Origin of the sequence: Ralstonia sp. UBA689 (assembly GCF_002298975.1) — a bacterium.
Lineage (GTDB): Bacteria > Pseudomonadota > Gammaproteobacteria > Burkholderiales > Burkholderiaceae > Ralstonia.
This window is the reverse complement of the sequence record NZ_DBMV01000028.1, coordinates 1-81,423: the sequence shown is the minus strand read 5'-3', so window position 1 is coordinate 81,423 and position 81,423 is coordinate 1. Positions and strand designations below refer to the sequence as shown.

Genomic DNA, 81,423 nt, shown 5'->3' with positions numbered 1-81,423 from the left:
CCCGGTTACACAAATTCAAGGAAGGGGTCGCCATCTCGGGCGCGCCTTTCTTTGCTTACTTTCTTTGGCAAGACAAAGAAAGTGAGTCGCCCCCGGCAGGGGGTGAAAGGGAGATGAACCACCAAGGTTCAAACAAGCAAACCACCAACACATTCAAACCAAGGAGATCCCTCACCATGGCAAACAATCTCAACCTCGGTTTCATCGGCCTCGGCATCATGGGCGCCCCCATGGCAGGCCACCTGCGCGCCGCTGGCCACACGCTATTCGTGCATGACGTCAACCCGGCACCCGCCGCGCTGGTGGAAGCCGGCGTGACGGTCTGCACGAGCGCCGAGGAAGTCGCCAAGCGCGCCGACATCATCTTCATCATGGTGCCGGACACCCCGCACGTTGAGGCTGTGCTGTTCAGCGAGAAGGGCGTCGCCAAGGCGCTGAAGGATGCAGGCAAGGACGTCGCTGCCGGCAAGATCGTCGTCGACATGAGCTCGATCTCGCCGATCGCCACGAAGGACTTCGCTGCCCGCGTCAACAAGACCGGCGCGCAATACCTGGACGCTCCGGTGTCGGGCGGTGAAGTGGGCGCGAAGGCCGCATCGCTGACGATCATGGTGGGCGGTGAGCAGGCTGCGTTCGACCGCGTCGAGCCGTTGTTCCGCCTGATGGGCAAGAACATCACGCTGGTCGGTGGCAACGGCGACGGCCAGACCACCAAGGTGGCCAACCAGATCATCGTGGCGCTGAACATCCAGGCGGTGTCGGAAGCGCTGCTGTTTGCATCGAAGGCGGGTGCTGATCCGGCAAAGGTGCGTCAGGCGCTGATGGGTGGATTTGCTGCATCGCGCATCCTGGAAGTGCACGGTGACCGCATGGTCAAGCGGACGTTCGATCCGGGCTTCCGCATTGAGCTGCACCAGAAGGATCTGAACCTCGCGCTGCAAGGTGCGAAGACGCTGGGCGTGGCTCTGCCCAACACGGCTACGGCGCAGGAGCTGTTCAATACCTGTGCGGCCAATGGGCTGGGTAAGCAGGATCACTCGGCGCTGTGCCGGGCGATTGAGATTATGTCGAACCACGACATTGCTTAACTGCTTGACGCTGCGCTGTGGCGGGGGATGAACTGGGGTTCTTGTTTTTTGTTTTTTGTGCATCCCTTGTTTCATCCCCTGCCGGGGCTGAAATAAGGGATGCACCACTCAGGTCCAAACACAAACCCACCGGAGCAATCCAAAGTGCGCCGCTTCCGCAACACCAAAATCCTCGCCACCCTCGGCCCCGCCAGCAGCGACAAAGACACCATCCGCGCCCTCTTCGACGCTGGCGCCGACGTCTTCCGCCTGAACTTCAGCCACGGCTCGCACGAAGACCACCGCAAGCGCTACGACGCCGTGCGCGCGGTGGAAGCCGAAACCGGCCGCCCCATCGGCATCCTGGCCGACATGCAGGGCCCCAAGCTGCGCATCGGCACGTTTGCCGAGGGCCGCGTCACGCTCAAGAACGGTGATCGCTTCGTGCTCGACCGCGACCCGACGGCGGGCGATGTCACGCGCGTGCATCTGCCCCACCCCGAGCTGTTTGCAGCCGCCGCGCCGGGCCAATCGCTGCTGCTCGATGACGGCAAGATCCGCCTGGCCGTGGAGACTGCGGACCCGGCCGCCATCGTCACCCGCGTGGTCGACGGCGGCCCGCTGTCCGACCGCAAGGGCGTGAACGTGCCAGATGCCGTGATCCCCATTCCCGCGCTGACCGAGAAAGACCTGCGCGATCTGGACTTCGCGTTGTCGCTGGGCGTCGATTGGATTGCACTCTCGTTCGTGCAGCGCGCCGAAGACGTGATCGCCGCCCGCGAGATCATCGGCGACCGCGCTGGCCTGCTCGCCAAGATCGAGAAGCCCGCTGCGCTGCTGCACCTGGAAGACATCGTGCAAGCGTCCGACGCGCTGATGGTGGCGCGTGGCGACCTGGGCGTGGAGTTGCCGCCCGAGCGCGTGCCCGGCGTGCAGAAGCGCATCCTGCGTGTCGCGCGCCAGCACGGCAAGCCGGTGGTCGTGGCCACGCAGATGCTCGAATCGATGATTGAAGCGCCGGTGCCCACGCGTGCCGAAGCATCCGATGTGGCCACCGCCGTGTACGACGGCACCGATGCAGTGATGCTCTCGGCTGAATCGGCCAGCGGCAAGCACCCGGTGGCGGCGGTCAGCATCATGAACCGCATCATTGCCGAGACCGAGCGCGACCCGCTTTACCGCAACCTGATCGACGCGCAGCACCAGGCCCCGCTGCCGACGCACCAGGATGCGATCTGCGCGGCGCTGCGTGACGTGACGCACATCCTGGGCGCGGTGGCGACCGTCACTTACACGTCCAGCGGCAAGACCAGCCTGCGCGCCGCACGCGAACGGCCGCTGGCGCCCATCGTCAGCATCACGCCGCGCCTGGATACGGCGCGCCGGCTGGCAATCACCTGGGGCGTGCACAGCACCGTCAGTGCCGACGTGACCAGCGTGGATGACATGGTGGATGCGGCCTGCCGGGCTGCTGCGCGCGAAGGCTTTGCGGTGACGGGCGATCAGATCGCCATCACGGCAGGCATACCGTTCGGGCAGGCGGGTTCGACCAATCTGCTGCGCCTGGCAGAAATCTGGCCGCAGACCGTGGCGCCCACCGCGCAAACCGACGCGGCGGAGCAACCCGAGCCGGTGTCAGCCTGAGCGCCTGAGCGACTCAGACGACCTTGGAGTAGCGCGGCACGAAGCGGATGGGCTTGCCCTCGGCTTCGATCGCGCGCTCGGTGCCAGCGGCGCGCAGATGCGCGTCGAACACCATGGCGATGCGCCGCACCAGCAAGCGCCCTTGCGGCGTGATAACGATGCGCTCGTCACCCACCTTCACTAGGCCGGCCGCTTCCAGCAGCGCCAGCGCTTTCAACTCGTCGGCAAAGGTGCGCTTGAAATCCAGCCCGTGCCGCGCGCCGAACGCACGCATGTCCAGTTCGAACCCGCACATCAGCTCACTGATCAGCGCGCGGCGCACGTGGTCATCCGGCGTGAGCGACAGGCCGCGCAGCACCGGCAGTTCGCCTGCCTCGATACGCGCGTAGTACCCGTCGAGGTCCTTCTCGTTCTGCGCATAGACATCGCCTACGCGGCTGATGGCGGACACGCCAAAGGCCAGCATGTCGCAATCCGCGTGCGTGGAGTAGCCCTGGAAATTGCGCTGCAGCCGCCCCTCGCGCTGTGCGATGGCGAGTGCGTCATCGGGGCGGGCGAAGTGATCCATGCCGATGTAGACGTAGCCGGCAGAAACCAGCCGCTCGACCGTCATTGCCAGCAGGTCGAGTTTTTCATCGGCGGTGGGCAGCGTGAGCGGATCAATGCGGCGCTGCGGCTTGAACAGATGCGGCAGGTGCGCGTAACTGTAGACGGAGAGCCGGTCCGGCGCCATCTCCAGCACGCGATCCAGCGTCGCGTTGAACGTGCCGGTGCGCTGATACGGCAGGCCGTAGATCAGGTCGAAGCTGATCGACTCGAAGCCCAGACGCCGCGCGCTGTCGACCACGCGACGCGTATCTTCCACGCTCTGGATGCGGTGGACGGCGCGCTGCACGTCGGGGTCAAAGTCTTGAATGCCGAGGCTCGCGCGGTTGAAACCAAGATCGGCCAGCACTTCGAGCGTGGGATCGTCCGCGTGGCGCGGATCGAGCTCGACAGAGATTTCCGCGTCGCTCGCCAAGTCGAAATGCTCCCTGGTGGCGTCCATCACGGCGCGCATCTCGTCGTGCATCAGGAAGGTGGGAGTGCCGCCGCCCCAATGCAGTTGCGTCACGCGGCGCAGCGGGCCCACGTGCTTGGCCACCATGGCCATTTCACGCGCCAGGGCGCGGATATACGGCGCACTGCGCGAGTGGTCCTTGGTGATGACCTTGTTGCAGCCGCAGTAGTAGCAAAGGTTCGCGCAGAATGGCAGGTGCATGTACAGCGACAGCGGCGCATGCATCGCGGGCGCGATGGCAGCACGGCGATGCAGCGCGTCGAGGTAGTCGGCCTTGCCGAAGGCATTGTGGAAGTGGTCCGCCGTCGGGTACGAGGTATAGCGCGGGCCGTGCGTGTCAAAGCGCTGCGCCAGCTCGCGCACTTGCGGCGCCGACCAGCGGAAGGCGCCATCTTTGGCGGCCGACGCGTCGTCGACCGGCTTAGCAAACGGAAACATGGGGGCGTGAATGTATTGGGGTGACGGTTCATCGTAAGACGGCACCATCGGCATCGCGTTGACGTGTATCAACGTCGATCCAAGGGAGGCCAAACGCGCCACCCCCTCCACCGGGAGGGGGGCTAACTTCACCGATCTGTCATGGTTTGCCTTCTAACATCGGCGATCGGCATCGGCCTGCTTGCGCGCGGGCCGTCACAAGAACACAAGAACGCGCCGTCCATTCGTCTTTGGGGGAAGCACCATGTGGAAGACCTGGGCGCGCCGCTGCGCGTACGCGCTGGCCTGCGTCGGCGCCGTTGTGACGACAACCGCGCACGCGCAGGGCAACGCGACGTTCGTCGTCGGACAGTTGGTGGAGCGCGGCGGCACTCAGGCTGATTACGCGCGCGACTTCATGGCCGGCGCCAAGGTTGCCTTCGATGCGGCCAACCAGAGCGGTGGCATCAAAGGCCGGCGTATCAGCCTCGTCCGGCGCGAAGTTGAACCAGCCGAGGCCGTGCCGCAGGCGATCGACCTGATCGAGCGCGATCATGCGGAAGTGCTCTTCGGGGTCAGCGAACGCCTGCTGCCGGCGTTGGCTGGCTCGGCGGAAATCCTGCGGCGCAACGTACCGCTGCTGGCGCCGCTCTCGGGCGCGACATCCGCGTCCGACAACGTCTGGTTCATCCGCCCCGACTACGACCACGAGATCGTTGCTGCGCACAACCGGCTGCGCCAGTTCGGCATGCGGCGCATCGCGCTGGTGACGGCCGCCGGCTTCGATCCACAGCTCGGCACGCACCTGCGCAGCGCACTCGCCGGCACGGCATCGGCCAAGGGCGAAGCCGCTGAAACGCTCGACCTCTACACCTTCAGTGGCGACCCGAGTGAACTCGGCGCGCGTATCGCCCCAACCAAGCCGACCGCCGTCATCGTCGCCGGCGATACGCTCGCCTATGCCAGCATCGGCCGCGCTCTGGCGCAGCATGGGTGGTACGGCTTCCTGGTCGGGCTGTCGTCAGTCAACCCGCAGGTGGCGCGCGAAATCCTTGGCGCCGGCTACAGCGGCGGCATGCTGCTCGCCCAGATCGTGCCCAACCCTGCGAGTGGCAACACAAAGATCACGCGCGAGCATATTGCGCGCATGAAGCAGTTCCTGGACGAGCCGCCTTCCGCAGCGACATTGCAGGGCTATATCGCGGCCAGCTTCCTGATTCATGCGATGCGTGCGGCGGGAGGTAAAGCCACCGGGCCGGAATTGCGGCGAGCCCTGCAGACGCGCATCGATCTCGGCGGGTTTACGCTCGATTTCACGCGGGGGAATCGTGGCAGCGAGTTTGTGGATTTGAACTACATCCAGGGGAGTGGGAGCTAGGCGGGTGGTCTGAATTTCTTATCGTTCATCCCCGGTTTCGCCCCTCACAGATCGAGTGCGAGGGCAAGGCAAACCAAACCTTGTGTTCGCGCTGCCCGTGCCGCTATGTTTGCTTTGGTTTGGCGCTATTGCTCGCGGCCCGACTGCATCTCGGTTGACGCGTGCCACAGCCGGTAACGCACCTCGAACGCCTGCGGCACGTAGACCACCAGCGGCAGTCGGCTGTTGTATCGCAGCAGATAGCCCTCCCCTCGCACTGGCACGAATGCCTCATGCTCAGGCTGCCCAGGGCACGCCATCATGGTGGCGGCGGGGCCCTTGGCGTCTGCCAGTTGGTAATACGAGTAGCCCCAGCCTTGCACGGTCTCCTGGGTCAGGCTGCCCATAAACCAGTGGCGGTTGCAGTCCACGCGCATCGTCTTGCCGACGATGAGTTCGACTTGAATGTCGTCCTCCTGCGTGGCGGCCGGCAGGGAAATGACGACCCGTTTCTGGCCGTCCTGGGCCTTGGGAAACATCTTGATGTCGTCGGCGCTGACCGCCCCGCCGGGGGTGGCCGCGAGTGCTTGCGTGGCGGCAATCGTGGAGCCTGCGACGCAGAACAGGGCTGCACAAACGGCGGACAGCAGGGACGTCGGGATGGGCTTCATGTGCGCTCCTGGGCGGTTTTCAGTAAGCGTCACTTTAGCCAGAATTGCGGAGTCCGGCCAATCAAGGCATCCAAGTCACGCTGTCGGCTTCTTCGCCGCCAGCAAGCCCTTGAGCGCGCCCAGCCGGTCTTTCGGCGACATGGCCGGCATCGTGTCTTCAGGCGTTGGCCCGGCATCATCGCCAAGCTTCATCTCAGCGATATACCGCGACGGCTCGCATACCACCGTCTCGCGCGCCCGCTTGCGCTTCTTGCACCATGTGATATGCAGGCTGCGCTGCGCGCGGGTGATGCCCACATACATCAGGCGGCGCTCTTCCTCGATCTTCTCGTCGGTCAGCTCGTCGTCTTCACGGCAGTGCGGCAGGATCCCCTCTTCCACGCCCACCAGGAACACGTGCGGATACTCCAAGCCCTTGCTCGCGTGCAGCGTGGACAGGCGCACCGCATCCGGGTCTTCCTCCTTGCCTTCGAGCATGCTGATGAGCGCGATGGTCTGCGTCAGCTCCAGCAGGTTCTTGCCGGCGTCCATCAGGCCATCGGCATTGGCGAAACCGGTGGCCTCTTCGTCGTCTTCTTTCTCGGGCTTGGTGCCCTTGCGCTTGAGCCAGTCCAGAAACTCCAGCACGTTGGTCCACTTGTTCTGGGCCTGGCGCTCGTCGTAGGTGTCGTACAGGTACGCCTCGTAGTGGATGCCTTCCATCATCTCGTCGAGCAGCGTGCTGGCGGGTTCCCTTGCGGCACGGTCCGACAGCCGCACGATGAACTCGCAGAAGACGCGCAGCGGTTCCAGTTGGCGCGGCGCCAGTTGGGCCTCGATGCCACCCATCATCGCCGCTTCGAACAGCGACACCTTGGCCTGCCCCGCGAATGCGCCCAGCACTTCCAGCGTCGCATTGCCCACGCCGCGCTTGGGCGTCGTGATGGCGCGGATGAAGGCGGGGTCGTCATCGGCGTTGGCGATCAGACGCAGGTACGCGCACAAGTCCTTGATCTCGGCCTTGTCGAAAAAGCTCTGCCCGCCCGAGAGCACATATGGAATGCGCTCGCGCCGCAGGATCTGCTCAAACAGGCGCGCCTGGAAGTTGCCCCGATACAGGATCGCGTAATCACGGAACTGTGCGCGGCGCTCGAACTTGTGCGCGGAGAGTTTGAAGACCACGCTCTCGGCCTCGTGCTCTTCGTCATTGGCGCCGGTCACGTTGATGGCGTCGCCCATGCCGTGCTCGCTCCACAGCGTCTTCTCGAACAGCTTCGGGTTCTGCGCGATCACCGCGTTGGCTGCGTTCAGGATGCGCACCGTGGAGCGGTAGTTCTGCTCCAGCTTGATGACCTTCAGGTTCGGGAAATCCGTCTGCAGCAGCTTGAGGTTGTCGAGCGTGGCGCCGCGCCAGCCGTAGATGGCCTGGTCGTCATCGCCCACGGCTGTGAAGGCCGGCGCACGCAGGTGCGAACCGCCCGCCAGCAGCTTCAGCAACTGGTACTGGCAGGCGTTGGTGTCTTGGTATTCATCAACGAGGAAGTAGCGCAGGCGGTTCTGCCACTTCAGGCGCACTTCTTCATTGCGCGCGAACAGTTCGGCCGGAATGCGGATCAGGTCGTCAAAATCCACCGCTTGGTAGGCGTGCAGCGTGGCGACGTAGTTGCGGTAGACCAGCGCCGCCTGGTGGTCATCCACGTTGTTGTTGGCGAGCGCCTCGGCAATCGCGGTGTCCGGGTCGACGAGGCCGTTCTTCCACAGCGAGATCGTGCTTTGCACACGGCGGATCAACTGCTTGTCGGTGGTTGCCAACTGCTCCTGGATCATGCCGAAACAGTCGTCCGAATCCATGATCGAGAAGCGCGGCTTGAGGCCCACGTGCTCGGCTTCGGCCCGCAGGATCTGCACGCCCAGCGAGTGGAACGTACACACCGTCAGTTGCTTGATGGGGATGCGCTTGCCGTCTTCGCGTGTCTTGCCTTCCATCAGCTTGGCCACGCGCTCCTGCATTTCCTTGGCCGCCTTGTTGGTGAACGTGACGGCGGCGATGTGCTTGGGCTCGAAGCCCTTGTCGAGGATCAGGTGCGCGATCTTCTGCGTGATCACGCGCGTCTTGCCTGAGCCCGCCCCGGCCAGCACCAGGCACGGGCCATCGAGGTAATGCACACCTTCGGATTGGGCAGCATTGAGCCCGTGGGCGAGACCGGAAGACATGGGAAATGCAGACGGGAGACGATCGAGCGGGGTGGGATGGTAGCACGGCAGATTTGGAGGATTTGGGGCGCGATCTGTTGCCGCTTCGCCCCTCCTGGCGCGAATCGATTTCCGTATTGCGCCCTCATCGGGGCAGCGCTGACGACCGCACTCGTTTGCGCCCCTCGCTCTGCTTCTGGCCGTTACACCGCTTACGCCCCGTTACATGACGGCGGTCAGCCCGGAGCCAGAACGTGCCGTTATGGACGGGACAGCGGCTGAATCGGTCAGCCGCCCACCGGAGGAAGAAACCATGAACCGCATCGTCAAGATCCTGGCTGTGACCGCCGTCGCCCTGTCCGCAACCACCGGCGCTTTCGCTCAAACGCAGTGGCAGAAGGACCACCCGCGCCGCGCCGAGGTGAACCACCGCCTGGCCAACCAGAACAAGCGTATCCACAACGAAGTGAGGGAAGGCGAAATCACCAAGGGTCAGGCCCGCCAACTGCACAAGGACGACCGTCAGATCCGTCAGGAAGAGCGCGACATGGCTTCGCAGAATGGTGGCCACATCACCAAGCAGGAACAACGCACCCTGAACCAGCAGGAAAACCAGGTGAGCCGCCAGATCGGCAACTAAGCACCGGTTTCCAACGACCCGCGCATCGGCCACACCAGGGCAAGGCGATACCGCCGGCGCCCGAAGGTGTGGCCGTTGTCTTCTGCGCGCGGCCAGAACATGTCGATTGGCACCCCAATTGACAATCCCAGCCCCCTTCCGTAAATTCCGGCCATCCATCCGGGAGAGCGTGCCAGCCGCACAAGGCAAGGCACCGCCGAAGGGGTAGCACCCGAAAACTCTCAGGCATCCAGGACCGGGTGGATCGGCCGGACATGTATCCGGCCGCACTCTGGAGAGCAGGCGCCGCACAACTACTGCGGGCGCCCACCGAAGGGGCTCACGAACCGGCACGCACCGCTATGCGCTCCGCTTCGCAATCTCTCAGGTACCAAGGACAGAGGGGCCATCCGCGCAGCTTGATCATCTTCATGGCGTCACCATGAGGCGTCAGGCTGTGCGGGTGGCCTTTTTGCTTTTTGGTCCCCGTTCAACGCGCCGCGCGCCCAGGCCCAATCGGGCAATTCGGGCGGCGCCCAAGCCGAGAGATTCCATGACGCTCCAACACACGCCGCTCAACGCCATCCACCGCTCGCTGGGCGCCCGCATGGTCGACTTTGGCGGCTGGGACATGCCCGTCAACTACGGCTCCCAGATTGAAGAACACCACGCCGTGCGCCAGGACGCCGGCATCTTCGACGTCTCGCACATGTGCGTGGTCGATCTCACCGGCGCGCGCGTACGCGACTTCCTGCGCGGGCTGCTCGCCAACAACGTCGACAAGCTGCAAACACCGGGCAAGGCGCTCTATAGCTGCATGCTCAACCCCAAGGGCGGCGTGATCGACGACCTGATCGTCTACTTCTTCCGCGAAGACTGGTTCCGTCTGGTGGTCAACGCGGGCACCGCGCCGACCGACATCGAATGGATCATCGCGCAGAACGCCGCCGCCGGCACCAGCGTGACTGTCACCCCGCGCCGCTCCGACAACAACGCCGGCGCCGAGCCGCTGGGCATCCTGGCCGTGCAGGGCCCGAACGCGCGCGCCAAGACCTACGCTGCGCTGCCCGGTACGCAGGCCGTGGGCGAGGCGCTCAAGCCGTTCAACGCAGGCTTTGCCACCATCGAAGGCATTGGCGAAATCATGGTCGCGCGCACCGGCTACACCGGTGAAGACGGCTTCGAGCTGGTCGTGCCCGCCGCGCAGATCGCCGGTGTGTGGGAGCGCCTGCTGCAAGCCGGCGTGCGCCCGGCTGGCCTGGGCGCGCGCGACACGCTGCGTCTGGAAGCCGGCATGAACCTCTACGGCCAGGACATGGACGAGCACGTCTCGCCGCTCGACGCAGGCTTGGCCTGGACGGTCGACCTGCAAAGCGAACGCGACTTCACCGGCAAGGCCGCGCTGCAAGCCAATGGCCAGCGCGACCAGTTCGTCGGCCTCCTGCTGCGCGACAAGGGCGGCGTGCTGCGCGCCCACCAGAAAGTCATCACCGCTGCCGGTGAAGGCGAAATCACCAGCGGCACTTTCAGCCCGAGCCTGTCGCAGTCGATCGCGCTGGCGCGCCTGCCCAAGAGCGTTGCCATCGGCACCGACGTGCAGGTCGAGATCCGCGACCGCAAGCTGACCGCGACTGTGGTTAAACTGCCGTTCGTGCGCAATGGCAAGGCGCTGGTCAGCTGAACCCGAATCCAACTCATCTATTGCATCTTTCCTCTTTCGGAGAACCCCACATGAGCAACATCCCCGCCGATCTGAAGTACACCGAACACGATGAGTGGGTCCGCGTTGAAGCCGACGGCACGCTGACCATCGGCATCACCGATTACGCGCAAGACGCGCTGGGCGACATCGTCTTCCTGGAGCTGCCGGAAGCCGGTCGCAGCGTGAGCAAGGACGAGGCGATTGCCGTGGTGGAATCGGTCAAGGCTGCATCCGATATCTACGCACCGGTTTCGGGCGAAGTGATCGCCAACAACGCCGACGCCTCGGGCGCGCCCGAGTCCGTTAACGCCGACGCCTACGCGGCCTGGCTGTTCAAGATCAAGCCGGCCAACGCAGACGATGTGAACGCCCTGCTGTCGGCCGAGCAATACACCGCCAAGATCGGCTAAGCCGGTCTTCCAAGCCGATGCGCCTGACCCGCGCGTCGGCCCCGCATTGGTCCTGACTGGCCCTTGCCTGAATTTCGAGCCCTTGCCATGAACGCTCCGCACCCCGCTTCCTCGGCCCTCTCTGCCGAACGCCCCACCCTGGCTGAACTGGAGGCGCGCGACGCCTTCGCCGGCCGCCACATCGGCCCCTCGCCCGACGAACAGGCGAAGATGCTCGCCGCGCTTGGCTATCGCGACCGCGCCGCGCTGATCGACGCCGTGATCCCGCCCGCCATCCGCCGCCAAGACGGCATGCCGCTGGGCGAATTCACGCAGCCGCTGACCGAAGAAGCGGCCCTGGCCAAGCTGCGCGGCATCGCCGGGCAGAACCGCGTGGCCAAGAGCTTGATCGGCCAGGGCTATTACGGCACGCACACGCCGGGCGTGATCCTGCGCAACATCCTTGAGAACCCGGCTTGGTACACGGCCTACACGCCGTACCAACCGGAAATCTCGCAGGGCCGCCTGGAAGCGATGCTGAACTTCCAGCAGATGGTGATCGACCTGACCGCGATGGACATCGCCAACGCGTCGATGCTGGACGAAGCCACTGCTGCTGCTGAGGCGATGACGCTGCTGCAGCGCGTGGGCAAGCACCAGTCCAACGTGTTCTTCGTGGCCGACGACGTGCTGCCGCAAACGCTGGAAGTCGTGCGCACGCGCGCCAAGCCGATCGGCGTGGAAGTCGTGACCGGCCCGGCAGCAGACTCCGCCAAGCACAACGCCTTCGGTGTGCTGCTGCAATACCCCGGCACCAACGGTGCGCTGCTGGGTGACCTGAATACCTACAAGGCGCTGACCGACGCCGTGCACGCCGCCGGCGGCCTGGTCGTCGCCGCAGCCGACCTGCTGGCGCTCACGCTGCTGGCCGCGCCGGGCGAATGGGGTGCCGACGTGGTAATCGGCAATACGCAGCGCTTTGGCGTGCCGTTCGGCTTCGGTGGCCCACACGCTGGCTACATGGCCGTGCGCGATGCGTTCAAGCGCTCGATGCCGGGCCGCCTCGTCGGCGTAACGGTCGATGCGCAGGGCAACCCGGCCTACCGCCTCGCGCTGCAGACGCGCGAGCAGCACATCCGCCGCGAGAAGGCCACCTCGAACATCTGTACCGCGCAGGTACTGCTGGCCGTGATGGCGTCGATGTACGCCGTCTACCACGGCCCGCAGGGCCTCAAGCGCATCGCCCAGCGCGTGCACCGCCTGACCGCCACGCTGGCCGCCGGCCTGCGCGCCGTCGGCTACACGCTGGAAGCCGATGTCTTCTTCGATACGCTGACCATCACTACCGGCCCGCGCACCGCCAACCTGCACGTCGCGGTGCAGGCGCATGGCATGAACCTGCGCCAGATCGACGACGCGCGCCTGGGCATCTCCCTGGACGAAACCGTCACGCGGGCCGATGTGGTCGCACTGTGGGAAGTCTTCGCCCACGCGGCCCACGCTGCCGCGCCGGACTTCGACAAGGTGGAAGCCAGCGTGGCCGATGCCTACCCGGCCGCGCTCGCTCGCCAGAGCGCGTACCTCACGCACCCGGTCTTCAACACGCACCATTCCGAGCACGAAATGCTGCGCTACCTGCGCAGCCTGGCCGACAAGGACCTGGCGCTGGACCGCACCATGATCCCGCTGGGCTCGTGCACGATGAAGCTCAACGCCACCGCCGAAATGCTGCCGGTGACGTGGCCCGAGTTCGCCAACATCCACCCGCTCGCACCGGCCGACCAAACCGTTGGCTACCGCGAGATGATCGACCAGCTCGAGCAGATGCTGTGCGCCGCGACCGGTTATGCAGCCGTGAGCCTGCAGCCGAACGCTGGCTCGCAGGGCGAATACGCCGGTCTGCTGACCATCCATGCCTACCACGCCAGCCGCGGCGAGGGCCACCGCAACGTGTGCCTGATCCCGTCGTCGGCGCACGGCACGAACCCGGCATCGGCACAGATGGCCGGCATGCAGGTCGTCGTCGTGGCCTGCGATGAGCGCGGCAACGTGGATCTGGCCGACCTGGAGAAGAAGGCCGCCGAGCACAGCAAGAACCTCGCGGCCATCATGATCACCTACCCGTCCACGCACGGCGTGTTCGAAGAAGGCATCAAGCGCGTGTGCGAGATCGTGCACAGCCACGGCGGCCAGGTGTACGTGGACGGCGCCAACATGAACGCCATGGTCGGCACCGCCGCGCCGGGCCATTTTGGCGGCGACGTGTCTCACCTGAACCTGCACAAGACGTTCTGCATTCCGCACGGCGGTGGCGGCCCGGGCGTCGGTCCGGTGGCCGTGGGCGCGCACCTCGCACCGTTCCTGCCCGGCCGCGCGGCTTCGGGTGAAGACGCCAGCCAGAACATCGGCAACGTGTCGGCGGCGGCGTTCGGCTCGGCGTCGATCCTGCCGATCTCGTGGATGTACATCGCCATGATGGGCGCCGCTGGCCTGACCGCCGCCACCGAGACGGCCATCCTGTCGGCCAACTACGTGGCCAAGCGTCTGTCGCCGTATTACCCGGTGCTGTACACGGGCGCGCACGATCTGGTGGCGCACGAGTGCATTCTCGACATCCGTCCGCTGCAGAAGGAATCGGGCATCAGCAACGAAGACATCGCCAAGCGCCTGATGGACTTCGGCTTCCACGCACCGACCATGAGCTTCCCGGTGCCGGGCACGCTGATGATCGAGCCGACCGAGAGCGAGCCGAAAGTAGAACTCGACCGCTTCATCGACGCGATGATCGCCATCCGTGGCGAAGTCGACAAGGTGATCTCGGGCGAATTCGACCGTGAAGACAACCCGCTCAAGCACGCCCCGCACACCGCGCAGGTGGTAATGGCCGATACGTGGTCGCACAAGTACACGCGCGAGCAGGCCGCCTACCCGGTGGCGTCGCTGCGCAAGCAGAAGTACTGGCCGCCGGTCGGCCGCGCCGACAACGTCTACGGCGACCGCAACCTGTTCTGCGCCTGCGTGCCGATGAGCGAGTACGCGCAAGACTGACCTGACGGGCCGGAGGTGACGCGGCGGGGGGGCGCTCTACACCGCCGCCGCGTCACATGTAACTGCGCGCAATCGCTGTAACCGTTCTCACAACCGATGCTTTTCGGGCGCCTCGCCGTTTAGGCTGGCGGCATCACGCCACCTACAAGAGCCTGCCATGCCGATGATCCGCTGCGCCCCGATCCTTCGTTTGCTCGCCTGCAGCGCCGCCCTGGCGGCATGCAGCGCCTGCTCGCCCACGCAGGCGGGGGCCGCAGCGGCCGTGTATGCCGGCACGCACAGCCCGGCCGGCCCGGCGCGCGACTGGTGCAACGTCTCGCCCGCCGAGTCTGGCGATCCGGCTGCCGTCAAGCTCGTCGCCCGCGCGACGCAGCATCTGACGCAGACCCCGCACCCGCTGCCGCGCCTGCATACCGAAGGCACGCTGCCACACCAGGGCATCTACGACGAATCCGTCAGTGCCGCGCGCGATTTCCCCGCCATGCGCGACGCCGCGATGGCCTGGCGCCTCACCGGCGACAGGCGCTTCGCCGAGCAGGTCGATACCTTCCTGCACGCATGGGTCGGTACTTACGTGCCGAGCTTCAACCCGATCGATGAGACCAAGTTCGACGCGCTGATCCAGGCCTACACGCTGGCCCGGGACGGTCTCACCTCCAGCACGCGCGACGAGACGCAGCGCTTTCTGCGCACGCTGGCCGAGGGCTATATCAGTCAAACCCGCGCCCGCACGGAGGCCGCTCGTCAGCCGCTTTCACACACGTGGATCAACAACTGGCAGAGCCATCGCATCAAGCTGATGGCAATGTCCGCCGCCGCGCTGGGCGACCGCGCGCTGATCGCGCAGGTGCATCGCCTGTTCCTGCAGCAGCTCGCCAACAATGTTCGGCCGGACGGCTCGGTGGAAGACTTTGAAGACCGCGACGCGCTGCACTACGTGGTCTACGACCTGGAACCGCTGACGATGGCCGCAATTGCCGTGCAGCCGTTCGGCCAGAACTGGCTGCGCGAGCGCGCGAGCAACGGCGCCACGCTGGCCGCCGCCCTCGACTGGCTTACGCCGTATGCAGACGGCAGCCGCACGCACGAGGAATACGTCCACTCGCACGTGGCTTTCGACAAGAAACGCGCCGACGCCGGCCTGCCCGGTTTCTCGGGCCCGTGGGAGCCAAAGAGCGCCGGCACGTTGTACTGGCAAGCCGCGCGGCTGGATGCCCAATATCGCCCGCTGGCCGAACGGCTGGCCGCCACTGCGCCCGACTGGCTGGCGCTGTGCGCGGCTCGCTGATCGGCGCATCATTGCAGTAGACAGCGGGCAAGTATCAACCGGCGCAAGTGGCCACAAGCCGGCTTGCTCCCTAACGCCCCCGGAGCCCTACCCCATGGCTGTTTCTGTTTTCGACCTCTTCAAGATCGGCATCGGCCCGTCCAGCTCGCACACTGTCGGCCCGATGCGCGCCGCACTGATGTTTGCCTCGGGCCTTGAAGCCGACGGGCTGACGGCCAACGTGGCCAGCGTGCGCGTGGAGCTGTATGGCTCGCTTGGCGCCACCGGCAAGGGCCACGGCACGGATCGCGGCGTCATCCTCGGCCTGATGGGCGAAGCGCCCGACACCATCGACCCCGACACCATCGACAGCAAGCTGGCCGCGCTGCGCGCATCGCAATCGCTGTCGCTGCTGGGCCGTCACGCCGTGCGCTTTACCGAGAAGGAACACATCGCCTTCTACCGTCGCGAAGCCATGGCCGAACACCCCAACGGCATGAAGTTCCACGCCTTCGATGCGGCCGGCGAGCGGCTGCGCGAGGCGCGCTACCTGTCGGTGGGCGGCGGCTTTGTCGTCACGGCCGGTGCGCCGAATACACAGGTGCTTTCTGCGCACGACCAACTGCCGCATCCGTTCCGCAGCGGCCGCGAACTGCTGGCGATGTGCGAAGCGACGGGCAAATCTGTCGCCCGCCTAATGCTGGAAAACGAACTGACCTGGCGCAGCGAAGCCGAAGTGCGCGCCGGCCTGCTCAATATCTGGCAAGTGATGCAGGCGTGCGTGGCGCGCGGTTGCCGCACCGAAGGCGAATTGCCCGGCCCGTTCCATGTGCGCCGCCGCGCGCCAGAGCTGCATGCGCGGCTCACTGGCCAGGCTGAACGCACGCTGTCCGATCCACTATCGGTGATCGACTGGGTGAACCTGTACGCGATTGCCGTCAACGAAGAAAACGCCGCAGGCGGGCGTGTGGTCACAGCGCCGACCAACGGTGCGGCCGGCATCATCCCCGCCGTGCTGCACTACTACGATCGCTTCGTGCCCGGCGCGAACGACAACGGCGTGGTCGACTTCCTGCTCACCGCCGGCGCGATCGGCATGCTGTACAAGATGAACGCCTCCATCTCCGGCGCGGAAGTCGGCTGCCAGGGCGAGGTGGGCGTGGCTTGCTCGATGGCGGCGGGTGCGCTCGCTGCCGTGCAGGGCGGCACGCCCGAGCAGGTCGAAAACGCGGCGGAAATCGGCATGGAGCACAACCTCGGCCTGACGTGTGATCCGGTCGGCGGGCTGGTACAGATTCCGTGCATCGAGCGCAATGCGATGGCGTCCGTGAAGGCAGTGAATGCGGCGCGCATGGCGTTGCGTGGCGACGGCACGCATTACGTGTCGCTCGATTCCGTCATCAAGACGATGCGGGAAACGGGGGCGGATATGAAGACCAAGTACAAGGAAACCGCGCGCGGGGGGTTGGCGGTGAATATTGTGGAGTGCTGAATTTTGGTTTGGGCTTTGGTGGTCCATCTCTCTTTTGGCCCCGGCAGGGGATGAAATAAGGGATGGACCACAAACAAAAAAAGTTAGAGCAAGCGCAAAACAAAAACCCACTGCCCCCGCATCCTGCCCCTCCTATAATCCGGGCCACAAAAACCCTCCTCGGAGACGCAGGAATGCAATCCCTCCCTCCAAAGCACATTTCGGCGGCCAACCTGCCGGAACTGACGCTGCGCGGCATGATCCTCGGTGCCATCATCACCGTCGTCTTCACCGCGTCGAACGTGTACCTCGGCCTGAAAGTCGGCCTGACCTTTTCCTCGGCGATTCCCGCAGCGGTCATTTCGATGGCGGCGCTGCGCATGCTCGGCGGCACTAACATCCTCGAGAACAACATGGTGCAGACCCAGGCGTCTGCAGCCGGGACACTGTCTTCCATCATCTTCATCCTGCCTGGCCTGGTGATGATCGGGCATTGGCAAGGCTTTCCGTTTTGGCAAACGTTTGGGGTCTGCATGGCGGGCGGCATGCTGGGCGTGGTGTTCACGATTCCGCTGCGCCACGCGATGGTGGTGCAGAGCGACCTGCCGTACCCGGAAGGCGTGGCTGCGGCGGAAATCCTGCGCGTGGGCAGCGGGCAGTCCGCTGACGGCGCGAATGCCGCCAATGACGACGCCGCGCCCGCCGCCACCGGCATGCGCGATATCGCCACGGGCGGCATCGTGGCGGCGGTTGTGGCGTTTGCGACCAACGGCCTGCGCGTGCTGGGCGAAGGTGCGAGTTGGTGGCTCGCTGCCGGCGCTTCGGTGGTGCGGCTGCCGCTGGGCTTCTCGACGGCGCTGCTCGGCGCGGGTTATCTGATCGGCGTCGTGGCGGGGCTGGCGATGCTGGTCGGCCTCGTCATTGCCTGGGGCATCGCGGTGCCGTACCTGACTTCCGTCACGCCGATGCCAGCAGGCAAGGCGCTCTCCGCATTCGGCACCGACGTGTGGCGCACGCAGGTGCGCTTTATCGGTGCAGGCGTAATCGCGGTGGCGGCGGTGTGGACGTTGGCCACGCTGATCGGCCCCGTGGTGCGCGGCGTGAAGCGCTCGTTCGGCAGCCTGCGTCCGCAAGGCGAGACCACGCAGCGTACCGAGCAAGACATGGCGCCGCGCTGGATCGTGCTGGTCACGTTGGCGATGGTGGTGGTGCTGGTGATCACCTTCGCAGCCTTCCTCGCGCCGACCATGCTGTCGGCCGGCTCGCGCTGGACGCTGATTGCGTGCGCGGTGCTGTTTGCGGTGGTGTTCGGCTTCCTGGTGGCAGCGGCGTGCGGCTACATGGCCGGGCTGGTCGGCTCGTCGACGAGTCCGATTTCGGGCGTGGGCATCATCGCCATCACGCTGGTGTCGCTGCTGCTGTTGGCAGTGGGGGCAGACAACGGCCTGGTCGGTTCGCCCGAAGCCAGCAAGCTGGGCATCGCGCTGGCAATCTTCACCACCTCTGCCGTGGTGGCCGTGGCGACCATCTCGAATGACAACCTGCAGGATCTGAAGACCGGCTGGCTGGTCGGTGCCACGCCGTGGCGCCAGCAGGTCGCGCTGCTGATCGGTTGCGTGGCGGGTGCGGCGGTCATCTCGCCAGTGCTGGAGTTGCTCTATAACGCGTACGGCTTTCCGGGTGCGTTGCCGCGCGCCGGCATGGACGCAGCGCAAGCCTTGTCCGCCCCGCAGGCGACGCTCATGACGGCCATTGCCACCGGCATCTTCACGCACAAGCTGGAGTGGAGCATGGTGATTGCCGGCATCATCGTCGGTGCCATCCTCATCGCCATCGACTGGGCGCTCAAGCAGCGCGGCGGCGTGGCGCGGCTTCCGGTGCTGGCGGTTGGCATCGGGATCTACCTGCCGCCGACGGTCAGCGCGCCGCTGGTGATCGGCGCGGTGCTGGCGTGGGCAATCGACAAGATCCTCGCCCGGCGCGCGCAGGCTGCTGGCGTGCCGTTCGCCAAATACGCCGAAGTGCCGAACCGCCACGGCGTGCTGCTGGCTTCGGGCCTGATCGTGGGCGAGAGCCTCGTGGGCGTGCTGATGGCGGCCATCATCGGCGCCACGGGCAAGGATGCACCGCTCGCGCTGGTCAGCGAGTCGTTCGAGGGCAACGCGCAATGGCTTGGGCTGATCGTGTTCGCCTTGGTATGCTGGGCGTTCGCGCGCCGCGTGCTGGCGGTGCGCCCGACTCACTGACGCTCAACCCGAACGCCTCATCATGCTGCTCCGTGACGCCACTGAAGCCGACTTGCCGGCCATCCTCGCCATCTACAACGACGTGATCGCCACGTCCAACGCGATCTACACGGAAACCCCGGCCACGCTGGAAGACCGCCGCGCGTGGCTGGCCTTGCGGGCCACGCAGGGTTACCCGGTGCTGGTGGCGGACGACGACGGGCAGGTCGCGGGCTTTGCGTCGTTCGGGGATTTCCGCCCCTACCCCGGCTACCGCCACACCGTCGAGCACTCGGTACACGTACACCGTGACTGGCGCGGCAAGGGCATCGGCAGCCTGCTGGTGGAAGCGCTGTGCGTGCGCGCCGCGGCGCTGGGCAAGCATGTGATGGTCGGCGCCATCGACGGCGCCAATGTGGCTTCCATCCGGCTGCACGAGCAACTCGGTTTCGAGGAAGTCGGCCGCATGCCCGAGGCCGCCATCAAGCGCGGCCAGTGGCTCGATCTCGTCTTCATGCAGCGCTGGCTGGAAGCGCCGGGCACGGTCCGCAACGACTGATCGATTGATTACGCAGGCTGTGTAGCGGCCTGCGTCCACCGCCCGCAACCGCGTCGGACTGTCTCGTGCAGGTTGCGGGTTTCGTTTTGTGCGCGGCGGATCCACTCGGCGTCTGTCTCGCGCGCCTCCACCACCTCGCGGACCATCTCGAGCGCGCCTTCGGACGACAGCGCCTCGGCGTGCCGCGACAGCACCTTGCTGGTTTCCAGGATGTGATCAGCCAACGCGCCACGGTTGCCCGTAGCCGGGTCGACGTATTCCCCCGCCAGGCCGAAGCGGCACGCCTGGAAGCGGTTGAAGGTGTAGACGAGATAGTCGTCTTCGACCGGCACGAACGGACGGTCGAGCAACAGCCAGCGGCCCAGCGCCTGGATATACGCGGCAATGGCGGCGGCGCGCTCCACCGTCAGCGGGGTATCCATCACGCGGACTTCAATGGTGCCGTACTCGGGCTTGGGGCGGATGTCCCAGTAGAAGTCCTTCATGCTCTCGATCACGCCGGTGGCGCGCATCTTCTCGAAGTAGACGACGAAGGCGTCCCACGTGAGCACGAAGGGCGCGCGGCCCGACAGCGGGAAGGCACTGACCGAATTCATGCGCGCGGAGGCAAACCCCGTGTCCACCCCCTGCACGAACGGCGATGAGGCGGCCAGCGCAATGAAGTGCGGTACATAGCGCGACATGGCGTGCAGCAGGTACAGCGCGTCATCGGGGCTCGGGCAGCCCAGGTGCACGTGCTGGCCGAACACCGTGAACTGCTTGGCCAGGTAGCCGTACAGCTCCGAGATGTACTGATAGCGTGGCGACTGCGAAATCGTGCGCTGGCTCCACTGCTGAAACGGATGTGTGCCCCCGCCGCAGATGCCGATGTTCAGCGCCGTAGCGGCTTCGGCCATGCAGTCGCGCATCTCGCGCAGTTGCCACAGCGCCTCGTCATGGCTGTGGCAGATGCCGGTGGAGATCTCGATCATCGAATCGGTGATCTCGGGCTTGATGTCACCGGGATGCTCCTTGCCCTTGAGCATGCGCAACAGGTCGGCCGACGCCGAGGCGAGGTCGTAGTCGTGACGGTTGACGAGTTGCAGCTCCAGTTCGACGCCGAACGTGAGCGCTTCGGATTTGGCAAACGGTTCCAGCGACATGACAGACCCCTAACGATTTCCGTTTTCCTGTTGGCGAACCTCACCCGCCCAGCGCAGCGAACGCGCGGTCAGGATGGGCGCGACGATCTGCTGGATCGCCAGCGTGCACAGGAGGATGGCCGCCAGCGGCGCGCCGGTCTGCGGGTACAGCGCTGCCGTATCGTGCATCAGCAACCATGACAACCCCGACATCGGCCCGAGCGCCAAGCCCAGGGCCACGCTCTGCCGCATCGACAGCCCCGAGAACGAGCCCAGCGCCGCCGTGCCGGCCAGCTTGGCGACGAAACGCGCCAGCACCAGCGCGACTGCCGCCACACCGCCAATCATCCAGTCCGATGCCCGCAGCGGCAGGCCGAGTGACACGATCATCACCACGATCAGGATGCTGCCCGCGCTACCGAAGTGCGAAGGCCACACGCGCGGGTGCGCGTCCTGATGCTTGAACACCACGCCCGCGAGCAGCAGCGTGAGCGGCACCGACAACTTGAGCAGCTTGGCCATCGCCAAGGCAAAGAACACCAGGCCCACCAGCACCAGGAAGGCGTAGTGATCATCACCCGCCATGCGGTGATACAGCGCGTGCCCCACCTTGCCCACCACCCAGGCCAATGCGGCCGACCCTACAAGCAGGTATAGCGGATGCAGTAGCGCCGCGCCCCAATGCCCATACTCGCTGTGCAGCCAGCCGGCGGTGAGCGGCACCAGCACGCTGGCATAAATGCTGTTGAGCGCGCCCAGCGAGAGCAGCCGCTCGGTCACCTGACCTTCGGCGCGCAGTTCGTTCTTCAGTTGGAGGAGGATGGTGGGCGACGTTGCTACAGCAATGGCGCCGGCCGCCACGGCCACCGGCGTCGCCACGCCCAGCACCTGCAGCACCCAGGTGACGAGGCCCCAGGTCAGCAAGCTCTCGAAGCCGCTCGTGAGCAGCAGCCAGCGGTTGGCGCGCAGCCAGTCGAACGAGAGCCGGTGGCCCAGTTCGAACAGCGCCAGCGCCAGCGCCATCTCTATCAGGATGTGGGTCTGCTCGAGCATCTCGGCATCGATCAGCGGGCGCCCGAGCACGCCGGCCGCCAGCCCGGCCGCCGCATAGCCAACAATGCGCGGCAGCCGGAGCGCCACGCGCGCGAATTCGCCGCACAGCGCCGCGCCCACCAGCGCCAGCCCTATCCAGAACAGGCCGCCAGGGGCAGGCGGCCACGAGGGGAAGAGATCGTGAAGTCCTGTCATGGCCGACATGGTACCCGAAGCACCCTGGACGAGAAGTCAGCCAAGCACTGACACGCGATCGAAGCGAGTTACAGGATCGTTGCCGGAAAATGACGATTGTTTGACGAAGAAGCCGGATCAAGCCCGCTACCTCGCGTTGATGCGCACGCTGGGCGCAGACCGGCATTTGCGCCGGGAGGGATGGCGATACCGATCTGGCTACGGGAATCCGTGTGCCCCAATCGGCAACGGAAGGTGGGAAGTTGCCCGCGTCCGCGCCGTGTACCGGCGCAAACGCGGGCACGGGCTTACATCGGCAGCCCTCTGAGCGGTGACAACTGGGTGTTGCCGACAAAGTCCGTCACGAGAATGCCCCGCAGGTTAGCGGCCGGCAGTGGCGTAGGCGCGAAGGTCAGGCTGCCGGCGCTAAACGGCGCGCCCGGCACCAGATTGACGACGTCATTGGTGGTCGGGTTGTAGACCAGGGTCAACGGTGCAATGGAGTCGGTGGGCGCAGGCAGCGGGCCAAGGCGGCTATCCATGGCGCCATCCTCGCCCGCGAGCTGCTTGGCAATAACGCTGTCGACAACCGCACGACCGAAGACCGTGGGGCTCTGACCCGCGTTTTCGATCGCGATCTTCCGTCCCAACCGGAGCCGGGTTCAAGCTCTTCCGACGCCAGCAGGTAGTCGGCATCGGGGGCCAGCGCTGCCTCCACTTCGGCGGTCGCCATCAGGCAAGCGTCAAAACCGATCACGTCGAAGCGGATGCCGGCCGCGCGTGCGCCGCCGTCGACGCCGGCCGTCATCTGCGGCACGGTCATGGAGTTCTGGGTGGTTTGGTTTTCATCCAAGCCGAAGCCCTTCCAGCCGGCACCGTGGTCCCACAGCACGAGCCGGTAGTTCGCGGCGGGATACGATTTGGCCGCCCAGGTGATGAAGTCGGTCAGCGTCTGCGATGCGCCCATGTTTTGTGCGCCGATGTCCGCCAACGCCTGCAACTGGCCATTCTTCAGCGCGTGGCGTTTGACGCTGCGCCAGGTCTTGACGATGGTGGTCGCGTCGGCGACGTTCGCGCCGCCGGTCTCGATCACAACGTTGACGTTGGCCGCAGCGGCGGCCTTGAGCATTTCGTTCAGATTGCGGGTGCCGGCTCGCAGGTCAGGGTTGGATTCCAGATCCGACCCCACCATGTACACCATCAGCGTGGTGCCTTGCGCAGCCGGGTTGTGGTTGGCATTCGTATTGGTCGTCGCCGCCACCGCAGGCCGCAACGACCAATACGAATGCCAAGACCCAGAAGCGGCTTAAGAAGCGCTTCAACATAGCAATCCTCCGTTTTCTTTCATGCGTGTCGTCTGACTGAATTTGCCCGGTTCGCTGCGGGGGGGATGCGCGCAGTCAGCCCAAACACATGGGCTGCCGTGGCGAACACCGTGTGCAAGGTGACGGGTGAGCGCCCGACCGCTGGCGGATTTCGGGCGGGATCGTTTCACGGGGCGCATGGCGGATCAAGCACTGTGCGGCCCATCCGCTTCGATTGATCTGCGCGTCGCACGGACGTGTCAGCCAGTCTCAGAAAGCCGCGAGGGGTGTTGTTCTCCCCCGCTTGCGCGGGGATGACAGGATTTGACGCCGCCGATTTACTGAACGCCCACCAGGCAGCCGTGCCTGTACCGTTCACGCTTAATCACCGACCCCGCCATGAAGACAGGCATCACGAAGATCGCGCTGCTGTCCGCGCTCGCCCTATGCAGCACGCATGCGCCTGCCGCGCAAGCCGCGACCGAAAGCTGTGTCACCACCTCGGAACAGGACATCGCCGCCCTGTTCGACCGATGGAACGCCTCCCTGCAGACTGGCGATGCGACCCGGGTCGTCGCCAACTACGCGCCGGATTCCATCCTGCTGCCGACGGTGTCCAACCGACCGCGCCTGAGCGCCGAAGAGAAGCTGGATTACTTCCACCACTTCCTTGAGAAGCATCCCGTGGGCACGATCGATTTCCGCAAGATCGAGATCGATTGCAACTCGGCCATCGATGCCGGGCTCTATACGTTCGCGTTCGACAACGGTTCGCGCGTCAGGGCGCGCTACACGTTCACCTACAAGTGGGATGGGGAGCAGTGGCGCATCACCAGCCATCACTCGTCGAAGCTACCGGAGGGCGACTGACGCGGCCCATAAAAAAACGACCCCGCCACATCCGTGACCGGGTCGTCAGGTTCCACTCGCTCGATGCTCCCATCCGGCAAGCCGGATGGGGCTGAGCTAAGCAGCCGTCTCTCGGGGTTGCCGAGCGCGCGAGCCGATTACTTGCCGCCCACGCTCTCCAGCGGTGCCCACTTGCCGCCGGTGACCTTGTAGACGGTGATGCCGCCGTCCTTCAGATCGCCCTTCTCGTCGTAGGCGTAATGCTTGGCGGTCACGCCTTGCATGTTGGTCGCAGCCAGGATCGGCAGGTACTTGCTCGGGTCGGACGAGCCGGCAGCCACCATCGCCTTCATCAGGGCCATCGCGCCGTCATAGGCGTACGGCGAGTACGTCTGCACCGGCGTGCCGAAACGCTTCTCATAGCGCTGCTTGTAGCCAGCGCCGCCCGGCATCTGGTCCAGCGGCAGGCCGGCCAGCGAACACACCACGCCTTCTGCCGCTTGCGCACCAGCCAGCTTGATGAAGTCGTCGGTCTTGGACATTTCGCCCGACATCAGCGTGGCCTTCATGCCCAGCTCGCGCATCTGCTTGACCAGCGGAGCCGATTGGCCTTCCGCGCCGCCGTAGAACACGACGTCCGGGTTCTTCGACTTGATCTGCGTGAGGATCGACTTGAAGTCGCTGGCCTTGTCGTTGGTGAACTCGCGACGCACGATGTTGCCGCCAGCGGCCTTGGCGGCCTTCTCGAACTCGTCCGCCAGACCTTGGCCGTAAGCCGTGCGGTCATCGACGATGGCGATGTTCTTGTAGCCCAGCTTCTTGACGGCAAACGTGCCGACCACCGAACCCTGCTGGGTGTCGGAGGTCATCATGCGGAACGTAGTCTTGTAGCCTTGCTTGGTGTACTCCGGCGCCGTGGCCATCGCGATTTCTGCGATACCTGCGTTGTTATAGATGCGGGAGGCCGGGATGGTCGTGCCCGAGTTGAAGTGGCCGAGCATGCCCTTGATTCCGTTATCCACCAGCTTCTGTGCGACGGTGGTGCCGGTCTTCGGGTCAGCCTGGTCGTCTTCCGAGATCAGTTGGAACTTGACTTCCTTGCCGGCGATCTTCGGCTTGGTGGCGTTGAACTCTTCCACAGCCAGCGTCAGGCCATTCTGCATGTCCTTGCCGTACTGGGCTTGAGGACCGGTCATCGGGCCGGCATAGCCCAGCTTGACGACTTCCTGAGCCGATGCCGCGCTACCCAGCGCGCACAGTGCTGCCGCCAGACACAGTTGCTTCAATTTCATTTGTGCGTCTCCTAGTTCAAACGCAATTTGGATCAATAGCGCGACGGGATCACCGTCGCCCTCCTCCCGCTTCGCCCCACGTTTGCACCCGTCGTGCGAACGTGACGGCGAATCCTGCTAGTGCTCCCCGTCAGCCGATGGTCATCAGGCTGGCGTTGCCACCCGCTGCGGCCGTATTGACCGACAGCGAACGCTCGATCAGCAGGCGCTCCAGCGCCAGCCCTTCCCCGCCATGCGGCAGGCCTTGCACCCCCACGATCGGGCCGGCGCGGCGCGCCAGTCCTTCGCAGATGGCGCGCAGATGGTCCGAATCGCCGTGGTGCAGCACCGCGTCAAAGTCGGCCCCGTCCAGGGCCGGCACCACGCGGACGCGCGATTGTACTGCCGCCGGCAGCCCGCGCAGCACCGCTTCGATGGCAGGGTTTTCCTGCACCACCGCAGCACTGCCGACCGCCAGCACAGCGGCCAACTGCCGCAGCCAGTCGGCCGGATCGACGGCCACACACAGCACCGCTTCGCGCGGCAGCAGCGTGTAGGTGTTGCGCTCCCCGGTCGGGCCCGGCAGCGTGAGCGTGGCACCGGTGGCCGAAGCCGCGGCCAGGCGTTCGCACAACGCCGCCAGGTTGGCGGACTGCGCCACGGGCGATTGCTTGCGCGCCCAATCGGTCAGCGCATCGAACGGCGCCAGCAGGGCGCGGCGCGCATCGGTATCGATTTCCGTGCCGGCACCTGCGGTCAACTGCAATGCAGTCCGCATGCCGTCCTGCGGGCACGTCGACAGCAGGCGCAGCAGATACAGCGGGCCGCCCGCTTTCGGGCCGGTGCCCGACAGGCCTTCGCCGCCGAACGGCTGCACGCCCACCACGGCGCCGACGATATTGCGGTTCACATACAGGTTGCCGACATGCGCGCGGTCAACGACGTGCGCGATGGTCTCGTCGATGCGCGTGTGGATGCCCAGCGTCAGGCCGTAGCCCGTGCCGTTGATCTGTTCGACCAGCTTGGTCAGGCCGGTGTTGTCCGCCGTGCGCTTCCAGCGCACCACGTGCAGCACGGGGCCGAAGATCTCGCGCGTCAGGTCCGACAGGCTGTCGAGTTCGATCACCGTCGGCGGCACGAACGTGCCGTGTGCGCAGGCTGCCGGCACCGGCGCCTGATGCACGCGGCGGCCCTTGGCGCGCATGCCTTCGATATGGCCGACGATGTTGTCGCGCGCATCGGCGTCGATCACCGGGCCGACATCCGTGGCGAGGCGATCCGGATTGCCCATCGCCAGTTCGGCCATGCCGCCCTTGAGCATCGCGAGCACGCGGTCGGCGACGTCATCCTGCAGGCACAGCACGCGCAACGCCGAGCAACGCTGGCCCGCCGAATCAAACGCAGACGACAGCACATCGGCCACCACCTGCTCGGCCAGTGCGGACGAATCCACGATCATCGCGTTCTGGCCGCCGGTCTCGGCAATCAGCGGGATCGGCGCGCCGTTGGCATCCAGGCGGCCGGCCAGCGTGCGCTGCAGAATGCGCGCGACTTCGGTCGAGCCGGTAAACATCACGCCCTTGGTGCGCGCATCCTTCACCAGCGCCGCGCCGACGGTCTCGCCGCGGCCCGGCAGCAGTTGCACGGCACCGGCCGGCACGCCGGCTTCGCGCAGGATGCGCACGGCCTGGGCGGCGATCAGCGGGGTCTGCTCAGCGGGCTTGGCCAGCACCGGGTTGCCGGCGGCCAGCGCCGCGCTCACCTGGCCGGTGAAAATCGCCAGCGGGAAGTTCCACGGGCTGATACACACCACCGGGCCCAGCGGGCGGTGCGTGTCGTTGGAGAACCCACCGCGCACCTGCGCTGCGTAATAACGCAGGAAGTCGACAGCCTCACGCACTTCGGCGATGGCGTTCGACAGCGTCTTGCCCGCTTCGCGGATGATCAGCCCCATCAGGTGCTGCATCTCGCCTTCCATCAGATCAGCGGCACGATCGAGCAGCGCGGCGCGCGCCTCGGGCGGCGTGGCTTGCCAGATCGGCGCGACAGCGGCAGCAGCCGACAGCGCGGCATCGACATCGGCCTCAGTAGCCTCGGTCACGTGGCCAACCACGTCGCGCAGGTCGGCCGGGTTGCGCACGGGCTGAGGCGTGCCTCCCGTGTAAGGCGCATCGCCAATCGTCGGCGCGGCGTTCCAGACCGTGCTGGTACCTGCAAGAAGGGCGGACGACAACGACGCCAGGCGCTGCTCGTTCGCCAGGTCGATGCCCGACGAATTTGCGCGCACGTCACCGTAGAGGTGGCGCGGCAGCGGAATCTTCGGATGCGGCAGGCCGAGCGTCCCTTCATCGGCGTGCATCTTTTCCACCACCGCCACCGGGTCGGCGACGAGGTCGTCCAGCGGAATCGACTCGTCCGCAATGCGGTTCACGAACGAGGTATTGGCGCCGTTTTCCAGCAGACGGCGCACCAGGTAGGCCAGCAGCGTTTCATGCGTGCCGACCGGCGCGTAGATGCGGCACGGGCGGTTCAGCTTGCCCGGCTTGTTGCCCACAACCTGCTCGTACAGCGGTTCGCCCATGCCATGCAGGCACTGGAATTCGTATTGGCCGGGGTAATAGTTCTGACCGGCTATGTGATAGATGGCCGCCAGCGTATGCGCGTTGTGCGTGGCGAACTGCGGGAAGATCGCCTCCGGCGCGGCCAGCAGCTTGCGCGCGCAGGCCAGGTACGACACGTCGGTGTAGACCTTGCGCGTGTAGACCGGGTAGCCCTCCAGGCCGTCGACCTGGGCGCGCTTGACCTCGCTGTCCCAGTACGCGCCCTTCACCAGGCGGATCATCAGGCGGTGCTTGCTACGGCGGGCCAGATCGATGATGTAGTCGAGCACGAACGGGCAGCGCTTCTGGTAACCCTGCACCACGAAGCCGATGCCATTCCAACCAGCCAGCTCGGGCGCGAAGCACAGGCGCTCCAGCAGGTCGAGCGACAGCTCCAGGCGGTCCGCTTCTTCGGCGTCGATGTTGATGCCGATGTCGTATTCACGCGCCAGCATGGCGAGCGCCTTCACACGCGGATACAGCTCGTTGATGGTGCGGTCGTATTGCGCGCGCGAGTAACGCGGATGCAGCGCCGACAGCTTGATCGAGATGCCCGGCCCTTCGTAGATGCCGCGCCCGCCCGACGCTTGGCCGATCGCGCGGATGGCCTGCTCGTAGGAAGCCAGGTAGCGCTGCGCGTCTTCCTCCGTCATCGCGGCCTCGCCGAGCATGTCGTAGGAGTAGCGGAAGCCCTCGGCCTCGAACTTGCGCGCGTTGGCCAGCGCTTCGGAAATGGTTTCGCCGGTGACGAATTGCTCGCCCATCAGGCGCATCGCCATGTCCACGCCCTTGCGGATCAGCGGTTCGCCGCTCTTGCCGATGATGCGCGTAAGCGCCTTCGACAGCCCAGCTTCGTTATGCGTGGCAACCAGTTTGCCCGTGAGCAGCAGGCCCCAAGTGGCGGCATTCACGAACAGCGACGGGCTCTGGCCGACATGCGAATACCAGTTGCCGTTGCTGATCTTGTCGCGGATAAGCGCGTCGCGCGTGGCCTTGTCGGGAATGCGCAGCAGCGCCTCGGCCAGGCACATCAGCGCCACGCCTTCCTGGCTCGACAAGGAGAATTCCTGGATCAGGCCCTGCACCAGGCCTTCGCGGCCGGAGCCAACCTTTTGCGTGCGCAGCTTGCCGGCCAAGTCCCGTGCGAGCTGCTTGGCTTCCGAGGCGAGCGCGCCCGGCAAGCGGGCCTGCTCCAGCAGCATCGGAATGGCTTCGGTTTCCGGCCGGCGGTAGGCGGCCGTGATGGCAGCGCGCAAAACCGACTGCGGTTGCACGCTTTGCGCGAATTCGAGGAACGGTTGCACCGCAGGTTCATCACCCTCGTGCACATCCGAGACGGCTGCGGCGGCGGACGGGAGGCCATCCGCCGCCGGGCCGTTTGCATCAGTTGGCAGCTGCCCCCGCTCCACTTGGTCCAGATACGTGAAGATCGCCTGCTTGATCAGCCAGTGCGGCGTGCGGTCAATGGACTGCGCAACGCGCTTGAGGCGTTCACGCGAAGCATCGTCCAGTTTGACCCCGAGGGTGGTTGTAGCCATGTGGGTTCCTATCCAGAGCTGCCATTGCCTGGCTTGTGGCCGGCAAATTGGGCGGATCATACGCCTGGCGGCCCAGAAGGTGCAACCTAGTGAAACCCCTTGGTTCGAAATGGGTAGATTTGGGGTGCAACCGCACAGGGCGGTGGGGCTTTGGGGTGACTTTGGGGGCTTGTTTTTTTGTTGTTGGTGCATCCCTTGTTTCATCCCCTGCCGGGGCTGACTCACTTTCTTTGGTCTTGCCCAAAGAAAGTAAGCAAAGAAATGCGCGCCCGAGATGGCGACCCACTCCTTGAATTTCTGTCGCAGGGAGGGGAAGGGAAAAACTCGCTGCGCTCAGACAGTTTCCCTTCCTTTTTCCTCCCTGCAACAGAAATTCAAGGCGCCATCTAGGGCAGGAAAGTCAAAGGACAACAGCCACACCCTCTGGGCGCCAGCCCAAACGACAAGGCCAACCTCACGACGGGTTGGCCTTTTGCTTTTGACGTTGAGCCCTTGATGGCGCCTTGAATTTTCGTAAGCGGGCGGAAAAGAGGTGGGGAACTGTCTGAGCGCAGCGAGTTTTCCCCGCCTCCGCCCGGTTACGCAAATTCAAGGAATCTTTCGCCATCTCGGGCGCGCCTTTCTTTTGCTTACTTTTCTTTGGCAAGACAAAGAAAAGTGAGTCGTGCCCGGCAGGGTACGAAAGGGAGGTGGACCACCAGCCCTCAAATCCGCAAAGGATCAATCTCCAACTGCCACCGCACCCCCTTCACAGTCTTTCCGATCCCAGCAAACCCCTCAGTCCAAGCAGTCAAAAGCTTCTGCAAAGCCGCCCGAGAACCGGATTCCACCAGCAACTGTGCCCGCTCGCGGTTGGCCAGCCGCACCATCGTCATCGGCACCGGATCATGCAAAAACACCGGCGCACCCAAATCAGCCGCCAACGCTTCACCCGCCGAACGCGCAGCGCCCAGAAACTCCAGCGCCCGCGCCACTTCCTTGTGCTCGGCGGTCAACAACGCCTGATAGGCAAACGGCGGCAGCCCGGCCTGCTTGCGCTCCCGCAGCAACTGGCGCGCAAAACCGTCGTAGTCGTGCCGAACCAGCGCCTGCAGCGCCGGTGCGTCGGGATACCGGGTCTGAATCAGCACCTCGCCGGCCAAGCCCGCCCGGCCCGCACGGCCGGCCACCTGCATCAGCGAGGCAAAGAGATGCTCCCCAGCGCGGAAGTCGTGCGAAAACAGCGAAGGGTCGGGCGCGACCACGCCCACCAGCGTCACGCGCTGGAAGTCGTGCCCCTTCGCGACCATCTGCGTGCCGATCAGGATGTCGACGCTGCCTTCGTGCACGGTGTCGAACAGCGCTTCGGCGCTGCCCTTGCGGCGGGTGGAATCGGCGTCGATGCGGGCCACGCGCGCCTGCGGAAACAGCTCGCCGAGCGTTTCCTCAATGCGCTGCGTGCCGCGCCCGAGCGGGGCGATGTCGACGTTGCCGCAGTCCGGGCAATGGTGTGGGATGCTCGATTCATAACCGCAGTGGTGGCAGCGCAGGCGTCGCTCGGGCTTGTGCAGTACGAGGTACGCCGAGCAGCGCGGGCAGCCCGATAGCCACCCGCACGCGTCGCACGAGAGCACCGGCGCATAGCCACGGCGGTTGAGGAACAGCAGGCTCTGCTCGCCGCGCGCGAGGCGGTCCGCAATGGCATCAACCAGCGGTTTGGAGAGCCCATCTCGGATCTCGCGCCCGGCGCGACGCTCCAGGGTCAGGTCGACGAGCGATACGCGCGGCAGCACGGCGTCGGCCTGCGCGCGCTGCGATAGCGTCAGGCGCGTGGTGGCGCCCTGTTCCGCGCGCCACCAGGTCTCCAGTGACGGCGTAGCCGAGCCCAGCACAACCGGGATGTTGCGCTGCTTGGCCCGCCACAGCGCCAGATCGCGCGCGGAGTAGCGCAGGCCTTCCTGCTGCTTGTACGACGTGTCGTGCTCCTCGTCGACGAGGATAAGCGCGAGGTTCGGCAGCGAGGCCAGCATCGCCAGCCGCGTGCCGAGCACGATGCGCGCCTCGCCGCGATGCGCGGCCAGCCAGTTCAGCGCGCGCGGCTGCTCGGCCAGACCGCTGTGCAGCGCCGCCATTGGCACGCCAGGAAAGCGTGCCGCGATGCGTGCTTCGAGCTGCGGCGTCAGGTTGATCTCGGGCACCAGCATCAACACCTGCGCGGCCGGATTGCGCGTCAGGGCATCGGCGATGGCGTGCAGGTACACCTCGGTCTTGCCGCTGCCGGTTACGCCGTACAGCAGAAACGGGCTGAAGGCACCGCCAGCGCCCGCCTGCGCGATGGCGGCCACGGCGGCGGCCTGCTCGGCGTTCAGCGCGGGCGCGACGGACGGCTCGGGTAATTCGAGCGGCACCGGCAGCAGCGCCTTGGGCCGCAATTCCGCGCGCAGCCAGCCCACGGCCGCCCAGTCGCGAAGCTTGGCCACGGCTTGGCCGTGCAGGGCGACGGCGGCGCTGGTGGACAGCTCGCCGTCGCCGGTCAGCGCTTCGGCCAGTCGCATTGCTCCTGCGGCGCGCTTGGGCACGCTGTCCAGCAATGCGGTGGCGTGAGCGGACGCCGGCTCCTGCATCAGATAGACGGTTTCCGTAGCTTGGCGCGCGAGGTTGTCCCAACTACCGGGCGTGCGCCACAGTGGCGGCAGCGCGGGCAAGGTCACTTCACCCAGCGCCCGGTGGTAGTAGCCGGCCGCGAACTCAGCCAACGCGCGCCATTCGGTATCCAGCGGCGGCACCCAGTCGAGCACGCGTTCGACGTCACGCAGGCGGTCCTGCGGCACGTCGGTGGTATCGGCGGCCTCCACCACCAGGGCCACCACGCGCCGGTTGCCGAATGGCACGACCACCAGTTGCCCCGGCAGCACCGGTTGCGCGCATCGGTAGTCGAATACGGCATCGAGCGGTGTATCGATCACCACACGCGCAATGGCGGCCGACGCCCCGGCATCAGGCAAGGTGGCGTCGACGTGGGTGAGGGTCATGCGAAGCGCAAACGGTTGAATGACAAAGGGATTGTTGCGGTGCAGCGGCGTATCCAGCACCCGGGAAAAGCGCCCCGCCGGTCTCACCTTGCCCACACAGCGATCGGCGTGCGCCGTTCAATCTTCAAGTATTACTTGAGGTTTATGCCTTGGCGCCCTGATCGGTGACCGGTTTTCGAGGCTATCCACACAACCTGTGGATAACTTTGTTGAAAAGTTGCCTGTTACGCCCGCGAAGGCCGGTAAATCAAGCACTCTTCTAGCTTGCACGATTTCCGCGCACGCGGCTTTCTTTCAAAAAAATCAAACACTTATGCGGAGAATGCGTAGGCCACCTCGTGTTGCGCCGCGATAAGAACCAGCCGTGACAGCTTTGTGCATAAGTCAAGTCTTGACAGCCGGGTTACGCACCAAAAAGCGCGAAATAAATCGCTTGACAGCGCTTTGAGGCCAGCCGACGCCCCCTGCACGCGAGTAGTTGCTCACCCTTCTTGCACCAAAGCGGCGAGCTTTCCACCCGTGCCCTCGGCTTCACGCACCGTCGTGGCTCAATTCAAACGCCATCGCACTGCAACATCGGCCGGTTATGCGGCCTTTGCGCGCAGTGCGCGGCTGAAGCTGTGCACCTCGTCCACCAGCACCGAAACCGCCTCGGGCGGCGTGAACTGCGAGATGCCATGGCCCAGGTTGAAGACGTGGCCGTCGCTGTCGCCGCCGGCCGCATAGTCTTCCAGCACCCGGCGCACTTGTGCGCGAATCGCCTCAGGTTCGGCAAAGAGCACGGTCGGGTCCAGGTTGCCCTGCAAGGCAACACGGCCGCCGGTGCGCTGGCGCGCAAGCTGCAGGTTGACCGTCCAATCCACGCCCAGCGCATCGGCGCCGGTCTCGGCCATGGCTTCGAGCCACAGGCCGCCGCCCTTGGTGAACAGGATGACCGGCACGCGCTGGCCATCAGCCCCGGCGCGGATGCCTTCCACCACGCGTGCCATGTAGGCCAGCGAGAACTCATGGTAGATGCCATCGGCCAGCGCGCCGCCCCAGGTATCGAACACCTGCACAGCCTGGGCACCGGCATCAATCTGCGCGTTCAGGTAGTCGATCACGGCCTGCGCGTTGATCTCCAGGATGCGATGCATCAGGTCCGGACGCGCGTAGAGCATCGACTTGACGGTGCGGAAGTCGTCCGACCCGCCGCCCTCGACCATGTAACAGGCGAGCGTCCACGGGCTGCCCGAGAAGCCGATGAGCGGCACACGCTGGCGGCCGTCCTGCACGAGCGCGCGGCGGATTTCCGCCACGGCATCGAACACGTATTGCAGCGACGACATGTCGGGCACCGACAGCGCCGCCACATCGGCTTCGGAGCGCACCGGCTTGGCAAAACGCGGGCCTTCGCCCTGCGCGAACGATAGGCCCAGGCCCATGGCGTCGGGCACGGTCAGGATGTCGGAGAAGAGGATGGCCGCGTCCAGCGGAAAGCGGTCCAGCGGCTGCAACGTCACCTCGGTCGCATAAGCCGGCGATTTGGCCAGGCCGAGGAAGCTGCCGGCACGCGCACGCGTGGCGTTGTACTCGGGCAGGTAGCGGCCCGCCTGGCGCATCAGCCACAGCGGCGTGTAGTCGGTGGGCTGGCGGCGCAGGGCGCGCAGGAAGGTGTCGTTGGCGAGCGGTGCGGACATGGCGGGTGGACTTTTGCGGAGGGCGTCATTGTAAGGGATGGCCCATCGGCAAAAGCTGCCCCCGGTCAAGGCACCTTGTGCGTATCGCCTGCCCGCTGCGGCGGCAGCTTGATCGCCATGGCCTTGAAATCGGTGCTCGTTGTCAGCGTTCCGTGCACCACGCCGTGCGGAATGACGATCAGATCCCCCGCCCGTACCTCTCGCGGCGCGTTGTCGAGCCAGAAAGTGGCGGTGCCGGACATTACATACTGGATCTCGTCCGAGTAGGTATGCGTGTGCTTGGCCACGGTGCCGACCTGGATACCGACCGTGCCGTTGGGCGTCGCCACCAACCCCTTGGTGCGCAGCGTGCCCATTTCGGCGATGACCGGGCCGATCTCGTCTGCGGTCATGCTGCCCATGTTGATGATCTGCGGCGTAAGCGGTCGCGGGGCGGACTGGGTGGTCGGTGCGGCAGCCGGGGCCGATGCCTGCGCAAATGCGCTGGCATGACCGACCAACGCGGCCAATGCGGCCGTGCCGCAAACCGCCCGGACGGCGGCAACGGAACGATGGCGATGCATGATGCCTCCTCTTGGCGCGATCGTAATGAATTCTCGCAGCGATTGTCGCGTCGGCGCGTGGGCGCAGAGACTTAGGGCGATTCCTGAGGTCGCGGCCGCCGCCTGCAAGGCGCCTCCCCCTGCTTTCGGCGGAAGGTCGCGCCAAGCGCTGAGACACAGCGACCACCCCACGCGACGCCATCACCATTCGCACCAACAGCGCACTGCGGCAATTGAACCGGCCCACCGTGCGTGAGAGCATCCCGCCCCATCTTCCCGGGCGGGCGTGTCGCGCACCATGCTTCATTTCGATTACTACAGCTGGCTGTTTACCCTTTCCAATTCGGCGCTGCTGGCGGTGTGCTTCATCTCGTTGGGGATCGTGTCGGCCGTTGCGTCGGCGGGGTCTGCCACGCTGGCGCGCCTGTGGCCGACCCGGCCGGGCGCCAACATCATCGGCACGCTGCTGACCGGGCTGCTGGTGCCCACGGCGGTCATCCTCGGTTTCATCTCCAGCGATATCTGGACGCAGAACGCCCGTGCCGAAGCCGCCGTGGAGCGCGAAGGCCTCGCCGCCGCAGAGGCGCTGCGCATTCTCGATGCCCTGCCCGCCAAGCTCGCCACCCCCATTCAGACCGCGCTGCTGGTCTACGCACGCAGCGCGGTGGAGGACGAATGGCCGGCCATGGCAAAGCGTCAATCGAGTCCGCAGACCGGGCGTGCTTTTGCGCAATTGCGGGAATCGCTCTGGGCAGCGCGCTACGACAGCACGCAACAGGCATCGCGCGGGCAACGCCGGTCGACGTGCGGCGCATCGATGCGCCCCAGCATATTGCGCACGAATTCGACGAGCTGGAAAAACACCTGGATGCCATCGAAAACGCCCGAGCCGCGCGGCTGCAGCTTGCCAAGCGCCAATTGAGCGGCATCAAGCTGGCGGCGATGGCGTGGCTGCTGTTCACCAATGCCTTCGTGATTGCCGAACTGCACCGGGCCGCGGCCCGCGAGCGCCGCATTGCGCTGGCGCTGTTCACGGCGGGCTTTGGGATGATCTTCTTCCTACTGGCACTTCTCGCCTGCTCGCCACCGGTTCAGTAGGCAGCGCTACACCCACATCTGCATCACCCGGTCGCCGGCCTGCACCGGCTTGCCATTGCGTGCATTGGGCATCCACACGGCATCGAGCATGGGCCGGACAAGGTCGAGCTCGGTGGAGATGCCATCCTGTCGGCCAAAGCGCGCGCTGTTGGCGGCCTGCGCTTCGACCACGCGACGGCGCAGGCGTCAACCCGCGCGCAGCTTGAACAGCCCCACGGTGTGCGCCAGCGTGTGCGCCTGTTCATTGAGCATCGACGATGCGGCGGTGGACTGCTCCACCAGCGCGGCGTTCTGCTGCGTGGCCTGATCCATTTCGGCGACGCTGCGATCGATCTGGCTGATGCCGGCGCTCTGCTCGTGCATGGCGCCATCAATCTCGCCGATGATGCGGGCCACGCGCTCGATGCCGGCCACGATCTCCTGCATCGTCACCCCAGCGGCCTGCACGCGCTGGGCGCCGGTCTTCACGCTGGCTTCGGAGGCCTGGATCAGATCCTTGATCTCACGCGCGGCGGTGGCGCTGCGTTGCGCCAGCGTGCGCACCTCGCCGGCCACCACGGCAAAGCCGCGGCCCTGCTCGCCGGCGCGCGCCGCCTCCACGGCGGCATTCAGCGCCAGGATGTTGGTCTGGAACGCAATGCTGTCGATCACGCTGATGATCTCGGTGATGCGCGCGGAGGATTTGGCAATCTCGTCCATCGTGCTCACCGCGCTCGACACCACCTCGCCGCCGCGTGTGGCGGCGTCGCTAGCTTCGCTCGCCAGGCGCGTGGCTTGCAGGGCCGCGTCGGCGGAATTCTTCACGCTGGTGGTCAGCTCCGTGAGCGCGGCGGAGGTTTCCTGCAGGTTGCTGGCCGAAACCTCGGTGCGGTTGGATAGATCTCGGTTGCCCATTTCGATCTCGCCGGTGGCCGACTTCATGCTGTCGACACTGGCACGCACTTCCAGCAACACCTCGCCGATCTTGTCGATGAAAGTGTTGAACGAGGCGGAAATCTGCGCCACCTCGTCGTTGCCGACTACTGGCAGGCGGTGCGTGAGGTCGCCGCCGCCGGCGCCGATGGTATCCATCGCATCGCGCACCTGTGAAAGACGCCGGAACGATTGCGACGTGAAGAACGCGGCGATGCCCACGGCGGCCAGCGTCAGCAGCACCATGGCAACGGCAAGCGCCTGCACGACGTTGCGCAAACCGGCGGTGGCCTCAGCCTTGTCCAAGGCGATCACGAGGTACCAATCCGTGCCCTGCACGGCCTTTGCCTTGAGCAGCTTCGGCGCGCCCGCCAGTTCAACCTCCAGCGGCGCAGTGGCCTTGGCCAGGTTGGCGAGCGTGTCGGCATTGAGCGAAGCGGCCACGTCCGTCGCGGGCTTGAGCATCAGCTTGGCGTCGGGGTGGGCGATCACCTGGCCATCCTTGGCGACCACGAAGGCCAGGCTCGACGGCGTCGGGTGCACGGCGGCCACCACTTCGCGCACGCCGTCCAGCGGCACGGCACCCGAGATCGCGCCCGTGGTCTCGCCGTTCTGCACCAGCGGCGCGGCAAACGACACGTACTGCACGCCGGTCGACACATCGCCGTAGGGCTTGGTGACGGTCAGCTTGCCGGCGGCGATGGCTTGCTTGTACCAGGGGCGCACGGTCGGATCGTAGTCCTTGGGCGTGGTGCTGCTGGTGGAGATGAACGATTTGTCGGTCCAGCCGATCGTGATGATCGGGAAACCGTTGGCATTGCCCATGTGCTTGCCAAAGCCCTGCGGATCGCCGTGCTCGACCACTTCAGCGGTGGCCTTGACGGCCTGCACCTTGGCGGCCACCCACTTGTCGATGGCGAATGTGTTGCCGCTGGCGATGGCAGCGAGGTTCTGGTCAATCGATTCCATCGTGTTGTTTCGCACGATGGAATACGTGGCCGCGCCGGACAACGCCAACGCACCAATCACGGTGGCTGACGAGATGAGGAGAATGCGGGTTCGGAGAGAGGAGATCATGATTCTTCTATTCTTCTGGTGGAACGTCCTGTGTGAATCAGTGAATCAGACTGCATACGGGTGCGACCGTAGCGCCCTCCAGAACGGCTGCCGGCTGTCGGGGGCCACTCAACCTGCTACGGCAGGGTGGCCCCGAACTTGAGCCGCCCCCGCCCATGCGAGGGGGATATGGCAGACATGCATGGTTGTTGCCAGGACGCTGACGGCGCAACAATGCGTTTTCCGGCCAACGCCTCATGATCCGCATGAATGACGCCACAGGCGAAGTCCTGCTCGGCGGCTCTCGCGTGACGCCACAGACGGCGACAAGTGCCCTGCCCGCGCGCTTCGTCGTCGAGCCCGAGCGGCCGGTGCGGGTCGCGGGCGCAACGGTGCCATGCCAGTTCGCCACAGCCGCGCTGCTGGATGAGGCCACGCCGGTCACCGTTAGCCTGCGCTTTGAGGCTGGCGCGCTGGTGAGCGTGTCCTTCGAGCTTGCACAACCGGCCAGTGACAACGACATCGACGCGGAACAGCGCCACCGCCGCTGAATTGCCAAAAAGCTTGGCCAGGACCCGGGCAGCATGACCGACTACCCCTGGGGCAGCGCGGGCGTCGCCCAGGACAGGAGTGGCGGCGTGCACGTGTTCCTGCATAACCGGAACAACACCTGGGCACGGTGACACGCTGTAAGAGACGCCTCCGTCCGCCCTAATTGCCGCCCCGGCGGGGTTGCAGTACCGTCGCAGGCACCCCTTACCGAGCCGGGAGCCGCCCGCCATGGCCGTGCTGTTCACCATCCTGAAGATCGCCGTCGTGCTCGTGCTGATGTCGTCGCTGGCCGAGGCGATCGTGCTATCGCTGCGGTGCGGGTGGGCGAACTATGACTGGAAGGCGGCAGGCGTGTCGGTGGTCGATTTCCTGGTACGCGAGTACCCGCTCCGCTGGCTGCTGCCTACGGCGTTCTGGACGCACGGCCTGGACTGGATTTATCAGCACCGCCTGTGGACCCTGCCGATGGACCACTGGACGGGCTGGGCAGCGTGCTTTCTCGGCCAGGAGTTCTGCTACTACTGGTACCACCGCGCCGCGCACCGCGTGCGCTGGTTCTGGTGCACGCACGCCATCCATCATTCGCCCAACGACCTGAACCTGTCAGCCGCCTACCGCTTCGGCTGGACGGGCCGCTTGACCGGCACCCTGCTCTTCTTCTCGCTGGCGCCGCTGCTGGGCATGCCGCCGCGCATCATGCTGATGCTGCTGTCGCTGAACCTGCTGTACCAGTTTTGGATTCACGCCACGTGGATTCCGCGCCTGGGGCCGCTGGAGTGGTTCCTGAACACGCCGTCGGCGCACCGCGTGCATCACGCCTCCAACCTGGAATATCTCGACGGCAATTACGGTGGCGTGCTGATCGTCTTCGACCGGCTGTTTGGAACCTACATCCCCGAACGCGAGGATGTGCCGTGCCGCTACGGCTTGGTGCACCCGATGCGCACCTACAACCTGCTGACCATCGAGTTCGGCCATTGGCGCGCGTTGTGGCAAGACCTGACGACGGCGCGCTCGGCACGCGAGGTGCTCGGTTACCTGTTCTGCCCGCCGGGCTGGCGGCCTGATGGTAATGGCGAAACGACCGAGGATTTGCGCCGCCGCACCGCACTCGTTGCCGACGACGGCGCCGTCGTGCCCGCCACCGCCGCCACCAACTGACGCAAGCGAATTCACGGCATGCGCAGCACCTGCGCCAAGTGCCCATACACCGTTGCGATCCGCCGCAAGTGGCGCGATTCCGGATGCGTCAGCAGCCACAGCTCCGACTGGTTGGCGTCCTGCAAATCCCGTAGCGAGACCAGATCGCCGCGCGCCTGGGCCATGACCACGGGAAGAATCGCGATGCCTGCTCCCATCGCCACCATTTCTGCCGCGATCTGCAGACTGTTGACGAAGTACGTCGGCACGACCTTCGGGAAGTGCCGCTTGCGCCAAGCCACCGACGGGTGCTCCGGAATGGCATCGTCGATGGCGAGCCACGTCGCGCGGCCGGCTTCCACGTCGGCATACGTGACGCCGCTGCCGCGCCCCGCATACAGCCCCACGCGAATCGACCCAAGATGCTTGCCGACCAGATGCTGCGGCGGCCGGCGCGTGGCCCGCACGGCGATATCGGCGTCGCGCCGGGTCAGGCTCGCCAGTTCGTTGCTGACGTGCAGGTCGTAGCTTAGGTTCGGGTGCAGGACCTGCAGCGTCTTCAGCGCAGGGGCGACCAGACCGACGAGGATGGTATCCGTGGTCGTAATACGCACCGTGCCAGAGACTTGGTCCGGCACCGCATGCACCGCAGACCGCGCCGCCTCCAGAGCCGACTCCACCTGCTCCGCCCGCTCGGCCAATGACTGCGCCAGTTCGTTCGCCAGATAGCCCGTGCGCGAGCGCGCAAAGAGCGACTGCCCGAGGCCGCGCTCGATGCGCTGCAACGACCGGAACACGGTGGACGCATCGACGCCCAGCCGGTCACCCGCTGCCGCGAGTGTGCCGGTGCGCACCATCGCCAGCACAACCTCCAGGTCGTCGGCGCTCAGCCGGTATTGCGTTTTCGCAATCATGGTTTTCTATTGTGCTTATTCCATTGGCATGAACGCAATCCTACAGTGTCGACACCACCGCCGCTGCCGATAGCCTGTGGCGGCTTCCCAACCGGTTCAACGAGAACAAGACCATGAAGCTCTACTACTCCGCCGGCGCCTGCTCGCTGGCCGTGCATATCGCCCTGCGTGAAGTGGGCGCGCAGTTTGACCTGACGAGCGTCGACCTCGTCAAACACCTGACCGCCGACGGCACGGATTTCTACACGATCTCCCCGCGCGGCTACGTGCCGGTGCTGGAGCTCGCTGATGGCTCGCGCCACACCGAAGGCGCCGCGCTGCTGCAATACGTGGCCGACCTGGACCCGACGCAAGTGCTGATCGGCAAGGCCGGCAGCATGCACCGCCTGGCCGTGCTCGAATGGCTCACCTTCATCAGCTCCGAGCTGCACAAGGGTTTCGGCCCGCTTTGGCATAAGGAAACGCCCGAGGCCACGCGCCAGGACGCCAAGGACAAGCTGGCCAAGCGCTTTGCCGAGATGGACGCCCGCCTGGCCAAGCAGCCCTACCTGGCCGACAGCTACAGCGTGGCCGATGGCTACGCTTTCACGGTGCTGAACTGGGCCAACTTCCTGGCGCTGCCGTTGACGGCGTATCCGCACATCAAGGCGTATATGGAGCGTGTGGCTGCGCGGCCGGCCGTGCAGGCTGCGCTGCAGGTGGAAGGGCTGGTGAAGTAAGCGGTCGCCGGCTCAGTCGCCTGAGCGTTCGATCACGTTGGGCTGTGCGCCCGATACCGTGCGCGGCGGCAATGCACGGTGCAGCGCCAGCCCGATCATCGCGCCAAGACACTCAGCGACGATGACGCCCGGCACGCTCACGCCCGCTCGTACCAACCCTTGGATTGGTTCACGATACGCACCACAAGCAGCATGACGGGCACTTCGATCAGCACGCCGACGACCGTCGCCAGTGCTGCGCCGGAATTGAAGCCGAACAGGCTGATCGCGGCAGCGACTGCCAACTCGAAAAAATTGGATGCGCCGATAAGCGCCGACGGGCAAGCGATGTTGTGCTTCTCGCCGACGGCACGATTGAGCCAGTAAGCGAGCGCCGAGTTGAAGAACACCTGGATCAGAATCGGCACGGCAAGCAAGGCGATGACCAGCGGCTGCTTCAGAATCGCTTCGCCCTGAAACGCGAACAGCAACACCAGCGTTGCCAGCAGCGCGGTGATGGACCACGGCCCGATCTTTGCCATGGCCGCATCAAACGCGTCCTGCCCCCTGGCAAGCAGGGCCTTGCGCGCAACCTGCGCGAGAACCACCGGAATGACGATGTAGAGCACCACCGACGTGAGCAGCGTTGCCCACGGCACGGTGATCGCCGAAATGCCCAGCAACAGGCCGACCAGGGGCGCGAACGCAATCACCATGATGCTGTCGTTCAGTGCCACCTGCGACAACGTAAATAACGGATCGCCACCGGTCAGCCGGCTCCAGACGAACACCATCGCCGTGCACGGTGCGGCTGCCAGCAAAATCAGGCCGGCAATGTAGCTGTCCAGTTGTTCGGCAGGCAGCATCGGCGCAAAGAGATGCTTGATGAAAAGCCAGCCGAGAAACGCCATCGAAAACGGCTTGATCAGCCAGTTCACGACGAGCGTGACGCCGATTCCCCTGATGTGCTGGCGAACCTCATGCAGCGCGCCGAAGTCGACCTTGACGAGCATCGGGATGATCATCACCCAGATCAGCAGCCCAACGGGGAGGTTGACCTGCGCGTACTCCATCCGGCCGATGCGCTGGAACAGATCGGGCAACGCCTGGCCGAGCGCGATGCCCACGACGATGCATAACGCGACCCACACCGTCAGATAGCGCTCGAAGAAGTTGATCGCCGGTTTCGCGACGACTTTGCCCGGCGGCACAACGTTTGAGATGTTCATTGGACGAATCGATGAAGATGTGTCGGGTCCGAGGAAGCACCGAGCGGTGGATCAGCTTTGCGAGATACGATCGAGATGTTCCTGCAGCTCGGCATTGCTGAGCGTGTCGAGCGGCAACATCAGCAATTGCAGCATGCGGTAGCCGATGGCCTGGCGCGTCAGCTCGAAAGCCTGGCGCTTGCCTTCATCGCCGCCGGGTGCGTTGGACGGGTCGGCGTAGCCCCAATGCACCTTGACCGGGCTGCCGGGCCAGTATGGGCACTGCTCGGCAGCAGCGCTGTCGCATACGGTGATCACGATGCGCATCTGCGGCGCGCCATCCGCGATGAATTCGTCCCAACTCTTGCTGCGGTAACCCGCGGTGTCGACGCCGGCGTTGGCGAGCGCCTCCAGGGCAAATGGATTGAGGCGACCACTCGGTGCGCTGCCGGCGCTGTAGGCGCGCACGTCTTTGCCGAGCTTCTGCGCCCAGTGGTTGAGCATGCCCTCGCTCAGCACGCTGCGCGCGGAGTTATGGGTGCAGAGGATCAGGACGTTGGTGGTCATGGCAGCCCGCCTAGCAGCAGGATTTTTTGGAGGACTTCACGGCAATGCTGACCGGCTGGGCGCGTGGCGCACAGCAAGCCGAGCCCTCGGCAGCGACGGCTTCCGGCTTGCCCTCGCTGAACACCGGGATGTTGCCGAGCGTATGAAAGTGTTCCCACGCAATGCCTTGCGGGTCGGTGATCCAGTGCTTGTCGCTGCGGGCATAGCAGCAGGTGGTTTCGCCCTCATCAAGCAACGTCATGTCGGCAGCTTCGGCGCGCGCCTTCAGTTCAGCCAGTTCGGAAGCATCGTCGACTTGGAAGCCGAGGTGGTCCACACCCGCCTTGCTGCCGCGCGTGGAGATGGCGAAGTTGATGCGCGGGTCTTCCAGCATCCACTTGGCGTAATCCGCCTCCACCCGCGTGGGCTCGGCAGCAAACAGCTTGGAGTAGAAGGCGATGCTCTTGCCCAGATCGTCAACGTGGACGTGTACGTGAAAGCGTTTCATGGCGAATCTCCTATCAGCACTTGCAGGCGGCGGTGTTGGGCGCAAGGCAGGCCTCGCCCTGGCAGCAGTTCTCGGTCAGGAAGCCCAGCAGGCCGTTCATGTGGTCGAACGCGGCGCGGTATATCAGATTGCGGCCGTCACGCTCCTGGGTGACGAGCTGCGCGCTCATCAACTCCTTGAGGTGGAACGACAGCGTTGCGCCAGGCACGTCGAGCTGCTCGGCGATGGCACCGGGCGTCAGGCCGGACGGCCCCGCGACCACGAGCATGCGGAACACCCGCAGGCGCAGGTTGTGCGCGAGGGCGGCGAGGGAACGGATGGCGTCGTTTTCTTCCATATTTCTAATATAGTGGAAATATGAAAGTACAACAACCCTGGCATGTCAGGCCTTCACGATCTAGTTAAAACCTCCGATCCCACCCCCTACTCCGCCCAACGTTTGCGGAACGTCTTACAACACATGCCCGTGTTGCAGATGCGCGCTGTCACACACGCGTCGTTACAATCCAAGGCTTCGTCCCACCTCCCGCCTGTCGCAAGGCTCCCCATGTTTAAGCACGTTGTTCTAGCCCTGGCCGTGGCGGCCTCGGGCTTGCCTGTTCTTGCTCGCGCTGAAGTGCGCGGAGCGGGATCGACCGCCGCGGCGCCGGTCTATCGCATCTGGTCGGCCGGGTATGCCGCGTCGTCGGGGGTCGCGCTCAGCTATGACGCGGTGGGCTCGGGCGAGGGCTTGAAGCGCATCCGCGCGGGTACGGTGGATTTCGGCGCGTCAGACGTGCCGTTGTCTTCGGCGGACGCGGCCAAGGCGGGCCTGGTGTGCGTGCCGTCGGTGGTGACCGGCGCGGTGCCGTTCGTGAACGTGCCGGGCGTGCCGCGCGGTCAGCTCAAGCTGACGGGCGATGTGCTGGCGCGCCTCTTCCTCGGCAAGATCGATAGCTGGGATGCGCCTGAGCTGCGTGCGCTGAACCCCGGCGTGGCACTGCCCAAGCTGAAGATCCACCTCGTGGTGCGCGCCGATGGCTCGGGCACCACGTACCACTTCACCGATTACCTGAGCGCGGTCAGCCCCGATTGGAAGAGCACCTACGGCACCAAGTCGGCCATTGCCTGGCCGGCGGATTACCTCGCCGCCAAGGGCAGCGGGGATGTGGTCAAAGCCGTGCAGGCCACACCGGGCGCGATCGGTTATGTGGATTACAACTACATCCTCGACAACGACCTGAACGCCGTGCAGTTGCGCAACGTCGCCGGTCACTTCGTCAGCGCGCAGGTGAGCGGCTTCCGCGAGGCGGTGGTGCAGAGCGCGTGGAACCGCAAAGGCGACTTCACCGCGCCGCTGGTCAACTTGCCGGGCGCGGAGACGTGGCCGATCACCATGGGCACCTTCATCGTGGTGCCGGCCGTGAGCCAGTCGGGCGCGCGCACGCTGGAGGCGCTGAAGTTCCTGACGTGGGGCTACTTCCACGGCGACGAACTCGCTGCGCGCGCCAAGTTTGTGCCGCTGCCCGAGCGCGTGCAGGCAATTGCGTATCGTGAACTGGCTCGCGTGACCGATGCGTCGGGCGCCGCCATCGGCCTGCAGAGCATGCCCGCAAACTGGGGCAAATGATGCTTGCCGGTGCAGCGTCCGCACCGGCATGGCATCGTTTTGATGCTACGCAGACAGTCTGCTGAAAGGTTTGCAACAGGGCTGGATTGTTCCCGCGCGTTGCCTATAGTGGTCACTCGCCGCGCAAATCCGACTCGCGTGTCACTGCTAAAGCAACAACGGGGACGATCAAATGGGCACCGCCATTGCAGACCAGGACGAGCAGATCGACAAGATCGCGCAGGACACCGGCGTACCCGCCGACCTCGTCCGCGCCCAGTATCAGGAAACCCTGCGCGCGCTGGCTGCTGAAGCCAGCGTGCACGATTACCTCGCGCTGTTCGTCACGCGGCGCGTGATGGCCGCATTCCGCTCGCGCCGCACACCGCCGCGCTAAGGCGACCGCTTATTCCCCGCTGATCATCCCGACGAAGGCATGCGCCGCGCGGCGCATCCATTCGCGTGCGCGCTCGGCCTCGAACTGGATGCGTGCAAAGGCATGCGTCATGCCCGATGCCTCGATGGTGACGACCTGCGCGCCGTGCTGCACAAGGTAATCGGCATACAGCAGACCGTCATCACGCAGCACATCGTGGGCGGCCACGATGACCACCGTGTCGGGCGGCGTATGCGCGGGCGGCTGCGCCATCAGATGGATGCGCGCATCCTGCTCGGCCAGCGGCTTGGCCAGCGCCTCAGCGCCGATGAATTTCTCCCAGTACCAGCGCATCTCGTCACGCGTGAGGCCCGGGCCTTGCGCGAACGCGTTGTAGCTCTCGCTGCCGAAGGCCGGCATGGTGACGGGGTAGACCAGCAATTGCGCAGTGACAAGCCTCGGGCGCACCGTCGCATGGACGGCCTGCGTCGCTTGCGCGGCAAGATGCCCGCCCGCGCTGTCGCCGCCGACAGCCAGAAACTCGGTGTCGAACCCGAGCCGCGAACGCTGCTCAGCCAGGTAGGCCAGCGCATCACGCGCATCATCTGCCGGTGCGGGAAACGGGTGCTCGGGAGCGAGGCGGTAATCGACGCTGACAACGGCGCACCCAGTGTCCTGCGCTAGCAACGCGGCCAGCATGCGGTGCGTGGTGCGTGGCGCGCCCACCACCCAACCGCCACCGTGAAACCACACCAGCAGGCGCGGCGTCGTCACGGCTTTCGGGCGGAAGACGATGGCATCGAGCGTGCGGCCTGGCAGCGGCAGGCTCAGGTCGGCAACCTCAACGCCTTCGGGATCGGGCCGATCGGACAGCGCGGCAATCGCCTCGAAGCGTGCGCGCTGGGCCTGCGCATCCTCGGGTGGCGGCAACGCGCCAAAGCGTTCGGCAAGGCGTTGGTAGAACTGCAGGATTTGCGGATCGACGGCCATGGTGCGAAGAAGCAAAGAAGATTCGATGACCGTCGAAGTGTAGCGTGCGCGGGCGCGCCTGCCCTCAGCGGCGCTCGCCGATGCCGAGCCGCCAGTGCTCGATCTTGGTACAGCGGTCTTGCACGGCCGGAATGCCGGCGGCGCGCGCGGCGGCCATCGCCTCGTCGTTGACGATGCCGAGCTGGACCCAGATGCCGCCGACGCCCGCGGCAATTGCTTCCTGCACGACCGGCAGCACGTGCTCGGCACGGCGGAAGATGTCGACGAGGTCGATGCGCTGGCCGGCGGAGGCAAGCGTGGTCACGGCTTCAGCCAGCGTGGCGTAGCACGGCTCGCCGAGCACGTCTTCGCCAGCGTGCTGCGGGTTGACGGGCACGATGCGGTAGCCCGCCTGCTGCAGATAACGCGCCACGTCATAGCTCGGCCGCGTGGGGCGCGGCGAGAGGCCGACCACCGCGATGGTCTTGGCGGACAGCAGCCGGCGCATGGTGGCTTGTTCGTCAGCGTACGAAGGATTGGCGGACATGAGGCATGTGCGTTCAGGTGGTGGGCCGCTTGCATGCAGCCCCAAGATCATCGAGGCGCACCGCCGCGCGGAAGGCGCCCGACGAATACGGGCCCACCTCATACGGCCCGTAGTGCACGACGATGCGGTCGCCTTGCAGCGTAAACGGAAACGCAGCGTTACGCAGGTCTCGTTCAACCAGCGCGCCACGCGTGGCCTCCGGCGCGCCCTCGCGCTTGAGCGCATCGATGATCTGCGCGTTGAAGCGCTGCAGGCACGCAGGCGTGGGGTTCAGCACGTCGGCCAGCGTGATCGGCTGAAAGCCCTGCGCGCCGCGCCGCCAGTTGCCCGCCGAGAAGCCGTAGTTGCCGTGCGCGCCGCCGCTGTAGGCCCAGACCATACGCAGCAGACTGACGGTGTCGCCCAGGTCGACGGCGCTGATGCGGATGACGCATTCGGTGTCGTACGGGTCGCAGCGGCCGACGCGCAGCGATTGCACCAATGCGTCGACGGCGGCGTCGCCGGTCACTGGGTAGCGCTCGGTGAGGGTGGCCTGGCCCGAGGTGCCGGTCACTTCGCGGTAGCGCGCGGCGCGTTTGAGCGTGAAGGGCTGGCTGCGGCCACCGTCGCTCCAGGTGCCGGTGGCGGTGGCGCCGTCCGCCGACAGCGCGCCAGAGAGCGTGCCGCCTTCGCGTACAACGGGCTGGCCGCTGGCATCCACCGTGTCGGCGCGCTCGCGCCACACGAAGCGGCGATCGGGCGCGTTGCGGCCTTCGATGGCCCACAGCGTGCGGCCTTGGGGGCGGTCATCGTAGGCGTCGCCGGTGAGCGTGTCAGCCACCGGATCCTTGTCTTGGTCCTGCGCCTTGGGCGGCGGATCGTACACGTTCAGCCAGACATTCCAGCTGGGGCTGTCGGCGCCCTGGCCTACCGTGCCCTGCCAGAACGTCCCCGCGTGGCGTTCGCGTGGCGCCGTCGGTTTGGCAAGGGATCCCGTTGGCGCAGAAGCAACAGGTGTGGAGGCTGCAGGCGCACCTGCGGGCACCGCAGATGACGAAGAGGTTGCTTCACCGGTGGCATGTGCGGAACCCATCGCGCAGACTGTCGCCATCAAGGTAACAAAAACGCCGGCACCGACCGACTCCTGCGTCGCCCAACACACCGCATGCCCTTGCATGCCACCCTCCTATCGACCAAACACCCCTGACCAAGCCAGGCACCGCAAGCTCGCCTACCCTCAATGCCCGCGTGCCTGAACGGCAAAACCGTGGGACTGCGCGGGCGCGGCGGACGTTCCCCAAACGACGTCATAAAGCGCTTTTTGCGCCACGCCGATAGGTCTCTTACACCGCTTGCATTCGATTGCAATCCGACACACTTTGTTACGTCTCGGGTCCCCCTCGTCACCCACAATGCCCTCGCACCCAGACGTTTGTGTCCAATTGTTGTGCGCCAGACGGGCATTCCCCCGACAAAGCGGCAGCCAAAGATGGCACGACAGACCTCTGGTGCCAGATTACCCCTCCCTTTCGAATTGACCCCTCGAAGGGATTTCCCGTCCGCGCGGTGCTCCCCGGCCCGCGCGCTTTTTTTTGTCTGCGCAATCTGCGCGCCCGCCTTCCCCTCGCCACCCCGCCGCATGGTCCGTGCCGACGCGATACACGCTCTTACAAAAGCAAGTCGCCCCTTCGTCGCCTGCTGCGTTTAATAGAGGCATCCAAGCGGCGCACGCCGTCAATAAGAAACCGAGCGAGGGCTCATCATGTCCACTTCTTCCCATTCCATCCGCCGCAGCGGGCCGCGGCTGCCTCATGTGCTCCGCGCGGTCGGTGTCGCCGCCGTGCTGCTGGTGTGCGGCGCGCAGGCCGCGCTGGCCGCCGACCCGGCCTCGCGCGTGGCGCGTCTGTCCGATTTCTCCGGCGCGGTGAGCTTCGCGCCCGCCGGCTCCGACGACTGGGCCGGGGCCACGCTCAACCGGCCGCTCACCACGGGCGACCGCCTGTGGTCCGACCAAGGCAGCCGCACGGAACTGCACGTCGGCTCCACTGCGCTGCGTCTGGGCCAGAACACCGGCGCCACGCTGGTCGATCTGGACGACCGCAACACACAGGTCAAGCTCACGCAGGGCGCGCTGTCGGTGCGCGTGCGCGCCCTGCCGCCCGACCAGACCGTCGAGATCGATACGCCCAACCTGGCCTTCACGCCGCAGGCGCCGGGCGAGTACCGCCTCGATGTCGCGCCGGACGGCTCCAGCACCACCGTCACCGTCTGGCACGGCGACGGCACAGCCTATGGCGATAACCGCTCCGTACCGCTTTCCGCCGGCCAGCAGATCCGCTTCGGCGGCACCGACCTGGCCGAAGCCGGGGGCATGGACAACCCGAACCGCGATGCATTCGACCACTGGGCCGAATCGCGCGACGCGCGCGAGGATGCCTCCATCTCCGCCCGCTATGTTGGCCGCGAAATGACCGGCTACGAAGCGCTGGATGGCTACGGCTCGTGGCGCGAGGAAGATGGCTACGGCGCCGTGTGGGTGCCGAGCGCGGTACCGGCCGGCTGGGCGCCGTACCGTACCGGCCACTGGGCGTGGGTGGCGCCGTGGGGCTGGACCTGGGTCGACGACGAACCCTGGGGCTTCGCGCCGTTCCACTATGGCCGCTGGGCGTATGTGGGCACGACCTGGTGCTGGGTGCCGGGGCCAGTGGCGCCGCGTCCGGTGTATGCGCCGGCACTGGTCGGCTTCGTGGGCGGCGGTGGCGGCGGCGGCGTGAGCTGGGGCATCAGCATCTCGATCGGCTCGCCGGGTGTGGCGTGGTTCCCGCTCGCCCCGGGCGAGGCGTATCGCCCCGTTTATGCGGCCAGCCCGACCTACGTCACCAACATCAACAAGACGGTGGTGGTGAACAACATCACGGTCAACAAGACCATCATCAATAACACCGTGACGAACATCACCAACGTGAATCGCGTCACGTACGCCAACGCCAACAACCCGGCTGCGCTGACGGCGGTGCCGGCCAAGACCTTCGTGAACGGCCAGCCGGTCGGCCCCGCGATGACCAGACTGCGCCCGGAGCAGATGCGCGCACAACTGGCCCATGCGCAGATCGTCTCCACACCGGCGCTGGCGCCCGTGAAGGCGAGTCTGGTGGGCGCGGCGGCAGCCAATGGCACGCATCCGTTGCCGCCGGCCCAGGTGTTCGCGCGGCAGGCGGTCGCGGTGCGCGCACCTGCGGAACCCGCAGCCAGCCGTGACGCGCTGGCCCAGCGCTTCCATTCGCAGGGCGGCGCGCTGCCCGGCGCGGGCCCGGCGTGGGTCGGTGGCAATCCTTCTGCACGTGTTGCACCGGCACATGGGCCGGTCAATGCTGGCGCGCAGCCGGTGCCCGCCAGTGCGCAAGCCGCAGGCCTTCGCCTGACGCGCGCCGCTCCAGCCAACATGCCGCACGGCGAAGCCCAGCCGCGTCCGGGCAACGAGCCTAATGCCCCGCACGGCACGAGCAACCCGCCGACGCCGGGGAATGCGCAGACCCCGCATGGCGCTCCGCCGTCGCCGCAAACGCTGATGACGCCTGGCACGACCACACGACCCGGCCAACAGCCCGGTGCCGTGCCACCGCAGGAGCGCCGCAGTGAAGAGCGTGGCGCCATGCCGAAGCCGTCGCTGCCGCCGCAGTCGCCCACAGGCATGACCACTCGCCCACTGCCGCACGAGGGCACGCCCAGCGGTGCGGCGCGCGAGGACCATCGCCCCGGACAAGCCCAGCAGCCGCAGCCGCGCCCCTCCGAGATCATCCGGCCGAACGCACCAGCACCGCAGGAACGCCCGCGCCCTGAGCCGCAGATGCAGCGCCCGGAACCGCGCCGGCCCGAACCGCACTTCGAGGCACCACGTCCGGCGCCGCAGCCGCCCCGCTCTGTGGAAATCCATCCATCGCAACCGCTGCCGCGCCCGCCCCAACCGCAGCCTCAGCCTCAGCCGCCGCACGTCGAGCAGCGTCACGAAGCCGCGCCGGCACAGCCGCACCCACAACCGCAAGGCGGCCACAACGAGCCGCAGCGCGAGCCACAACGGCGTGAGGAGGAACACCGCTAAACACGGTCGCGACAGCAACAAAAAAGCAGCCCATGTGGGCTGCTTCTTCTTGGGTCCATGCCGGCTCGCAACGGAGCCGGCGCAAACCGCTCAGCGCTTGCGACGCAGGCGCGCGATCGCTGCCAACTGCGCAGCGGCCACAGCCAGTTCACCTTGCGCACGGGCCAGATCCAGGTCGCTGCTTTGATTCTGCAGCGCCTCTTCGGCCGCACGCTTGGCTTCGTTCGCCTTGGCTTCGTCCAGGTCCTGACCGCGGATTGCGGTATCGGCCAGCACGGTCACCTTCTTCGGCTGCACTTCGAGAATGCCACCGGCAACGAACACGAACTCTTCGCCGCCGTCTTCCTTCTCGATGCGCACGGCGCCCGGCTTGATGCGCGTGATCAGCGGCGTGTGGCCGGGCAGAATGCCCAGCTCGCCGGCTTCACCCGGCAGTGCCACGAACTTGGCATTGCCGGAGAAGATCTCCTGCTCGGCGCTGACGACGTCTACATGAATGGTTGCCATCTCGATTCCTTTGCTCAGAAAAGCCGCTTCCTAAACACACTTCAGGAAGCAAGTATTTCGGCCTCAGGCTAGGCGCGGCTGCCGTAGACAGTAACTGTCTACCGAATGGGCTAAACCCAGGCAGCCGCAACAACGCATGAGGTCGAAAGACGCCGCTTACTGGAGCTTCTTGGCCTTCTCGAAGGCCTCGTCGATCGAGCCGACCATGTAGAACGCCTGTTCCGGCAGGTGATCGCACTCGCCGTCCACCAGCATCTTGAAGCCGCGGATGGTTTCCTTCAGCGGCACGTACTTGCCCGGTGAGCCCGTGAACACTTCTGCCACGTGGAACGGCTGCGACAGGAAACGCTGGATCTTACGAGCACGGCCCACGGCCAGCTTGTCTTCCGGCGACAGTTCGTCCATGCCCAGAATTGCGATGATGTCGCGCAGTTCCTTGTAGCGCTGCAGCGTCTTCTTCACGCGGTCGGCGACTTCGTAGTGCTCCTGGCCAACCACTTGCGGGTCGAGCTGGCGCGAGGTCGAGTCGAGCGGATCCACTGCGGGGTAGATACCCAGTGCAGCGATGTCACGCGACAGCACGACGGTCGAGTCCAAGTGCAGGAAGGTCGTTGCCGGCGACGGGTCGGTCAAGTCATCAGCAGGCACGTACACGGCCTGGATCGATGTGATCGAGCCGGTCTTGGTCGACGTAATACGTTCCTGCAGCTTGCCCATTTCTTCAGCCAGCGTCGGCTGATAGCCCACGGCGGAAGGCATACGGCCCAGCAGTGCCGACACTTCGGTACCGGCCAGCGTGTAGCGGTAGATGTTGTCGACGAAGAACAGGATGTCACGGCCTTCGTCACGGAAGCGCTCGGCCATCGTCAGGCCGGTCAGCGCCACACGCAGACGGTTGCCCGGCGGCTCGTTCATCTGGCCAAACACCATGGCCACCTTGTCGAGCACGTTGGAGTCCTTCATTTCGTGGTAGAAGTCGTTGCCCTCACGGGTACGCTCGCCCACGCCAGCAAACACCGACAAGCCCGAGTGCTGCTTGGCGATGTTGTTGATCAGCTCCATCATGTTCACGGTCTTGCCGACGCCGGCGCCACCGAACAGACCCACCTTACCGCCCTTGGCGAACGGGCAGACCAAGTCGATCACCTTGATGCCGGTTTCCAGCAGGTCCACCGACGGCGACAGCTCGTCGAACTTCGGGGCCTTCTGGTGAATCGCGCGCTTTTCGTCGCAGGCGATCGGGCCGGCTTCGTCGATCGGGCGACCCAGCACGTCCATGATGCGACCCAGCGTGCCGTGACCGACCGGCACCGAGATCGCAGCGCCGGTACCCTTGACCGCCATGCCGCGGCGCAGGCCGTCGGACGAACCCAGTGCAATGGTCCGCACCACGCCGTCGCCCAGCTGTTGTTGCACTTCGAAGGTCAGGCCCTTCTCGGCGAACGACTTCTCGTTGCTGTCTTCCAGCACGAGCGCCTCGTAGATATGGGGCATTGCGTCGCGCGGGAACTGGATGTCCACCACGGCGCCGATGCACTGCACAATCGTTCCGATACTCATTTGTATCTCCAATAACTTAAATCTTTGCCGTGGGCGTCAGACCGCTGCCGCGCCGCTGACGATCTCGGACAGTTCCTTCGTGATCGCTGCCTGACGGGTCTTGTTGTAGACCAGTTGCAGTTCGCCGATCACGTTCTTCGCGTTGTCCGAGGCTGCCTTCATCGCCACCATCCGGGCCGATTGCTCGGAGGCCATGTTCTCGGCCACCGCCTGGTACACCAGCGCCTCGACATAGCGGATCAGCAGCTCGTCGACTACCGTTTGGGCATCCGGCTCGTAGATGTAATCCCACGAGTAGGCCTGCTTCTCGGCGGCGGTCTGCGTCAGCTTGTCGGCCGTGAGCGGCAACAGCTGCTCGACCACCGGCTCCTGCTTCATCGTGTTGATGAAGCGGGTGTACGCGAGGTACACGGCGTCGATCTGGCCAGCCGTGAACGCGTCGAGCTGGACCTTGATCGCACCGATCAGCTTTTCCAGATGCGGCGTGTCGCCCATGTGCACGACGTTCGAGACCACTTTCGCGCCGATGCGGCCCAGAAACTGCATGCCCTTGGTACCGATAGCGGTCGCTTGCGTCTCGATGCCCTTGTTCTGCTGGTCGCGCAGTTGGTTGGTGACGGCACGCAGCACGTTGGTGTTCAAGCCACCGCACAGGCCCTTGTCCGTCGTCACCACGATCAGGCCGGCGCGCTTGACGTCGCGCGCGACCATGAACGGGTGCTTGTACTCCGGATTGGCCTGTGCCATGTGCGCAGCCACGTTGCGAATCTTCTCGGCATACGGACGGGCAGCACGCATCCGCTCCTGCGCCTTGCGCATCTTGGATGCGGCGACCATTTCCATCGCCTTGGTGATCTTGCGCGTGTTTTGCACGCTCTTGATCTTGGTACGGATTTCTTTTGTTCCGGCCATTTCACTCTCTCCGTTCCGACCTGGCCGCGCAGGCTACGCGCGGCCAGTTGCGGGAATGACGCGGTTAGAACGCGGCGGACTTCTTGAAATCCTCGATCGCGGCACGCAGGGCGGCCTCATCGTCCTTCGACAGATCCTTCGTGTCTTCGATACGGTTGATGAGGTCGGCGTACTTCGTCTTCAGGTGGTCGTGCAGGCCCTTTTCGAAAGCCAGGATGTCCTTCACGTCCACGGTGTCGAGGAAGCCATTGTTGGCAGCGTACAGCGATGCGGCCAACTGCCACACTTGCAGCGGCTGGTATTGCGGCTGCTTGAGCAGTTCGGTCACGCGGCGGCCACGCTCGAGCTGCTTGCGGGTCGCTTCGTCCAGGTCGGAAGCAAACTGCGCGAACGCAGCCAATTCACGATACTGAGCCAGGTCGGTACGAATACCACCGGACAGCTTCTTGATGACCTTGGTCTGAGCAGCACCACCCACACGCGACACCGAGATACCGGCGTTGATTGCGGGGCGCACACCTGCGTTGAACAAGTCGGTTTCCAGGAAGATCTGGCCGTCGGTAATCGAGATCACGTTGGTCGGCACGAACGCGGACACGTCGCCGGCCTGCGTTTCGATCACGGGCAGTGCGGTCAGCGAACCGGTCTTGCCCTTGACTTCACCGTTGGTGATCTTCTCGATGTGCTCGGCGTTCACACGCGCAGCACGCTCCAGCAGACGCGAGTGCAGGTAGAACACGTCGCCCGGGTAAGCTTCACGGCCAGGCGGACGGCGCAGCAGCAGCGAAACCTGACGGTACGCCCAAGCTTGCTTGGTCAGATCGTCATACACGATCAGGGCGTCTTCGCCGCGGTCGCGGAAGTATTCGCCCATCGTGCAGCCGGCGTAGGCCGACAGGTACTGCATGGCAGCCGAGTCGGAAGCGGCAGCGGCCACCACGATCGTGTATTCCAGCGCGCCGTGCTCTTCGAGCTTGCGCACCACGTTGGCGATCGTCGAAGCCTTCTGGCCGATTGCCACGTACACGCAGAAGATGCCCTTGCCCTTCTGGTTGATGATGGCGTCGACTGCCACGGCGGTCTTGCCGGTCTGACGGTCGCCAATGATCAGCTCACGCTGGCCACGGCCGATAGGCACCATTGCGTCGATCGACTTCAGGCCGGTCTGCACCGGCTGGCTCACCGATTGACGCGCGATCACGCCCGGAGCGACCTTTTCGATCACGTCCGTCTTCTTCGCGTTGATCGGGCCCTTGCCGTCGATCGGCTGGCCCAGCGCGTTGACCACGCGGCCCAGCAGTTCCGGGCCAACCGGCACTTCCAGAATGCGGCCCGTGCACTTGACTTCGTCGCCTTCGGAAATGTGCTCGTACTCACCCAGCACCACAGCGCCGACGGAGTCGCGCTCGAGGTTCAGCGCGAGGCCGAACGTGTTGCCCGGGAATTCCAGCATTTCGCCTTGCATCACGCCCGACAGGCCATGAATGCGGCAGATGCCGTCCGTCACGGAGATGACCGTGCCGGTGTTCTTTGCGTCAGCGCCAGCCTTCAAGCCCTCGATACGGGACTTGATCAGGTCGCTGATCTCGGAGGGGTTCAGTTGCATCGAATGCTCCTAATTCTTCAATCTGTCTGCGGGCGCGATGTCGTCGATTGCATCAGCGCCTCGCAAAACAGCATTACGCGGCGGTCAGCGCAGACTGCATCTGCGTCAGGCGCGCGCGCACCGAGGTGTCGAGCACTTCGTCGCCAATCTGCACACGCACGCCGCCGATCAACGAAGGATCGACGCTCACATGAGCCTGCAGCTTCTTGCCGAACTTGCGTTCGAGCGTGGCGACCAGTTCGGTCAGGGGCGCGCCCTCAAGCGGGAACGCACTGGTGATCTCGACGTCGGCGGCGCCTTCGCTGGCATTCCGCAGCACATGGAATTGCGCGGCAATTTCCGGCAGCAGCGACAGTCGCTTGTTGGCCACCAGCAGGCCAACCAGTTCCTTCGCCTCATGCGAAACCGGAGATTTCAGCGCCGACAGGAAGATCCCCGCCACATCGGCTTTGGAGAGCTTCGGATCATCGGCGACTGCCTTCATGTCGGGCACGGCGGCAATTTGCCCCATTTCCGACACGAGCTCAGACCATGCACCCAGATTGCCGGCCTTCGCCACGCGGAACAGCGCCTCTGCGTACGGACGGGCAACGGTTGCGAGTTCTGCCATGATTACAGCTCAGCCTTGAGTTGATTGAGCAGATCGGCGTGGACCTGCGCATTGACTTCGCGTTTGAGGATCTGCTCGGCACCCTTGACGGCCAGCGTGGCAACCTGATCACGCAGCGATTCACGCGCGCGCACGGTTTGCTGCTCGGCTTCGGCCTTGGCTTGCGCGATGATGCGCGCGGCTTCGGCTTGGGCGTTTTGCTTGATCTCGTCGGCGCTCATCTGGGCACGCTTTTCAGCGTCCTGGATGCGTTGCGCGCCTTCATTGCGCGCTTCGGTCAGTGCCTGCTCGACCCGCTTGTTGGCCAGCTCCAGCTCGGCCTTGCCCTTATCGGCAGCAGCCAAGCCATCGGCGATTTTCTTCGCGCGTTCGTCGAGCGCCTTCACCAGGGGCGGCCAAATGAATTTGGCAACAACCCACCACAGGATGAAGAACACGACCATCTGCGCGACGAGTGTGGCGTTCAGGTTCATGGTGTGTTCCTTTCGGTATTGAGACTACGGATCAATGCACGAAGCGGCGAGGGCTGCGCGTTGCGCCATCCCAAGCCGCCTCCGGCATCATGCAGACCGAAAAGAATTACTTGATGACCGACAGCAGCGGGTTGGCGAACGCGAACAGCATGGCCACACCAACGCCGATCAGGAATGCCGCGTCGATCAGGCCAGCCAGCAGGAACATCTTGGTTTGCAGCGGGTTCATCAGTTCAGGCTGACGTGCGCAGGCTTCGATGTACTTGCCACCCATCAGTGCGATGCCGAGGCAGGCGCCGATGGCACCCAGGCCGATGATGATGCCGATACCGATGGCGGTCAGACCTTGGATGTTGGCGAGAAATGCTTGCATGATGACTCCCTTTTACGTGAAAGACTAAGAACTTAGGAACTTGAAAAAACCAAACGGAACCGGAGAACCTGAACCGCTACTTAGTGGTGATCATGTGCCTGGCCGATGTACACCAGCGTCAGCATCATGAAAATGAACGCTTGCAGCAGAACGATCAGGATGTGGAAGATCGCCCACGCCGCACCGGCCACCACGTGACCCACGAAACCCAGCGCCGAGAAATCGGCACCGAACGTCCAGATCGAGCCAAGCAGCGCGATCAGCAGGAACACCAGTTCGCCCGCGTACATGTTGCCGAACAACCGCATGCCCAGCGACACAGCCTTGGCGAGGAATTCAATGATGTTGAGGATCAGGTTGAACGGCGCGAGATACCACTTGGCGCCGAACGGAGCCGACAGCAGCTCGTGCGCGAAGCCGCCCGCGCCCTTGATCTTGAAGCTGTAGTAGATCATCAGGACCAGCACGGCGAACGACATGCCGAAGGTGCCGTTCAGGTCGGCCGTGGCTACCGCGCGATGGTGTGGCACGTGCAGGCCAAAAGTTTCGAGCAGGTGGTTGACGCCGAAGACCCAGTCCACCGGGATCAGGTCGACCGCGTTCATCAGCGTGACCCACACGAAGACCATCAGGGCCAGCGGGGCGATCCAGGAGCGATCGCCGTGGATGATGCCCTTCGCCTGGTCATCGACCATCTCGACAACGAGCTCAACAAAAGCTTGGAAGCGACCCGGCACGCCGGAGGTGACACGGCGCGCAGCCATGCCCAGGAAGATCAGGCCGATCACGCCCATCAACACGGACCAGAACATCGTGTCCCAGTTGATGACAGAGAAATCGACGATCGACGTCTGCTTGGCGCCGAGGCTATTGAAATTCTGCAAATGCTCCGCGATATACGCGGAAGGCGTGAGAGCGTGCTCGGCGGCGTGGCCGGCGGCTTCTGCGACTTCAGTTGCCATGATGATTCAGTCCAATATTGCGAAACATTCTTCGTGACCCGTTCCTGCTCGCGCCCGATTCAGCCAAGTTTCCCTGGCGATCGCGGACTGCACGCGGCTTGAACGCGCCACCTTATCCTTGCGGAGTGTCAGTGCAATGAACCGGGGCCTCTCCTGCCGCGTGTTCCTGCCGTGTTCCGACACTTCCCATTCGCCTGCCGCATGGCCGCAGGCTCGGGCCCGTCATCGCAATGCGAGACCGACCCAGTACATCTTGAGCGCCAGGATCAGGGTGATCAGCAAGGGCGGCCAATGCAGCCCCTTGAACATCACCACCACGACCACCAGCAGCGCGACGGTGCCGAGCACTTTGATCGCTTCACCCACCACCAGGCGGGCGATGGATTCGAATCCCTTGGCCGTCGACAGTCGCATCGCGAACCATGCCGAAGGCACCACGCACACGCCGCCGCCCAACAGGGCCGACAGCGCGGCTTGCCCCGCTGACGCAGCACCCGTGCCCGCGAACCAGCTACCGACATACCACCCGAGCGCACACAACAGTGTGATGGCCACTTGGCCGAGCACGATGGAGAAGGGCGTGATACGCGAAGCCCGGAGGGCCTGCTCTCCGAACAGAGCGACCGCTTCGTCATGCGAGAGCACATGCACCGGCGGCTCCGTCTTCCCCGCGTCGTCGTCCCAATGGTCATGCTTCGGAGCCTGCGCCGACTCGGGTCGGGCGGCTTCCAACGAAGCGTAAGAATCGGGCCGCCGACGTTTAGCTGACTGCTTGGCTGGCTGCATGGAAGAATGGTCTTTCATCATGCCGCACCGCTTTGGGTCAGGCGGATTTAAAACCGCACGATTTTACGGGACATGGCGTAGGCCAGTCAACGCGCAAACGAACGGTCGTGCGGGCGCCTTCGACAGCACCCAGAGCGGCTGCGTTCCCCGCTCCGCGCGCAGTGGCGCGCTACTGCCAGAGCGCCGAATCCGCCTGACGGAGCGGCGCCCTGTTGATTCCATGATGATGTTGTGCGATCGCGGCGTCGATGACGTGGGAGGTAATGGCACTGATTCGGTGCGGCATGGTTGCTCGCAATTGGCGCAACCACGCGGATTATGCCGCCTGCGTCAAACTGTCGCGGCTGCGCGGCTCAGGCGACCGACTCGTCGCCATCCGGGCGCAGGCGCGCGAGCAAGCCATCGAACTCATCAAGGCTGCCGAATTGCACGGTCAACTGACCACGGCCCTTGGCTGCCAGCTTGATCTGCACGCCCAGACCCAGCGTGTCGGCCAATTCTTCTTCCAGACGCGCGACATCACGGCCATTCTGATGACCGCCCTTCTGCTTGAGCGACTTCAGTTCGAATGGCTTGAGCGTCAAGGCCACCAGCTTTTCCGTCTCGCGCACCGACAGGCGCTTGTTGACGATCTGGTTTGCCAATGTGATCTGCGTGGCACCATCGACCGCCAGCAGCGCGCGGGCGTGGCCCATGTCGAGGTCGCCGGCCATCAGCATGGTCTGCACGGGCTGAGCGAGATTCAGCAGGCGCAGCAGGTTCGACACAGCGCTGCGCGAACGGCCCACCGACTCGGCAGCCTGCTCATGCGTGAACTGGAATTCACGCACCAAGCGCGCAATGCCCTGCGCTTCTTCCAACGGATTGAGGTCTTCGCGCTGGATGTTTTCGATCAACGCCATGGCGGCGGCGGATTCGTCCGGCACCTCCTTCACCAGAACCGGCACTTCGGTCAGGCCGGCGATGCGCGAAGCACGGAAGCGGCGTTCGCCGGCGATGATCTCGTACTTTTGCCTGGGGCCGTCGGACTCGACCTTGCGCACCAGGATCGGCTGCATCAAGCCCTGCGCGCGAATGCTGGCGGCCAGCTCCTGCAGCGCGCCCTCGTCCATGCGCGTGCGCGGCTGGTACTTGCCAGGCTGCATCTGCTCGAGCTTCAGCACCGTCGGGGCGCCCTCTTGCTTAGCGGTTTCGACAATCTCGGCGGGACTGCCCAGCAGCGCTTCGAGGCCGCGGCCCAGTCCCTTCTTCTTCATCGTGCTCATGTTGTTCCTCTTACGGCATCAGGCCGGCATGTCGGCCATCTGCCGCACGCGCGCGATCATCTCCGCGCCGAAATCCAGGTAGGCCTTGGCGCCCTTCGATGCCGGATCGAACGCCACGCCCGGCATGCCGTATGACGGCGCCTCGGCCAGTCGCACGTTGCGCGGGATCACCGTCTTGAAAACCTTGTCGCCAAAGTGCGATTCCAACTGCGCCGACACCTGCTGCTGCAGCGTCACGCGCGGATCGAACATCACGCGCAGCAGGCCGATCACCTTCAGGTCGCGGTTCAGGTTGGCGTGCACCTGCTTGATGGTGTTGACCAGATCGGACAGCCCTTCGAGCGCGAAATACTCGCACTGCATCGGCACGACCACGCCGTGCGCTGCGCACAGACCGTTGAGCGTGAGCAACGACAGCGACGGCGGGCAATCGATCAGGACGAAGTCATAGTCGGCATCCACTTCGGCCAGCGCGCGCTTGAGGCGGTTTTCGCGATGCTCCAGGTCAACCAGCTCGACTTCGGCGCCGGCCAAGTCGCGGTTGGCCGGCAGGACGTCGTAGCGGCCGGCCTCCGAACGCTGGCGCGCCTCCGGGATCGTCGCCAGCCCGACCAGCACCTGGTACACGCTGGATTGCAGCGTGTGCTTGTCGATACCCGAGCCCATCGACGCATTGCCCTGTGGGTCCAGGTCGACCAGCAGCACGCGCTGTCCTTGTGCGGCCAGCCCGGCGGCGAGATTCACCGTGGTGGTGGTCTTGCCGACCCCGCCCTTCTGGTTGGCGATCACGAAAATATTCGACATGACTCCTCTGCGGTGAATGACTTACGCCGACGGCGCAAGAATGACCAAGTGGCGTTCGGCCGGCAGCCCCGGCACGGTCAGGCGCTCGATAGCTTCGACTGTCCAGCCTGCGGGCAGCCGCTCGATTTCGGCATCCGGACGCACGCCCTTCATAGCGACCATGCGACCGCCCGGCGCCAGCAGGTGGCCGGCCAGGTTCACGAAATCGACCAGTTCGGCAAACGCACGCGAAGTGATGACGCCGTAGCCCGCAGCGTCGGCCAGCTTTTCGACGTGACCCCAGTGCGCCTGAGCGTTGGTCAGGCCCAGCTCGGCACGGCATTGCGTCAGGAAAGCGGTCTTCTTCTGCACGATGTCGACCATCGTGACGTTCACGTCCGGACAACTGATGGCCAGCGGAATGCCCGGCAGGCCGCCGCCGGAGCCAACGTCCAGCACGCGCGGCGCCTGCGGCTGCGCGCGGCGCGCCAACTCGGCGATGCGTGGCACGGCCGAGAGCGAATCCAGCAGATGGTGTGTGAGCATCTCACCCGTGTCGCGGATGGCGGTCAGGTTGTAGACGCGGTTCCACTTGGCCAGCAGCCCCTGGTATGCCAGCAGGCGATCCAGTTGCGCGGCGTCGAGCGAAAGGCCAAGCGCACGCGCGCCGGCATCCAGTTCTGTTCGGGCGTCGGGCAGTGCATTCGCCATCAAGCAGCCTCGCCTTCCGCGCGCGGACCAACTTGCCCACGCAGCACGCCCTTCTTCAAATGCACCAGCAGCAGCGACACCGCCGCCGGCGTGATGCCGGAGATACGCGACGCCTGGCCGATGGTTTCCGGCTTGTGCTTAGCCAGCTTCTGCTGCACCTCGATCGACAAGCCGCGCACCTGCGAATAGTCGAAATCGGCAGGCAGCCGCGTGCTCTCATTGGCGCCCAGGCGCTCTACCTCGTCGGCCTGGCGGGCAATGTAGCCGTGGTACTTGATGCCAATCTCGATCTGCTCGCGGATCTGCTCAGCCAGCAGCGGGTCTTCGGCCAACGGGCCTTCGGGCGCGTACTTGCCGTCCTGCATGCCCATCAGCGATTCGTAGGTCACGTTCGGGCGGCGCAGCAGATCGGCCAGCGCGTATTCGCGCTCGATGCCCTTCCCCAGCACCGGCTCGGCATCGGCCAGCGGCAGCGTGGCCGGGTTCACCCAGGTCGACTTCAGGCGCTCTGTTTCACGTGAAACAGCATCGCGCTTGCGGTTGAATGCGTCCCAGCGGGCATCATCGACCACGCCGAGCGCTCGGCCGGCCTCGGTCAGGCGCATGTCGGCATTGTCTTCGCGCAGGCTCAGGCGGAATTCAGCACGGCTGGTGAACATGCGATACGGCTCGGTCACGCCGCGAGTGATGAGATCATCGACCAACACGCCCAGGTAGGCTTGGTCACGGCGCGGTGTCCAAGCGTCCTTGCCCTGCACCTGCAGGCCGGCGTTGATGCCGGCGAGCAAACCTTGGGCGGCGGCCTCTTCGTAGCCGGTCGTGCCGTTGATCTGACCGGCGAAAAACAGGCCGGAAATCGCCTTGGACTCCAACGATGCCTTCAGCGCACGCGGGTCGAAGTAGTCGTACTCGATGGCGTAGCCGGGGCGCAGGATGTGAGCACTTTCCAGCCCGCGCATCGAGTGGATCAGGTCCAGCTGCACGTCAAACGGCAGGCTGGTCGACACGCCATTCGGGTAGAACTCGTTCGTCGCCAGGCCTTCCGGCTCCAGGAAGATCTGGTGACTGTCCTTGCTGGCAAAGCGGTGGATCTTGTCTTCGATGCTCGGGCAGTAGCGCGGCCCCACCCCTTCGATCACGCCTGTATACATCGGGGAGCGATCCAGCCCGGCGCGGATGATGTCGTGCGTGCGCTCGTTGGTGTGCGTGACCCAGCACGGCATTTGGCGTGGATGCATATCCGCGCGACCGAGGAACGAGAACACCGGCACCGGATCGAGATCACCGGGCTGTTCTTCCAGGACTGAAAAATCGATGGTCCGGCCGTCGATACGCGGCGGCGTGCCGGTCTTCAGGCGCCCCTGCGGCAGCTTCAGTTCCTTCAGACGCGCCGACAAAGACACCGCCGCCGGATCGCCCGCGCGGCCGCCGGTGTAGTTGTTCAGGCCAACGTGGATCTTGCCATCGAGGAACGTGCCGGCTGTCAGCACCACGGCTCGTGCACGGAACTGCACACCCACCTGCGTCACGGCGCCAACCACGCGATCGCCTTCCACCAGCAGGTCTTCCACCGCCTGCTGGAACAGCATCAAGTTCGACTGGTTTTCCAGGCGATGACGGATGGCGGCCTTGTACAGCACACGGTCCGCCTGGGCGCGGGTGGCCCGCACGGCCGGTCCCTTGCTGGAATTGAGGATGCGGAACTGGATGCCGCCCTCATCCGTGGCAATGGCCATGGCGCCGCCCAGCGCGTCGACCTCCTTAACCAGATGGCCTTTGCCGATGCCCCCAATGGACGGGTTGCAGCTCATCTGCCCCAAGGTTTCGATGTTGTGCGTCAGCAGCAGGGTCTGACAGCCCATGCGCGCCGCCGCCAGGGCGGCCTCGGTGCCGGCATGTCCGCCGCCCACCACGATCACATCGAATTCAATTGGATACAGCATGGTTTCCTCCTCGCTTGGAGGCATCGAGAAATTTGGAGAAGCGGAATTATAAGTCGTCCACTACCCCCTCTGTTCGACGAAGCGACCATCAGGACGAATTTCGTGCGCATTTCGTGTTTCACGTGAAACAACCGCCGCTTGTTTCGCTGCGATTGTGTTTCACGTGAAACACATCAAGCGGAAGCCGAACCGCCCAAGCGGGCGCGAAGGAAGTCGATGAAGGTGCGCAGCTTGCCCGGCATCTGCGGCGTGCGCGGGAAATAGAGATGAAAGCGATACATCGGCGGGCACCACACATCCAGCACCCGCACCAGCCGCCCCGCTGCCAAATCCTCGGCCACGAGGTCTTCGAGCACGCGTGCCAGACCCACGGCCTGCATGACGCCGCCCTGCCCAGGCTCGGCGAATTCCCACGCGTGCAGTGCACCGCTGCTCGGAAAACGGTAGCGGATGCAGCGATGCTCGCGCAGTGCGTCAGGCGACTCGGGCACGCCGTGCGCCCGCAGATACGCCGGACTGCCCACCACCGTTACCCGACGCGCGGGCCCGATGGGCACGCTGACCATATATCGCGCGCTCCACGCGCTCGCCAAAGCGGACGCCGACATCGAAGCGATCTGCGACGATGGCGGATAGGCCGTCCTCCACCGACACCTCCAGTTCGATGCGCGGATGACGCGCCAGAAAATCCCCGAGCACCGGTTGCAGCACCGCCTGATATGCCACGCGCGAAGCCGTCACGCGCAACGTGCCGCGCGGCGCGGTGGCGCGCTCACCAACCTTGGCCATCGCACCGCACAACGCATCGAGGCTCGGCCACACCACGGCGAGCAGCGCCTCACCCGCCTCCGTGGCGCTGACCTGCCGCGTTGTGCGCGCCAAGCGCCGACTCCAGCCGCCGGATCGTCTGCGACAGCGCGGACGTCGACACATCCAGCGCCGCCGCCGCGTGGGTAAAACTCCCCGCCTCGACCACGTGCCGCAGCGCATCGAGCGCGGGCAAGATTCGCCACATCGGCGTGTCGAACTTCGATGCGGCGCAGATGGCGCGCGCGCAATCCGTGGCACCGATAGCCGCGTTGCAACCGCCCTACTCAATGCTGATGTGTGGCATCGAGGAATCGATCCTGCCGTACACGGCGGCGCATGAGATCGGCAACATCGTGTACTCGCCGCTGCAATCGGGACGCATGACACGCGAGCGCATCGCCGCGCTGCCGGCTGACGATTGGCGTGCCCAACGCAGCCCGGAATTCCAGGAGCCGAACCTGACGCGCAACCTGGCGCTGGTAGAGGTGCTGCGCGACGTGGGCGCACGGCACGGCAAGACCCCGGCGGAAGTCGCCATCGCCTGGACGCTGCGCAATCCGGTGGTCACGGGCGCCATCGTCGGCGTGCGTCGGGCGGATCAGCTCGACGGGCTGCTCGGCGCGGCCGACTTGAAGTTGACCGGCGCGGACCTCGCGCAGATTCACGCCGCCCCGCCCGAAACCACCGCGTCGCCCGTGCCACAAAGCCTGATCACCGCCTGAGCCCCAAAAGCAAAACGCACGGCGCGAACCGTGCGTTTTGCCTTTGGAAGGATGAAACCGTTACGTCAGTTCTGCAGCGTCCACTTGCCGTCCTTGATCTCGACCATCACGCGCGAGCGCTGGTCCAAGCCCAGGTGGTCCTTGGCATTCATGTTCATCACGCCGTGCGAGATGGCAAGGTTGGTGGTCGTCTCCATCGCATCGCGCAGGCTCTTGCGGAAGGCCGGCGTGCCGGGCTGGCCCTTCTTGAGCGCATCCGGCATCGCGTGAGCCAGCAGCAGCCCGGCATCCCACATATGCCCGCCGAAGGTGGAAACCTGCCCGCCGTACACCTTCTCGTAAGCGGTTTTGTATGCCATGGCCGGCTTCTTGACCGGGTTGCTGTCAGGCAGTTGCTCGGCCACGAGAATCGGGCCAGCCGGCAGGAAGGTGCCCTCGCAATCCTTGCCGCACACGCGCAGGAAGTCGGCATTCGCCACGCCGTGCGTCTGGTACAGCTTGCCCTTGTAGCCGCGTTCCTTGAGCGCGCGTTCGGGCAGCGCTGCCGGCGTGCCGGAACCGGCAATCAGCACCGCATCCGGATTGGCCGACATGATCTTCAGCACCTGCCCCGTCACCGAGGTATCGGCGCGCGCAAAACGCTCATTGGCAACGACTTTCAGCTTGCGCAGCGTCGCCACCTTGTCGAACTCCTGCGCCCATGAATCGCCATATGCATCGGCAAAACCGATCAGCGCGACGGTTTTCACGCCGTGGTTGGCCATATGCTCGGCAATGGCGGTGGCCATGTGCGAATCGTTCTGCGGCGTCTTGAAGACCCACGCGCGCTTGGCGTCCATCGGCTCGACAATGCGCGCGGAGGCGGCCAGCGTGATCATCGGGGTTTCGCTCTCGGCCACCACGTCCACCATCGCCAGCGAGTTCGGCGTGACCGTCGAGCCGATCACCAGATCCACCTTGTCTTCGGTGATGAGCTTGCGCGTGTTCTTGACGGCGGTGGTGGTGTCGGACGCGTCGTCGAGCACGATGTACTCGATCTTCTTGCCGGCGATTTCCTTAGGCAGCAGCGCCACGGTGTTCTTCTCGGGAATCCCCAGCGACGCCGCCGGCCCGGTGGCCGACACCGTGATGCCGACCTTCACCTGGGCAAACGCCGCACCAGCCAACAGTGCCGTGGCAACAAGCACCGCTTTTGCGATCGGGGTTGCGCGCGAAACCTTCATGCCGTCTCCTGAAGTGTGCGGGCGGGTTCTGCGCCCGCCCTTGATCTGGAAATTGGCCGACCGTCGGGTCGGGGATGAAGGAGTCTAGAAGGAGTCACCCCGCGCGGGCAAGGGGGAGATACCCCAGATCATTAACGTGTTCACGGCAGCACACAGCGTCCCCGCTCAACCCACGCGATACACACGCCCGCTCTGCACACCCTCCACGCTGCGCCGATACGCCAGCGCCGCACGTGCCGCCGGCATCGGCTCGAAGCCGGGGAAGAACGGGCCATACGCGCCCATCGATTCAGTCAGCACCGTCGGGCTGACGGCGTTGATGCGGATGCCGCGCGGCAGCTCGCATGCGGCGGCGCGCACGAAGCCCTCGACGGCGGAGTTCACAGCGGTCGCATTGGCGCCCTGCGCGATCGGCTCCTGGCCGACGATGCCGGTGGTGAGCGTGATCGAGCCGCCGTCATTCAAAAAGTGCTGGCCGACCAGCGCCAGACGCACCTGGCCGAGCAGCTTGTCCTGCAGGCCGATATTGAAGTCCGCCGCCGTCATCTCGGTCAGCTTGCCGAAGAACAGATTGCCGGTGGTGGACACAATCGCATCCACGCGGCCAAGCTTGTCGAACAGCGCTGCCACGCTGTCGGCGTTGGTGATGTCGACTTGGTGGTCACCCTGCGTGCGCCCGACGCGAATGATCTCGTGCGCCCCGCTCTGCTCCAGCTCTGCCACCACGGCGCGGCCAAGCGTGCCACTGGCGCCAATCACGACGATCTTCATGCTGTGCTCCTTTGCTGATTCGGTTGGAATGGCGCCCATTCTTCGCCGAACCCTGCATGCGATAAAGCCGTGGTAACTTCGCCTATCCCTAACCCGTAGTTCGGAATATGGACAAGCTGCGCAGCATGGAAACCTTCGTCGCGGTGGTGGAAGGCGGCAACTTCACCGAGGCGGCAGCGCGGCTGGAGATGTCGGCGGTGATGGTCGGCAAATACGTGCACGAACTGGAGACGCGGCTCGGCGCGCGCCTGCTCCAGCGCAGCACGCGCCGCCAGAGCCTGACCGATGCCGGCCGCGTGTTCTACGAAGACGCCAAGCGTGTGCTTGAGCAAGTGCGCTGGGCCGAGACCTCGGTCGAACGGCTGCGCGCATCACCGTCGGGCACGCTGCGCTTGAGTGCGCCGACCACCTTCGGCGCCTGCGTGATCGCGCCGCTCGCGGCAACGTTCCAGCAGGCGCATCCACAAGTGCGCGTAGAGCTGAACCTGAGCAACAGCATGGTCGATCTCGTCGACGAGGGGTTCGATCTCGCCATCCGCATCGGGCCGCTGGGCGAGGCCGACCTGGTGGCCAAGCCGCTGTGCGTGTATCGCATGGTGATCTGCGCATCGCCGGATTACCTTGCGCGGCACGGGCGGCCCGAGACGCCCGCTGATCTAGCTCAGCATCGCTGCCTGTCGCACATGGTGTGGAACAACCGCAATGCATGGCAGTTGCGCGGGTGGGATGGCCGAAGCGCCAATTCACCCTGGCGCGACGATCCGACCTTCACCTGCAACGACGGCCACGGGCTGCGTATGGCGGCGATTGCGGGCGCGGGGCTGCTCCTGCAGCCGGAGGTTTTGGTGGCCGAGGACTTGGCCAACGGCAAGCTCGTGCGCGTGCTGCAGGCGTATGCGCCCGAACCGCGGCCGATCCACGTGGTGTACCGGCAAGACCGCCGGCCGTTGCCGAAGCTCACGGGTTTTGTGGCGCATCTGCTCGCCCATGTGGCTGCACGCGTCCCGGCGTAAACGGCACAATCACGCCCATGCAACCCGAAGACCTCCAACGCCTCGTCACCACCCAGATGCCCTTCGGCAAATACAAAGGCCGCTTGATTGCCGACCTGCCGGGCCACTACCTGAACTGGTTTGCACGCGAGGGCTTTCCGCCCGGGCAGATCGGCCGATTGCTGGCGCTGATGCAGGAGTTGGATCACAACGGCCTGAAGGGCTTGCTCGACCCGCTGCGCCAGCGCAAGTAACGCGATCGATCAGTCGCCGTTGATGTAGCGCGCCAGCCCCGCCGCCAGCGCATCGAATACGACGCGGCAGCGCGGGCTGTCACGCAGGTCTTCGTGCATGGCAAGCCACGTGTCGAGCGTGATCGACACCTCGGCGGCAAACAGCCGCACGAGGTCGGGATTACGCCGCGCCAGCCCCACCTGACAGAAGCCGACGCCGAAGCCCGCACGCAGCGCAGCAATGGCAGCCAGGTCACTGTCGGTACGTAGCGCGAAACGGCTGCGCTGCACCCACGGCAACTGCGCACGCATGCTGCGCAGGAAGGCGCTCTCCTTGTCGTAGCCGATCAGCGTATGGCTGGCGAGATCATCAAGCGCAGCGGGCGTGCCGCGCTGCTTGAGGTAGCGTCGATGCGCGTACACACCCAGCTCGATGCCGCCGATGTGCCGCGCGACCAGCACGCCCTGGCTCGGCCGCTGCATGCGCACAGCGATGTCGGCCTCGCGGCGCAGCAGATCTTCCATCCGGTTGGACGGCACCAGCTCGATAGCCAGCTCCGGGTACGCTGCGTGCAGGTCCGTCAGGATCGGTGGCAGCACTTCCACCGCCACCACGTCGCTGGCGGTGATGCGCACCGTGCCGCGCACGCCCTCGCCCTGGCTGGACGCGGCGCGCAGCAACGCGGCGCTGGTCGCCTCGAGGGACTCCGCAAACGGGCGCAAGGACAGCGCTGCCTCGGTCGGGCTCAAGCCCTGCTGCGTGCGAATGAACAGCGTCAGGCCCAGCGCCTGCTCCAATGCATCGACATGCCGCCCAGCCGTGGGCTGCGTCAGCCCCAGAACGCGCGCCGCACCCGACAGCGAGCCCTCCCGCACGACGGCCAGAAAAGTCCGATACAGCTCCCAGCCCGGCTCCGAGAATGCTTCTGACCCCATCATACAAATTTGTATATCTGCACGCTCATCATCAACAATTCCATTGAAGCACACTCCCGTCCAGAATGCCTCCATCGCAACGCTCTCACACACATCAGGAGCACGGTCATGGAACAGGCAAAGCGCATCGCACTGGTATTGGGCGCCACCGGCGGCATCGGCGGCGAGGTGGCACGGCGGCTGGTCGCGCGCGGCTGGCACGTGCGTGCACTGCAGCGCAATCCGGACGCGCTGACGGATCGCAACGCCGCCCTCGAATGGGTGCGCGGCGATGCGATGGTGCGCGAGGACGTGGTCGGCGCGGCGGAAGGCGCCGAGCTGATCATTCATGCCGTCAACCCGCCGGGCTACCACAACTGGGCTGGCCAGGTGCTGCCGATGATCGACAACACCATCGCCGCGGCCCACGCCTCGGGCGCGCGCATCGTACTGCCGGGCACCGTGTACAACTTCGGGCCGGAGACCTTTCCAGTGCTGCGTGAGACCTCGGCGCAGCAGCCGCTCACGCGCAAGGGCAAGATCCGCGTGGAACTGGAGCGCCGCATGCAGGCCGCCAGCGCCGACGGCGTGCGCAGCCTGATCGTGCGCGCCGGCGATTTCTTCGGACCGCAGACGGGCAACACCTGGTTTGCGGCTGCGCTGGTACGGCCCGGCAAGGCCGTGGGTACTCTCACCTACCCGGGCGCGCGTGGCGTTGGCCATCAATGGGCCTATCTGCCGGACGTGGCCGAGACGATGCTGCGCCTGATCGACCTGGGCGATCGCCTGCCCGCGTTCGCCGTCTATCACATGCGCGGCCACTGGGACGCCGACGGCACGCAGATGGCCACCTCCATCGGCCGCGCGGTAGGCCACGTGGTCAAGACGCGCGCCTTCCCGTGGTGGGCGCTGCCGATCCTGTCACCGTTTTCAGAGATGCTGCGCGAGATGCGCGAGATGCGTTACCTGTGGCAGCACCCGGTGCGCATGGACAACGCCAGGCTCGTGCAGGCGCTGGGCGCCGAGCCGCACACGCCGTGGGATGAGGCCGTGGGCACGACGCTGCGCAGCCTAGGCTGCCTTTGAGACGCGCACCGCCGCGGCCAGGAAGTGCGCGAGATCAGGCGTCGGCTGGCCAGCCACTTTGGCAAGATCATCCCAGCGGCGCAGTTGCAGCGCGTCGGCGGCGTAGGGACGCTGCATGAAGGACTCGGCCTCCTCAGCGGAGAACACACCACCCTGCAGCGCCAGGCTGCGCACGGAATCCGCCGACAGCCGCGCGTAGTAATGCGCATCCATCGCGCACAGGCAGCGCTTGGCATCCACATGCAGGCGAATCGGTTCGAGCACATCGTCGGCAAACGTCGCGCGCAGGAACGGCAGCGCGAAATACTGATGCTGATCGTCAATGCCGTGGGCCGTCGGCGTGTCGCCTTGCAAGTTCAGCAGGTGGCCGAGGTCGTGCAGCAGCGCGGCGGTGACGAGCGCATCGGATGCCCCGGCCGCCTCCGCCAGTGCCGCCGTCTGCAGCGCGTGTTCGAGCTGAGTGACGGGCTCGCCGCTGTAGGCGATGTGGCCATGGCGATCGAATAGCGTGCGGATATCGTCGAGGCTGAGAGCCATGATGTTGCGCAGGAGAAGGCGGAACTTTGCAGCGTAGCCCGCGAGTGCGTCAACGCGGTGACAGCGCGCCGCGCATTAGCCCGCATGATCCGCGCGATTAGAAAGTTTGGTTGGGAATGCACCAGGCACGGCCTTATCTTCAGGGCCTCCCCACATCGGAACATCGGAGCCCATCATGCTCGCAGGACACGCCGTACAGGTCGCGCACGCGCTGGAACAGGTGACGGATTACTGGTCACCGCGCATCGTCGGCCAGGTCAATGATCAGTACATCAAGGTCGCCAAACTCAAGGGCGAGTTTGTCTGGCACGACCACCCGAATGAAGACGAGCTGTTCTTCATCATCTACGGCCGCCTGAAGATCGCCTTCGAAGACCGCGCCGACGTGCACCTCGGCCCCGGCGAATTCTGCGTGGTTCCGCGCCGCGTGCGGCATTGCCCTGTCGCCGATGAAGAATGCGGAATCATGCTGATCGAGACCGTCACCACGCAGCACACGGGCGACGTGGTCACCGAGCGCACCGTGTCGCTCGATACGCAGTTGGGTGCTGGCTGAGCTGCAACGCGCGATTGCGGCATAAGCCGCCCTGGGAATCGGCACCGCAGCGAAAACACCACCCTCCGCAAAAAGCGCGCTGCCCACCGCGCGGCGCGCATTACAGCACCCCTTCTATACGTTCGCCCGCGTGTATCGCTGACCTTGCCCAATCAAAATCAGAAATGGCCTATTGAGAATGATGAACAAACTCAATAGCCTCCTTGGGTCCTGATCGCAATCTCTCGGCTCGACGAAATCACGTGTTGACTTGCCCCTCAAGCCGATCGCTAACCCATCCGCCAGAACATTCTGGAACTTGCGCGTCACTGACTGAACTGCAATAGCTTGCCCCAAGAAATTGCCATGACCCTCCATTTTCTGTTTGTTCTCAAGTGGATCATTCCGGGGCTGAAAGGCCTTTCGCGGCGCGAAATCGAGTCCATCATGGAAATTGCAAGGCAATCTTCCATCCCTCGCATCAGAAAGTATGGCGGATATGGCTTTGCTGCGTCCTTCTTCATTCCTCCAATCTTCTTCATTGCCATATTCACCAGATTGAATCTACTTTTCGGGAAAATGCATTTCGCTTTCTATGGCTTGGCGATTGTTTCCTCGACCTTCTCGGTCTCCCTTTTGACGTCAATCTTCTATTCCATCATTCTCAAACCGGCCATTAAGGATCAGTTGAGTAAGGAATCACATCCCCCACAAGCATCCGCTTGAACCATCCTACGAAAGCTCGGCGGTTCCCTACCTCTCTCTTTGCACCACACATACCGGCGCAGCACACACAGCCATCGCCCCGAGACAATCCTCCGAGCTGACAAAGTCATTGCACTGCATCGCGGAAAAGCCATCGAGATGACCCCGGATCAGGTCACGGCGATCGCTTAACGGACAAACGCGTCGTAAGCCGTCTTCAGGATCAGCGCCAACACCACAACGATGAACACCTTGCGCACAAAGCGGCTGCCGTGCCGCAGCGCAAGGTGGCTGCCGATCTGGTTGCCGGCCACGTTCGCCACCGCCATCACCAGGCCGAGTAGCCACCACACGTGGCCCTTGGACGCCAGCAGCAGCAAGGCCGCCACATTGGTCGCCAGGTTGACGATCTTGGTGGAAGCCGAGGCGTGCAGGAAGTCATAGCCGAACACCCGCACGAACACGATCATCAGGAAGCTGCCGGTGCCCGGGCCGAACACGCCGTCGTAAAAGCCGATGACGGCGCCGGCCAGCAGCGCGGCCGTGCGCTCGCGCCAGCCGGTGAGGCTGGGGGCGTGATCGCTGCCGAGGTTCCTCTTCGCCACCGTATAGATCAGCAGCACCGCCAGCACGAACGGCAGCGCGCGGCGCAGCGGCTCGGCCGGGATGTGCGTCAGCGCCCAGGCGCCCAGCAGCGAGAAGGCAAAAGCAGTGACCACCGCCGGCGCGGTCGCCCCCCAGTAGATGCGCACGGTACGCCCGTAGCGCACCGCCGCCGTGGCCGTGCCCGACATCGACGCCACCTTGTTGGTGCCGATCAGCGTGGCTGGAGCGATGTTGGGGTACGCCGAAAACAGCGCGGGAATCTGCACCAAGCCGCCACCACCGGCCACGGCATCGATCAGACCAGCCAGAAAACCGGCCACGGCGAGCAAAGCGAATTCCATCAGGGCAACAGAAACAGGCGGGGGAAACGGGAAGGATTAGCCCAGCGACTTGGGCGACGGGCGGGCACTGCGCCGCCAGCAGCCGGAAGCGTCCGTCGCGAAGCCAAGCGCGGCGGCCTCCGCGGCCGCAAGTGCTGCAGGCGGCAATAGGACGTGGAGTATGCCGTGTGCGCGAGCGTACTCACCGACGGCTGCAAGCGCCGCATCGCGCGTTGCCACGCCGCCGGAGAGTGCCATGACGCCCACGGGCAACCAGGCAACCAGCCCACCCAGCGCCAGATGCGGCACCAGCGTGATGGGCGCGACACCGACCAGCGCCCCGCCCGCCTCGACCAGGAAGCACGGATGCACGCTCGGCTGGGCCAACAGCGTGTCGACGGCATGCGCCAGTTGCAGCGGGGAAGCGGCGGATGCTGCCGCAGCCAGCAGGTGCGGCCGGTCATCCGGCGTGGCAAGGCGGGTGGAGAGCGTGATGGGCGCGGGCATGAGGAATGGGCCTTGGGCGAAGGCGCCATTGTCATGCAGCGCCCGCATAGGCGTCGACACCGAATGCATTTCTCTTGTGAATCCGCGCGGGCCAAAATGGCAAGAACTGCCCCACGGAGCCCCGCCATGGCTGATCCGACCCGCGCACTCACCCTGCAACTGCTGCAGTCGCTGGCCGAGCGGCCAAGGCCCTATGCGGAAGTGCTGGAAACGTGGCGGACGTCGTGTCCGCGCTTGTCGATCTGGGAGGATGCGTGCATCGACGGGCTGGTGGACTGCGCGCCAGGATCTCCGCCTGAGTTACATCTGGTGACGGTCAGCGACCGGGGCCGGGCATTGCTGGCTGGCGCTCACGCAGGAGGTGCGCGCACAAACTAAAAGGCCCTGCCGGGGATCGCCTGGCAGGGCCTTTATCTATTTTGCATCTCCACCGTACATGCGGTGTGTGCTGTCGTCTCCTCGCTCCCGCCTCATTTATCTCGTGCGAAAACCGTAACGCGACTGTAAAAGATGCACCGCAATGCAGCAACTAGAGCAAACCCTTACGGTGCATCAGGCACCAAGTTCACCCTTTCGGGGGGGAACGCGACGGCATCTGCCGCCATTGTGACGCTAACGCCGCAGCCAAGGCACCCGCGCGGCGATTTCGCCCATGATGCCACGGCGGAAGGTCAGCACGCAGATCACGAAGATCGCGCCCGTGACCGTGGTCACCGATTCCCCCAGCACGTTGAAGCCGTCGAAGCCCGTGACACTTGCCAGGAAGGTGCCGATGTCGCCGAGCTTGTTCTCCAGCGCGATCACCAGCGCCGCGCCCAGCAGCGGGCCCGACAGGATGCCCAGGCCGCCGACCAGCGTCATCAGGATCACCGAGCCGGACATCGACCAGTGCACATCGGTCAGCGTCTCGAAGCCGAGCACCAGCGTCTTGAGTGAGCCGGCCAAGCCCGTGAGCGCGGCTGAGAGCACGAAGGCCAGCAGCTTGAAGCGGTCGGTGTCGTAGCCCAGCGATATGGCGCGCGGCTCGTTCTCCTTGATGGCCTTGAGGATCTGCCCGAACGGCGAGTGGATGGTGCGCACGATCAGCAGGAAGGCCAGCGTCACGATCGCCAGCACCACGTAATACAGCGTCAGGTCGGAGGACAGATCCAGCACGCCGAACAGCTTGCCGCGCGGCACGCCCTGCAGGCCGTCCTCACCGCCGGTGAACGGCGCCTGCAGGCAGAAGAAGTACAGCATCTGCGCCAGCGCCAGCGTGATCATCGCGAAATAGATGCCCTGGCGGCGGATGGCCAGCAGACCCACGATCAGGCCGATGAACGCCCCGGCCGCCGTGCCGGCCAGCAGGCCCAGCTCCGGCGAGAGGTGCACGTACGGGTTGTCGCTCATCAGGTAACCCGCCACGTAGCCCGCGCCGCCGAAGAACGCTGCGTGCCCGAACGACAGCAGCCCGGTATAGCCCAGCAGCAGGTTGAACGCCGAGGCAAACAGCGCAAAGCACAGCAGCTTGGCGACGAACACCGGATACGCGCCCACCAGCGGCGCGACGATCAGCGCCACCAGCAGCAGACCGTACAGAACGTATTTGAAGGAAGAAGCGTTGTTCATGTTGGTCGCGCCGCTCATTTCTCTTTACCGAACAGACCCGCCGGACGCACCAGCAGCACCAGCACCATGATCACGAACACCACCGTGGACGACGCCTGCGGATAGAACACCTTGGTCAGCCCCTCGACCACGCCCAAGCCCAGGCCGGTGACGATGGAGCCGAGAATCGACCCCATGCCGCCGATCACCACTACCGCAAACACCGTGATGATCATGCTCTGCCCCATCAGCGGCGAGATCTGGATGACCGGCGCGGCCAGCACGCCGGCAAACGCCGCCAGCGCCACGCCAAAGCCGTAGGTGAGCGTGACCATCAGCGGCACGTTCACACCGAATGCCTCGACCAGCTTCGGGTTCTCGGTGCCGGCGCGCAGGTAGGCGCCCAGCTTGGTCTTCTCGATCATGAACCACGTGGCGAAACACACCGCCAGCGAGGCCACCACCACCCAGGCGCGATAGTTGGGCAGCATCATGAAGCCCAGATCAGTCGCGCCCTGCAGCAGCTCGGGCGTGTCATACGGCAGGCCCGACACCCCGTAGATGGCACGGAACACGCCTTCAATGACCAGCGTCACGCCCAGCGTGAGCAGCAGGCCGTAGAGGTGATCGAGCTTGTAGATGAAACGCAGCAGCGTGCGCTCGATCACCATGCCCAGCACGCCGATGGCCAGCGGCGAGAGCGCCAGCATCGCCCAGTACGGCAGGCCCAGGTACGAAAAGCCCACCCACGTGAGCACCGCACCCAGCATGAACAGCGCCCCGTGCGCAAAATTGATGACGTTGAGCAGCCCGAAGATGACCGCAAGGCCCAGGCTCAACATCGCATAGAAGGAACCGTTGACCAGGCCCAGCAGGAGTTGGCTGAGCATGGCCGGTAGCGGAACGCCGAAAATTTCCATCGCGGTCAGGGAAAGGACACCATTGACGGCGCCACCGCCCACGCGGGCAGCAGCGCCGGATTGCTTACACGCTTACTTCTTCCACAGCGCGCACTTCGATTCGGCCTGCGTGGTGAAGGCCTGCTCGCCCGGAATCGTCGCGACGACCTTCAGGTAATCCCACGGCTTCTTCGATTCGGCCGGGGTCTTCACCTGCAGCAGGTACATGTCATGGATACCGCGGCCGTCCTGACGGATGTAGCCCTTAGTGTAGAAGTCGTCGATCTTGGTCTTCTTGAGCTGCGCGATTACCTTGTCCGGGTCATCCGTGCCGGCGGCAGCCACTGCCTTGATGTAGTTCGACACGGCCGAGTAGTCGGCCGCCTGCAGGCTGCTCGGCATCTTCTTCATCTTGCTGAAGTAGCGGCTGGCGAACTTGCGCGTGGCGTCGTTCATGTCCCAGTACCAGCTGTCGGTCATCAACAGGCCCTCGGCTGTTTGCAGGCCCAGGCTATGCACGTCGTTGATGAACATCAGCAGGCCAGCAATCTTCATCGTCTTGGTGATGCCGAATTCCTTGGCCGCCTTGATCGAGTTGATCGTGTCGCCGCCGGCGTTGGCCAGGCCCAGGATCTGCGCCTTGGACGACTGCGCCTGCAGCAGATACGACGAGAAATCCGACGCCGACAGCGGATGCTTGACCGACCCCACCACGGTGCCGCCGTTGGCCTTGACCACCGCAGCCGTGTCGTTCTCCAGCGAGTGGCCGAAGGCGTAGTCGGCGGTGAGGAAGAACCACGACTTGCCGCCCTGCTTGACCACCGCACTGCCGGTGCCCTTCGCAAGCGCCACGGTGTCATACGCGTAGTGGATGGTGTACGGCGTGCATTCCTCGTTGGTCAGACGGGCCGTGCCGGCGCCGATGCCGATGAACACCTTCTTCTTCTCGGCCGCCACCTTGCTCATCGCCAGCGAGGTGGCCGAGTTGGTGCCACCCAGCAGCATGTCGATGCCCTGCTGGTCCATCCACTCGCGCGCTTTGGAGGCGGCGATGTCGGCCTTGTTCTGGTGATCCGCCGTGACCAGCTCGATCGGCTTGCCGAGCACCTTGCCGCCCGCATCCTCGATTGCCATCTTGACCGCCTCGACGCCGCCCTGCCCGTCGATGTCGGCATACAGGCCGGAGAGGTCGGTGATGAAGCCGATCTTCACCTTGTCGCCGCTCACCTGCGCATGCGCTCCGAATGCCGCGAGGCCCAGCCCTGCTGCCATCAATGCACCAGCCAGCTTCTTGAGTGTCATGGTCTTGTCTCCTGTGTCGTGCGCGCCGGTCGGATGACACTGGCGCAAAGGTCAAGCAAAGCAATCAAACGCCGAGCAGCTCGTGCAGCACCGGCATCTTGTCCTGCAACTGCGCCGCCTCGAAACGCTCGACGATGCGGCCGTGTTCCATCACGTAAAAGCGATCGGCCAGCGGCGCGGCAAAGCGGAAGTTCTGCTCCACCATCACCACCGTATAGCCGCGCTTCTTGAGCATCAGGATCATGCGGGCCAGCGCCTGCACGATCACCGGGGCCAGTCCTTCGGAAATCTCATCCAGCAGCAGCAGGTTTGCGCCAGTGCGCAGAATGCGCCCGACCGCCAGCATCTGCTGCTCACCGCCTGACAGGCGCGTGCCCTGGCTCTGGCGGCGCTCCTTCAGGTTGGGGAACATCTCGTAGATCTCGTCCACGCTCATGCCCGCATTGCTGCCCTTGGCCACCTGCCCCTTCAGCACCGGCGGCAGCATCAGGTTCTCTTCGCACGACAGGCTGGAGAAGATGCCGCGCTCTTCGGGGCAGTAGCCGATGCCGCAGTGGGCGATCTTGTGCGTGGGCAGGTCGATGGTCTCCACACCCTGGCCGCTTGCGTCGTGCACGACGATCGAGCCCTTGCGCGTGCCGACCAGGCCCATGATGGCGCGCAGCGTGGTGGTGCGGCCCGCGCCGTTGCGGCCGAGCAGCGTGACGACCTCGCCGCGGTTCACGGTCAGGTCGACACCATGCAGGATGTGCGACTCGCCGTACCAGGCGTGCAGGTCCTTGATCTGGAGCGCGGGCGTGCTCATGCAGTGTTCTCGTGTGTTCGGGTCAAGCGTTCGGTGATGCGGCATGCAACCGCATCGGAGACCAGCGGTGCCGGTCAGTGGCCTTCCAGCGCCGCATCGGCGGTGCCCATGTAGGCTTCCATCACCTGCGGATTCTTCGAGACGTCTTCGTACGGGCCCTCGGCCAGGATTTGGCCGCGCTGCAGCACCGTGATCTTGTCGGCGATGGACGACACCACGTTCATGTTGTGCTCGACCATCAGGATCGTGCGGCCTTCGGCCACGCGCTTGATGAGCTCCTTCACACGGTCCACGTCTTCGTGGCCCATGCCTTGCGTGGGCTCGTCGAGCAGCATCAGCTCAGGCTCCATCGCCAGCGTGGTGGCAATCTCCAGCGCGCGCTTGCGGCCGTAGGGCAGCTCCACCGTCACGGTGTGCGCGAACTGCGTCAGGCCCACCTGCTCAAGCAGTTCCATTGCACGGTCGTTGAGCATGTTCAGCGATTGCTCGCTGCGCCAGAACGCATACGCCGTGCCGAGCTGGCGCTGCAGCCCGACGCGAACGTTCTCCATCACCGTCAGGTGCGGGAACACGGCGGAGATCTGGAACGAGCGGATCACGCCCCGGCGCGCGATCTGCGCCGGCTTTTCCGGCGTGATGTCGGCACCGTTGAACAGGATCGTGCCGCGCGTGGGCACCAGAAATTTGGTCAGCAGGTTGAAGCAGGTCGTCTTGCCGGCGCCGTTCGGGCCGATGAGCGCATGAATGGACCCGCGCCGCACGCGCAGGTTAACGTCGGACACGGCGGTAAAGCCCTTGAAGGCTTTCGTGAGTCCGCGCGTTTCGAGAATGATGTCCTGCGCCATGATTCCCTCTTGTCTCCCGCCTCTTTTTTTGGTGCGGATGATTGTCAACGGGTGCTGCGTTGCAAAACATCGGGGTTTGTACCGAGGAGGATTACACCTCGCTTACGCCTCACAAACCCGCACCGGTATTGGCTTTGCAGTCTATCGATGGACTTACGTAGAGTTACGTATCGGGCGGATACGGATTGCCGACAAATATGATGCGACTGTCATGTTTCAGCCGTATCGTCGGCACTCAAGCCACCTCCGCCTCCCCCCGTGCACGAGCCTTGCGTGCTGCACAAATCATCTCGCCCGCCTTCTCCGCAATCATGATCGTCGGCGAGTTGGTGTTGCCTGAGGTAATGGTGGGCATGACGGAGGCATCGACCACGCGCAGGCCCTCGATGCCGCGCACGCGCAGTTGCGCATCGACCACCGCGTTCGCGTCATCCGCCCGGCCCATGCGGCACGTGCCAACTGGGTGGAAGATGGTCGTGCCGATCTGCCCGGCGGCGCGGGCGAGTTCTTCGTCCGTCTGAAATGCCGCGCCCGGCAGATGTTCCTCGGGCTTGTATTTCGCTAAGGCCGGTTGCGCGACGATGCGGCGCGTGAGGCGCAATGAATCCGCCGCGACCTTGCGGTCTTCGTCGGTCGACAGGTAGTTGGGCGCGATCGTCGGTGCGGCAAACGGGTCGGCCGAGGTGATATGCACCGTGCCGCGCGACGTCGGCCGCAGGTTGCACACGCTGGCCGTAAACGCGTTGAACGCGTGCAACGGATCACCGAACTTGTCGAGCGAGAGCGGCTGCACGTGGTACTCCACATCGGGCCGCGCGACCGACGGGCTCGAGCGCGCGAACACGCCCAACTGTGACGGTGCCATGCTCATCGGCCCGCTCTGGTTGAACGCGTACTGCATGCCGATCAGCGCCTTGCCCCACCAGTGCGACGCGCGCGTATTGAGCGTCGGCACGCCGTGCACCTTGACCACGCTGCGCAGTTGCAGGTGGTCTTGCAGGTTCTCGCCCACGCCCGGCAGCGCCTGGCGCACGGGAATACCCAATGCCTGCAGCCGCTCCGGCTGGCCAATACCCGCCAGCTCCAGCAACTGCGGCGAGTTGATCGCCCCAGCGGAGAGAATCACCTCTTCACGCGCCGCCACCGTGTAGTCCCGCCCTGCCCCGCGATACGTCACGCCCGTGCAGCGCTTGCCGTCAAACGTGAGCGCACGCACCTGCGCGCCCGTGACAATGGTCAGATTCGGCCGCTGCGATGCCGGGCGCAGAAAGCCCTTGGCCGTGTTCCAGCGGATGCCGCGTTTCTGATTGACCTCGAAATAGCCGACACCAAAGTTGTCGCCGCGGTTGAAGTCGCTCGTGCGCGGAATGCCCGCTTGCACGGCCGCTTCGATGAACGTCTCCAGCACCTGCCAGTGCAGGCGCTGCGGCTCGACGCGCCATTCGCCGTTAGCGCCATGCCATTCGTTGGCACCGCCGTGGTAGTTCTCGCTGGCCTTGAAGAGCGGCAGCACGGCATTCCACTTCCACGAATCGTCGCCGGTAATGGCGGCCCAGCCGTCGTAGTCCTCGCGCTGGCCGCGCATGTAGATCATGCCGTTGATCGACGAGCAGCCGCCCAGCACGCGGCCGCGCGGATACCCGAGCGAACGGCCGTTCAGGCCGGGCTCCTCGCGCGTGCGGTAGAGCCAGTCCGTGCGCGGGTTGCCGATGCAATACAGATAGCCGACGGGGATATGAATCCAGTGGTAGTCGTCCTTGCCGCCAGCCTCCAGCAGCAGCACGGAGACGTCGGGGTCGCGGGTCAAGCGGTTGGCGAGGACGCAGCCTGCGGAGCCCGCGCCGATGATGATGTAGTCGTAGGTTTCCATGTCTCCGTGCTTTTCTGGTGTTGCTGGTTTTTGTTTTTTTGCTGGTGGTCCATCCCGGTTTCGTCCCCTGCCGGGGCCGACTCACTTTCTTTGTCTTGCCAAAGAAAGTAAGCAAAGAAAAGCGTGCCCGAGATGGCGAAAGACTCCTTGAATTTCTGTCGCAGGGAGGGAGACGGGGCAAACTCGGCCCTGAAGGGCCTCAGACAGGCCCCATCTCTTTTTCCTCCCTGCACCACAAATTCAAGGCGCCATCTAGGGCGGGAACGGCCGCACCATTGGTCTGCTGGGGATGCCGCCTCATTTCCCACTCGCGAAGAGGCATTGTGCACGGATCGGCTGGATTGCGGCGGACTGCTAACCCTGACTTGTTCCGCCCACGCTCGTTTAGTAGCGGGACGCGGACCGAATCTTGTCAAGGAGCTAGCCATGACCCATCCGAGCACCACACCGCCTCCGGTAAGCCAAGATTACCCACCCCTTGGTCACACGATTTCCGGATTCTCACCATTTCCCGTTTACGAATCCTTCCCGCCACTCGACGCGCAAGGCACGCAATCGCTCTTGCGCCTGTCCGATGCAACCGAAATCGTTGCTCGCGGTATCGGCGCCGCTTTGAGGCTGGCCGCCGACAACGATACAGAGTCGGCCCTGAACAATTTGTT

General features: G+C 65.1%; 79 protein-coding genes and 2 riboswitches. Of the genes, 28 read left to right on the top strand and 51 right to left on the bottom strand.

Annotated elements, in window-relative coordinates; translation table 11 throughout:
* The first annotated feature begins 176 nt into the window (after positions 1-176).
* Both glxR and pyk read left to right on the top strand, forming a co-directional pair.
* A complete protein-coding gene (gene glxR, locus B4F51_RS13190) occupies positions 177-1,088 on the top strand; it encodes a 2-hydroxy-3-oxopropionate reductase (protein WP_296226181.1) in 912 nt (303 codons plus the stop codon).
* A 144-nt stretch (positions 1,089-1,232) separates the two neighbouring features.
* Positions 1,233-2,711: a pyruvate kinase gene (gene pyk, locus B4F51_RS13185; protein WP_296226178.1), complete on the top strand. Its 1,479-nt coding sequence runs from the start codon at positions 1,233-1,235 to the stop codon at positions 2,709-2,711.
* Positions 2,712-2,724: 13 nt separating this feature from the next.
* Here pyk and hemN read toward each other — a convergent pair whose 3' ends face one another.
* Positions 2,725-4,209: an oxygen-independent coproporphyrinogen III oxidase gene (gene hemN, locus B4F51_RS13180; protein WP_296226176.1), complete on the bottom strand. Its 1,485-nt coding sequence runs from the start codon at positions 4,207-4,209 to the stop codon at positions 2,725-2,727.
* Between the two features lie 244 nt (positions 4,210-4,453).
* Between hemN and B4F51_RS13175 the strand changes: the two genes are divergently transcribed.
* Positions 4,454-5,566 carry an ABC transporter substrate-binding protein gene (locus B4F51_RS13175; protein WP_296226175.1) on the top strand — a complete coding sequence of 371 codons (1,113 nt, stop codon included), beginning with the start codon at positions 4,454-4,456 and terminating at the stop codon, positions 5,564-5,566.
* Positions 5,567-5,691: 125 nt separating this feature from the next.
* Here the strand turns inward: B4F51_RS13175 and eco are convergent, their stop codons facing one another.
* Positions 5,692-6,216, bottom strand: a complete 525-nt coding sequence (gene eco / locus B4F51_RS13170; RefSeq protein WP_296226172.1) for a serine protease inhibitor ecotin — start codon at positions 6,214-6,216, stop codon at positions 5,692-5,694.
* Between the two features lie 75 nt (positions 6,217-6,291).
* A complete protein-coding gene (locus B4F51_RS13165) occupies positions 6,292-8,409 on the bottom strand; it encodes a UvrD-helicase domain-containing protein (protein WP_296226170.1) in 2,118 nt (705 codons plus the stop codon).
* 292 nt (positions 8,410-8,701) lie between these two features.
* On the opposite strand from B4F51_RS13165, the gene B4F51_RS13160 reads away from it, so the two are divergent.
* The 8 genes from B4F51_RS13160 to B4F51_RS13125 all read left to right on the top strand — a co-directional run bounded on the left by B4F51_RS13160 (position 8,702) and on the right by B4F51_RS13125 (position 19,668).
* A complete protein-coding gene (locus tag B4F51_RS13160; RefSeq protein WP_296226166.1) occupies positions 8,702-9,028 on the top strand; it encodes a hypothetical protein in 327 nt (108 codons plus the stop codon).
* A gap of 150 nt (positions 9,029-9,178) precedes the next feature.
* Positions 9,179-9,276, top strand: a riboswitch (glycine riboswitch).
* 13 nt (positions 9,277-9,289) lie between these two features.
* A riboswitch (glycine riboswitch) is annotated at positions 9,290-9,418 on the top strand.
* 142 nt (positions 9,419-9,560) lie between these two features.
* Positions 9,561-10,688, top strand: a complete 1,128-nt coding sequence (gcvT, locus tag B4F51_RS13155) for a glycine cleavage system aminomethyltransferase GcvT (RefSeq protein WP_296226163.1) — start codon at positions 9,561-9,563, stop codon at positions 10,686-10,688.
* Between the two features lie 50 nt (positions 10,689-10,738).
* On the top strand, positions 10,739-11,119 hold the full coding sequence (gcvH, locus tag B4F51_RS13150; RefSeq protein WP_296226160.1) for a glycine cleavage system protein GcvH: 381 nt from the start codon (positions 10,739-10,741) through the stop codon (positions 11,117-11,119).
* Between the two features lie 87 nt (positions 11,120-11,206).
* Positions 11,207-14,146 (top strand): aminomethyl-transferring glycine dehydrogenase, encoded by a 2,940-nt coding sequence (gene gcvP / locus B4F51_RS13145; RefSeq protein ID WP_296226159.1) that lies wholly within the window; start codon positions 11,207-11,209, stop codon positions 14,144-14,146.
* A 163-nt stretch (positions 14,147-14,309) separates the two neighbouring features.
* Positions 14,310-15,434, top strand: a complete 1,125-nt coding sequence (locus B4F51_RS13140) for an alginate lyase family protein (RefSeq protein WP_414706769.1) — start codon at positions 14,310-14,312, stop codon at positions 15,432-15,434.
* Positions 15,435-15,528: 94 nt separating this feature from the next.
* Positions 15,529-16,905: an L-serine ammonia-lyase gene (locus B4F51_RS13135; protein ID WP_296226153.1), complete on the top strand. Its 1,377-nt coding sequence runs from the start codon at positions 15,529-15,531 to the stop codon at positions 16,903-16,905.
* A gap of 173 nt (positions 16,906-17,078) precedes the next feature.
* Complete coding sequence (locus B4F51_RS13130; RefSeq protein ID WP_296226151.1) at positions 17,079-19,130, top strand: OPT family oligopeptide transporter; 2,052 nt, start codon at positions 17,079-17,081, stop codon at positions 19,128-19,130.
* 22 nt (positions 19,131-19,152) lie between these two features.
* Positions 19,153-19,668 carry a GNAT family N-acetyltransferase gene (locus B4F51_RS13125; protein WP_296226150.1) on the top strand — a complete coding sequence of 172 codons (516 nt, stop codon included), beginning with the start codon at positions 19,153-19,155 and terminating at the stop codon, positions 19,666-19,668.
* A gap of 8 nt (positions 19,669-19,676) precedes the next feature.
* On the opposite strand, the gene B4F51_RS13120 is transcribed toward B4F51_RS13125, so the two are convergent.
* The 4 genes from B4F51_RS13120 to B4F51_RS13105 form a co-directional block, all read right to left on the bottom strand.
* Positions 19,677-20,810 carry a YbdK family carboxylate-amine ligase gene (locus B4F51_RS13120; protein WP_296226148.1) on the bottom strand — a complete coding sequence of 378 codons (1,134 nt, stop codon included), beginning with the start codon at positions 20,808-20,810 and terminating at the stop codon, positions 19,677-19,679.
* 9 nt (positions 20,811-20,819) lie between these two features.
* Positions 20,820-22,046, bottom strand: coding sequence for a cation:proton antiporter (locus tag B4F51_RS13115; protein WP_296226147.1), 1,227 nt, complete (start codon positions 22,044-22,046; stop codon positions 20,820-20,822).
* Between the two features lie 278 nt (positions 22,047-22,324).
* On the bottom strand, positions 22,325-22,558 hold the full coding sequence (locus B4F51_RS13110; protein WP_296226145.1) for a hypothetical protein: 234 nt from the start codon (positions 22,556-22,558) through the stop codon (positions 22,325-22,327).
* Entirely contained in the window at positions 22,504-23,277 is a 774-nt protein-coding gene (locus tag B4F51_RS13105) for a clostripain-related cysteine peptidase (RefSeq protein WP_296226143.1), read from the bottom strand. Before B4F51_RS13105 ends, B4F51_RS13110 begins: the two co-directional genes overlap by 55 nt.
* A gap of 442 nt (positions 23,278-23,719) precedes the next feature.
* Between B4F51_RS13105 and B4F51_RS13100 the strand changes: the two genes are divergently transcribed.
* On the top strand, positions 23,720-24,190 hold the full coding sequence (locus B4F51_RS13100; protein WP_296226140.1) for an SgcJ/EcaC family oxidoreductase: 471 nt from the start codon (positions 23,720-23,722) through the stop codon (positions 24,188-24,190).
* A gap of 137 nt (positions 24,191-24,327) precedes the next feature.
* On the opposite strand, the gene B4F51_RS13095 is transcribed toward B4F51_RS13100, so the two are convergent.
* From B4F51_RS13095 to B4F51_RS13075, 5 genes are all read right to left on the bottom strand, one after another.
* Positions 24,328-25,461, bottom strand: coding sequence for a branched-chain amino acid ABC transporter substrate-binding protein (locus tag B4F51_RS13095; RefSeq protein WP_296226138.1), 1,134 nt, complete (start codon positions 25,459-25,461; stop codon positions 24,328-24,330).
* Positions 25,462-25,591: 130 nt separating this feature from the next.
* Positions 25,592-29,578, bottom strand: coding sequence for a trifunctional transcriptional regulator/proline dehydrogenase/L-glutamate gamma-semialdehyde dehydrogenase (gene putA / locus B4F51_RS13090; protein WP_296226134.1), 3,987 nt, complete (start codon positions 29,576-29,578; stop codon positions 25,592-25,594).
* A gap of 704 nt (positions 29,579-30,282) precedes the next feature.
* The gene (locus tag B4F51_RS13085; RefSeq protein WP_296226132.1) at positions 30,283-32,589 is read right to left on the bottom strand and encodes a primosomal protein N'; all 2,307 of its coding nucleotides are present in this window, start codon (positions 32,587-32,589) and stop codon (positions 30,283-30,285) included.
* Between the two features lie 584 nt (positions 32,590-33,173).
* Entirely contained in the window at positions 33,174-34,268 is a 1,095-nt protein-coding gene (gene hemE, locus B4F51_RS13080) for a uroporphyrinogen decarboxylase (protein WP_296226130.1), read from the bottom strand.
* 65 nt (positions 34,269-34,333) lie between these two features.
* Positions 34,334-34,831 (bottom strand): cupin domain-containing protein, encoded by a 498-nt coding sequence (locus B4F51_RS13075; RefSeq protein WP_296226128.1) that lies wholly within the window; start codon positions 34,829-34,831, stop codon positions 34,334-34,336.
* A 277-nt stretch (positions 34,832-35,108) separates the two neighbouring features.
* Between B4F51_RS13075 and B4F51_RS13070 the strand changes: the two genes are divergently transcribed.
* Together B4F51_RS13070 and B4F51_RS13065 are read left to right on the top strand one after the other, a co-directional pair.
* Positions 35,109-35,732, top strand: coding sequence for a hypothetical protein (locus B4F51_RS13070; RefSeq protein WP_296226126.1), 624 nt, complete (start codon positions 35,109-35,111; stop codon positions 35,730-35,732).
* Positions 35,729-35,908, top strand: a complete 180-nt coding sequence (locus tag B4F51_RS13065) for a hypothetical protein (protein ID WP_296226124.1) — start codon at positions 35,729-35,731, stop codon at positions 35,906-35,908. The genes B4F51_RS13070 and B4F51_RS13065 overlap by 4 nt, the downstream gene beginning before the upstream one ends.
* A 6-nt stretch (positions 35,909-35,914) precedes the next feature.
* Here B4F51_RS13065 and B4F51_RS13060 read toward each other — a convergent pair whose 3' ends face one another.
* Positions 35,915-36,079, bottom strand: a complete 165-nt coding sequence (locus tag B4F51_RS13060) for a hypothetical protein (RefSeq protein WP_296226122.1) — start codon at positions 36,077-36,079, stop codon at positions 35,915-35,917.
* Between the two features lie 15 nt (positions 36,080-36,094).
* Entirely contained in the window at positions 36,095-37,897 is a 1,803-nt protein-coding gene (locus B4F51_RS13055; protein WP_296226121.1) for a methyl-accepting chemotaxis protein, read from the bottom strand.
* A gap of 236 nt (positions 37,898-38,133) precedes the next feature.
* Here B4F51_RS13055 and B4F51_RS13050 point away from each other — a divergent pair, with 236 nt between their 5' ends.
* Both B4F51_RS13050 and B4F51_RS13045 read left to right on the top strand, forming a co-directional pair.
* Positions 38,134-38,427 carry a hypothetical protein gene (locus tag B4F51_RS13050; RefSeq protein WP_296226120.1) on the top strand — a complete coding sequence of 98 codons (294 nt, stop codon included), beginning with the start codon at positions 38,134-38,136 and terminating at the stop codon, positions 38,425-38,427.
* A gap of 229 nt (positions 38,428-38,656) precedes the next feature.
* Complete coding sequence (locus B4F51_RS13045; RefSeq protein WP_296226119.1) at positions 38,657-39,589, top strand: sterol desaturase family protein; 933 nt, start codon at positions 38,657-38,659, stop codon at positions 39,587-39,589.
* A gap of 11 nt (positions 39,590-39,600) precedes the next feature.
* Here B4F51_RS13045 and B4F51_RS13040 read toward each other — a convergent pair whose 3' ends face one another.
* Positions 39,601-40,482 carry a LysR family transcriptional regulator gene (locus B4F51_RS13040; protein ID WP_296226117.1) on the bottom strand — a complete coding sequence of 294 codons (882 nt, stop codon included), beginning with the start codon at positions 40,480-40,482 and terminating at the stop codon, positions 39,601-39,603.
* A 113-nt stretch (positions 40,483-40,595) separates the two neighbouring features.
* Here B4F51_RS13040 and gstA point away from each other — a divergent pair, with 113 nt between their 5' ends.
* Positions 40,596-41,201 (top strand): glutathione transferase GstA, encoded by a 606-nt coding sequence (gene gstA / locus B4F51_RS13035; RefSeq protein WP_296226115.1) that lies wholly within the window; start codon positions 40,596-40,598, stop codon positions 41,199-41,201.
* A 12-nt stretch (positions 41,202-41,213) separates the two neighbouring features.
* On the opposite strand, the gene B4F51_RS13030 is transcribed toward gstA, so the two are convergent.
* Genes B4F51_RS13030 through B4F51_RS13010 form a run of 5 tightly spaced genes read right to left on the bottom strand, consistent with a single transcriptional unit; the run spans position 41,214 to position 43,779 of the window.
* Positions 41,214-41,342 carry a hypothetical protein gene (locus B4F51_RS13030; protein WP_296226114.1) on the bottom strand — a complete coding sequence of 43 codons (129 nt, stop codon included), beginning with the start codon at positions 41,340-41,342 and terminating at the stop codon, positions 41,214-41,216.
* Positions 41,339-42,409 carry an ACR3 family arsenite efflux transporter gene (gene arsB / locus B4F51_RS13025; RefSeq protein ID WP_296226113.1) on the bottom strand — a complete coding sequence of 357 codons (1,071 nt, stop codon included), beginning with the start codon at positions 42,407-42,409 and terminating at the stop codon, positions 41,339-41,341. Before arsB ends, B4F51_RS13030 begins: the two co-directional genes overlap by 4 nt.
* A 51-nt stretch (positions 42,410-42,460) precedes the next feature.
* On the bottom strand, positions 42,461-42,955 hold the full coding sequence (locus B4F51_RS13020) for an arsenate reductase ArsC (RefSeq protein ID WP_296226112.1): 495 nt from the start codon (positions 42,953-42,955) through the stop codon (positions 42,461-42,463).
* A gap of 10 nt (positions 42,956-42,965) precedes the next feature.
* Complete coding sequence (locus B4F51_RS13015; protein WP_296226111.1) at positions 42,966-43,442, bottom strand: ArsI/CadI family heavy metal resistance metalloenzyme; 477 nt, start codon at positions 43,440-43,442, stop codon at positions 42,966-42,968.
* A gap of 13 nt (positions 43,443-43,455) precedes the next feature.
* Positions 43,456-43,779, bottom strand: a complete 324-nt coding sequence (locus tag B4F51_RS13010) for an ArsR/SmtB family transcription factor (protein ID WP_296226109.1) — start codon at positions 43,777-43,779, stop codon at positions 43,456-43,458.
* A gap of 210 nt (positions 43,780-43,989) precedes the next feature.
* Here B4F51_RS13010 and pstS point away from each other — a divergent pair, with 210 nt between their 5' ends.
* The gene (gene pstS / locus B4F51_RS13005; RefSeq protein WP_296226107.1) at positions 43,990-45,051 is read left to right on the top strand and encodes a phosphate ABC transporter substrate-binding protein PstS; all 1,062 of its coding nucleotides are present in this window, start codon (positions 43,990-43,992) and stop codon (positions 45,049-45,051) included.
* Positions 45,052-45,223: 172 nt separating this feature from the next.
* Complete coding sequence (locus tag B4F51_RS13000; protein WP_296226104.1) at positions 45,224-45,427, top strand: DUF3562 domain-containing protein; 204 nt, start codon at positions 45,224-45,226, stop codon at positions 45,425-45,427.
* 9 nt (positions 45,428-45,436) lie between these two features.
* Here the strand turns inward: B4F51_RS13000 and B4F51_RS12995 are convergent, their stop codons facing one another.
* The 3 genes from B4F51_RS12995 to B4F51_RS12985 all read right to left on the bottom strand — a co-directional run bounded on the left by B4F51_RS12995 (position 45,437) and on the right by B4F51_RS12985 (position 48,078).
* On the bottom strand, positions 45,437-46,396 hold the full coding sequence (locus B4F51_RS12995) for an alpha/beta hydrolase (RefSeq protein ID WP_296226189.1): 960 nt from the start codon (positions 46,394-46,396) through the stop codon (positions 45,437-45,439).
* 64 nt (positions 46,397-46,460) lie between these two features.
* Positions 46,461-46,922, bottom strand: coding sequence for a CoA-binding protein (locus B4F51_RS12990; RefSeq protein WP_296226101.1), 462 nt, complete (start codon positions 46,920-46,922; stop codon positions 46,461-46,463).
* A gap of 13 nt (positions 46,923-46,935) precedes the next feature.
* Positions 46,936-48,078, bottom strand: a complete 1,143-nt coding sequence (locus B4F51_RS12985; protein WP_296226099.1) for an RsiV family protein — start codon at positions 48,076-48,078, stop codon at positions 46,936-46,938.
* Positions 48,079-48,663: 585 nt separating this feature from the next.
* Between B4F51_RS12985 and B4F51_RS12980 the strand changes: the two genes are divergently transcribed.
* Positions 48,664-51,000, top strand: coding sequence for a DUF6600 domain-containing protein (locus B4F51_RS12980; RefSeq protein WP_296226098.1), 2,337 nt, complete (start codon positions 48,664-48,666; stop codon positions 50,998-51,000).
* 90 nt (positions 51,001-51,090) lie between these two features.
* On the opposite strand, the gene B4F51_RS12975 is transcribed toward B4F51_RS12980, so the two are convergent.
* The 16 genes from B4F51_RS12975 to B4F51_RS12900 form a co-directional block, all read right to left on the bottom strand.
* Positions 51,091-51,507, bottom strand: coding sequence for a F0F1 ATP synthase subunit epsilon (locus B4F51_RS12975; RefSeq protein ID WP_296226097.1), 417 nt, complete (start codon positions 51,505-51,507; stop codon positions 51,091-51,093).
* A 156-nt stretch (positions 51,508-51,663) separates the two neighbouring features.
* Positions 51,664-53,067: a F0F1 ATP synthase subunit beta gene (atpD, locus tag B4F51_RS12970; protein WP_296226096.1), complete on the bottom strand. Its 1,404-nt coding sequence runs from the start codon at positions 53,065-53,067 to the stop codon at positions 51,664-51,666.
* A gap of 36 nt (positions 53,068-53,103) precedes the next feature.
* The gene (atpG, locus tag B4F51_RS12965; RefSeq protein ID WP_296226095.1) at positions 53,104-53,979 is read right to left on the bottom strand and encodes a F0F1 ATP synthase subunit gamma; all 876 of its coding nucleotides are present in this window, start codon (positions 53,977-53,979) and stop codon (positions 53,104-53,106) included.
* Between the two features lie 64 nt (positions 53,980-54,043).
* Positions 54,044-55,585, bottom strand: coding sequence for a F0F1 ATP synthase subunit alpha (gene atpA / locus B4F51_RS12960; RefSeq protein WP_296226094.1), 1,542 nt, complete (start codon positions 55,583-55,585; stop codon positions 54,044-54,046).
* Between the two features lie 73 nt (positions 55,586-55,658).
* Positions 55,659-56,195 carry a F0F1 ATP synthase subunit delta gene (locus tag B4F51_RS12955; protein ID WP_009239555.1) on the bottom strand — a complete coding sequence of 179 codons (537 nt, stop codon included), beginning with the start codon at positions 56,193-56,195 and terminating at the stop codon, positions 55,659-55,661.
* A gap of 2 nt (positions 56,196-56,197) precedes the next feature.
* Complete coding sequence (locus B4F51_RS12950; RefSeq protein ID WP_296226093.1) at positions 56,198-56,668, bottom strand: F0F1 ATP synthase subunit B; 471 nt, start codon at positions 56,666-56,668, stop codon at positions 56,198-56,200.
* A 106-nt stretch (positions 56,669-56,774) separates the two neighbouring features.
* The gene (gene atpE, locus B4F51_RS12945; RefSeq protein ID WP_003262709.1) at positions 56,775-57,041 is read right to left on the bottom strand and encodes a F0F1 ATP synthase subunit C; all 267 of its coding nucleotides are present in this window, start codon (positions 57,039-57,041) and stop codon (positions 56,775-56,777) included.
* Between the two features lie 80 nt (positions 57,042-57,121).
* Positions 57,122-58,003, bottom strand: a complete 882-nt coding sequence (atpB, locus tag B4F51_RS12940) for a F0F1 ATP synthase subunit A (RefSeq protein ID WP_296226092.1) — start codon at positions 58,001-58,003, stop codon at positions 57,122-57,124.
* Positions 58,004-58,225: 222 nt separating this feature from the next.
* Positions 58,226-58,789, bottom strand: coding sequence for an ATP synthase subunit I (locus B4F51_RS12935; RefSeq protein ID WP_349676282.1), 564 nt, complete (start codon positions 58,787-58,789; stop codon positions 58,226-58,228).
* Positions 58,790-59,142: 353 nt separating this feature from the next.
* Positions 59,143-60,054 (bottom strand): ParB/RepB/Spo0J family partition protein, encoded by a 912-nt coding sequence (locus B4F51_RS12930; RefSeq protein ID WP_296226090.1) that lies wholly within the window; start codon positions 60,052-60,054, stop codon positions 59,143-59,145.
* Between the two features lie 18 nt (positions 60,055-60,072).
* Positions 60,073-60,858: a ParA family protein gene (locus tag B4F51_RS12925; RefSeq protein WP_296226088.1), complete on the bottom strand. Its 786-nt coding sequence runs from the start codon at positions 60,856-60,858 to the stop codon at positions 60,073-60,075.
* 21 nt (positions 60,859-60,879) lie between these two features.
* Positions 60,880-61,548: a 16S rRNA (guanine(527)-N(7))-methyltransferase RsmG gene (rsmG, locus tag B4F51_RS12920; protein ID WP_296226086.1), complete on the bottom strand. Its 669-nt coding sequence runs from the start codon at positions 61,546-61,548 to the stop codon at positions 60,880-60,882.
* The gene (gene mnmG / locus B4F51_RS12915; RefSeq protein ID WP_296226084.1) at positions 61,548-63,491 is read right to left on the bottom strand and encodes a tRNA uridine-5-carboxymethylaminomethyl(34) synthesis enzyme MnmG; all 1,944 of its coding nucleotides are present in this window, start codon (positions 63,489-63,491) and stop codon (positions 61,548-61,550) included. Before mnmG ends, rsmG begins: the two co-directional genes overlap by 1 nt.
* Positions 63,492-63,664: 173 nt before the next feature.
* Positions 63,665-63,982 (bottom strand): LysR substrate-binding domain-containing protein, encoded by a 318-nt coding sequence (locus B4F51_RS12910; protein ID WP_296226082.1) that lies wholly within the window; start codon positions 63,980-63,982, stop codon positions 63,665-63,667.
* Positions 63,966-64,373: a LysR substrate-binding domain-containing protein gene (locus B4F51_RS12905; RefSeq protein ID WP_296226080.1), complete on the bottom strand. Its 408-nt coding sequence runs from the start codon at positions 64,371-64,373 to the stop codon at positions 63,966-63,968. The genes B4F51_RS12910 and B4F51_RS12905 overlap by 17 nt, the downstream gene beginning before the upstream one ends.
* A complete protein-coding gene (locus B4F51_RS12900; protein ID WP_296226079.1) occupies positions 64,330-64,506 on the bottom strand; it encodes a helix-turn-helix domain-containing protein in 177 nt (58 codons plus the stop codon). Before B4F51_RS12900 ends, B4F51_RS12905 begins: the two co-directional genes overlap by 44 nt.
* A 4-nt stretch (positions 64,507-64,510) precedes the next feature.
* On the opposite strand from B4F51_RS12900, the gene B4F51_RS12895 reads away from it, so the two are divergent.
* The gene (locus B4F51_RS12895) at positions 64,511-65,023 is read left to right on the top strand and encodes an aldo/keto reductase (RefSeq protein WP_296226077.1); all 513 of its coding nucleotides are present in this window, start codon (positions 64,511-64,513) and stop codon (positions 65,021-65,023) included.
* Positions 65,024-65,088: 65 nt separating this feature from the next.
* On the opposite strand, the gene B4F51_RS12890 is transcribed toward B4F51_RS12895, so the two are convergent.
* Positions 65,089-66,246: an ABC transporter substrate-binding protein gene (locus B4F51_RS12890; protein WP_296226076.1), complete on the bottom strand. Its 1,158-nt coding sequence runs from the start codon at positions 66,244-66,246 to the stop codon at positions 65,089-65,091.
* 165 nt (positions 66,247-66,411) lie between these two features.
* Positions 66,412-67,056 (bottom strand): short chain dehydrogenase, encoded by a 645-nt coding sequence (locus tag B4F51_RS12885; protein WP_296226074.1) that lies wholly within the window; start codon positions 67,054-67,056, stop codon positions 66,412-66,414.
* Positions 67,057-67,124: 68 nt separating this feature from the next.
* Here B4F51_RS12885 and crgA point away from each other — a divergent pair, with 68 nt between their 5' ends.
* Both crgA and B4F51_RS12875 read left to right on the top strand, forming a co-directional pair.
* On the top strand, positions 67,125-68,030 hold the full coding sequence (gene crgA, locus B4F51_RS12880) for a LysR family transcriptional regulator CrgA (RefSeq protein WP_296226073.1): 906 nt from the start codon (positions 67,125-67,127) through the stop codon (positions 68,028-68,030).
* A 17-nt stretch (positions 68,031-68,047) separates the two neighbouring features.
* Positions 68,048-68,263, top strand: a complete 216-nt coding sequence (locus B4F51_RS12875; protein WP_296226069.1) for a DUF3820 family protein — start codon at positions 68,048-68,050, stop codon at positions 68,261-68,263.
* A 9-nt stretch (positions 68,264-68,272) separates the two neighbouring features.
* On the opposite strand, the gene B4F51_RS12870 is transcribed toward B4F51_RS12875, so the two are convergent.
* Positions 68,273-69,178, bottom strand: coding sequence for a LysR family transcriptional regulator (locus B4F51_RS12870; protein ID WP_296226186.1), 906 nt, complete (start codon positions 69,176-69,178; stop codon positions 68,273-68,275).
* Positions 69,179-69,286: 108 nt separating this feature from the next.
* On the opposite strand from B4F51_RS12870, the gene B4F51_RS12865 reads away from it, so the two are divergent.
* Positions 69,287-70,243, top strand: coding sequence for an SDR family oxidoreductase (locus B4F51_RS12865; RefSeq protein ID WP_296226067.1), 957 nt, complete (start codon positions 69,287-69,289; stop codon positions 70,241-70,243).
* On the opposite strand, the gene B4F51_RS12860 is transcribed toward B4F51_RS12865, so the two are convergent.
* A complete protein-coding gene (locus B4F51_RS12860) occupies positions 70,229-70,780 on the bottom strand; it encodes a phosphonate degradation HD-domain oxygenase (protein ID WP_296226065.1) in 552 nt (183 codons plus the stop codon). The genes B4F51_RS12865 and B4F51_RS12860 overlap by 15 nt on opposite strands.
* A 175-nt stretch (positions 70,781-70,955) precedes the next feature.
* Here B4F51_RS12860 and B4F51_RS12855 point away from each other — a divergent pair, with 175 nt between their 5' ends.
* Entirely contained in the window at positions 70,956-71,336 is a 381-nt protein-coding gene (locus B4F51_RS12855) for a cupin domain-containing protein (protein ID WP_296226063.1), read from the top strand.
* Positions 71,337-71,681: 345 nt separating this feature from the next.
* Positions 71,682-72,041 (top strand): hypothetical protein, encoded by a 360-nt coding sequence (locus B4F51_RS12850; RefSeq protein WP_296226062.1) that lies wholly within the window; start codon positions 71,682-71,684, stop codon positions 72,039-72,041.
* 167 nt (positions 72,042-72,208) lie between these two features.
* On the opposite strand, the gene B4F51_RS12845 is transcribed toward B4F51_RS12850, so the two are convergent.
* Both B4F51_RS12845 and B4F51_RS12840 read right to left on the bottom strand, forming a co-directional pair.
* Positions 72,209-72,967, bottom strand: coding sequence for a sulfite exporter TauE/SafE family protein (locus B4F51_RS12845; protein ID WP_296226059.1), 759 nt, complete (start codon positions 72,965-72,967; stop codon positions 72,209-72,211).
* A gap of 36 nt (positions 72,968-73,003) precedes the next feature.
* Positions 73,004-73,501, bottom strand: coding sequence for a hypothetical protein (locus tag B4F51_RS12840; RefSeq protein ID WP_296226184.1), 498 nt, complete (start codon positions 73,499-73,501; stop codon positions 73,004-73,006).
* A 78-nt stretch (positions 73,502-73,579) separates the two neighbouring features.
* On the opposite strand from B4F51_RS12840, the gene B4F51_RS12835 reads away from it, so the two are divergent.
* Complete coding sequence (locus tag B4F51_RS12835; protein ID WP_296226058.1) at positions 73,580-73,831, top strand: hypothetical protein; 252 nt, start codon at positions 73,580-73,582, stop codon at positions 73,829-73,831.
* A 234-nt stretch (positions 73,832-74,065) separates the two neighbouring features.
* On the opposite strand, the gene B4F51_RS12830 is transcribed toward B4F51_RS12835, so the two are convergent.
* The 6 genes from B4F51_RS12830 to B4F51_RS12805 all read right to left on the bottom strand — a co-directional run bounded on the left by B4F51_RS12830 (position 74,066) and on the right by B4F51_RS12805 (position 80,761).
* A complete protein-coding gene (locus B4F51_RS12830; protein WP_296226056.1) occupies positions 74,066-75,061 on the bottom strand; it encodes a branched-chain amino acid ABC transporter permease in 996 nt (331 codons plus the stop codon).
* A gap of 14 nt (positions 75,062-75,075) precedes the next feature.
* Positions 75,076-75,960, bottom strand: a complete 885-nt coding sequence (locus B4F51_RS12825) for a branched-chain amino acid ABC transporter permease (RefSeq protein WP_296226054.1) — start codon at positions 75,958-75,960, stop codon at positions 75,076-75,078.
* Between the two features lie 72 nt (positions 75,961-76,032).
* Positions 76,033-77,241 (bottom strand): ABC transporter substrate-binding protein, encoded by a 1,209-nt coding sequence (locus B4F51_RS12820; protein WP_296226051.1) that lies wholly within the window; start codon positions 77,239-77,241, stop codon positions 76,033-76,035.
* 64 nt (positions 77,242-77,305) lie between these two features.
* On the bottom strand, positions 77,306-78,046 hold the full coding sequence (locus B4F51_RS12815) for an ABC transporter ATP-binding protein (RefSeq protein WP_296226049.1): 741 nt from the start codon (positions 78,044-78,046) through the stop codon (positions 77,306-77,308).
* A gap of 74 nt (positions 78,047-78,120) precedes the next feature.
* On the bottom strand, positions 78,121-78,891 hold the full coding sequence (locus B4F51_RS12810; RefSeq protein ID WP_296226047.1) for an ABC transporter ATP-binding protein: 771 nt from the start codon (positions 78,889-78,891) through the stop codon (positions 78,121-78,123).
* Between the two features lie 235 nt (positions 78,892-79,126).
* Positions 79,127-80,761 (bottom strand): GMC family oxidoreductase, encoded by a 1,635-nt coding sequence (locus B4F51_RS12805; protein ID WP_296226045.1) that lies wholly within the window; start codon positions 80,759-80,761, stop codon positions 79,127-79,129.
* Positions 80,762-81,187: 426 nt separating this feature from the next.
* Here B4F51_RS12805 and B4F51_RS12800 point away from each other — a divergent pair.
* A partial coding sequence (locus B4F51_RS12800; RefSeq protein ID WP_296226043.1) for a hypothetical protein occupies positions 81,188-81,423 on the top strand: 236 nt, incomplete at its 3' end.

Coding starts and splice junctions, on each gene's coding strand:
- glxR (WP_296226181.1), top strand. CDS start 177: ATGGCAAACAATCTCAACCTCGGTTTCATCGGCCTCGGCATCATGGGC.
- hemN (WP_296226176.1), bottom strand. CDS start 4,209: ATGTTTCCGTTTGCTAAGCCGGTCGACGACGCGTCGGCCGCCAAAGAT.
- B4F51_RS13175 (WP_296226175.1), top strand. CDS start 4,454: ATGTGGAAGACCTGGGCGCGCCGCTGCGCGTACGCGCTGGCCTGCGTC.
- eco (WP_296226172.1), bottom strand. CDS start 6,216: ATGAAGCCCATCCCGACGTCCCTGCTGTCCGCCGTTTGTGCAGCCCTG.
- B4F51_RS13165 (WP_296226170.1), bottom strand. CDS start 8,409: ATGTCTTCCGGTCTCGCCCACGGGCTCAATGCTGCCCAATCCGAAGGT.
- B4F51_RS13160 (WP_296226166.1), top strand. CDS start 8,702: ATGAACCGCATCGTCAAGATCCTGGCTGTGACCGCCGTCGCCCTGTCC.
- gcvT (WP_296226163.1), top strand. CDS start 9,561: ATGACGCTCCAACACACGCCGCTCAACGCCATCCACCGCTCGCTGGGC.
- gcvH (WP_296226160.1), top strand. CDS start 10,739: ATGAGCAACATCCCCGCCGATCTGAAGTACACCGAACACGATGAGTGG.
- gcvP (WP_296226159.1), top strand. CDS start 11,207: ATGAACGCTCCGCACCCCGCTTCCTCGGCCCTCTCTGCCGAACGCCCC.
- B4F51_RS13140 (WP_414706769.1), top strand. CDS start 14,310: ATGATCCGCTGCGCCCCGATCCTTCGTTTGCTCGCCTGCAGCGCCGCC.
- B4F51_RS13135 (WP_296226153.1), top strand. CDS start 15,529: ATGGCTGTTTCTGTTTTCGACCTCTTCAAGATCGGCATCGGCCCGTCC.
- B4F51_RS13130 (WP_296226151.1), top strand. CDS start 17,079: ATGCAATCCCTCCCTCCAAAGCACATTTCGGCGGCCAACCTGCCGGAA.
- B4F51_RS13125 (WP_296226150.1), top strand. CDS start 19,153: ATGCTGCTCCGTGACGCCACTGAAGCCGACTTGCCGGCCATCCTCGCC.
- B4F51_RS13120 (WP_296226148.1), bottom strand. CDS start 20,810: ATGTCGCTGGAACCGTTTGCCAAATCCGAAGCGCTCACGTTCGGCGTC.
- B4F51_RS13115 (WP_296226147.1), bottom strand. CDS start 22,046: ATGTCGGCCATGACAGGACTTCACGATCTCTTCCCCTCGTGGCCGCCT.
- B4F51_RS13110 (WP_296226145.1), bottom strand. CDS start 22,558: ATGGATAGCCGCCTTGGCCCGCTGCCTGCGCCCACCGACTCCATTGCA.
- B4F51_RS13100 (WP_296226140.1), top strand. CDS start 23,720: ATGAAGACAGGCATCACGAAGATCGCGCTGCTGTCCGCGCTCGCCCTA.
- B4F51_RS13095 (WP_296226138.1), bottom strand. CDS start 25,461: ATGAAATTGAAGCAACTGTGTCTGGCGGCAGCACTGTGCGCGCTGGGT.
- putA (WP_296226134.1), bottom strand. CDS start 29,578: ATGGCTACAACCACCCTCGGGGTCAAACTGGACGATGCTTCGCGTGAA.
- B4F51_RS13085 (WP_296226132.1), bottom strand. CDS start 32,589: ATGACCCTCACCCACGTCGACGCCACCTTGCCTGATGCCGGGGCGTCG.
- hemE (WP_296226130.1), bottom strand. CDS start 34,268: ATGTCCGCACCGCTCGCCAACGACACCTTCCTGCGCGCCCTGCGCCGC.
- B4F51_RS13075 (WP_296226128.1), bottom strand. CDS start 34,831: ATGCATCGCCATCGTTCCGTTGCCGCCGTCCGGGCGGTTTGCGGCACG.
- B4F51_RS13070 (WP_296226126.1), top strand. CDS start 35,109: ATGCTTCATTTCGATTACTACAGCTGGCTGTTTACCCTTTCCAATTCG.
- B4F51_RS13055 (WP_296226121.1), bottom strand. CDS start 37,897: ATGATCTCCTCTCTCCGAACCCGCATTCTCCTCATCTCGTCAGCCACC.
- B4F51_RS13050 (WP_296226120.1), top strand. CDS start 38,134: ATGATCCGCATGAATGACGCCACAGGCGAAGTCCTGCTCGGCGGCTCT.
- B4F51_RS13045 (WP_296226119.1), top strand. CDS start 38,657: ATGGCCGTGCTGTTCACCATCCTGAAGATCGCCGTCGTGCTCGTGCTG.
- B4F51_RS13040 (WP_296226117.1), bottom strand. CDS start 40,482: ATGATTGCGAAAACGCAATACCGGCTGAGCGCCGACGACCTGGAGGTT.
- gstA (WP_296226115.1), top strand. CDS start 40,596: ATGAAGCTCTACTACTCCGCCGGCGCCTGCTCGCTGGCCGTGCATATC.
- arsB (WP_296226113.1), bottom strand. CDS start 42,409: ATGAACATCTCAAACGTTGTGCCGCCGGGCAAAGTCGTCGCGAAACCG.
- B4F51_RS13020 (WP_296226112.1), bottom strand. CDS start 42,955: ATGACCACCAACGTCCTGATCCTCTGCACCCATAACTCCGCGCGCAGC.
- B4F51_RS13015 (WP_296226111.1), bottom strand. CDS start 43,442: ATGAAACGCTTTCACGTACACGTCCACGTTGACGATCTGGGCAAGAGC.
- B4F51_RS13010 (WP_296226109.1), bottom strand. CDS start 43,779: ATGGAAGAAAACGACGCCATCCGTTCCCTCGCCGCCCTCGCGCACAAC.
- pstS (WP_296226107.1), top strand. CDS start 43,990: ATGTTTAAGCACGTTGTTCTAGCCCTGGCCGTGGCGGCCTCGGGCTTG.
- B4F51_RS13000 (WP_296226104.1), top strand. CDS start 45,224: ATGGGCACCGCCATTGCAGACCAGGACGAGCAGATCGACAAGATCGCG.
- B4F51_RS12995 (WP_296226189.1), bottom strand. CDS start 46,396: ATGGCCGTCGATCCGCAAATCCTGCAGTTCTACCAACGCCTTGCCGAA.
- B4F51_RS12990 (WP_296226101.1), bottom strand. CDS start 46,922: ATGTCCGCCAATCCTTCGTACGCTGACGAACAAGCCACCATGCGCCGG.
- B4F51_RS12985 (WP_296226099.1), bottom strand. CDS start 48,078: ATGCAAGGGCATGCGGTGTGTTGGGCGACGCAGGAGTCGGTCGGTGCC.
- B4F51_RS12980 (WP_296226098.1), top strand. CDS start 48,664: ATGTCCACTTCTTCCCATTCCATCCGCCGCAGCGGGCCGCGGCTGCCT.
- B4F51_RS12975 (WP_296226097.1), bottom strand. CDS start 51,507: ATGGCAACCATTCATGTAGACGTCGTCAGCGCCGAGCAGGAGATCTTC.
- atpD (WP_296226096.1), bottom strand. CDS start 53,067: ATGAGTATCGGAACGATTGTGCAGTGCATCGGCGCCGTGGTGGACATC.
- atpG (WP_296226095.1), bottom strand. CDS start 53,979: ATGGCCGGAACAAAAGAAATCCGTACCAAGATCAAGAGCGTGCAAAAC.
- atpA (WP_296226094.1), bottom strand. CDS start 55,585: ATGCAACTGAACCCCTCCGAGATCAGCGACCTGATCAAGTCCCGTATC.
- B4F51_RS12955 (WP_009239555.1), bottom strand. CDS start 56,195: ATGGCAGAACTCGCAACCGTTGCCCGTCCGTACGCAGAGGCGCTGTTC.
- B4F51_RS12950 (WP_296226093.1), bottom strand. CDS start 56,668: ATGAACCTGAACGCCACACTCGTCGCGCAGATGGTCGTGTTCTTCATC.
- atpE (WP_003262709.1), bottom strand. CDS start 57,041: ATGCAAGCATTTCTCGCCAACATCCAAGGTCTGACCGCCATCGGTATC.
- atpB (WP_296226092.1), bottom strand. CDS start 58,003: ATGGCAACTGAAGTCGCAGAAGCCGCCGGCCACGCCGCCGAGCACGCT.
- B4F51_RS12935 (WP_349676282.1), bottom strand. CDS start 58,789: ATGCAGCCAGCCAAGCAGTCAGCTAAACGTCGGCGGCCCGATTCTTAC.
- B4F51_RS12930 (WP_296226090.1), bottom strand. CDS start 60,054: ATGAGCACGATGAAGAAGAAGGGACTGGGCCGCGGCCTCGAAGCGCTG.
- B4F51_RS12925 (WP_296226088.1), bottom strand. CDS start 60,858: ATGTCGAATATTTTCGTGATCGCCAACCAGAAGGGCGGGGTCGGCAAG.
- rsmG (WP_296226086.1), bottom strand. CDS start 61,548: ATGGCGAATGCACTGCCCGACGCCCGAACAGAACTGGATGCCGGCGCG.
- mnmG (WP_296226084.1), bottom strand. CDS start 63,491: ATGCTGTATCCAATTGAATTCGATGTGATCGTGGTGGGCGGCGGACAT.
- B4F51_RS12900 (WP_296226079.1), bottom strand. CDS start 64,506: ATGTGGCGAATCTTGCCCGCGCTCGATGCGCTGCGGCACGTGGTCGAG.
- B4F51_RS12890 (WP_296226076.1), bottom strand. CDS start 66,246: ATGAAGGTTTCGCGCGCAACCCCGATCGCAAAAGCGGTGCTTGTTGCC.
- B4F51_RS12885 (WP_296226074.1), bottom strand. CDS start 67,056: ATGGGCGCCATTCCAACCGAATCAGCAAAGGAGCACAGCATGAAGATC.
- crgA (WP_296226073.1), top strand. CDS start 67,125: ATGGACAAGCTGCGCAGCATGGAAACCTTCGTCGCGGTGGTGGAAGGC.
- B4F51_RS12875 (WP_296226069.1), top strand. CDS start 68,048: ATGCAACCCGAAGACCTCCAACGCCTCGTCACCACCCAGATGCCCTTC.
- B4F51_RS12870 (WP_296226186.1), bottom strand. CDS start 69,178: ATGGGGTCAGAAGCATTCTCGGAGCCGGGCTGGGAGCTGTATCGGACT.
- B4F51_RS12865 (WP_296226067.1), top strand. CDS start 69,287: ATGGAACAGGCAAAGCGCATCGCACTGGTATTGGGCGCCACCGGCGGC.
- B4F51_RS12860 (WP_296226065.1), bottom strand. CDS start 70,780: ATGGCTCTCAGCCTCGACGATATCCGCACGCTATTCGATCGCCATGGC.
- B4F51_RS12855 (WP_296226063.1), top strand. CDS start 70,956: ATGCTCGCAGGACACGCCGTACAGGTCGCGCACGCGCTGGAACAGGTG.
- B4F51_RS12850 (WP_296226062.1), top strand. CDS start 71,682: ATGACCCTCCATTTTCTGTTTGTTCTCAAGTGGATCATTCCGGGGCTG.
- B4F51_RS12845 (WP_296226059.1), bottom strand. CDS start 72,967: ATGGAATTCGCTTTGCTCGCCGTGGCCGGTTTTCTGGCTGGTCTGATC.
- B4F51_RS12840 (WP_296226184.1), bottom strand. CDS start 73,501: ATGCGGGCGCTGCATGACAATGGCGCCTTCGCCCAAGGCCCATTCCTC.
- B4F51_RS12835 (WP_296226058.1), top strand. CDS start 73,580: ATGGCTGATCCGACCCGCGCACTCACCCTGCAACTGCTGCAGTCGCTG.
- B4F51_RS12830 (WP_296226056.1), bottom strand. CDS start 75,061: ATGAACAACGCTTCTTCCTTCAAATACGTTCTGTACGGTCTGCTGCTG.
- B4F51_RS12825 (WP_296226054.1), bottom strand. CDS start 75,960: ATGGAAATTTTCGGCGTTCCGCTACCGGCCATGCTCAGCCAACTCCTG.
- B4F51_RS12820 (WP_296226051.1), bottom strand. CDS start 77,241: ATGACACTCAAGAAGCTGGCTGGTGCATTGATGGCAGCAGGGCTGGGC.
- B4F51_RS12815 (WP_296226049.1), bottom strand. CDS start 78,046: ATGAGCACGCCCGCGCTCCAGATCAAGGACCTGCACGCCTGGTACGGC.
- B4F51_RS12810 (WP_296226047.1), bottom strand. CDS start 78,891: ATGGCGCAGGACATCATTCTCGAAACGCGCGGACTCACGAAAGCCTTC.
- B4F51_RS12805 (WP_296226045.1), bottom strand. CDS start 80,761: ATGGAAACCTACGACTACATCATCATCGGCGCGGGCTCCGCAGGCTGC.